We start from the raw sequence: 97998 nt of genomic DNA, 5'->3' as shown, positions 1-97998 counted from the left end.
TGGCTGCCTACCATGAATGGCGAAACAACCGTTGATATCCATTCCGATAAGCTAGATGAGATTTTACACACAAATTTGGACTTGACCCCCAAAGTAACCCATTTGAAGCCGCTGGGTTAGAATAGATCTATTTTATAGATCTATTTCATCCAAATTGGCGATTTCCGCCAAAATAGATCTAAAAAACAGATCTATTTCTCCGAAACCCAGCCATATCCAGTCCATTTTGGACAGCTGAGCTAGATCAAATTTTACAAACCAATATGGACTTGATTCGTTTCTTCTTCTTTCCTATAAAAAAACTCCCCCAGCAAGCAAAATGCCTGCTGAGGGAGTTTTTTTATAGAGCTTCAAATACGGAACGTCCTTGTACCCACGTTTGCTGCACATTAAGCTGGGCGTCGATCCATACCAGATCGGCTTGCTTGCCGGTGGAGATCGAGCCGGTACGGTCGAAGAGGCCAAGCTGTTTAGCAGCATTGCTGCTGGCTAGTCGGCTAACCTGCGCGATCGTGAGGTCGGTGTGCTCAAGCATGAAGCGAACGGCGCCAATCATGGTTAAGCAGCTGCCCGCAAGAGCGTTGCCCTCCAGCAAGCGGGCTTCGTTATTCTTGACCACTACAGCCAAACCGCCAAGGCTGTACTCCCCGTCGGGCATGCCAGCCGCGGACATGGCGTCCGTAATTAGAATGATTTTATCTTCTGGCTTGGCGGCAACCAGCAGCCGTACGGCACCCGGGTGGACATGAACGCCGTCAGCGATGAGCTCGGTGGCTATACGGTTATCCGTCAGCACGGCGCCAAGTGTGCCCGGCTCGCGGTGATGCAAGCCGCGCATGGCGTTATAGGTATGGACGGCCTGTGATAGCCCGGCATCGGCTGCGGCAATAACTTCGTCATAAAGAGCGTCCGTATGCCCGCAAGCGGTATTAATGCCTTGCTCAGCGAGCCAGGCAATCGTCTCTAGGGCACCGTCTTTCTCGGGGGCAAGCGTCAGCTGACGAATTAGCCCTGGCCATTGCTCCACCCATTGCTTCATCCATTTTAGCTGCGGATCTTTGATGAAAACCGGATTTTGCGCGCCAGGCCATTTTTCGCTAATGAATGGTCCTTCTAAGTGAACGCCGTATAATGCCGCATAGGGCATCTCGTTTCTTTGGTAAGCATCTACTGCATGGAGAACGGCTTCAATGTCTGTTTTGGCAGCGGTCATTGTAGTGGCAAGCATGCCAGTCGTCCCTTGCGATGCATGATATTTCGTAATCGTATGGAAGCTTTCGCTGCTTGCATCCATGAAGTCGGCTCCATAGCCCCCATGGACGTGCACATCAATGAAACCTGGCAGTAGGTAGCCTCCACGCCCGTCTATTACTTGCACTCCATTCAAAGCACTTACCGCTTCTGTGCTTGTATCAGGCAAAATGTCTGCTATTTTTCCGTTTTTAATCGAAACGTTCCCGGTTATAACCTCATTCTCAAGTACGATGTTTACATTGCGAATAAGCCAGTCAGCAGATTGTTTCGCCATTTAATCCAACATCCTTCCTGCCTCGCGATCGAGCAGTACGATTACGCGTGCATGTGTTTGGAGCAATGAGGCTGGTACGCTAGTGGTAATTGGCCCGGTCAACGCTTCTTTGACAATCTCCGCTTTATCCGCCCCGCGCACGGCAAGCACGATCGTGTTCGCCTTTAGAATCGAGCCTACGCCCATTGTAATGGCATAATTGGGAACTTCGTCCATGGAGCTGAAGAAACGGGCATTCGCTTCACGTGTTTCTTCCTTTAGCTTAACGGCATGCGTGCCGCCGGAGAGATTCACGTCAGGCTCGTTAAAGCCGATATGCCCGTTGTGGCCGAGACCAAGCAGCTGCACATCTACCGGCTGTGCTGCAAGCATAGCATCGTAGCGCGTAGTTTCTTCTTGAAGGTCATCAGCCATGCCGTTAGGCAGATGGGTTTGAGGAGCAGGGATATCAATATGGGAGAATAAATGCTTATTCATATAATAAGCGTAGCTTTGATCATTTTCCGGTCCAATGCCGACATATTCATCCAGATTAAAGGTTGTTGCTTCCTTGAAGCTGACTTTATTCTCATTGAACCTTTCTACTATTTTGTCATATATACCGATGGGTGTCGATCCTGTTGCCAGACCGAGAACGGCATTCGGCTTTTCGTTGACGGTATTTATAAAAAGCTCAGCTGCGTAAGCGTCTAATTCTTGCTGCGTATCAAACTTAATAATTTCCATATGTGTGCCTCCTAAGGGGATTCGTTACTTTCATTTTATATGAATTCCGACAGATTAACAATATAAAATGATTGTAAAAATCAAATTAATGATTGTAAAAATCATTAATTTGAGGGACAACATATGTGCCCCATCTTAATAGAATAAAAGATAGACATGCATGATTCTTGCTTTCTGTCTTTTCATTTACAGTGTTTGATAGCGTATGTATAATGTATGTATAACATTTGTATAATATGGGGTGGAACTTTGAACAGGGGAAAAAGCGTTATCGTCATTGGTGCGGGACCAGGCGGACTAGCTTCGGCGATGCTCTTATGCGCCCAAGGCTATCGCGTTACTGTGCTAGAGAAACAACCCTATGTAGGCGGGCGGACTTCTGCTTTAAAGGTAGGGGCCTATACATTCGATCGCGGTCCAACCTTCCTGATGATGCCTCATTTGCTTGAGGAGCTATTCCATGCGTCAGGACGCTGGCTTCATGATTATATTAAGCTTGTTGAAATTAATCCTCTTTACCGCCTGCAATTCGGCAAAACCAGGTTTGAGCCTTCGAGGGACCAAGAGCATACGGCAGCTGAAATCGACCGCGTATTTCCTGGAGAATCGAAGGGTTATCGGGCATTTATGAAAGCAGAGGGCGAGAAGTTTAATCGAGTCATGCCGCTTCTGCAAAGGCCTTTTGCCAAGGTGACGGACTACATACGCAAAGATGCAATCATAGCGCTTCCGAAGCTTCATCTAACCGACCATGTGTATGGCCGGTTATCCCGCTATTTTAAGGATGACCGCTTGCGATACTCCTTTGCTTTCCAATCTAAATATTTGGGCATGTCCCCATGGGAGTGCCCGGGCACTTTTACTATTCTTTCCTATATTGAGCATGCTTATGGACTATGGCACCCGATTGGCGGGGTTAACCGGGTGTGCGAGGCCATGAGCGAGGTCATCGGGGAATATGGCGGAGAGCTCCGCCTCGGCACAGGCGTGAAGCAAGTGTTAACCGATCAGCGTAAGGCTACGGGCGTATTGCTTGAGAATGGCGAAACGCTTGAAGCCGATCATGTTATTTTGAATGCGGATTTCGGTACAGCGATTACTCAGCTCTTTGATCCAAGCCAGCTGAAGAAATGGAAGCCTGAGAAACTTGCGAAGCTAAAATGGTCCATATCAACCTATATGCTCTATCTCGGTATCGACCGCAAAGTGGATATGCCCCATCACACGGTGATGTTCGCAGGCGATTACAGTCTCAACTTGAGAGAAATGACGCAAGGCAAATTAAGTGAGGATGCTTCGATTTATGTCCATAATCCAAGCGCAATCGATCCAACCTTGGCTCCGCCCGGAAAATCAGCCCTTTATATCTTAATGCCTGTGCCCAATCTCGATGGTGAGACGAATTGGTCCCTGCCAGACACGCTTGCAGCCGTGAGAGAGCAGGTGCTGCTCCGCCTTGAACAGGAGCCAGAGCTGAACGGCTTGAGCGGCTGGATCGAAGAGGAGAAGGTTATTTCTCCGCTGGATTGGCAGCAGTCCATGCACGTATATAAAGGAGCGGCGTTTAATATGGCTCATTCGCTCGATCAAATGATGATGCTGCGTCCGCATAACCGGTTCGAAGATATCGCGAACTGTTATTTGGTCGGTGGAGGCACGCATCCAGGCAGCGGGCTTCCGACTATATTTGAATCGGCACGCATCAGCGTCAAGCTGTTGCTGGAGCAGGATGGCCGCTCCAAGCCGTTCGAGCAGCCGGTCAAACGTAAGCAGCGGGAGGAGGCAGCGGTATGGAGGTAGCCATAATCGGCGGAGGCGTTGGCGGTATGATCAGCGCGCTTCTCCTTGCGAGAGCGGGCGTAAAAGTGGCCTTATTTGAGCGCCAAGAGCAGCTGGGCGGTAGGCTCGCCTTCGAGGAGGGGCAGGGGTATCGGATCGACCGCGGCCCTACGATCGTTCTTTTGCCAGAGATGCTTCAATCGATTGCGAGAGAAGCTGGCATCGGTGACGATGAATATGAGCTGCTGCGCTGCGATCCCATGTATCGGTTTCATTATCCGGACGGCTCTCAGCTTACGAAATGGACGGAGACGGACAGGATGGCGGAGGAGCTGGAAGCCATATCTCCTGAAGAGAGCAGCGCCTACCGCCGCTACATGCGGGATATGCAGCCGGTGTTTTTGGAAGGCAAGGCATTGTTCCTGGAGAAAACCTTTCTGGAGCGCCGCACCTTCTTTTCCTGGCGAAATATGAAGCTGCTAGCCAAACTGCGGGTTTATAGCAATGTACGGCAAATGGCCAAGCGCTATTTTGGAGATCATAGAGTGATTGATGCCTTTTCGCTGCAAACGCTGTATGTTGGCGGACTGCCCTCGGGCTCCCCTTCCTTGTATACCTTTATTCCATATGCGGAGCATGCTTTTGGCATTTATTATATGAAAGGCGGCTATGCCAGCTTTGCTGAGGTGCTGGAGCGGGCGCTTTATCGCGAGAACGTGACCGTATATAAGGGGAAGCGGGGAGCAGTCAGGCAGATTGTAACCGTGGATGGCGCGGTCAAAGAGCTGCTGCTGGAGGACGGTACAAGGCATGCGTACGAAAAGATCATATATAACGGCGATTTCCCTCATTTGGCCGGCATGCTGCAGGGCGTCAAGGAGCCGATGAAGCCACGGGAGTTTACGCCTTCCTCTGGCTGTGTCCTAGCCTATATCGGAGTAGGCAAACGCTGGGAGAAGGGGGATTTGCGAACTACGCATCAATTTGTAATGCCGGAATCCTTGACGGACAGCCTTCGGTCGATCGCTTCGAATAAGAGGCTGCCGGGAGAATCCGAGCGATTGCCCGCGTATTACATATTCAATCCTTGCGAACTCGACGAGGAAGCAGCGCCTGCGGGGGAAACGGTTCTTTATTTTCTCATTCCCGCCCCTATTCCGGTTGAGCCCCATTCTACGTATGACTGGGATAAGGAAGGCAGCCAGCTGGTCGAGCGTGTGCTCGAAGATGCGGATAAACGATTGTTCCCGGGATTAATCGATGCGATCGCTTGGAAGAAGATAAGAACACCGAAGGACGGTGCGAATGAGGGCTGGTTCCAGGGAGGCAGCTTTGGCATTGCGCCAACCTTGTCGCAATCCGGGCCGTTTCGCCCGCAATATGCGCCTTACAAAATTAAAGGCCTATACAGTGTCGGAGCTTCCGTCCATCCTGGCGGCGGCGTCCCGATTGTAATGCAAGGGGCTAAAATGCTAGTTAATCACTTAGTAGAGGAGTGGGCAGCTTGGAAAGTCAATTAAGCGCAACGCTCAAAGCATGCGAGCATATGATTCGCGAAGGCTCAACGACATTTTATAAAGCCTTTAGCTTCTTGCAAAGCCCGCGTAAGGAAGCGGTCTATGTCATTTACGCCTTTTGCCGCATGATCGACGACGCGGTTGATGAGCCCGAGCGCTCTCCTTATTCACTTGAAGAACTTGCTCGCCATTTCACACAGCTGGACAAGGCAGAGGGCCATTTCATTTGGCCGGCCCTGCGCTGGCTTCTGGAAAGGTTTCCTGTCACCAAAGAGCCTTTCTTTCGCCAGATGGAAGGGCAGCGGCTTGATTATGAGCTGACGCATTACGATACGATGGAGCAGCTTGAAACCTACAGCTATCTTGTGGCAGGCACGGTCGGGGAAATGCTGCTCCCGGTGCTGCATGACGCTCCTGATAAACACGTGATAGCCTCGGGCATTTGGCTCGGGAAGGCGATGCAAATCGTTAATATTGTTCGTGACGTGGGTGAAGACCAGGCGAAGGGACGCAGATACGTCCCGCTGGATCTTCTGAACAAGCATGGCTATACCGAAGCGATGTGGCAGCAGAATATGATCAACGACCAATGGAGAAATGTCATTCGGGAGCTTACTTCGCTGGCGCATGCCTGGTTTGCAAGAGGACTGCTGGATGTAAGCCAGTATCCGCGCACCAGCAGCTTCTGCGTAGAGCTGTCTGCCCGCATGTACGAAGCCATTCTGGAGGATGTGGCGGCCCATGATTACGATGTATATAGCCGAAGGGCGTATGTGTCTACTCTTGGCAAAATGGCCATTATGAATCAATTGACTTTGAAGTATGGATTAAGTGTATTGCAGTTAAAATCTAACGCAAGCAGCGCGGTATCATGAAGGCTATCCGTTATTTATTTTGGTGCTGGCTAGTCATTGGCTTGACACTTATGCTGTTCTACAGGGTGCCGGAGCCTCTTGGATTCAGCAATGGATTATTTCTCGTTTTTTTCGCGCTATATGCCTACACTTTGGAGCAAAAGGCGCTCGGAGGATTTAACCGCACAATGGCGTTCCGGGCTTTGTTTGTGGGAGTGTTCACTTTCGTTCTCGAATGGGTCGGCACGGAAACGGGCTGGCCCTTCGGTCATTATGAGTATAGCGGGACGCTGCGGTTTTGGGACGGGGGTGTCCCGGTTGCGATTGGTTTTGCTTGGATTGGCGTCATGTCAAGCGGAGTCATGCTCTCTTCCGCCCGGACAAAGCTGGGACGCGCGGTTCAAGTAGGGGCATTTGCGCTGCTCTTTGATTTGGTGCTGGACCCGGTTGCCTTTGCACAGCAGTTCTGGATGTGGAGCAAGGAAGGAGCCTTCGGCACCTATTATGGGGTACCGCTGCAAAATTTCATCGCATGGTTTCTAACCGCTGCGCTGCTGTCCTATCTTTATCCGCTTAGGCATCAACATGTACGAGCGGTACCGTCGATTTATCGCGAAGGAACAAGACTCTATCAAGGGATGCATCTCATGTTCGGCCTGCTTGCCTTCAAAGCTTCCTTGTGGGGACCGCTTCTGACGGCTATCGCAGCGATCCTATGGCTGGAAGGAGGGCTGCGGCTTGATCGAAGCAAGCAAAAGCAAAGCATTTGACCGGCTTTTTCTCAAATACAACGAAGCTTATTTGCTCCGCAAGCATTTCCGCTATGTTGGTTTTCAAGGCGAGCTTGATCCGTATGCTGACTGCAGCATTCTCTATATTATGAATCATAGTTCTTGGTGGGACGGGCTGCTGGTTTATGCGCTATTTCGTAAAAAGTCACAAAACGACCATTACGTCATGATGGAGGAGAAGCAGCTCCGTCAGTTTCGGTTCTTTCGCAAGCTGGGCGCCTATTCCATTGATAAATCGACGCCTCAAAGCCTTATTCCTTCCTTGCGGTATACATGCAGGCTGTTGAAGGAAGGCAAGCGCGTCTGGATGTTTCCGCAGGGAGATATTCAGCATTTGGAGCTTCGGCCGCTAGTGCTTAAGGAGGGGGCGGCTCATGTGCTGAAGCAATGTCCACAAACCGTCGTTGTCCCGATAACGGTATACTATTCCCTCTTTCACCATCAGAAGGCTGAAGCAACAATGCTGGCAGGAAAACCGATCGTTGCAGCCTGGGATCAAATGGACAAGCGAGTGATTACGGCACGGTTAGCTGCGGCGCTGGAGGGACAGCTGGATACGCACCGGGCTCGCATCATCGATGGCGGCCAAGAGGTATCTGCCGAATTTGAACGGCTAGTGCGGCAAGGAAGCTCAACAAGCGAAGCCTTTACGGCATTTAAGAGGAGGGTGAGCGGATGGAAATCGTTCTTTGGTCGGTAGCCGCATTGCTGGCGCTGCAGCTGGGATTTGCCGCTTGGAACGTTCGCCAGCTGCCCTTATTTGGCCAGCTTGGCCAACCATCAGGCAAGTGGCTTCCAGAAGAAGGCGTGCGGCTGTCAGTTCTCATCCCCGCAAGAAACGAGCAGGGCAATATTATCGAATGCTTGCAATCCATTCAGCGATGCTTACCTGCAAATCAGAGTGACAATAGGATAGAAGTGATCATCTTGGATGACCGTTCAGAGGATGAAACGGCCCGCTTGGTCGAGCAATTTGCAGAGAAGGATCAGCGCTTTCGGCTTATTCGCGGTTTGGAGCCGCCAGCCGGCTGGGTAGGCAAAGCCTATGCCTGCCATCAGCTCTCGATGCAGGCTCGCGGCGCTTGGTATTTGTACGTCGATGCGGACGCGCGGCTGCGCCAAGGTGCGCTTGAGACGGTTCAGCAGACGATAGCTGGAAAGCCGGCTGGTTTCATCAGCGGGTTTCCAGAGCAGCATACCGGCAGCTGGCTGGAGAAGCTGGTTGTACCAATGATGGGCTTTACGATTGCCTGCCATCTGCCGATCAGGCTCGTTAGCGCTTCTTCGGATCCGCGGTTTGCAGCCGCGCATGGCGGTTGGATCGCCATCAGCAGAGCTACTTATGCAGCGGCGGGAGGGCATGAGGCAAACGCCGGACAGCTTGTCGATGATGTGGCCTTGATGCGGGCCGTCAAGCGAGCCGGCCATCCCGTTGTGCTCGCCGATGTGCGGCAGCAGGTTTCTATGCGCATGTACCATAACGCTTCAGAGGTATGGAGCGGCTACAAAAAGAACATCTACGCAGGCGTGGGCCGCAGCGGTCTGCTGCTGTTAGTGGTGCTTGCCTCTTATGCTCTGCTTTATATGGTTCCGTTTATGCTGCTGCTAGCTTCTCCGCTTTATCCAGCCCTTTTTCCTTCAGCGTTAACCGGCTATCTTCTTGGCATAGCCGTTAAGGCAGTCGCAGACCGCTATCAAGGGCAGCCGTGGCTGCTTGCTTTGTTCATTCCTTTCAGCATTGGAGCGGTTGTTGCGATTGGAGCGGCCTCTTGGCTCTCAGCCAAATCTGGAACCGGCTACGTCTGGAAAGGGCGGATGTACGAATGAGCGACGTTAAGCGGAAAAAAGTCGTTATTATCGGAGCAGGGCTTGGCGGTTTATCAGCCGCCATTCGCTTGGCACATGCGGGCTTTGAGGTACGTGTGCTGGAGCAGCAGCAGACGGTTGGAGGCAAGCTGCAGCGGGTAACCGCTGAGGGCTACCGGTTTGACCGGGGGCCGAGCACGATCACGCTGCCGCATTTGTTCGCTTCGGTATTTGAAACGGTTGGCAGACGGATGGAAGACTATATTACGTTCGAGCGGCTTCGGCAGGCGACGCGAAATGTATTTGCCGACGGAGCGATCGTTGATCTGACAGCTTCGGCAGCGGAGACGGCGGAGCAAATCGCATGCTATAGCAAGCAGGATGCAGCTGCCTATGCTGCATTTTGCAAGGAGGCGGCACGGCTGTATCGCCTGGCAGATGAGCGTTTTCTTGGCCGGCTGCTGCTGGACGCTCGGGATAAGCTTGATCCGAGATTAGCCGCAGGATTTCTGCGGGTTAGGCCGTTAACTAATCTGAACAAGCTGCTGCGTCGATATTTTCAGCATCCGAATACGCTGGCCATGCTGGGCAGATATGCAACTTATGTTGGCGCATCTCCTTACGAATCGCCGGCTATTTTTGCCATGCTCGCACATGTAGAAAGCGAGCTGGGGATTTATCGTGTGCAGGGAGGCACGTATGCAATCGCGGAAGCTTTTGCAAAGCTTGCGAAGGAGCTTGGCGTTGTCATTCAGACGGGCGTAAGTGTGAGCCAAATTATGGTGAAGAACGGCTTATGCCGCGGCGTTGAAACGGAGCAGGGCGTGTTTGAAGCGGATATTGTAGTTGCCAACGGAGATGTTCTGTCCGTCTACAGCTCGCTTATCAAGCCGGAGCATCGTCCGTCGTTCACCAATGAGCGAATCGACCGCTATGAGCCCTCGTTATCGGGGTTTGTACAGCTGATTGGCATCCGTCGCACCTATGAACAGCTGCTTCATCATACGGTTTTCTATCCGGAGCGTTACGAGGATGAATTTAGCAGCATTTTCAGACAACGGAAGCCGCCGGCAGAGCCGACCATTTATATATGCAATGCAGCCATTTCAGATCGGCAGGCAGCTCCGGCAGGCGGAAGCAGCTTGTTTGTGCTGGTCAACGCTCCTTATGTGTCAAAGTCATGGAGCTGGGAGCGGGAAACCGAAAATTATGCTATGCTAGTACGTAGTCGTCTTGCCGGATTTGGTATAGATTGCTTGGAGCAAGCAGATGTAACCATTACATACACGCCAGAGCAGTTGGAGCGGGATACGTCCGCGCACCGTGGCGCGATATACGGGATTTCCTCGAACGGGGCTAGACAAACCTTTTTCAGGCCAAGTAACCGATCCCCAGATATTCAAGGATTGTGGTTTACAGGAGGTACGACGCATCCCGGAGGCGGAACGCCAATCGTTACGCTATGTGGTCAGCTTGTTGCTGAGGAGCTTATCAAACAGTACAGGAATTGAAAAGATAGAGAAGCGCAAGGATGGCCGCGTCGCTATAAAAGGCGCTGCCAAGATGCGCTTGCTTGGGAGGAACAAGCATGACAGTTGATCAGCAAGCAGCCACCGCGAAGCGCAAGGGCGAGCATATCCGTATTTGCTTGCAAGAGCAGGTAAACAGCGTGGGCATCGAAACGGGCTTGGAGCGTTATCGCTTCAAGCATAATGCACTGCCCGAGCTTTCGTTCAGTGAAATTAAGCTGGACACGGAATGGTTTGGCAAGAGGCTGGGAGCACCTTTGCTCGTTAGCTCTATGACTGGCGGAACAGACGAAGCAGGCGCCATCAACCGCCGTCTGGCCATTGTGGCAGAGGAGAGAGGCTGGGCGATCGGATTAGGCTCTATGCGCGCTGCCATAGAGAATGAGCAGCTCGCAGCCTCTTTCTCCATCCGTAAGGATGCGCCTTCGGTTCCGGTCATTGCCAACATTGGAGCGGTACAGTTCAATTACGGCTTTGGCGTGGATTCCTGCCGCAGAGCGGTGGAGATTGCAGAAGCCGATGCGCTCGTTCTGCATTTGAACAGCATGCAGGAGGTATTCCAGCCCGAGGGGGATACGGATTTCCGCAATTTGCTGTCAGCGATTGCACAAGTATGCAAACGAGCCGGTGTTCCTGTCGGCATCAAGGAGGTCGGCTGGGGAATTGACGCCGATACCGCTGAAGCGCTTATGGAAGCAGGTGTTTCCTTCATCGATGCGGCTGGCGCAGGCGGAACATCTTGGAGTCAGGTCGAGAAATTCCGATCGCAGGACGAGCTGAGAAGACAAGCTGCCGAAGCATTTGCAGATTGGGGAATTCCGACCGCAGAAAGCGTAACGGAAATTCGCTCGAGGCTGCCACAGGCGAATATCATTGCCAGCGGCGGCTTGCGGACGGGTGTCGACGCGGCGAAGGCGATTGCGCTAGGCGCGAATCTGGCCGGGTTTGGCCGAGTGCTGCTGCCGCAAGCAGCCGGGGGCAGTCATCAGGTATCGCAGGAGCAGCTGCTTCAGCAATTCAAGCGAATTGAATTCGAACTGCAAACGGCCATGTTCGGAATCGGAGCGGGCTCGATCAACGAGCTGCGCGGGACGAAGAGGCTGCTGCTAAAGTAAGGTTGCAGCATAATAGATAGGGCGTGGGAGCAGCCGGAAGGCGGCAAGCACGCCCTATTTCTATTTTGTGTCAAGGGCAGCCGGCGAAGGCTTATTTGATTAAGCCCGTACCTTCGATAATAATATTGGCACGGACCACGAATTTGATGGTCGGGTACATGGACTCCCATTTCTTAAAAGCGTCAGAACCGGGATGAGTTGCCCGGTAGCGGAGTCCGAAACCAATGGGATCGACACCTGCTTTTTGAATTTTGCGGAGCAGCTTAACGCAGGATTTGGCATATTCTTTATTAAGGTCCTCTTGGACCGGTCCCCATTGGTCGGAGTATAACCCTTTTGGCGCTTCTTCAAACACGACCTTCATTTTGACATCCATCGTTATGGTATCTTCGCCGTTTTGTTGCCCGATCCGAAATTTGGAATGGATTTCAGTAATGGCCACAACAAGATCAAGCCCTTCAAACATGCCATGCATGGACGATTTGGTGAAATCGTTAGCAAGCTGGTTATAAAGCTGCGCTTCGGAGGGATTAAGAACAAGGCGGACTCTCTTCTTATCGAGCAATGCGGTACGGTTGATAATGAAGCTCTCCTGATTATCTTTGGCGATAACGGGCATCAAGGGATCAAGCCCTTCCTCTGAAGCTCTTCTAGAAAAATCGGACAACGATTCAACATAGGTATAAGAGGATTCGGTCCCATCTGCCCCAAAGCTTAAAAACAGCGTATTGCCTGGATAACGCTCGGATAACGGATTCACTTTCAGCAGACTTTCGGCATCCGGCTTACCGATGGCAATATTGGCTACGCTTTGAATGTCTCTTCTGCGCATCATCCACTCCAAAGCGCCTTGATAATCGCTATTCGCCACCTTCTCGCCAAGAATAAAGATTTTGCAGTGGCCAAAATCAATCTCCTTATCCACGTAGGCCTTTAGCATTCGAACCCCTTCGGCAATGCTGGGTGCATCTATCGTTTCAATTTGCGTTTTGGATGCGCCGGGCTCGATTTTCGGCGAGGGGACGGCAAGCTGAAGCGTTATCCGGTAAGGTTTTTTGTCGTTTTCCGATTGATCAATGCCAAGGGCGACAACAAAAAAACGTTTGTCGATATCTTTAAAGCCGCAAGCTCCAAGCAAGCAAAGCGTCACGATGGCAAGGGAAATTCGAATCATTGCGTTCATGTGGTTTTGGGCCTCCTTCGACTGAGCAGGAATACCGTTAGAACAATGACGAACTCAACGAACATTCTCACGACCAGCCAGTATGAGGTAATAAACATATTCATTTTCTCATTCGTCAGCAAGAGGTACAACATCGTCAGACTGGCGAAAATGCCGATGATGACGTAATTGGCGACCGGTGTTTTGGGACTGTCGATTTCCGGCTTATAATTGCGGAAGCAGCATTTAATAAATTCCATCGCTTGATGCCAGCCACACATCGTATACACAAGTGTTAAGTTTAAGAAAACGATCAGAAACAGGAACAATACCCGCTCAATAAAGCCATATTGCATAATGAGCGAATCTGCGGTTACGCTCCAAATGTAGGTGTACTGGTTGACTGCTTCCGTCCCGTGAAAGCCGATCGGCACAAAAAACGTGATCAGCATGATGGTTATTCCAAAAACCGGGTAAATCCAGCGGAACTTGAATCGGAAATTGGGAGGCAGCAGCCGGTTGAACAATGATAGATTAATATAACCGGTAAATATAAAGCTGGCGGCAGCGACGGCTGATAAGGTAGGCATGGCGGTCACGTAATTAGCGACTACACGAATCGCGTCAAAATTTAATTGCGTGCTGCGGACGGCCTTGAACAAAATAAAGATAATAACCGGAGCATTGACAATAAGCCCGATTTCGATAACAAACATGACGGACAGTGTTGAACGGGTTGCCGCGTAGCCGCAGGCGAGAATGAGCATGGTCAAAATAATGATCGAATTTGCGTCCGGATTAAAGAAGCGGTTAATTAAAATAGCGTAAGCGACAACAACGATCGTTGTGCCGAACCACCACATAATTGCAGAGCAAAACATACAAATGGCGACCAGCCACTGCGGGAAATGCAGTTTCAAAATTTCGGGCAGGCCTTTGCCAGGATAGCGGGCCATTGCGCTTGTATACATATAGACAAGAATGGTGCCGATAACCGTGCCAACAATCATGGAGGACACGGCGCCGCTGAAGCGGGCTTCAATCAAAATATGCGGGACGAATAGCAGCAAATTGATAAAACTAACCATAATAAAGTTGTAAAACACATAGCGGTTCACTCTACATTCACCTGCCCGACATCTCCTTCCAGCGGTCTTAATTTACCGAAAATGCGCATATATGGCTTGCCGAAGCTTCTCAGATTGCAAAGGTAAGTGATGTAGACAAACAAGCCCACGGCCACGCCTGTGATGCCGAAAAAGATGGATACGGCAATCAGTGGATATTTCAAGAAACGGATCGCAAAGGAGAGAGAATTGACCGGGATAACGAAATTGGAAATGGCGACAACCGACGTAACGATAATCATAATGCTGCTCACCAGTCCAGCCTGCTGGGCAGCCTGTCCCAGAATAAGCCCTCCTACTGTAGTAGCGGTAGAACCGATATAGCGCGGAAGACGGATACTGGCTTCAATCAGGGTCTCGATCATGAATAGCATAATAAAAACTTCGACAAATGACGGATAGGGAACGCCGGATCGGCTGCCCGCAATCGAGAAGGCCAGTTGAACACGGAATACCTCCGGATTATAAGAGACAACCGAAATGTAGAGGGCTGGTAGGGTAATGGTCAGGACAATGGACGCGTAGCGCAGAAAGATCAGAAAACGGGTCATCCAATAAGCATCGTAATCATCTTCCATAGCATGCATGAAATCAAAAAAGGTAGCCGGCAAAATAATGGCGAACATATTCCCTTTGAGCAGGATGACAACCTTGCCTTTGGAGATCGCTTTCGAAATGCGGTCGGGCCTCTCTGTAATCAGGATCGTAGGAAATAGGTGCTTGCGCTTGCCGACGAGCAGCTTCTCCAGTTCTCCAGCGGCGTGCAGCATCTCTACGTTAATCGAAGTCAGCTTGTCGCGAACGGTATCCAGCACGCTAGGGTCAACCCGGCGTTGGTCAAATAAAGCCAAAATCGGAGTTTTGGACAATGATCCGATCGTATGCTCCTCTACCGACAAATCGGGAGAAGGGTACATGCTGCGAATAAGATTGAGCGAAATATTCAAATCCTCGCTAAGCGCAAGCTGTGGGCCTTGGATTGCGCTCTCTACCTGCGTCTGAGGATTCTCGATGCTGATAATGCGGGAAGCATCAAAGGCATAGATGATTTGGTTAGCCTGAATGAGCACATGGCCGCGCAGAAGCAGCTCCTGCCACTTGGCGATATCCTCTACTTGGCGATATTCCGGATTCGTATCCAGCTGGCTCTGAAAGGGATAGGCATCCTTCGTGAACGGGACGATAATAAAATCGTTTATTTTATTCTCTTCGCAAAGCGGGGCGATATAAGCGATTTCAATGGACATTTCGCTATTTTGCAAATGTTCAAATTTAATGTCGACGGCTTCGGCAAACAACAAGCGCAGACGTTCATTCATAGCGGTTCCCCTTTTTAAGAAGTGATTCCAAATTGGATGATCTGGATAAGCTTCCATAGTTTGTGTTGAAAACCAAAAATTATGCCTGTTCCAATGAGCTTTGCCAGCTTGTTGGAATTCAAGTACAATGAAACATACATAAAGAACGGCAGTGTGTACGCCCTTAATGAAGGAGAGCAAGGAATGAAACCATGGTACGAACAGAGCTTCGGCTCCGATTATATGCTTGTCTATAAACATCGTAACTGGGAAGAAGCCAATAAAGAGGTTGGCAAAATGATCGGATGGCTGCAGCTGCCAAAGAAAGCAAGGGTGCTCGATATTGGTTGCGGTATGGGAAGGCATGCGCTTGCCATGGCAAGAAGCGGCTATGCGGTTACAGGCACCGATTTGTCTCCTGTCCTGCTCGAGGAAGCGAAGTTCCATGACGAGGAGGGACAGGTCAACTGGGTCCCTGGCGATATGCGCGAGCTGCCGTTTGAAGCGGGAAGCTTTGATGCGACGGTGAATCTGTTTACTTCCTTTGGCTATTTCTCGTTAGAAGACGACAATATTCATGTGCTTCGGCAAATACGAAAAGTGTTGCGGCCGGAAGGCTCGTTTCTCATCGATTTTCTTAACCCTGTTCATGTGGCGCAAACCTTAGTTCCCCGATCGGAACGTATAGATGAAGAAACTGGTTTACATATTTTGGAGGAACGATCCATTTTGAATGGTTGGGTACAGAAGGAAATTACGGTATATGATCCGCGGAAGCGGGAAGAGCAGAGACAGTATTTGGAGCGGGTTAGGCTGTATCAGAGGGATTGGTTTGAGCGGAACCTCGCCTTATGCAGTCTCGGACTAGAAAAGCTTTACGGAAATTACGACGGATCCGCTTATGAGCAGGAAGCTTCGCCGCGGATGATAATGACGGGAAGGGCGCTATGACGATGACTAAGCAGCAAGACGAAGATAAGGCGGACAAGCGCTCAAAGGCATGGGAGATCGGCAAGGTTATTTTGCAGGAAGGCTGGATACAGGTAAAGGTGCCGGTCCCTTTCTCGCTCAGATGGGTGAACAGCTATTTGCTCCCGGAGGAAAGCGGCTATACGCTGATTGATCCTGGCCTTCGCACGGAAGCGGCTCTTGGCGTCTGGTTGGACGTGATGCAGGACCTCGGCTTAGTATGGACGGATATTAAACGAATTGTTCTGACCCATCAGCATCCGGATCATTACGGACTTGCTGGTTATATGCAGGAAAGAAGCGGCGCCCCGGTCTATATGACTCGTCAGGCCCATGCTTACGCCGTTAGGCTTTGGGGAGCTGAAAGCAGCTTTTCCGAGGAGCTTCATGCGCTTTATGCAGACCACGGCATGCCGGCGGAGCATAGAGCGGCAATCGCTGAAAATTTGGAAACATTTGTGGAAATGGTGACACCGCAGCCTACCGTTACCTACTTTGAAGCAGGGAGCAGCATGGCTCTTGGCGGCTTAGAGTGGGAACTGATCGATGCGCCTGGCCACGCGAAAGGGCAGGTGTGCTTTTATCAGAAGGATAGGCAGTGGATGATATGCGGGGACCAGGTGCTGCCCCATATTACGCCTAATGTGAGTGTTGTGCCTGGGGAAGGCGGCGATCCGCTTAATGATTTTCTGGTTAGTCTCGAGCAGTTGAAGTCGTATGAAGTGAAGCTTGCTTTTCCGGGGCACCGCGATCCTTTTTCGAATTTCGAAGGCAGAATTACGGAGCTTCAGCAGCATCATGAGCGCCGGCTGGACAAGATGGTTGCCATGCTCGCTGAAGAGCCCCGCACGGCTTATCATATGTGCGAGGCGCTGTTTGGCAGCAGGCTGAATGGCAATGCCCATCAATTGCGTTTTGCGATGTCGGAGACGCTTGCCCACCTGGTTTATTTGGAAAATTTCGGCCGGGCTACCTCGGCGCTAAGGGATGGCGCTTACGTATTTGCTGCCGCTTCTTCTTAACGGTCGCGGAATTCTTGAGGCGTAATGCCATATCGGTCCTTGAACACCTTGATGAAATAGCTTGTTTTCAGATAGCCTACCTTGGCTGCAATTTCATATATTTTATCGGGCGTTGTACGAAGCATGTGCGCCGCGGTTTCCATCTTCAGCCGGGATAAATAGTCGCTAATGCCTTCGCCCGTCTCCAGCTTGTAGATTTTGGACAAATACGAAGGGTTAAGAAAAACATGGGAGGCGATCGATTGCAGAGATGCATCCTCTAGGTGGCCAGCCACGTATTCCTGCACCTTCTGCACCGTGCTGGAGCGGGAGTGCTGCACCCTGCTGCTCATATGGCCGCGATAAGCACCGATGATCGCCGTTGTCCAGGAACGGAGCTGCTTAATGGTATGGAACTGGGGACCGCTTAGCAGCTGATTGAACTCCCCGCCCATAATATCCGCCATCCAGAGCTTGTTCTTATGGATCGAGAAGCTGAGTGAGCTGACGATCATGAAGTAGGTTTCCAAAATATGCTCATGCGATTCTCCCCAATTAAGCTCAAGCTCCTCAAAGGCAAGCCTCAGCTTCTCCTCGATAGCCTCCCATTGCCCGGCCTCCAGCAAATGGATGAGCAGCGGAGGATTATACAAGTGTGAGAGCGAGTTGGCTTCGCCGTGCTCTGCCTCCTCCGTCAGCGTTAACAGAAATCCACGCTCGCTGCCGATTCTCTGCCTGAAGTTAATGATTGAAAAATCATAGGTTTCATGAAGCTCGCGAGGGAACGCCTCCTGTTTAGTAAGGACAAGCGATATCGTTCCTTTTAAATATAGCTTTACGTAATGCTGAAGCTGAGCCGCCTTCTGCTCAACCAGATGAAGGAGAGGGGGGTGCTCCGCAGAGCCGGCGTTTTTGCTCATAATAAGAAAAATAAAGTAACCATGTTCATCCTTCGTATGCCAAAGCCTGTACTCCTCGGCAAAAATTTCTTCAGCGATATTGCTAACCGCATATTCCAGCAAGGCGCCGTCACGATCAGTCTGTTCATTGAAATAGTCCTCCATCCGGAGCAGCATCATGCAGTAAGGAGAGCCTGCCTGGAATGGAAGATCGAGCATATCGAGCTTTCCTTGCAGCTTCTCCTGGCTGTAAGCCTGCCCTTGCAGGAGGGAGAGAAGCAGATGATTCCGCAATATAGGCAAATTATCCTTCAGGGACGCCAGCGCGCTTTGATGGGAGCTGATTTCCTTCCAATGCTCTTCAAGCTGATCGGCGGCTTTCTTCACGGCCTGCAGCAATTCCTCGTCCTCGGCAGGCTTAAGCAAATAGTCGCTGGCTTGGTGCTGGAGCGCTTTTTTGGCATATTCAAAGTCGTTGTACCCGGATAACAAAATACATTTCACATTGCTCCAGGATGCGCGAATCTGTTCAATTAAATCAAGCCCGGAGAGTCCCGGCATATGAATATCCGTGATGACGATATCAATGGGTGTCGTATTCATAATCTCTATTGCCTCATGGCCAGAGTTCGCTTGGTATACCGTATCTACGCCAACGGTGCTCCAGGGCAGATTGCTTGCCAGATCCTCGACGAGATCCGGCTGGTCGTCAACAATTAATAGTTGATACATGATGAACAGCTCCAATTCTATTATGCATTTGTATAATCACTTACGCTGAATTAAGCAGATGGCCCACAATCTACTAGGGCTTCGCATTCGGCCAGCTGAGATAGACAGCCACGCCGGCCTCGGGGCGGATACGGAAGCTGATGGAGGCCTCTGGCCCAAATTGATAGAGCATGCGCTGCCGGATGTTCCACAGCGCGCAGCCGCTGGTCTCGTCAGGCGGATTCATAATTTTCCTCTCCAGCTCCCGCAAGCCCTCCTCCGTAATGCCAATGCCGTTATCCTCGACAATAATCGTATGGTAGCGGTCATTGCTCTCACCGGAAATCGTAATGATGCCATCCCCGTCAAACCGCTCGATGCCATGCAGCACCGCGTTTTCCACGACCGGCTGCAGCAGCAGGCGCGGAATTTCGATGCCCAGCATCGCATCAGGCACTTGGATGCGGTAGGAAAGGTGCTGGATATGGAATTGCTGGATTTCCAAATAGCTCTCTACCAGCTGGAGCTCCTCTTTGAGCGTGGCAGTCAGCTTCTCAACGCGCGTCGTATAGCGATAATAAGTGGATAGATGCATTGCAAGCTTCATGACCGATTCCTTCTTATCTAGCCTAGCCAGGCTGCGAATGAGCGCAAAACAGTTGTATAGGAAATGCGGGTTAATTTGCGATTGCAGCTGCTTGACGTTCGCTTCGCGTCGCCTGAGCTCCTCCACGTATACCTTCTGAATCAACTGCTCCGTATTGGCGGCCATATCGTTAAATCGCTGAAACAAATAGGTGAATTCGTTTTTCGGATTCGCTGTAATTCGCGCGGCATAGTTGCCTTCCTGCAGCCGTTTGACGCTTCGAATGAGAAGGGCAATCGGGCGCTGGACGTTGCGATATAGCAGGTAGCCCGCGAGCAAGCTCATGATTAAGAGCAAGCCGACGGAGCCATAGAACAAACTCTGGCTTTTGACGATTGGCTTTAATATATCCGCGAGCGGCACATAGTCAATTAGATACCAATCAAGCGTTTTCACATGGGCGGAGGTGACAAGGAAATCATTTCCCTTAATCGTAATAATTTGATTGGATGCTTCCTGGACGTTCTCTTTCAAGATTAGCTTTTTAATCGTCTCGGTCATTTCCCGGTCCGCCGTCCGGTTCTTGATCGTCGCCCCATCAGCATGAACGAGAAAGGGGTCCCCCTTGCCCGCCAGCTTGAACGTATCCAAATCTTTAATCAGATGCTCCTCGGGAAAAGAGATTTCAACGATAATGCCGGCTTTTTCGATATCGGTAATTTTGTTCGTAGGCTTGACGATATGCCGAACGAACCGATTTTGCTTCATGCTTTGAATCGTCATTTCCTCGTATTTCCAGGTGCGCGTCAGTATTTTCTTGATCGATTCAAGATCATAGGAAAGATAAGTATTGGTCGATACGAGCTGCTTGCTCGCAGGCGCCGTGATGCTGTACTGCGTATCCCAGCGCTGAGCTACGTTGAGCAGCCGAAGACGCTCCAGAATGCGCAGCTTCTCGTCATTTCGCTGGTAGGAGCTTTCGATCAGATGAAGGTTTTGCAGCTGCTGGATATGAATATCCTCGCTCAGAAGAAAGCCGAGCGTAGACAGCGTTGTCACGCTTCTGTCGATTTCATTGGCAAGGAATGTAATATCCTTTTGCTTCAACGACTGCATTTCCTCCTTGATGACGTCGATGCTTGTCCGAATAGAAAGCGTATACAAAACAATAATCGGAATGAGCAAAAGTATGATTATCGTAATCATTTTGGCAAACGTGTTTTCTCGTAAACGCATGCATGAACCCTCTCTTTTGATCAAAATTAAGCTAGATAAGTCTACAAAGTGGCATGCTTCCAAAAATCGTGGTCTATAGAACAGGAGAGACTGCTGATAAAATTAATCATACAGGAGAGCTGATAAAACACAAATCAAATTTTGTTTGGAAAGGGGCAGAACAGTGGAAAGTGCGCTAAACGAACCGCTGCAGCAGGGGACAAAACAAACACGAAAGAAGGAAAACAAAACCAGAGAACTATTTAGCCGCACTTGGCCCTTGCATCTTATGCTGCTTCCGGCAGCCATTATCACCTTCATCTTTGCATACGTGCCCATGAGCGGATTAATTATGGCCTTCCAGGATTTCAAGCCGTATGACGGCATGTTCCGCTCGAAGCTTGTTGGGCTGGAGCATTTCCGCTTTATGTTCGAATATCCGGACAGCAAGCAGGTCATTTGGAACACCTTGATTATTTCGGGGCTAAAAATCGTCTTTGGCCTGGTGGTTCCTTTCACCTTCGCGATCTTGCTGAACGAGGTTCGGAAAATGTTTTTCAAACGGGTTGTCCAAACGCTCGTGTACCTTCCGCACTTTATCTCTTGGGTAATCCTAGGGGCGATTCTGACGGATATGCTGGGCAGCAAAGGAATTGTAAACCAACTGCTCAACACTCTCGGCATGGATTCGATCTTCTGGCTGGGCGAGGGCAACTGGTTCCGCTTCACCGTCGTGGTCAGCGATATTTGGCAGAACTTCGGCTTCAACACGATCGTATTCCTTGCTGCGCTCTCAGGCGTTAACCCTTCGTTATACGAGGCTGCTGAGGTAGACGGCGCCACGCGCTGGAAGCAGACGCTGCATATTACGGTCCCGTCGATGATTCCGATCGCAGTGGTCGTGGGCACGCTGTCGCTGGGCAACATTTTGAACGGCGGCTTTGACCAAATCTTTAACCTTTACAATGCGCTCGTTTACGATAAGGGCGACATCATCGACACGTTCGTGTATCGGACCGCCATATTGAACGGCCAATACAGCTTCGGTACGGCAGTTGGATTATTTAAATCCATCATCGGGCTAGTCATGATCGTATTCTCTTACCGGATGGCCTACAAATATGCCGGCTACCGCATTTTCTAAGAAAGGGAGGAAGGAGACAGAGCATGTATCACAAAACATCAGGCTATAAGGTTTTCTCGGTATTCAATTACGTATTGCTTGCCATTATCTGCATTTCCTGCGTCATTCCGCTTGTTCATATTCTTGCCGTAAGCTTGAGCGCGAGTGCGCCGGCAAATGCCAATCTGGTGAAGCTATGGCCAGTCGGCCTTAACTTTGATGCTTATGCCAAGACGTTAAATAACGATAATTTTCATAATGCGCTGTACATGGGGCTCAAACGGACCGCCCTTGGTACCGTCGTGGGCATGTCGCTAATGATTCTGGCAGGCTATGCGCTATCCAAGGATGGCCGGGCTTTTAAGAGCCGTTCGATCTATACTTGGTATTTCCTCTTTACGATGCTCTTCAGCGGTGGTATTGTTCCTTCGTACATGCTAATTCGCAACTTGGATCTGATGAACACGATTTGGGCGCTCGTGCTGCCTGGGGCGATCAATGTTTTTAATATGGTGCTTCTGATGAACTTCTTCCGGGCTGTGCCGAAGGAGCTGGAAGAAGCATCGCTCATCGACGGGGCAGGTCAATTCCGGACGCTCTGGAGCGTGTTTTTGCCGATATCGATGCCCGCATTAGCGACGATTTCATTATTTACAATGGTTACGCATTGGAATTCATGGTTTGATGGTTTGTTATATATTACAGATTATAGAAAATATCCGTTATCAACCTTTTTGCAAACGATTATTGTACAGCAGGATTTTAATAAAATAAATCCGGATGTCAATGAGCTGAAGCATATCTCCCAGCGTACCGTCAAATCCGCGCAAATCTTTATCGGGACGCTGCCGATCCTGCTCGTATATCCGTTCCTTCAGCGTTATTTCGTGAAAGGCATCATATTGGGAGCGGTTAAGGAATAGCGCAAGAAAAAGGCATCAATAACAAAATTGTGGTCTTTCGGTCATGAATAACGAGCAGTATATTGGTAATAAGCGATATAACATATATCGTAATTAATAACAAAATATAACTTACGGGGGTAAAGGCATGAAGAAGTGGCTTTCGGTCTTATTGGTTCTATCATTTATGCTCGCAATTGCAGCATGTTCGGGCAACAACACGAACAAGGGAACAAATTCTCCGGCAACCAACAAGCCGGGCAATGAACCGGCCCAAACGGAAGAGGGCAATAAAGAAGGTTTTGTAGACGGGAAATATACGACGCCAATCACATTGACGACGGTTTGGGGACTTAACCAGAACGGTTCCGTCTTTAAAGAAGGCGAATCGATCGAGGATAACGTACATACCCGTCTGATCAAAGAAAGACTGGGCATTGACATTAAGTACAACTGGGTAGTTACAAACACGAATGACGCGTACAAAACGAAGCTGCGCCTGATGCTGTCATCCGGCGAGGAAATGCCTGACGTGGTCACGTACCGCGGAGACATGGAAACGGTTAATATGCTGATTGACTCCGGCCAATTTATGCCAATTGGCGATCTCGTAGATAAATACGCAAGCGATACGTATAAAGCGGGGCTTGATCTTGATCCAACGATCTGGCTGCCAATTAGCCGCGGCGGCGACAAAATGGCATTGCCGATTCTCGATTACGCTTACAACGCGGATCATGTAATGTGGATTCGCGAGGATTGGCTAACGAAGCTGAATCTTAAAGCGCCAACGACGCTTGCAGAGATGGAAACGGTTATGGACGCTTTCGTTAACGGCGATCCGGACGGTGACAGCAAGAAAAACACGATCGGTCTTGCGACTGGCTTCAAAAATGGCTTCGCTAACTGGATGACCGATATCGGTTTTGTGTTCGGCGCGAACGGTACGATGCCTGGCCAATGGAATCTTGCGGCTGACGGTACCCTTGAGCATGGCTCTATCAATCCAGCAGCTAAGGATGCTCTTTCTACTTTGAAAACTTGGCTGGAAAAAGGCTATATTTCGCAAGATTCCGCATTGCTTGACGAATCGACAGGCTCCGAGCTGTTTACGAAAGGCGAAGCAGGCATTATGTTCGGACCGAACTGGCTTCCAGCTTGGCCATTCCCGGATCTTCTGAACAATGTACCGGGTTCGAAATACAAAGCTTATCCGGTTCCTGCAGGTCCTAATGGCAAAATCGGTTCCGCAGGCGGAAATCCTCCTGCCAATGGTTACCTATTCGTAAACAAAAAAGCAAAAAATCCGGAAGCTATTTTGCACTACTATAACTGGTTCTTCGAAAATATGGCTAACCCGCAGCCGGGCAGCGAGTTCGAGAAGGGCTTCGCGGAAGGCTACGATTACGCAACGCTTCCTGACGGATCGATTACGGCTGATATTGCGAACCACCCTGATCTCTTCCCAGGTCTGAAGGATCAAACGGCGCCACCGCTATACTACACGCTGACTTACGAAGGCGCTCGTATTCCAACGCTTTATGCAGAGACGCATGTTAAGCTTGCTGGCGGCGCAGAGGCGGTAACGCCTTACGAGAAGCAAGAGTTCAATACCCGTCTTAAAGAAAATACCGATGCGATGAAAGTCGTTATGGACCAAAAGGATATCCGCATGAAAAACTACTACATGGGTCCTTTGACTGAAACGATGCAAAGCAAAAATGAATTGCTTAACAAATTGCTGAACGAAACGTTTAACAAAATTGTTTATGGACAACAACCGCTGGAGTCTTTCGATACGATGGTTGCGAACTGGAAAAAATCCGGCGGCGAGCAAATTACGAAAGAAGTCAACGATTGGTACAACAGCGTAAAATAAACCGGCAGCTTAGAAGCGGTTCATTTGCTGGAAGCATGATTAACTAACCGAGCGAACAGCCTGTCACGTTGCAGTTTCATCATTGAGCTGTAAGGAGCAGGCTGTTTTCTTAAAGTGTGAAGTAAGCGTTTCCATTTACTGGATCAAGAGGAAAGGGAGTAGGAGAAGCATGAATAAACGGTTCATTTCGATCGTATTGGTATTTATGATGTTAACGAGCAGCTTGCCGGCAGTTGGCGCAGCAGCCTCCTCTGCCGAACCATCGGCAGCGACGCATTGGGGGGAAGCCTCTTTGCAAAAATGGATTTCCAAGGGGATGCTGGGCGGTTATCCGGATGGGAGCATTCAACCCGATCGCCAAGTGACGCGGGCGGAATTTGCGAAGCTGGTCAATGCTGTATTTCGCTTGGGAGCCAAGGGCGAGGGGGCATTCGCGGATGTTGCCTCTGACGCTTGGTACAGCAAGGATATTCTGGCGGTTAAAGAAGCCGGCGTGATCTCGGGTTACCCGGATGGCAGCTTCAAGCCTGATGCTCCGATTACAAGGCAGGATGCGGCGAAAATAACGGCCGAGCTGTTTCAGCTGCAAACGGCAGGGAATGATCCCTTGTCCGACTTCGTAGATCGCAATCAGGTGCAGTCCTACGCAAAGGAGTCGCTTGAGCGCTTGCTCGCTGGCGGATACATAAAAGGTTATCCCGATCAAACGATACGTCCGCAGAAGGCCATCACTCGCGCAGAAGCGATCGCGCTGCTAGACCGCTTGGCGGCCGAGGTTGTGAATGCTGCCGGCAGCTACGATGGGTTGAACGTTTCCGGCAGCGCTGTCATTAATACAGCGGACGTTAAAGTGAATCAAGCAGTCATTAAAGGCGACTTGTTTCTGACGCCGGGCATCGGCGAAGGGGATGTCTATTTAACGGATGTGGAAGTGCTCGGCACGGTCTACGTTCAAGGTGGCGGAATCAACAGCATTCATTTTATCAATTCAAAGCTGAATAAGCTTGCTGTAAATAAAACGGACGGCAAGGTGCGCGTCGTATTGTCCAGCAAGACTAACGTGCAGGAGCTCACGGTCGATACCGATGCGATTATTGAAATCGGAGAAGATGCAAGCAGCGACTCCTTGACGGTAGGTGAGACCGCAACAGGAACCGAAATCAGGGTTCAGGGAAATGTGAAGCAAGTGAAAAACAGGGGTACGGGCACTCTATTGAACGGCAGAAGCTTAACTAAAGGAAGCGAAGCGTCTGTACAAAACGGTGTCGTGAAAGATGGAACATCATCTGACGGAGGTAGCGGTGGCGGAGGATCAACACCTGCTCCCGAGGCAACGCCTAGCCCAACCATTGCGCCGACGGCAACACCAACAGCAGAACCGACGGCAACGACTGCCCCATCTCCTACAGCTGAGCCGAAGGATGAGTGGAAGCTGGTATGGAATGATGAATTCGACGGCAGCGGGGGAAATTTGGACACAAACGGCGTCGATTTGGATAAATGGGCCTATCAGCTTGGTACAGGAGCTCAGTACGGCCTCGACGGCTGGGGAAATAACGAAGAGCAATTTTACCGTGCCGACAATCTCTTGGTTAAAGATGGAACTTTGACAATCACAGCCAAAAATGAAAGCCATGAAGGGAAACCGTATACGTCAGGCAGGCTGTATACGCAGCCGACCTTTACCAAAACGTATGGCAAATTCGAGGCACGCATGAAGCTTCCGGTTGGAGAGGGCATTTGGCCAGCTTTCTGGATGATGCCTGCGGAAAGTGAATATGGCGTCTGGGCGGCATCGGGCGAGATCGATATCATGGAGGCGCGCGGACGTCTTCCTAAAGAGGTCGGCGGCACGATCCACTATGGCAGAAACTGGCCAAACAATAAAGCGACCGGAGCCGAATACGAATTCGGCGAAAATACGGATATCACCGATTTCCATACTTATGGAGTAGAGTGGGAGCCGGGTGAAATTCGCTGGTACGTTGACGGGGAATTGTATCAGAAGCTGAACAATTGGGATAGCTGGGGCGCAGATCAACCGGCCAAATACGCTTTTCCCGCCCCATTCGATAAGCCTTTTTACATGATTTTGAATTTGGCGGTTGGCGGCAATTATGATGGCGGGCGCCGGCCAAATCCATCAGATTTGCCGGCAAAGATGGAAGTGGATTATGTTCGCGTCTATGACATTGCGAGCAGGCCTTACCAAACACCGGTAGAGCCAAGCTTTGAATCGGAGCCTTATCCTGCGCAATACAAAGAGCCGATTGCAGGCAATTTTGTTCACGATAAGGATTACAAAGAACCATTCACAAATATTGCAGAGCCTGATCAGGTATTGAACACGAAATTTTGGAACTTTGTACATGTGAGTACGTTCCAAGGAAACGGTTCGGTTTCGGTTGAACCGATTGGCGGCGTGAATTTTGCTAAAGCAGACATCACGTCAGGCGGCAATGCCGCACACGCGGTACAGCTGATCCAGAACGTGACACTAGGTAAAGGACGCTGGTATAAGCTGACATTTGATGCCAAATCCAATGCCAACCGTAATATGACGGTGAAGTTTGGGGGCGGCGAAAACCGCGGCTGGACAACGTATTCGGACAGCTTGGAAGCAAGGCTGTCGAATAGCTTGCAGTCTTACGAGATGTTGTTCCAAATGGGAGCCGAGACCGATACGCTGGCAAGGCTGGAGTTCAACTTGGGGCTGAGCACAAGCCCGATTTGGCTCGGAAACGTAAAGGTAGAGGAAACTACCACTCCGGACCCTTTTCAAGATAACGATCCGAAAGAGCCGCTGAACGGAAACCATGTCTACAACGGTACGTTTGATCTTGGCCGAGTGGACCGGATGACCTATTGGAATTTATCGGCGGAAGGGGCAAATGCTACAGGCTCTGTTGATCCGGCAGTCCGGGAGCTTAAGGTTGCCATTGGCGATGGCGGAGTTGTGCCAGGAGCGGTTAAGCTGACACAGTCCGGCATCAACCTTTTGGAAGACAATGAATATAAGCTGACCTTCAAAGCGAGGGCTGCATCGGAGAGAACGATTCAAGCTGCCGTGACCCGCCTGGATGGGACACTTTATGCAGGTCCGGAAACGTTTGCGCTGACAACCGATATGAAGGAGCATACGCTGCTGTTTACAATGGATCAGCCGACCGATGTGCTGGGCCAACTCGTCTTTATGCTTGGCGGCCATCAAGCTGATGTCTATTTGGACGACGTGAAGATTATCCGTTTGACGAACAACAACGTTGGAGAGCTTGCGTTGAAGGATCAATTTCCTGTTAAAAACGGTGATTTCTCTAACGGGAAAGCTAGCTGGGGCGAGCATGTACAAGGCCGCTATGACGGCTGGGGCTCAAGCGCGGCCTTCACCCCACAAAACGGCGAATTGAAAATAGCGATTGCAAGCGAAGGCAACAATCCTTGGGATGTCATGCTGATGCAGACGGACTTTAACCTATTCAAGGGTAATACCTATACGGTCTCGCTGGATGTCAGCTCTTCGAAAAACCGCGAGATGGAGCTCGTTATCGATGCAAATAACCAGCGATATTTGTCCGAGAAGGTACAGCTTACGAACGAGAAGCAAACGCTTAGCTATGAGCTGGCGGTGCAAGCGGACATTACGCCATCCTTGAAGCTGCTGCTTGGCAAGCTGGAAGGGGCCGCGGTCATTGGCGCACATGATGTTATCGTAGATAACATTCATGTGGAGCTGAAGGACGCCAGGACACGTGCGTTTCCGCTCCAAAACGGTTATTTTGACGCGGGCATGCAGGGCTGGAGCACTCATATACAAGGGAAATACGATGGTACCTCTGATGCGGTGATCACCGCGCAGCAGGGAGCGGCTAAGTTGGCGATTGCCAATACGGGCGCTAATCCGTGGGATATTATTTTGCAGCAGGAAGCGCTTGGCTTATTGAAAGGCAAAACCTACGTTGTATCATTCGCGGCAAGAGCGAGCACGCCGCGGACGGTAGAGGCGGTCGTCGAAAATAGCGCGAATGTCCGTTTCCTTAATGAGAAAGTGCAGATTGATAATGTAACGCAAACCTACAGCTATGAATTTACGATGGAAAAGGATGAGCTTGCGGCGATTAAGCTGCTTATGGGCAAACAGCCGGGCAGTCCGGCAGGAGCTCATGATGTATGGATCGATAATGTTCATCTAGAGCTTAAGGGAGCTAAAGAAGCGACAGGAGAGAAAGCTCGCAGCACAAATGATATCACGCTGCCGCTGCCTCCCGTGCTTTCGCCAGATGCTTCCGACAACGCGATTGGCAATGATATTGACATAACTTTCATCGATAACGAAGCATGGAGAAACGCGATTACGGATGTTTTCGTGAATGGAACGAAAATATCGGTGCAGGCTTATCAGCTTGCAGCAGGCAAGCTGACCATCGATAAGGGGCAATTTGCAACGGCGAAGGCCTATCAGCTGATGATTAAAGCGGCCGGCTTTGAGAATGCGCGCGTAACGCAGGACATTCAGGCTGAAATCATGTGGAGCTTGGTTTGGTCTGATGAGTTTGACGGAAGCGGCGCCAATGTGGACACAAATGGTGTCAACCTCGACAAATGGGCCTATCAGCAGGGCAACGGCAGTGAGTATGGCGTCGCAAACTGGGGCAACAACGAGGAGCAATATTATAGAAAGGAAAACATTAAGGTCGAGAACGGGCAGTTGGTGATTGAAGCCAAAAACGATGGTTTTGGCGGCAAACCTTATACGTCTGGCCGTCTGTGGACCAGTCCGACGTTCAGCAAGGCTTACGGCAAATTCGAAGCGCGGATAAAGCTTCCAGCAGGTGAAGGGATTTGGCCGGCCTTTTGGATGATGCCGAAGGACAGCGAGTACGGCGGCTGGGCATCTTCTGGCGAGATTGACATTATGGAAGCGCGCGGACGGGTGCTTGGCGAAGTGGACGGAACGATCCATTATGGCAAAAATGCACCGAATAACAAGGCAACAGGCTCGCAATATCATTTTCCGGAAGGAGAAGACATTACAAGCTTCCATACTTATTCGATGGAATGGGAGCCAGGCGAGCTGCGCTGGTATGTGGATGGGAATTTGTATCAAACCATCAACGATTGGCATAGCTGGGGAGCGGACCAACCGGATAAATATGCGTTCCCTGCACCGTTCGATAAGGAGTTTTATATTATTCTTAACATGGCGATAGGCGGCAATTACGACGGCGGCCGCAAGCCGGACCCGTCGCTGCTTCCCGCGCAGATGGAAGTGGACTATGTGCGGGCTTATGAGCTGACGGGCCGGCCTTATAAAGAGCCTGTTGAGCCGACGCTCGTGAAGGATACGTTCCCGCAAAACGGGAAAAAGGCGATTGATGGCAATTTCATTTATGATCCAGCCTTTACGAAGGGTGTTAAAGACATAACGGCTGCTAATCCGGATATGGATATGAATAATTGGAATTTCCTGCATGGCGCCGAATTTGGCGGAGCAGGCCAGGTGTCGGTCGTAACGAGCGACGGCGCGCCTTTTGCCAAAGTGGATATTACGAACGGGGGCAATGTGCCTTATTCGCTTCAGCTCATTCAATATGTCACGCTCGTGAAAGGGCAGGCGTACAAAATCAGCTTTGATGCGAAAGCCTCCGCGCCTCGCAGCATGAGCGTGAAGTTTGGGGGGGACGCCAATAGCGGCTGGGGCATTTATTCCGACAATTTCGATCCTTCGCTCAAGGAACAGCTGGGCCATTACGAATATCGTTTCTTGATGACCGCTGACACGAATGCTGCAGCACGCATTGAATTTAATTTGGGCCAAAACTTAAACGATGTATGGATTGGCAATGTTCGCTTGGAGGAGATCGATGAGCTGAACGAGCCGGGCGCAGCGAAAATACCGCTGAACAACGGCAATCATGTATACAATGGCGGGTTTGACCTGGGCACGATGGACCGTATGCTTTACTGGAACACCAGCGTGACGGATGCGGCATCTGCGGTTCTTGGAGTCGATCCGGCAACACGCAAGCTGAATGCAGCGATTTCGAATGGCGGAGCAAATGCTTCTTCGATTCGATTAATTCAGCAGGGAATTAATTTGCTCCAGAAGGATTCTTATGAACTAACCTTCGATGCCAAAGCTTCGGCAACGCGCACGATGGAGGTCCAGTTCAAAAGCAAGGATGGCTCGGTGACCTATTCCGGACCGCATGCCATTCACTTGGAGACGGCGAACGAGTCTCACAAAATAACCTTTACAATGCCGGCGGGATTGTCTGACGAGGAAGGACAGTTGGAGTTCTTGCTTGGCGGCAGCGATGCGGATGTGCAGCTCGACAATGTCAAGCTGCTCAGAACAACGAACTTAAATGTAGACTTCACCGGCATTGAGCTGTTCCCGCTCAAAAATGGCGATTTCTCTTATGGCCTAAGCGGCTGGGAGCCATTCACGCAAGGCGGAGCAGCGGCGTTTACAGAAACGGATGGAGCGGCAAAAATAGCGGTCACTAACGTTGGCGGCGAAGCGTGGAACGTCATGTTCAACCAGTCCAATCTGAGCTTGGCTAAGGGAATGACGTATGTGCTTTCTTTTGACGCTAAATCGTCCGTCATTCGTGACATCGAAGCAGCACTGGAAAACGCGGCGTATGTCAGACGTTTTTATTCCGGGCCACTAGTGTTGTCCCCGACGATGCAGCATTTTGAATTCACCTTCAAAATGGCCGCTGACGATAATGTGGCGCTGAAGTTTTTGCTAGGCAAAACCATGCAAAGCGCGGCAGGCCCGCATGATATTATTTTCGATAATGTCGTGTTGGAAGTAAAGGATGCGCCAGTGTCGCGTCCGCCGACTTTAATACCGGATACGACTTCCAACCGTGTCGGTCAGCCGGTAGAAATTAAATTCTCAGACAAAGCGGAATGGAGAGAAGCAATTCAAACGATAGAAGTGAATGGCGCAGTGCTAGCCGTTAACCAATTTTCGGTACAGTCAGGCAGCATCGTTATTGATCCAGCTTTGTTCACTACGGATAGATCCTATTCCATCAAAATTAAGGCGGAAGGGTTCGGAGATGCCAGCGTAAGCCAAGTGATGTTCGCGGCTGATGGCAATCTGGTGCTTAACGGCGAGATGTCTAATGGCTCTACGAACTGGACATTCTGGTTCGGTGACAGGGGCGATTCGGAATACGTACCTGAGAATGGCGCGGCTCGCGTAGATATTCATTATCATGGCGGGATGCATCCGGAGTGGAATGTGCCGATCAGTTGGTCGACGCAGTTCTCGCAAAGCGGCATCAAGCTGGAGGCAGGCAAAGCCTATGAGCTTAGCTTTAATGCATGGTCAACGGTTAACCGTCCCATCGCGGCCGAATTAACGGGCTATAACAACAACCAAACCGTACATTTTAATATTTCGGAAGACCAAGCGGCGGTTTACAAAAGAAGCCTGACTCCGTCAGCTAACGTGAATTTAACGCTCAAGTTTTTGCTAGGCAATGTCATTAATGGGGCGAATGTTACGCCTGACGGTCCGCACACCATCTTCATCGATAATGTTGTAATTAGGGAGGTTGCCGCTCCGCCTGCGTTGACCGCAGACAGTACGGATAATAAAGTAGGGCAGCCGATTGAGCTTGCCTTCGCTGATCAGCAGGCATGGCGCGATAAAATTACTCAAGTTACGATTGATGGCGTTAATGCGCCACCAGGCAGTTATACGGTGGAAGCAGGCAAGATTAGGCTGGATGCTTCATTATTTCCTGCTATCAAGACCTATGCGATTGCAATTTCGGCAGCCGGGTACGGGATTAGCGAGGTACAGCAGCAAGTGAAGACAGCCGCGGCCAATGTTGCACTGAACAAAGCGGCAACAGCATCTAGCAGCGCTCAAGCAGCTGGCAATGCGACTGACGGTAAATCGGGCACGAGATGGGAATCGGCCGTTTCCGATCCGCAGTGGATTGCCATTGATCTAAACGGTGTTTACAAGCTGGAGAGCGTCGTTCTGAATTGGGAGGGTGCATTTGGCAAGGCCTACAAGCTGCAAATCTCTTCTGCCGATATACCGGGTGAAGGCGATTGGAGCGATGTATTTACTGAAAACGCCGGCAACGGAGGCCTCGACAATATTACGTTGAATGGGCAAGAAGCTAAGCACATTCGTTTGCTTGGAAGCGCACGTGGGACGCCATACGGTTACTCCCTATGGGAGTTTGAGGTTTATGGCTCATGGATTAGCGGCGGCGGAGGCGGTACGGACCCGGGCACTGATCCGGGCACTGATCCGGGCACTGACCCAGGTCCAAACCCTGGAACAGGCCCAGTGTCATCGAATTTAGCTCTTAACAAAACCGTGGTGGCCTCGAGCTTTAACGCTGTATTCCAGCCAAGCCTATTGACCGATGGACGAATGGATACAAGATGGGAAGCGAATTGGACGGCTAATCAAACGTCTCCCTATTTGCCCGAATGGTTCTATGTTGATTTGAACCGTGTTGAGTCGATCGGCAAGCTGGTGTTGACATGGGAAACGGCTTACGGCAAGGCATTGGATATTCAAGTGGCAGCCGAAGGAAGCGATTTATCCGAGAGCAGCGCGGATTGGAAGACCGTGCAGTCTCTGGAACGTGAGCTAGCGGTTGCAGGCAAGTTTGAAGAAACCGTTACGCTTGCCAGTAGTGCTTCTGCGAGATATGTTCGCATATTGGTTACAAGCAAAGGGCTGCCGCCTTATGGCCCATCCTTGTATGAAATTGAAATGTACGCGTAATTTTATTTACGAGTAGCATGAAGTGCTTTTTATAACATCCTTAAACGTTAAAAGAGTGTCCGTGTGCAGGTGAAATGCCTGTTCGGACGCTCTTTTTGTTATCCTATTGGACGAATAAGATCCTTTGTGTAAATGAGTAAGACTAATAATGATGATTTAATGAAGAAAATGAAATATATATTGCGACATATATAAATATATGATACATATTAAATAACGGAAATGAAATTAACAGGTGTACTAATGAATGGTTCCGTCATACGAGAGCAGAGGGAGACTTGAAAATGGAGAGAGAATTGGCATTAGAGCTTGTACGGGTTACGGAGCTGGCGGCACTCGCATCCGCGCCATGGATGGGGAGAGGCGATAAGAATAGCGCCGACGGAGCAGCGACATCGGCCATGCGCTCGATGTTCGATTCCGTATCCATTCGGGGCACCGTCGTTATTGGTGAAGGGGAAATGGACGAAGCTCCGATGCTCTATATCGGTGAAGAAGTCGGCAGCTTGAATGGGCCTGAGGTTGATGTAGCAGTTGATCCGCTTGAGGGTACGGAGATTGTGGCGAAAGGGCTGAACAACGCCATGTCCGTTTTGGCTGTAGCCGGCAAAGGGCAGCTGCTTCACGCTCCGGATATGTATATGGAGAAACTGGCCTTCGGACCCGCGCTGGTAGGCAAGCTAAGCATAACGGATCCCATGGATGTCACGCTTCGTAAAGCGGCAGAGGCGTTAAATAAGAAGGTATCGGATTTGACGGTAATGATTCTGGATCGCACGCGCCATGAAGCGATTGTGAAGGTTTTGAGAAAGGTTGGCGTTCGGATAAAGTTTTTGTCTGACGGGGACGTCGCGGGAGCGATGGCTCCCGCCTTCCCTGAGGCCGGGATTGACCTCTACGTGGGCTCGGGCGGCGCACCTGAGGGTGTTATTGCTGCAGCAGCCTTAAAGTGCTTGGGAGGCGAACTGCAGGCCCGCCTGATGCCTGCTGACGGCAATGAGTACAATCGTTGTGTGCAAATGGGCATCGAAGACCCATATCGGGTGCTGACGATGGAGGATATGATCGGAACCGGCGACGTTTACTTTGCAGCCACTGGCGTGACGCCTGGCGAGTTTCTCGGGGGAGTGCAGTATTTCCCCGATCAGCGGGCCGAGACCCATTCCATCGTCATGCGCGCCAAGACCAAAACCGTGCGATTCGTCCGCGCGCTCCACTACTTGCCGAACAAAACCTTTTTGAATGAAAAGTGATTTGTTTGCTGGATAAAAGGTCATTAGATGAAAAGTGGTTTACTTGCTGGATAAAAGCTCAATGAATGATAAGTGATTTGCTTACCGGGTTAGAGGTGGTTGAACGAAAGTTATTTACTTGCAGGATAAAAGGTCATTAGAAGAAAGTGGTTTACTTGCTGGATTAGAGTTCATTGAATGTAAAGTGACTTGCTTGCTGAATAAAAGACCATTGAACGATAAGTAATTTAATTGCCGAATTAAGATTCATTGAACGAAAATGATTTACTTGTTGGATAGAAGGTCGTTGAACGAAAAGTGACTTACTTGCTGGATAAAAGCTCAATAAACGATAAGTAATTTACTAGACGGATAAAACTTTTTTGAAGGACAACAGATTGAATGCAGAAGGTTTGTTTTCTTTTCAATGCTTGAATGTGGCTGTCCCGAAGGTCATTGTGACTTGAAGGGACAGCCTTTTCTTTGGAATATAGGAAAGTATATCCTTAGACTATACATTCTCTATATTTCTCGGAATGAAACGCGTTGCGCCACCAGAGGACGGAGACAGCCGTTTCACCTTGGCTGTTTTAACTTAATTCTTGATTTGTTGCTTTGAATGGAAGGGGAATGGTTAGGTTTCTAAACCTTCTCTCGTTATCCTTCATATTGTCAACCTTTGTATGGTATGAACAAATTGAACGCCTCCCCATTTGAAATAGATGGAATTTGTACCGCTATTTTTGAGCATTTAAAGGTTTTAGTTTGTTTAGCAGGATTTTCTCCCGCTAATTCAGGTCAAGTTGCCCAATACGGCTAGAAACGTTGAATTTAACGGGACAAATTCCCGTTATCTCTTATACCCAACAAATAACGCTAATTTAGCGGGAGAAATTCCTGATAAAAGCTATTCGTACCGGGAGTTGGCTTCTCGAAAAAGAGGAATTGCAGCTCATTTTGTTATCAACCTAAGTTCTTCTGAAATAAAGCAATAGATGAAATTGTAAGGGCAGAAGCAGATATTAGAATAGACCAACTTAAGCAAAGCTGATGTTGAGCAAGGTTTAAAGAGTGGGTATAGGAGGGGGGATGGAATGAAGCGATAAACAATATGAGGTGACCGCGAGCAGGACGATTTTTTTAGAGAAATTGTCCTGCTTGCGAGTTACTCCAAGAATTTTTTGAAAAAAGCGGTAACAGTCAACGTAATCCTTGGTAAGCTATTATTGCTATTGCTATTGAAGATGCCAATGATTGTAGGGGAAATTGCTAAAGTATCCTGCTAGTTACCGCCCGGAATGAACTTTTTCAGCCATGAACCGAAGCTTGCCGGATTGCGGGTTTGGATTAGAACGACGCCTTCTCCGCGGAAGCGGCAGACGAGTCCCTCGCCGCTCGTAATACTGGAGAGCCAGCCCTTGGCTGCTTTTTCTATCGTATAATTCATATAGCCAGGCCAAGCGACCAGATGGCCGTTATCGATGATTACTTCTTCCCCTGGACCCAGGTTCACCGCATGGATCGCGCCATAGGAAGACAGGAAGACGGTACCTTTGCCGCTAATTTCCACGATAAAAAAACCTTCTCCGGAGAGAAGTCCTCTACTGAGATTTTGCATTTTTGTGTTAACCTCAATACCGCTCGTGCCTGCGAGGAATCCATCTTTTTGTACATACAGCTTATAAGAGCCGTCCAGCTCAATCGCTTCGATATCCCCAAGGGAAGGAGGAGCGAGCTGAACCTCGCCCCCGCCTCTTACCGCCGTCATTTCTTGGAAAAAGAACGTTTCCCCGCTCAGCATTCTGCCTAGTCCCCGCATGAAGCCGCCATCGGTCGTTCCTTTTAGGTCGATGCTTGGCGACATGGATACCATGGCTCCCATTTCAGCCTTGACGCTCTCGCCAGGATTCAACCTGACCTTAAGCATCGCGAAGGCGCCTTTATAGAAAATGTCATAATTCATGAAATGAACCTCCTAAAGGGTTTGCGAAGCAAAGCCTGCTTCGAAAGCATCAGCTTAGGGTTTGCGAAGCAAAGCCAGCTTCGAAAGCACTAGCTTAGGGTTTGCGAAGCAAAGCCAGCTTCGAAAGCATAAGCTTAGGGCTTGCGAAGCAAAGCCTGCCTCGAAAGCATAAGCTTAGGGTTTGCGAAGCAGTGCCTGCTTCGCATGGGTTTCTAGCTAATCCAGCGGAGGCTGTGTAACGCCTTCGCGCTCTGCTTGTCTGCGATGGGCCATCCGGCTTGCAGCCGATGCTGCGATAGCTCCAACGATATCGTCCAAGAACGTATGGATTTCACCGTCGGCTTTGTCGTTGAGCTTAACGAGAATGCCGGGCTTCAGCTTATCGACATAACCGAAATTCGTAAACCCGATGCTGCCATACACATTGACAATGGACAATGCCAAAATTTCATCGCATCCATAAAGGCTCTCGTCGTGCTTGATCATATCCTGCAGCGGAGCCATTAGCTTGCCTTCCTCGGCGAGAATATCGAGCTGGATGCCGGTCAATACGGCGTTTTGCACCTCGCGCTTCGATAGGACGGCATCAATATGGACGATGCAATCCTCAGGCGTTAAGCCAGGGAAATAGTCTTTTTGCAAAAAATGCACAAGCTCGGCGATAGCCAGCTTCGTTACTCCGCGTTTGAGGAGCCATTCGTCTGTCGCCTCGGCCACTTTGCGGCTGTTTAGGCTATAAATTTCGGGATTGGACATGTTTTTATTCCCCCTTAGGATTTTATGGACAAAACTGGTCTAAAAAAGGGAAGGGCTCGTATACATAGTACTACAAATAAGGAGTTGTACAAAGCCGCCAGGCAAAACTTGATTAGGGAGGAAAGGTCAATATGGTTCAAAAAAGATGGATTAGGGGTGCTGTTCTTTCTGGAGTGTTGGTTCTGCCCATTCTTACCGCTGGCTGCGGGTTGTTCTCGCAAGAGACAAGCAAGTCAATCGATCCGCCGCAGGTTGAGGTAAAGGAAGGCGTGGACGGCGCAGAAACCGGACAGGCTGTGCTTCCCGGCGGAGATACGCAAATGACGGTATATTTGGAGGATCGTAATGGCTATCTAGCTCCAATCTCCCTGCAAACAACACTGGGCACAAATGAAGTAGCTGCCCAAAAAGCACTTGAAATGATGGTAGAGAATGGAGCGTACGCGAGCCAGCTGCCTGAGGATTTCCGCGCGGTGATTCCGCAAGGAACACAAATTAAATCGTATAAATATGACAAGGAACAAAAGCTTGCCACCGTTGAGTTTTCGGAGCCCTTTGCCAGCTATAACCCACAAGATGAGAGAACGATCGTAGAGGCAATCACATGGACACTAACCGCTATGACAGGAATTGAAGGGGTTGAAATCTGGTATGAAGGGGCGAAGCTACCCGAGATGCCTCAAGATGGCTTCCCGCTTGACGATAAATTGACTCGCGCAGTTGGGATTAACATTGAAGCTGCCGAAGGTGTGAATTACGCACAGTCGACGCCGGTTACGCTCTATTTCTCGGCACAGACGTTAAGCGACGAGCAGTATTATGTTCCGGTCACTCGTCTTGTTGCCCGTTCGTCTTCGCCTACCCAAGCGGCACTTGAACAGCTTATCTCGGGTCCGCTTAACAAAAAAGAACTTACCAGCGTCATTCTCCCTGACGTACAAGTGAAAAACATTGTGCAGGACGGAGATGTCGTTACAGTGGATTTGGAGGATGAGGGCTATCTAGGCGGCGAAAAGCTTCCGACAGAAATGCTGCAGGCGCTTGTGCTGTCGGTGACGGAAAATTCGGATGCGACATCGGTACAGATTAAAGTAAACGGCGAGTCGAATGTCGTAGACTTGAATAACAATTCCTACAGCGAGCCGGTAGGCAGACCGCACCATGTAAATGCCATCAAATCCTGACATCATCACATCAATAGAAAAGAAGAAGCCGTTCCAAAGGAGATTCCTTTGGGCGGTTTTTTTCTTTTTATAGGCCTACAGATGCAATTCGACTTTTACTTTGTTAAAATAGGAAGGATTGTTGGATGGGATGGAGCATTTTTCTAATAATACAATGTTTGACTCAGGAGGAAATGAGCATGAGAAACGACGGACGGCAACCGAACCAGCTTCGGCCGGTAACGATAACGACAGGTGTGAATAAATACGCGGAGGGCTCGGTCCTTATTGAAGTAGGAGAGACGAAGGTCATCTGTACAGCAAGTATTGAAGAGCGGGTTCCTCCTTTCATGAAGGGACAGGGAAAAGGGTGGATTAATGCGGAGTATGCGATGCTGCCACGCGCAACGCACACGCGGAACATTCGTGAAGCAGCCAAGGGCAAGCTCACAGGTCGGACGATGGAGATTCAGCGCCTAATTGGGCGGGCCCTTCGCTCCGTCGTCGATTTGCAGGCGCTCGGAGAGCGGACGATTACGCTGGATTGCGACGTTATTCAAGCCGATGGAGGAACTCGTACGACGTCGATCACTGGCGCGTTTATTGCTCTGGCAATCGCCGTGAACAAGCTGACCGAAAAAGTACAGTTCGCAAGATACCCCATTACTGATTTTTTGGCGTCCGTAAGCGTTGGTGTTATTCAGGAGAAAGCCTTGCTTGACCTAAATTACGAGGAAGATTCCAAAGCCAAGGTCGATATGAACGTTGTTATGACGGGCGGAGGCAAATTTGTTGAGGTACAGGGTACAGGCGAGGAAGCTCCGTTTTCGAGGGAAGAGCTTAACCAACTGCTTGCGCTTGGAGAAGCGGGCATCGCGGAGCTGATCGGCAAGCAGAAGGAAGTGCTTGGACCGCTCGCAGCCCGCATAGGAGGCTAGCAACAATGGCTAAGCATTCAGTTTTGTCCCATGATGTTATCGTTGTAGCTACCAAAAATGCCGGAAAAGTAAAGGAATTCGCATTCGCGCTTGAGAAGCTGGGCAAAAATACCGCTAGCTTGCTCGATTATCCGCAAATCCCGGACATTGTCGAGGACGGCGATACGTTTATGGCTAACGCCCGCATTAAGGCAAAGACGACGGGCGATGCGCTGGGTGTCCCCGTGCTTGCGGATGATTCAGGACTGCGCGTCTTTGCATTAAACGGAGAACCAGGCGTATATTCCGCCCGCTATGCAGGCGAGAAAGCTTCGGACAGCGATAATAACGCCAAGCTGGTCCGCGAGCTTAAACAATTGCAGGAGAACCAGAAGCTGGCTGATTTAGGTCAGCTGCCCGATGGCTCGCAGAAGCTGAGCGATGCGCAGTTCGTATGTGCGTTAGCTCTGTATGATCCGGCAACTGGACTGTTCGTTGAAGCGGAGGGTACGGTCGATGGCGTCATCACCGATTTGCCGCATGGCACGGGTGGCTTCGGCTATGATCCATTGTTTTGGCTGCCTGAGCTAAGCCGTGGCATGGCCGAGCTGTCCAAGGAAGAAAAGCAGCAGATCAGCCATCGCGGGGCAGCCTTGAAGCGTTTGCTGCCACAGTTGGAGCAAGCATGATAGAATAAAAAGAACATATAACACCCCCATGGCTGAGACGGTTTATCCGGCTCGGCCATGGGGGTGTTTTTTTGCGGCATCCTATATAATGGAAGGGAAAACGTCAGCCGATGACTACTTTATATTGCTTCAGCCAAAGGTTGACTTGATACAAATAGGCAAACAGCTGAGGGCCGGACATCAATTGCCCGAACCAAGGAATATTCGATTTGGCGGAATCGGACTCCGCAAGCTCTCTAACCTTTTTGACATTAATCAATGGAAGGAGCGGGGAGCTTGGGTCATTCAGCACGTCCAGCAGCAGTCCTTTGACGGCAGCCAAATAATTTGGATTATGCGTTTTGGGGTACGGACTCTTTTTGCGTGTCAGGACATCCTCAGGAAGCACGCCGCGCAGCGCCTTGCGCAAGATGCCTTTTTCCCGGTCGCCCGAGGTTTTAATTTCCCAAGGGATGTTCCATACGTATTCCACCAGGCGATGATCGCAAAAGGGAACGCGCACCTCAAGCCCAGCAGCCATGCTCATGCGGTCTTTGCGGTCCAGCAGCGTAGGCATGAAGCGCGTAATGTTTAAATAAGACATTTGCCGCATCTTGCGCAGCTGCTCGCTTTCGCCATCCAAATGCGGGACCTCGGCTATCGCTTGCGCGTACCGGTCTCCGATGTAGTCCAGCGGCTTGATCCAGGCAGCAACGTCGGGAGCAAGCAGGTCTGCGCGCATCGCTGATGCGAGCGACCATGGGAACGTATTTGCGTTCAGTGCCTCTTCTCGGTGAAACCAGGGATAGCCGCCGAAGATTTCATCCGCCGCCTCGCCTGATATAGCAACCGTGGCGTCCTTCTTGATCTCATGGCAGAAGAGCAGCAAGGAAGCATCAACATCGGCCATTCCGGGCAAATCCCGCGCCAGAGTCGCTGCTCTTAATGCGCCTACGAGCTCCGGCGTATCGAATTGGATCGGATGATGAACCGTGCCCAGATGCGAGGTCATTCTTTCGATCCATGGCGCATCGCTGTTCGGCTGGAAGGCGTGGGCTTTGAAATGCTTGTCATTATCGGTATAATCCACCGAATACGTGTGGACATTTCCTTGGCCGTTATCATTGTAATACTGCACGGCAAGCGTCGTCAGAGCGCTGGAATCCAGGCCGCCCGAGAGCAATGTGCAAACCGGAACGTCGGAAACGAGCTGGCGTTCCACCGTATCCTGCAGCAGCTCGCGCACACGTTCCGCGGTGCCGTCAACATCCTGCCCGTGGGGGCTGCTTTGAAGCTGCCAGTACGTAACCGTCTTGACGCCTGAGCGATTGACCGTTATGCAGCGTCCTGGCCTCAGCTCGCTTATTTGCTTATATACCCCATGGCCGGGCGTGCGGGCGGGACCCAGAATGAAAATTTCAGCAAGCCCTTCAGCGCCTACCTCAGGCTGTACAGCTGGATGGGCGAGTACGGCTTTCTGCTCCGATCCGAATATAAACAAACCGTCCTGCGTGCTATAAAATAACGGCTTTACGCCAAGCCGGTCGCGTGCGAGGAACAGCTCTTGCTCGGCAACATCCCATATGGCAAATGCGAAAATACCATTAAAACGCTCAACGCAGCCTTTGCCCCATTCCATATAGGCGACCAGAAGAACCTCAGTGTCGCAGTTTGTCGTAAAAGCTCTGCCCCTGCTTTCCAATTCCTTGCGCAGCTCGAGCGCGTTATACAATTCACCGTTATAAACAATGACAAATTTGTCGTCACCGGTATGGCGGATCATCGGCTGAGCTCCGTTCTCTGGGTCAATGACGGATAAACGCCGATGTCCCAGGGCGCAATGCGCTGATATCCACGTGCCGGAAGCGTCGGGACCGCGCGGTGCAAGGGTGTCAGTCATCGTTTCTAAGCTCTCACTATGCTTAGTCAGATCACGGTTCCAATCGATCCAGCCGGTAATTCCACACATCGATCTCATTCCTCTCTTTTGCTGGTCTCAAAGTAGCGATAATATCAGTTATATGCGAAAAAAGGGATAAAATGTCTGTCCATCAGGGGATGCTATAGGAAGCTGCAAAAGTGAAGCAAGCAGGGAAGGGGCATGAGGGTATTGGCAGATTTGGAAGCAGGCGGCGAACGCAAGCCCTATTACGTATCGGTTCAGGCAGGGCAAATATTAGAGGACCCTCAAGCTGCAGCTTATGAGCTGGAGGTCAGCTTAAATGAAAGGGAGCATATCAAGCTCCGCGAGCTGTTTGACGAGCTCTCCAGTATGGATGAGGCAGAGATGTTTCATTTCTCTCATAGTCCTTTTGGCGCGGCAAGCGACAGCCAAATCAATGCAGGATATGATGGACTCATCCAGCAAGTCTACAAGAAGCTGTATGAGTACGGTACAGATGAAACCAAGCGTCATATTGAATCGATGCAGCTTCTCTGACCTGGTTCAGAACGAAGAAGGATGTCTCGTCAGTGAAAGGGCTGCGAGGCATCTTTTTTTGGAATCCTATAGTGCTGCGCTTTCATTTTCATGCGGCATTCTAATCTATTAAATCAATCTTAAAAGTGATATACTTCTACAAAAAATAGTGGAGGGTTTTACTTTTGCAAAAGTTGGTTTTTTTCGTCGGAGTCGCAGGCACAGGCAAGACAACAGTAGCAAGGAAGCTGGCGGAGCGCATTTCTGCAGCATTTTTGGACCGGGATACGATTGGCGGCAGATTTGTTGAAGCTATCTTGGAGCTTAACGGCTTTGATAAGAGAGATCGTGATTCAGCGTATTACAAAAAACATTTGCGGGATTTGGAATACGATACGGCCAAGGATGTATGCATTGAAAATTTGGCTGCCGGACAGAATGTGTTTATGATTTCTCCCTTCACGGCTGAACTGAAAAATAAGCAATGGATCGAAGAGGTAGTCGAAGCGGCAGGCTTGACGCTGCAAACGGTAGATGTGAAGGTTGTCGTTGTGACCCTTCAAGATATGGAGCTGCAAAAGAACCGCATTGTTGGGAGAAAGACCGAGCGTGATCAGTGGAAGCTGAATAATTGGGGCGATTTTGAGAAAAGGATCGAGTTTGTCCCGCAAATCAACTGGGATATACCGAGCTCCTCTGTGCATATCTTTGATAACAGCGGCGAGCTTACCGATGAGAAATCAGAGCAATTATTCCAATTTATTTCTGAAAAACAAACAACCTTGTCGGTTTAAACAACTGGGCATCGTTAAATAAACAAGGGGCGGTTTCTTACGGTTATTTACCGCAAGAAACCGCCCTTTTTTCTTTCTAGAAAAAACTTAATCTTCTGAGAAATATGCTCTCAGCTTCAAAATAAAGGCCTGCGATGCAGCGTTCGGTTCAATGGACTTAGGAGTAATGATCCCGTGTGTCAAGGTGATATCCTGGCTGTAGGGTAAAGAGACAAGCGTCCCGGCAGCAAGCTCCTGAACGATATTGGAAGCGGGCACGAAAGCAATTCCCATACCGCAGGCGACCGTTTGCTTCATTAATTCCACGCTTGAGAACGTTAGGTAATCTGTAAGGGTGACATCAGCTTCCTCGAGTACGGAGCGCCCATAAGTATGGTAAATGCAATGATCTCCGAAGCTGATGAAGGCGCAGTCGTATAAGGAACTCCACCCGAGCCGTTCGAAGCGTTCAGATATGGCAGGTGAGCAAATGAGCGTGAGCTTCTCTTCCAATAGAGGCATGAACCGTAGATCCTCGCGGTCAGGCGGCTTGGGCACGATGCCAAGGTCGATGCGTCTGTTTGCTACCTGGGCAGTAATATCATTTTGCAGGCCGGGGGTTAAATGAAGCTTAATTTTCGTAAATTGTTGAAGAAAATCCGTTAGGAAACGCGGCAAATGGGAGATGGCAAACGACTCCAATGCCCCTATACGCACAATGCCTGAGGGTGAACCAGATGGTTCCAGCGCTTCCTTAAGCGATTGCCCAAGTTGAATGAATTGATAGGCAAAGGGAGCAAGCTGCATGCCGGCTTCCGTTAGCTCCACGCCGCGCGGCAGCCGGTGAAACAGCTTTTTGCCGCTCGCATTCTCCAAATGGCGGATATGCGACGTTATCGTTGATTGCACATATCCAAGCCGATTTGCGGCTCGGCTGAAGCTTTTCTCCTCCAATACGGCAACGAACGTAATGAAAAACCGACCTTCCCATGACTCCAGCATGCCTTCACCCCTTAGGTATTTCGAATTGAAATGCATCATATCGTAAACATTCAATATTAAAATGGTTATGCCTATGATAGCATGAGGTCTTATAAAGAGAAATGGGGTGTGGCAAATGCCTGTAAAATGGAATTGGAAGCCGCTTGCGGCAGCCGCTGGAGGAACAATCGCCATTGCAATTCTATTGCTTCTAGGAGATGTGATGTCGATCTCGCTGCTCATGGCACCTTTCGGTGCCAGCTGTGTTATTGCTTTCATATTGCCGGATAGCCCGCTTGCCAAAGCAAGAAGCATCATAGGAGGTCATGTCATCAGCGCGGGGGTAGGTCTTGTTATGCTTCATTTATTCGGGACATCGATCTGGTCGCTCGCGCTCTCCGTTGGGTTATCCATCCTTCTAATGCAGTACACGCGGACAGTGCATCCTCCTGCGGGAGCTGATCCGCTTGTTGTCATGCTGGGCGGCGCTGGTTGGTCTTTTTTGATCACGCCGGTATTGCTTGGCGCAGTATTGATTGCACTCGCAGCATATGGCTATCGCAAGCTGCTTTCTTCAAAAGCAGCGAAGCGAGAATAACGAAGAAAAGGTTGCTCTCCGAGGCATTATACGGAAAGCAACCTTTATTATTTAGTGAGCTTTACAACAAAAAAGCCACCCGTTAAGGTGGCTTAAATGGAAGTGTTAATGGCGTCCCGGAAGAGATTCGAACTCCCGACCGACGCCTTAGAAGGGCGTTGCTCTATCCAGCTGAGCTACCGGGACACAAGAAATAATATAACACATGGAATAATTTTATTGCAAGCCCTTTTTTATATTTCTACAGTTTTTATTGTAAAATAGCATTTATGATCGGTTCATATGCGACATTTGTTTTTTCTTTTGCTTGTACATGGTATAATCGATCGCAAGATTGAACGAATCAACAAACGGCGTGACCATAAGGCGGTGTTATCATTACGACTCCCAATGACACACAAGGCGACAACAAGGATAACGTTTACTTGTTCCCTAGCATGCTGGACCATTATCAGGTACAGTTAACCCGTATGCTAGAAGCGGAGCAATACGGGGAGGCCAAGGGATTGCTGCGCTTTTTGCTGCAATGCCAGGGCGAGGATGCGCGCCATTATGAAGAATGGGACAGCCTTCTGACATGGCTCGACATGGCTTTCCCTGAGGACGGACATAGTGGGGACGGCACCGGTTTTCTCGTGGCGGCGCCTGATAAGGAAGAGGATGAAGCTGCGATACGCGAGCAGCTGCTGAATCCTCCCGATCAGGACGAAGCCTACGTAAATCAGGTGATCTACATTATGCAAAATCATCCGATGATCGATCAGCAAATACTTGCCCTTGAACGCGCTGCTTATATTCAATCTTCGGATCTGAATGAATCGATCAGGAACTGGCTGGCTACCCAGCAGGTTCACCCGGTCGTTCAGTTTAAGGCGCTTCAATGCCTCCGCAAGCGGGGGGCGGAAGGCTCGCTGGTGCTTGAGAGGCTGGGAGAGACCGTAGAGCTTGAGCTAGACGCCACGCCCCTTTCTATGGACGATTTTCCATCGCCGGTCAATCGGATATTGGAGCGGACGGAGCAGGTTGCTGAGGTTGATGATCCGACCTTGCCGCATTTTGCCAGAGAGCTTTGGAAGGAAAGTTTGCAGTTTTTGTATGGTACGGCTGCTTATCATTGGATGCTGAGGGAAGACGAGGATACAGTTGACTATTTTGCGGCTGCGCTGCATTTGACGCTGCTTCTTACCGTTTACGGCTCGGCGAACGATGACGATATTCGTGATACATACGGCATTACCGAAGGTTTAAGGTTCCGTTATGAACAAGCGTGCAAGGCGCTCAGGCAGGTGGCTGTCCTGCAGCAAACGGGCGATGATGAACCAGAGTCTTGATAATCTGGCCCAGCTTGTTTATAATAGAATGGTTTATGAAACGTGATAACTACTGATGCATGAGCATTTTCGGAGGGGAAGGCATAAAATGAAAGCAACTTGGGAAAAAATAGACAAGAACATCGTGTCGATCGACGTGGAGGTTGAAGCGGAGAAAGTCACTGTCGCTCTTGATCAAGCATTTAAGAAAGTCGTTCAAAAAGTAAACGTACCTGGATTCCGTAAAGGTAAAGTGCCGCGCGGCATTTTCGAATCCCGTTTCGGAATTGAAAGCCTGTATCAAGATGCCATTGACATCTTGCTTCCAGATGCTTATTCCGATGCAGTAAAAGAGCATGATCTTGAGCCGGTTGACCGTCCTGAGATCGATGTTGAGCAATTCGCAAAAGGCGAAACGTTCAAGTTCAAAGCAAAAGTGATCGTTAAGCCGGAAGTTACGCTTGGCGAATACAAAGGCTTGGAAGTTGAAGCCGTTGTATCCGAAGTTACCGAAGAAGAAACCGCAGCTGAGCTGGAGCGTTTGCAGCAGCGCCATGCTGAGCTTTCCGTAGTTGAGGAAGGCGCTGCAGAAAACGGCGACATCACCGTTATCGACTTCGACGGTTATGTAGACGGCGAAGCATTCGAAGGCGGAGCAGGCGAGCGTTATTCACTGGAGCTTGGTTCCAACTCGTTCATCCCAGGCTTCGAAGAGCAAGTAGTCGGCATGCAAATCGGCGACTTCAAAGACGTTGAAGTAACGTTCCCAGAGGCTTACCACGCAGAGCACCTTGCTGGCAAACCAGCGGTGTTCAAAGTGAAGCTGCACGAAATCAAACGTAAGAGCCTACCAGCTTTGGACGATGAGTTCGCCAAAGATGTTAGCGAATTCGATACGCTTGAAGAGTACAAGCAAGATCTTGTAGGGAAATTGAAAGAGCGCAAGGACCAAGAAGGCGAGCAAGCTCGTGAAACAGCGGTAGTTGACAAAGCTACAGCAGCTGCAGACGTTGAAATTCCTGAGCCGATGATCGCTACTGAAATTGATTACATGCTCAAAGATTTCGAAAACCGTTTGAAAATGCAAGGAATGAACATGGAGCTTTACTTCCAGTTCTCCGGCCAAAGCGAATCGGTTCTTCGCGATCAAATGCGCGTAGACGCAGAGAAACGCGTTCGCAACAACCTTGTGCTTGATGCAATTGCTAAAGCAGAAGGCATCGTTGCTGGCGACGAAGATTTGAACGAAGAGCTTGAGAAGCTGTCCAAATCTTACAACCGTCCTACGGAAGAGCTGCGCGACATTTTCGAGAAAAACGGCAACTTGAACAGCTTGAAAGAAGATATCTCGCTTCGCAAAACAATCAAATTCTTGCTTGAAAACAGCAAGACTGTATAATCGGTCACATAAGCATAATTAAATAAATGGTTTGACTCAGGATAAGGCACGTCATTGGTACGTGCCTTATTTTGACCCTACATATGAAATGTGTTTGCCTTGGAGGTTAAACTCCGTACATATCGAACGGCCGTCGTCGTATACTGTTAGTACTTGGAAAAATGACATCATAACAACGACGTGTTACAATAAGTAAGTAACCAAAGTCATAAACGAAAAGAGGTTGGTCGCATGAATCTAGTACCGATCGTAGTCGAACAAACGAATCGCGGGGAACGTTCTTACGATATTTACTCCCGTTTGCTGAAGGACCGCATTATTTTCCTTGGGAGCGCAATCGATGATGATGTAGCAAACTCCATCATTGCACAGCTGCTGTTTCTGGCGGCCGACGACCCAGAGAAAGACATACATCTGTACATTAACTCTCCTGGCGGCTCCGTGACCGCGGGAATGGGTATTTTTGATACGATGCAATATATTAAGCCTGAAGTGTCCACGATTTGCATGGGCATGGCAGCAAGCATGGGCTCGCTTCTTCTTACCGCCGGCGCCAAAGGCAAGCGGTTCGCGCTCCCTAATGCGGAAGTTATGATCCATCAGCCGCTTGGCGGCGTTCGAGGTCAAGCATCCGATATCAAGATCCATGCGGACTGGATTTTGAAAACCAAACAAAAGCTGAACCAAATTTACGTAGATCGCACCGGCCAGCCTTATGACAAAATCGACCGCGATACCGACCGTGACAATTTCATGAGCGCGGAAGAGGCTCTTGCCTACGGTTTGATTGACAAGGTGATTACAGCACCGGTATCGACGATTTAATCGAAGGGGTGATTACATGTTTAAATTCAACGACGAAAAAGGCCAGTTGAAATGTTCGTTCTGCGGCAAATCGCAGGATCAAGTACGTAAATTGGTTGCCGGTCCCGGCGTCTATATATGCGATGAATGTATCGAGTTGTGCACCGAAATTGTTGAGGAAGAACTCGGCAATGAGGAAGAGCTTGATCTGAAGGATATTCCGAAGCCGAAAGATATCCGCGCTATTTTGGATTCTTATGTTATCGGTCAGGAATTTGCGAAAAAATCGTTGTCTGTAGCGGTATATAACCATTACAAACGGATCAACTCCGGAAGCAAAATTGAAGACGTCGAATTGCAAAAGAGCAATATTTTGCTGTTAGGTCCTACGGGATCAGGCAAAACCTTGCTTGCGCAAACGATGGCTAAAATTTTGAACGTACCTTTTGCCATTGCAGATGCAACTTCGCTGACGGAAGCGGGTTATGTCGGCGAGGACGTTGAGAACATTTTGCTGAAGCTGATTCAAGCAGCGGATTACGACGTTGAGAAGGCTGAACGCGGAATTATCTATATCGATGAGATCGATAAAGTTGCCCGCAAATCAGAAAACCCTTCAATCACGCGTGATGTTTCTGGCGAAGGCGTTCAGCAAGCGCTATTGAAAATTCTTGAAGGTACAGTAGCTTCTGTTCCGCCGCAAGGCGGACGCAAGCATCCGCACCAAGAATTCATTCAAATCGATACAACCAACATCTTGTTCATTTGCGGCGGTGCGTTCGATGGCCTAGAGTCATTGATTAAACGCCGGATTGGCAAGAAGGTCATTGGTTTTAGCTCGACAGGCGAATTGCAGAAGGATCTGAAAGCGGGCGAATACCTCACGATGGTACTGCCAGAGGATCTGCTGAAATTCGGACTAATTCCGGAGTTTGTTGGTCGTTTGCCAATCATTTCGACTTTGGAGCCGCTTGATGAGCCAGCGCTTGTTCGGATCTTGTCCGAGCCGAAGAATGCTCTTGTTAAGCAGTACCAGAAGCTCCTTGAGATGGACAACGTCAAGCTTGATTTCGAACCGGCCGCTTTGGATGCGATCGCCAAAGAAGCAATCAAGCGCAATACGGGAGCCCGGGGACTTCGTGCCATCATCGAAAGCATCATGCTTGAGGTCATGTACGAAGTGCCATCGCGCGATGATCTTAGCACCTGCTTGATTACAGAGCAGACGGTTCAGGAAAAAATCATGCCGGAGCTTACAGCTAAGAAAAGCAAGAAAAAGGAAGAGAGTGCGTAAACCCGCGCTCGAATATAAGAGGCTATAGGATTGCTCTTATAGCACGGCTTATATTTCACCGCGAAACGGCAGCCGCCCCTTCATCATGGCGGCAGTCGTTTGCGCTTGACTACCGTCATTGTTTCCACCCAGCCGTGCGGTTTTTTGCCGCCAGTCAAAGGGTGGACTTTGACGTTAATGGGAGAGATAAGCATATGTACTTACGTCAAGATACGGTACCGGTCAAAGTCGGCAATCTTACGATTGGCGGCAGCAATGAAGTGCTTATTCAAAGCATGTGCACAACCAAGACGGCGGATGTCGAAGCGACCGTTGCCGAGATATTGGGTCTTGAGGAAGCCGGCTGCCAGCTTGTGCGGGTTACGGTCAACAACAAGGAAGCTGCAGAAGCGATTAAAGAGATTAAGAAACGCATTCATATCCCGCTCGTTGCGGATATTCATTTTGACTATCGACTTGCTCTGTTAGCCATCGAGAACGGCATTGATAAAGTTCGGATTAATCCGGGCAATATTGGCCGCCGGGAGCGGGTAGAAGCCGTTGTAAAGGCTTGTAAGGAAAAAGGGATTCCTATCCGGATTGGCGTAAACGCTGGTTCATTGGAAAACCATCTTTTAGAGAAATACGGTTATCCAACGCCTGAAGCCATGGTAGAAAGTGCGTTGTTCCATATTGGAATTCTCGAAGAGCTTGATTTTCACGATATTATCGTATCTCTTAAAGCATCGGATGTGCCTATGGCGATTGCAGCATACACCATGGCAGCCAAAGTCATTAAATACCCTCTCCATCTGGGAATCACAGAGGCTGGGACGCTGCACACGGGCACAATCAAGAGCTCGGCCGGCATCGGGGCGCTGCTTGCGCTAGGCATCGGCAACACGCTTAGAATTAGCTTGAGTGCCGACACGGTTGAAGAGGTTAAAGTTGCCCGCGAATTGCTGAAGACGTTTGGTTTGATTACAAATGCGGCTACGCTGGTATCTTGTCCGACTTGCGGCCGATTGGATATCGATCTATTCTCAATTGCTAACGAGGTAGAAGATTACATTGCCAAGATAAAAGTGCCTATTAAGGTGTCTGTGCTTGGCTGTGCGGTTAACGGTCCGGGCGAGGCTCGGGAAGCGGATATCGGCATTGCAGGCGCAAGAGGCGAAGGGATGCTGTTCCGTTATGGAGAGCTCATTCGCAAGGTGCCTGAGGCTGAGCTGCTGAATGAGCTGAAGAAGGAAATTGATGAAATTGTGCGTGTGTTTGAAGCGACCGGTGAAATTCCTGGCCGCAAGCACCATGCGCCGGCATAATGAGGAGAAGAGGCTGATTTGCGTCTAAGTAGACGCGGATCAGCCTCTTTTTAGTTTATAAATGGAAGACGCCAGTTTCTCTTAACCTAAGTGCATAGTTTTCGGAAAATTAGGGAAAATAATGTTTACAGCGCATGAAGCGGCTAGGAGTAAAGGCGGGGTGGAGTTGGAGCGCATAAGTCTGAATCAGCTTGGATCTATGATCGTGTTGTTTTTGATTGGAAGCTCCTCTTTGTTTTTGCTTGCGAGCGATGCCGCTAAGGACGCATGGATCGCGGTTTTTGTTGGTATGCTGTGCGGCTTGATTTTGTTGTGCGGCGTAAACCTTGCTTTATTTAGGCTAATGCCTGATAAGGACTTGATCGAAATGATATTCGAGCTACTAGGTAAGCCGATAGGATTCGTCATTTGTATATCATACGTCTTATTCTTTTGCTACGAATCGATTCGCAATGTACGAGAGTTTGGAGATTTGATGATCATGTATTTGCTGCCGCAAACGCCGTTGGCAGCGTTAATGCTGATCATATGCCTGCTTGCAGTCTATACGGTCTTCCATGGCTTGGACGTTTTTTTTCGAATGGCAGAGGCCATTTTACCTATAGTGATTGGTATCTATATCATCCTCTTTACACTTATCGCAGGATCTGGTTTGCTTCATCTTGAAAATTTGACCCCGATTTTCGATGATGGCTTTTCAACCGTTTGGCGTGCGGCTTTTCCTGAGCTTATTTCTTTTCCGTTTGGTGAGTTGATTCTTTTTTTAATGTTTTGGAAGCACGCTGCAAAGGATGGCAAAATGACGAGCTTGACGGTCAAATGTTATTTGTTCTCTGGATGCTTTATCACCATTACCAATATATTTATTTATGCAGGCTTGGGAAATCTGGCGGGGACCGTAGCCATTCCGCTCATGCAGTTAACCAACCTGATTGAATTTTCACAGTTTTTGGAGCGAATTGATCCATTTGTAGCGCTGCTGCTGTTTACAGGCGTATTTTTTAAATTGACTGCCTATTATTTTGGTGCGGTGCTTGCCTTGTCAAAGTTCATTAAGCTGCCAAGCAAGCACATCATTATAATCGTTGGCGCCGTCATTTATTTCGGGTCCTTTATGTTCAGGAACTATATGGAGCAGGTGTGGCTGGGCTTCCAATATAATGTGAAATATCACTTTCCGCTCTTTCAAATCGTAGTGCCGGTGGTTCTGCTCATGCTGGCGGTTATCAGAAGGAGGCGGAACGAAAAGGTGCTTACGGAATGAAAAAAGAGCTTAAAATCAGCATTGACGCCGACGCAAAGGAGCTTACGCCCTTATCTAAAGAGCTGCAACAAAATATTAAGATGGTCACCGAGGAGCTGGGAACAGAGCCCGATATCATCATCAGGCAGCTGCATTTGTATAAAAACAGCAAGGCGGCATTGCTCTATATTGCCGGGATGACAGATGCTAATGTGGTCAATTTGCTTGTCATGAGCATCGTTTCAGAACCGCCGCTTGGCAGTGAAGGGCAAGAGGAAGAGTCCGCTTTTCAAACCTTGATGTACCGCTCGTTAGCCATTGGTGGCGTCCAGAAGCTGGAGAGTATTGATGAAGTGCTGCTTGCCATGCTCGAAGGCAACACCGTCGTCATGGTAGACGGATCGGTTGAAGCGATTGCTGCTTATACTTGCGGAGTGGACAGGCGAGGGGTGGAGGAACCAAGTACGCAGACCGTAGTCCGCGGACCCAAAGAAGGCTTTACGGAGAGCCTCCATACCAACACATCGCTTATTCGAAATAAAATTAAATCGACGAATCTACGGATGGAGTACCGCATCATCGGCCATCAGACGCGCACCACGATCGCTGTCGTCTTTATGAAAAATATAGCCGAAGAAAAAGTCGTGCAGGAAGTGCGAAGAAGGTTAGATGCGATAGATACGGACAGTATTTTGGAGAGCGGTTATATTGAAGAGTTTATTCAGGATAAAACCTTTACTCCGTTTCCGCTGCTTCAAAATTCCGAGCGGCCAGATGCGGTTGCGGCTGGGCTGCTGGAGGGACAAGTGGCGATCATTGTTGACGGAACCCCGTTTGTGCTGCTCGCACCAGTCACGTTCGTTAAATTTTTTCAGTCCAGCGAGGATTATTATCAACGGTATGATATCGCAACCTTTCTGCGGATTATTCGTTTTGGATCTTTTTTTGCATCGATGCTCCTTCCGTCTCTATATATTGCGATAACGACCTTTCACCAGGAAATGCTGCCAACCCAGCTGCTAATCAGCATTGCTGCCCAGCGGGAAGGGGTGCCGTTCCCGGCGCTTATCGAAGCGATGATTATGGAGATTACCTTTGAAATTTTAAGGGAGGCTGGCGTGAGGATGCCTCGAATCATCGGGCCCGCGATTTCGATCGTCGGGGCTCTGGTGCTCGGGCAATCTGCGGTGCAAGCAGGGTTGGTTTCGGCTGCGATGGTTATCGTGGTATCCTTTACAGCCATTGCCAGCTTCGTTATACCGTCTGTCAATATGGGGACGGCGGCACGATTGATTCGGTTTGCCTTGATGATTTTGGCAGGCACCTTTGGCGTGTTCGGCATTTTAGCGGGATTGATGCTTCTTTTGACTCATTTGTCGGCGCTTCGTTCATTCGGCCTTCCTTATTTGACTCCGATAGCACCCCTTGTACCGGGCAATTTAAAGGATGTGTTCATTAGGGTTCCGTGGTGGGCGATGAATAAGCGTCCGGCCGGTCCCAACCAGAACCCGAGTGTGCGTCAAGGGGAGCCTAGCAGCCTCACGGACAAGGATGCTGATTCCGACAAGAAAGGCAGTGATGTCGAGTGAAGCAGCGGATTTCGAACCTGCAGGCGATAGCGATCGTCGTGAATGCGATTGTTCCGAGCTCTATTTTGTTTATCCCGAGCTATGTGATCCAAATATCCAAACAGGATGGCTGGATCACCGTTTTGCTGGCCCTCGCTGCTGGTCTATTGTTTGCCTACGCTATCGGTAGCGTTGCGCGCCACAATAATCGCGCTTCGCTGATGGCTTGGTTGGAGAGCAGCTTCGGGAGATGGGTAGCGTTCGTCATAGGGCTTGTGCTTTGCGCTTATTATTTCATAACCGCAGCGACGATGATCAGGCAGTTCGCGAATTATATGTCTGAGCAAATTATGATGAATACGCCTCTATTTATGCTGGTAGGCATTATCGTACTCGTGTCAGTCTATATGGTTTCACAAGGAATTGAAGCTATGGGACGCGTGCATTTTATCGTATTGGTGTTAGTTTTGCTGTTCGTCGCGATTAACATTGTATTGTTATGGGAGCAGTATGACTTCAAGCAGTTTCTCCCCATTCTTGAAGTCGCGCCTGTACGACATATTCCGGCAGGCATCATGCCCCTTGGCTGGTTCTCGGAAATTGCAACGCTGCTGCTGCTTGTCCCCTTTTTGGACAAAAAAGACTCTGTCATTCGCATCGCCGTATGGGGAACGCTGCTCGCTGGCATCATGGTTACGCTTATTACAGCGGTGACGATAGCGGTGTTCGGTACGAAAATCATCGGCGCGTTGTCCTATCCTGCTTTTGCTGCCATCGGAACGGTTGAAATTGGCCAGTTTGTGGAACGTGTAGACGTACTGCTCCTTTCGGCTTGGACGGCATCCATGTTCGCGAAGGTATCGGTCTTCCTCTTCGGTTTTTTCCATGTCCTCTCGCACACTTTCAAAATGAAATCGCATCTTAGCTTGTACGTTGCAGGAAGTGCGCTGGTCATGGCTACGGCTTTGTACTCATGGCCCAGCAATATCGTCGTTGCCGAGTTTAGTTATACGACGCTGAGCTTGTTTTTTCTAATTAGCAATTACGGTATATGTTGCATTCTGTGGTGCGCTCTTCTCTTCACGAGGCGTAAATCAGGTACGGGGGAGGCTGGCTTATGAGAAATCCTCGTATATTGGCTATGGGGATTCTTTTTTTTCTTTGCACGGTGCTGCTTTCGGGCTGTTGGAACAGGATTGAGCTTAATGAGCTGGCTATCACCTCTGCCACTTCGATTGACCGGAAGGGGGAGGATTGGGTCGTCTCCTTCCAGGTTGTGATCCCTTCTTCCATTTCTTCGGGAATCGGGATAACCGGCGGAGGGGCAGGCGCGCCAGTCAACGTCTACTCAACGGTTGGAAAAACGATTAGGGAAGCCAATTCTAAAAGTTTTTTCGAGAGCCCGCGCAAGCTTTATTTTGCCCATAACCGTGTCCTCATCGTTAGCGAAGAGACGGCAAGACGCGGACTAAATCCGATGCTGGATGTTTATTTGCGCAATACGGATGCCCGTGAAACGGTAGATGTGCTCGTTACGCCAGGCAGCTCACGAAAGATATTGGAGCAAATGATGCAAATCCAGAAAATTTCAGGCGACGGCATAAGGGAAATCAATATTTTGGAAGCCAAGCATACCTCCGTGCTTCCCGAGGTGAAGATGTATCAACTGGCTATGAATTTGGCTAGCGATTCCGCAAGCGCGCTGCTGCCGGAAGTTTATGTTTCGGGAAAGTCGGATGCTTCCTCCTTGAAAGTATTCGAGAGCACAACCTTGCCGGCGAAAATAAAGCTGGGCAGAGTTGCCGTGCTCAAGAAGGACAGAATGGTAGGCTGGTTGTCCCGAAAGGAGGCGCTAGGCGTTGCCTTTATCCGAAATGACGTGAAAAATACGGTGCTGACGTTGGCTTGTCCCGGCGATCAAGCCAATAATTTGACCGTCGTCGTAGGACCTTCTAATACCGAGCAAAAACCATCGCTAAAAGACGGGCATATGAATGTAAAAGTGCATATCAAAGGCAGCGCTGTGCTCACGCAATCCGATTGCGCTTCCGTTGATTTTTATAAACCGGAGGTTATTGCGCAAATGGAGAAGGCAATCGAACAGGAAATTTTGCGCTATGCCGATTCAGGCTGGAAGGCGATTCAGAAGCTTCAAACGGATGCCGTAGGCTTTGCGGATATGGCTCATCGGAAATACCGCAAAGAGTGGCGTACGTGGAAGAAGGATTGGGATGCCGTATTTTCCGAAATTAAACTGGAGGTCTCTGCGGATATTACGATAACCAATGTGGGCCTAAGCAACCAACCGCTCAATGTCAATCAGCTGCGGGAAGGCAAGTAACGGAAGGAGGCTATGGATTTGACAACCGTCGCTATCGCATGTCTGCTCGTCGCAGCCCTATGGCTTGGGATGAAGCCGCTGGTTAAGAAAAAGCAATATCAGAGCTGCGTAATCTATACTGTTATGTCGCTATGGGCAGTGTACTTATTTGCTTCCGGAAGCTATGGCTGGCCACCTGTCACGCCTGTGTCCATGATGTCCGGCCTCCTTGCGCCGTTAAAACAATTTTTGAACCTCATGAGCTGGCTGACGTGACGGGAGGGCTTTCTGAAAAATAACATTCCAAGCGGTTATTACCAGTTTATAGAGGCAATACTATCACTTAGGCATGCATATAACGGATCGTTTGTATATACGAGCTTCACTACTTTATGGCTTCGGCCGTTTACGCTTGAAATAAAGGAATGGACGAAAATATTTGTCCATGCCGCCTTTATTTCTTCGCGAAACGAGTCTTGCTAACATTATGGCTTCGGCCGTTTACGCTTGAAATAAAGGAATGGACGAAAATATTTGTCCATGCCGCCTTTATTTCTTCGCGAAACGAGCCTTGCTAACATTATGGCTTCGGCCGTTTACGCTTGAAAGGAGCGGGTTGCTAATGAGTTTAAGTGTTGTGTTAATGTTGATTCAAGTGTTTTTTGCTGTTGTTATTGGCTTGTATTTCTGGAATTTGCTGCGCAATCAGAAGACGAACCGCTCTGCCGTGGACCGCGAATCGCGCAAGGAAATGGACAAGCTGCGGAAGCTAAGAAGCGTATCGCTGACCAAGCCTCTGGCGGAGAAAACAAGGCCGCAAGCGATGCAGGACATCGTAGGGCAGCGTGACGGCTTGCGTGCCCTTAAGGCAGCGCTTTGCAGCGCGAACCCTCAGCATGTCATTATCTATGGTCCGCCGGGCGTAGGGAAGACGGCAGCGGCTCGTGTGGTGCTCGAGGAAGCCAAAAAAAATCCTTCTTCGCCATTTTTGCCGGAGGCCAAGTTTACGGAGATCGATGCCACTACGGCGCGCTTTGACGAGAGGGGCATCGCCGATCCGCTCATCGGCTCTGTGCATGATCCGATTTATCAAGGCGCTGGCGCAATGGGTGTAGCTGGCATTCCTCAGCCTAAGCCAGGCGCGGTAACCAAAGCGCATGGCGGAATTTTATTTATCGATGAAATCGGTGAATTGCATCCGGTGCAAATGAATAAATTGTTAAAGGTGCTGGAAGACCGCAAGGTATTTCTGGAGAGCGCCTATTACAATTCGGAGGATTCCAACATTCCGGTGTATATTCATGATATTTTCCAAAATGGCTTGCCTGCCGATTTCCGCTTGGTTGGCGCAACGACGCGTTCGCCGCAGGAAATACCGCCAGCCATTCGTTCGCGCTGCATGGAAGTGTTTTTCCGCCCGCTGCTTGCAGAGGAGATTGGCTTGGTAGCGGAAAACGCAGTTAAAAAAATCGGATTTGCCCCTTGCCCCGAGGCGATTGATGTCGTGAAGCGATATGCAACAAACGGGCGCGAAGCGGTAAACGTGATCCAGCTCGCCGCAGGCGTTGCTTTGTCGGAGAAGCGTGACAATATTAGTGCTGGAGACATTGAATGGGTCGTCAACAGCAGCCAAATCCCGCCCCGCCCCGACCGCAAGGTGCCGGATGCGCCGCAGGTCGGCTTCGTGAACGGCCTAGCCGTTTATGGCCCGAATATGGGCACGCTGCTTGAAATCGAAGTTAGCGCGATTCCAGCAGCGACAGGCAAGGGTCAATTCACGATTACGGGCGTGGTCGACGAGGAGGAATTAGGAGGGGGCTCGCGCACGCTTAGAAGAAAAAGCATGGCTAAAGGCTCCGTGGAAAACGTGCTGACCGTTCTTAGACGCGTTGGCCTGAATACGCAGGATTATGATTTGCATATCAACTTTCCCGGCGGCACTCCGATTGACGGGCCGTCTGCCGGCATCGCAATGGCAACGGCGATTACTTCGGCAATTAAAGGCATCCCGATTGACAACAAGCTGGCAATGACCGGCGAGGTTGGCATACATGGGAACGTAAAGCCGGTCGGCGGCGTATTAGCTAAGGTAGAGGCTGCTTTCCAGGCTGGCGCAAATACGGTCATCATACCGAGAGAGAACTGGCAGGCCATCTTCGCTGATTTGGAAGGCCTCAAAGTTATTCCTGTAGAGAAGGTGGAAGAAGTGTTCAAATACGTGTTTCCAGGTGAGGAACAGTCTCCGTCACGCATGGAAGCCCCGTTTGGGACCGATCTTTTTATCGCTTCAGGCGTTCCCTATTTGCAGGCTGAATCCGTAGAATGATAAACTAGGGTAGACGTTAACATTTGGAGGTGCTGGTGTGGGACCTAATAAATCGAAAGGTCGTCGGCTGCCCTTGCTTCCGCTAAGAGGGCTACTCGTTTATCCCAGCATGGTGCTCCACCTTGATGTGGGTAGGGACAAATCGGTTCGAGCGCTAGAGCGCTCGATGGTCGAAGATCATATGATATTGCTTTGTTCACAGTCTGAAGTGAACATTGAGGAGCCGACGGAGGAAGATATTTATAAAGTCGGTACAATTGCAAAGGTAAGGCAAATGCTGAAGCTGCCGAACGGCACGATCCGCGTATTGGTAGAGGGCGTGAGCCGCGCGGAAATTTTAGATTATTTGCCGAATGACGAGTTTTACGAAGTATCGGTCAAAGAATTGCCGGAGCAGGAAACCGATGATCCGGAAGTGGATGCGCTGATGCGCTCTGTGCTAAGCCAATTTGAGCATTACATTTCATTATCGAAGAAGGTCACGCCCGAAACCTACGCGGCGGTATCCGATATCGACGATCCGGGCCGCCTAGCGGATGTAATCACAAGCCATCTTTCGCTTAAAATCAAGGATAAGCAGGATATTCTTGAAACGGTGGATGTCGGCGAGCGGCTAGAGAGATTGCTTGATATTCTGAACAACGAGCGCGAAGTGCTGGAGCTTGAACGCAAAATAAACCAGCGCGTCAAGAAGCAAATGGAAAAAACGCAAAAGGAATATTATCTGCGCGAGCAAATGAAAGCGATCCAGAAGGAGCTTGGCGAGAAGGAAGGCCGCGCCGGCGAAGTCGAGGAGCTGCGCTCGCAGTTGGCTGAGGCAGGCGTGCCTGATCAAGTGAAAGAAAAAATCGAGAAGGAAATTGACCGGCTCGAGAAGATGCCGTCAACCTCGGCAGAGGGCGGCGTCATCCGCAATTATATCGATTGGCTGCTTTCTTTGCCTTGGAACAAGACAACGGATGACGACTTAACCTTAAGCAAGGCTGAAGCCATTTTAAATGATGATCATTACGGCTTGGAGAAGCCAAAGGAACGGGTACTCGAATATTTGGCCGTTCAGCAGCTTGTCAAGCAATTGAAAGGCCCTATTCTTTGCCTCGTTGGACCGCCGGGCGTCGGGAAGACGTCACTGGCCCGTTCGATTGCGAAGTCGCTCGGCCGCAAGTTCGTGCGTATCTCCCTCGGAGGCGTGCGCGACGAAGCGGAAATTCGGGGCCACCGCCGGACTTATGTAGGCGCTATGCCGGGAAGAATCATTCAAGGCATGAAAACGGCAGGCTCGCTGAATCCTGTTTTCTTGCTGGATGAAATTGATAAGATGGCTCAGGACTTCCGGGGAGATCCGGCTTCGGCGCTTCTTGAGGTGCTCGACCCGGAACAAAACAATACGTTCAGCGACCACTTTGTTGAGGTTCCGTTCGATTTGTCCAACGTGATGTTCGTAACAACGGCGAATGCGATGCACAATATTCCCCGTCCGCTTCTTGATCGGATGGAAGTGCTGTATATCCCAGGATATACAGAGCTTGAGAAGCTGCAGATCGGCACGAGGTATCTGCTGCCGAAGCAGAAGAAGGAGCATGGCTTGACGGAGGAGCATCTCACCGTATCGGATGAAGTGCTGCTGCAGCTAATCAGAGAGTACACGCGGGAGTCCGGCGTTCGGAATTTGGAGCAGCAAATTGCGGCGGTTTGCCGGAAGGCAGCGAAGTATTTTGTCTCCAAGGAAGAAGCTGGGGCAGTTGAGCCTCTGGATCTCACAAGCGATCGGTTGAAGGAATGGCTGGGACCTGCTAAGTTCCGTTACGGCCTAGCTGAGAGCGAAAATCAGATCGGCGCTGTGACTGGTCTCGCCTGGACAGAAGTGGGTGGCGATACGCTCGTCATCGAAGTCACGATAATGCCGGGTAGCGGAAAGCTAACGTTAACTGGTAAACTAGGAGATGTCATGAAGGAGTCGGCTCAGGCCGCATTCAGCTATACCCGCTCCAAAGCCGTTGAGCTTGGCATAGATCCTGGCTTCCATGAGAAAAACGATATTCATATTCATATTCCCGAAGGTGCCATCCCGAAAGATGGACCATCAGCCGGCATTACCATTGCAACAGCGCTTATTTCTGCGCTCACGAACCGCTACGTCAATAAAGAAGTGGCGATGACGGGCGAAATAACACTCCGAGGGCGTGTTCTGCCCATTGGCGGCTTGAAGGAAAAATCGCTAGCCGCTCATCGCGCAGGCATCCGGACGATACTGTTGCCGAAAGAAAATGAACGCGATTTAAGGGATATTCCCGATAGCGTACGACATGATATGCAATTTTTTCCTGTCAGTCATATGGATGAAGTGCTGCAGCATGCGTTGCTTCCGGCTCAAACGGAGGAGAAGGCAGGTACAACGATTTTATGAAAATTACACAAGCAGAGTTTATCATCAGTGCAGTAAAACCCCATCAATACCCGGAGGACGCCTTGCCAGAGATCGCTCTGGCAGGGCGTTCGAATGTCGGAAAATCTTCATTGATTAACAAATTGATTTTGCGCAAAAACTTGGCAAGAACAAGCTCGCAGCCAGGCAAGACGCAGCAGCTAAACTATTACCGTGTCAATGAACTTATTTATTTGGTTGATTTTCCCGGCTATGGCTATGCCAAAGTATCGAAGACGCAGCGGGCGCAATTCGGCGAGATGATCGAGCGGTATATCCGTGACCGAGAGCCTTTAAAGCTGCAGCTTTTAGTCATCGACATTCGCCATGAGCCGTCGCAGTTGGACCAGCAAATGTATAAATGGCTTAAGCATTATGAGGTGCCAACCTGCATCGTCGCAACGAAGGCGGACAAAATTCCAAAATCGAAATGGGACAAGCATATTAAAATGATCAAACAAAAGCTTGAAGCAGATCCTAGCGATTCCGTTGTTTTATTTTCATCGGAATTGGGTATTGGAAGAGAGCAGCTTTGGGAAGTCATTACGGAAGCGATTGCTACATGAGGTAGCAAGTGCAGCAAGTTATTATATAAAGCAGAGGATACAGTGAAAAAGTCGGCATTCCTCGTGAATTCTTCCGTTATTTTGTGGAATATGCGAGAATATCGGGGCTGGACGGCAGGAATAAAATGCTGAGATCACGTATAATATACTTAAGCAACAAGACCAAAATGATTAGACCAAAGCGTGCAAGTTCAAAGAATTGAGGAGATTTTTATGGCTAAGCGGCTAGCCACAGAGTATGTAAATGCCAAACTGCAATTGACGAATGAAGAGATGGCTGAGTTTATCCGTTTATTTGAAGAGCAGCAAATCCGGTTACAGGTGCTTGTGCTCGACAATGGAAATCAGGAGCTCGTTCTCGAAGATGTGGCAGGGAGGGAAGAAGTCCGACTGACCTTTGAACGTCAACAAAACAATTATGTCTGCGTACTAACTTGCCGTCTTGTGCAACCGAGGCTGACCAATGCCATGCGAAAAGCGATATCTGCTTTCCGCGGCAACGCGATCGTCAACCGAATCTACAGTCATTATACGATGATCTATCATTATAAGAATGGTTCCGTCCACCAAATTGTTGAAAGCTCTAAGACGGGCGACCGTGTCGTGTTCGAATTCAAGGATACGCTTGGTCAATTGGAGCGGGTGTTCCGCAGCCGTCTGATCGAGCGTGAGATCGGATTACTGGGCAGTGCGGTCAATGAATTGCTGGATCTTCGCAACCAGACGAAGGATGCTGAAGAGATTAGCAAAATTGACGAGCGTTTGTCGGATTTGACTCGCAAGCTCTTCATACTGGAAGCATAACCGGTATTGGGGAAACGGAAGAAGAGAGGCTGCTGCTGCGGCTTCTCTTTTTTTTTGCTAAAATTTATGAAGCGCTGGCCTGCAACTTTTTTTGTTTAAACTTAGTTAATAAAAGGGTAATAAAATAAAAAGACAGCACGGATACGAGTCACAAGAAGGAGATTGATCAGGATGGACCAGACTAAACGCTTTAAACAATTTGCGATAGGCATAACATTTGCGATTGCCCTATCCTTGACCGCATGCAGCAACAATGATGCCAATGCGGATACGACTGCCCCTCCGTCGTCGGAGGCGCCTACGCTGCAGCCAAGCGCGTCACCGAGTACAGAGCCGACTATAGCGCCCGAGCCGACGGACAAGCCAAGCAGCGCGCCAGAGAGCGGCAATGGGGGCGAAGAAGGCAGCGCTGAGGCAGGTCAATTGATTGGATCCATTTATAAGCTCGCGAAGGAAGGCAAGGTTTTGGGAAGCGAATACGCCGCCCATGATTCCATGTATGATGAGATTGAAAAAAGCTGGGGCAAGGCGGATACGAACGAGTCCGCAGGCAATGGCATTTATGCGACCTACGATAAAAAAGGAATCACTTTCGGCTATAACAAAGGAATGCGTGTTTTTGACGTCAGGTCCTATTCCGACAAGCTGAATGCGATCACGCTTAAGGATTTGGAAATTGCTCTTGGATCTGCGGATGAGAAAACCGTCAATGGCACCGATCGTATCTATACGTACAAAGTGAATAAGCAATTTGAGCTGAAATTCGTTATTTCGGAGTCAACACAGAAGGTTGATCATATTTCTGTATACAGTCCGGACGATGCCAAAAATAATATGGCAGGGTAAGCATGCCGACCGTTACGGGATAAGCTTGCACGTCATACATTGAAAACGGGGCTGAGATGCAGCAGCAGATTTATCTTTTTTGAAAAAAACTATTGCAATTATCTCGGATAGATGTTATTTTTATTCTCGTTGAAAACATTGTTGATGATAATAATAGGAACCAGGATTCACTCAGGACATAGTTATGTTGCGAGAGATTAATCCCTCGAGAAGTGAATGACGTAGGTCCTAGCGGATGAAATTTTTCAAACATTTTATTCCTAGGAAGGGGGAACCGGAAGATGGAATACTCAACTTTCGGAAGACACGTTGCTGTTGATACTTGGGGTGTAGATTTTGACTTATTGAACAGCGCTGAATTTTTGCAATCACATATGGTAGAGGCTGCCGAAGCATGCGGTGCTACTGTATTGTCCGTTCAAGCGAAACAATTTGATCCTCAAGGCGCAACTGTGCTCGTGCTGCTGTCGGAGAGTCACCTCTCGATTCATACGTATCCTGAGAGAGGCTTTGCCGCGCTGGACTGTTATACCTGCGGTGAAACTGTAGATCCTCAGCTTGCGATTGATTACATGCTTGCTGTACTGAAGCCAAAAGCGACTTATGCGAAGAAGCTTGTACGCGGTATGGGCGAACTGCAAGTGGAAGAGCCAAAAATGAAACAAACTGAGCTCGTCTAAGAGCTTTAAAACTTATCGATCATAGCGAAATAACCATGGATTTCATCCATGGTTATTTCTTTGCATGAAAAGGGAATAATGAGTCTGTACTTTTCAAATATTATTCATAAATGAACATTATCTGAATGTCGAACTATGCTATAATAATCGTTGACATCAATGGCTAATACGCACTAGAGAAGGAGGCAGGTGACCGCGCATGCACATTATCGCAGTAGGACTGAACTACCGAACGGCTCCCGTAGAAGTAAGAGAACAGTTTGCGTTCGCGGAAAGGGATTTGCCGGAGGCATTAACACAGCTCATTCAGACACAAAGCATAATGGAATGTGTCATAGTAGCGACCTGCAATCGTACCGAGCTTTACGCAGTAGTAGACAGGCACCATCTATGCGGGCATTACATTCGGAGCTTTATGGAAAAATGGTTCAAGCTGCCTAGACAGCATTTTACCAACCATTTATATATGTATGAGGATGAGAAAGCGATCGACCATTTGTTCCGCGTGACTAGCGGCCTTGATTCGATGGTCATCGGTGAAACGCAAATTTTGGGACAAGTCAAAAATGCATTCATGCTTGCACAGCAGCAGAAGACCACGGGTACCGTATTCAACATGCTGTTCAAGCAGGCGGTTACGATGGCCAAGCGTGCGCACTCGGAGACAACGATTGGTGAATCGGCTGTGTCCGTCAGCTATGCGGCGGTTGAGCTTGGCAAACGGATTTTTGGTCAATTCCATAAAAAGACAGTGATGGTTATCGGCGCCGGCGAAACAAGCGAGCTTACGGCCAAGCACTTGTACGCCAATGGTGCTGACCGAGTCGTCGTCGTCAACCGCACTTATGAGCGCGCAGCGAAGCTAGCAGATAAATTCAATGGCCTGGCCTGGTCAATGGAAGAGGCTGCGGAGAAGCTGCATGAAGCGGATATTATTATCAGCTCTACGGGCTCGGATGGCTATGTGCTCACGCGCCAACAGGTAGCATCTGCTATGCAGCGGCGCAAAGCGAAGCCGTTGTTCATGATCGACATTGCTGTTCCGCGCGATTTGGACCCATCGATTGCAGCGGTCGACAATGTGTTCCTGTATGATATCGATGATTTGGAGGGAATTGTGGAGAGCAATCTGGAGCACCGTCGCCAAGAGGCAGCTAAGATCGAAGCGATGATTACCGAAGAGATCGATCTCTTCGAGCAATGGTACAAGACGCTAGGCGTCGTGCCGCTGATCAGATCTCTACAAACCAAAGCAGCAGGCATTCATGAGGAAACGATGAACAGCCTGACCAACAAGCTGCCTGACCTTGGCGAGCACGAGCTTAAGGTCATTCGCAAGCTGACGAAGAGCATCGTCAACCAAATGATGCAGGACCCGATTTTGCGCATTAAAGAAATGGCTGGAGAGAAACGAGCGGACGAGGCAATGGATTTGTTCGTAAAGCTGTTTGCGCTGGAGGATGAGCTTGCCAAGACGCGTCAAGCCGAGCTTGAAGCGGCAACAGATACTGTCGCTGCAGCCAAAAAGAAAAACGTTCAAACCCATGCAGCCGCGGCGGTATTAGCATCTATTACAAGCTAGAGGGCCGCAATGTGGAGGAACTATGGTGACGCAAAACTTTTTATACGATGCGATACTTTACGTCTACGCCCTGAGCCTACTGTTTTATTTCTCTGACTTCATGAATGCAAGTCAGAGAGCGAAACGGATGGGTACAGGGCTGCTTATTTTTGTTTGGGTACTGCAGACTGGATATTTGGTTTCCCGAGTCATCTTGCATCTGCAAATGACCACGGTTACCCCTTTTGAATACTGGCTGGGGTTTTCCTGGCTGCTCGTCACCATATCGTTAGTCATCAGTCGATTTATAAAAATTGATTTTATTGTTTTTTTCGTCAATGTCATCGGCTTTGCGGTGTTGGCTTTGAATCTGTACAGCAATCCTGGCAAGGGCGAATCGCTTGAGCTTTGGAAAGCGACAAGAGAGCTATTATACATTCATATTAGTTTAATCTTATGTGCTTATGCGGCATTGACGCTAGGAGCGTTGTTTGCCGGGATGTATTTGTTTCTGCATAACCAGCTTAAGAGAAAACGGTGGACAAGCGTCGTGCGCAGATTGCCAAGCCTGGATACGATTGAGCGATATGGAGACCGGGCAGTCATTGTCGGGGTTCCGCTGCTTGCTATGTCCCTGGCGATCGCGGTGACCTCTTTACTCGTTGAGGGAAGGGCATCGCTGCTATTGGATTGGAAAGTGTTATCTTCCTTCGCTACCTTGGTCATGTACGTGATTTACGTCTATCAGAGAGCGATGCTGAGGCGGCCGGGATTACAGCTGGCCCGATTGTATATTTTTTCATTCGGACTGCTTCTCTTAAATTTGTTATCTAATTATTTCTCCTCATTCCATTGAGGAATGTCACGGATAAGCAGGGGGATCTGACAAAATGAATGGATTTTATCCAATCGTCCTGCAGCTAAAAGGGAAAAAAGTAGTCGTCTTCGGTGGCGGTGGCATTGCGCAGCGCAAGCTGTTGGGGCTTTTGGAGGCTGGAGCCGATGAGGTATGGGTGATTAGCCCGGCTTTTACGCCGGTTATTGAAAACCTGCTTGCTGAAGGGAAAGTTCACAGTCGTCGCGGTGAGTATACGATGGATGATCTCGGAGGTGCCTGGCTTGTTTTTGCAGCTACAAACAATAAGCAGGTAAACGAGGAAATAGCGGCGGATGCCAAAAAGCTTAGCCTCTGGGTAAATGTTGCTGACGAGGCCGGCAGCAGCTCATTCATTTCCCCTTCCGTTGTCCGGCGAGGGGATTTGTTGCTTGCCGTAACGGCCTCGGGAGCAAGCCCGGCGTTATCAATGCAAATTAAACAACAGCTTGCCGCGCAGTATGGAGCGGAGTACGAGGTGATGCTGGCGCGGCTGAGGCGGATGCGTGAGCTTGTGCGCAGCAGCATCACGGATGAGCGGAAGAGAACGACGATACTAAAGCTTGCGGCCGATGAAGCCGGTCAGCTCGGACATAACGATATTGATCTCGATGAATGGCTGCAAAGCCTTCTTCATCGTATCGACAGGGGGCTTACATAATGGAAGTATCAGATCAAGGAAAACGTGTGATTGTAGTTGGCACAAGGCAAAGCGCGCTTGCGTTGACGCAAAGCGGGCAAGTCATTGACGAGCTTAAACGAATTAGCGAAAAGCATGGTTTTGATTATACGTTTGAAGTGAAAAAAATTGTAACGAAAGGCGACCGTATTCTTGACGTCACCTTATCGAAGGTAGGCGGGAAGGGGTTATTCGTCAAGGAGATCGAGCAAGCGCTTGTAGACGGAGATATCGATTTGGCTATTCACAGCATGAAGGATATGCCCTATGAGCTTCCCGAGGGATTGATCAACGGAGCGATACCGAAGCGCATTGACCCGCGGGATTGCCTGATTATGAAGGAAGGCTCCTCACTCGATGATTTGCCGCTTGGGGCCAGAGTTGGGACAAGCAGCCTGCGTCGCTCTAGCCAGTTGAAAAATGCGCGCCCGGACCTGCAGCTGGAATCGATTCGCGGCAATATTGATTCGCGCATACGCAAATTGGAAACGGAAGGCTTTGACGCCATCGTGCTTGCTGCTGCAGGGCTTACCCGCATGGGCTGGCAAGACCGTATCTCCACGAATATTCCGGTCGATATTTGCTTGCCTGCTGTCGGACAAGGCGCGCTTGGCATTGAGTGCAGAGAAAATGATGAGCAAATTCGTGAGCTCCTGAATTTAATTAATCATCATGAAACAGAGTTGACGGTTCGGGCAGAGCGCAGCTTTCTTGGATCTTTAAATGGCGGCTGCCAGGTTCCGATTGGCGCATACTGCGTCCTTGCGGATGAAACCGAAGACAAGAAGGGGACTAGGCAGCTCGTCATGACGGGCATGGTCGGAACGCCTGATGGCGTAACTCTGCTGAAAGAAATTAAGCAGGGGACAGACCCCGAGCAGCTTGGACGGGATGTCGCTGCGGCGCTTGTCGCCCGCGGTGCAGATCGGATATTAGCTGAAATTGGGGGATGACAGGTTTGGACAAGGGGAAGGTTTATTTGGTTGGTGCCGGACCGGGAGATCCGAAGCTGATTACGGTACGAGGATTGGAATGCCTGAAAGCTTGTGATGTCGTTGTCTATGACCGCTTAGCCAGTCCAAGGCTGCTGCGTCATGTGAAGCCGGGAACGGAGAAAATTTACGTCGGGAAGCTGCCTGACCGTCATACGATGAAGCAGGAGGAGATCAATCAGCTTCTCGTCGATTTAGCGCTGGAAGGGAAAACGGTTACCCGCCTTAAGGGCGGGGATCCAACGATTTTTGGCCGTGTAGGCGAAGAGGCGGAGCTGCTCTATGACCACGGGATTGAGTTCGAGATTGTGCCCGGCATAACCTCCGCGATCGCAGTGCCTGCCTATGCGGGCATTCCGGTTACCCACCGCGACCTGGCCTCCTCATTATCGATTATTACAGGGCACGAGAGTCCGGACAAGCTGGACCGCTCCATTCATTGGGATAAAGTAACAAATGCAACAGGAACTCTTATTTTCCTTATGGGCGTTGCCAAAATCGGCTATATTGCCGGTCAGCTTATCAAGCATGGCAAGCCGCCTGAAACGCCGGTTGCCTTAATCCGCTGGGGGACGAGAGTGGAACAGCGGACGGTAGTCGGTACACTGGAGACGATTGAAGCGATCGTCAGAGAAGCGAATTTCCAGCCACCGGCTGTTATCGTCGTTGGCGAAGTTGTGCTGCAGCGTGAGAAGCTTCAGTGGTATGAACGCAAGCCATTGTTCGGTTTGCGGGTACTCGTTACTCGCGCTAGGGCGCAAGCGAGTGAGCTTGCAGATCATATTGAGCTGCTCGGCGGCGAGCCTTGTGAATTTCCTGTCATCGAAACGGTTGAACCGTCGGACCCTGCCGTTATCGAGGCTATGAGAGAGCAATTAGAGCAAGCAGAGCACTATAACTGGCTCATGTTTACCAGCGTAAACGGAGTGGACTATTTTTTTGGTTGGCTTCGCAAATTCCAAATCGATGTCAGGCGTTTTCACGGAGCCCGGCTGGCTGCCGTAGGTCCGAAGACAGCTGCTGCGCTAGCGCAGCGAGGCTTGTTGGCTGAAGTGCTGCCAGTGAAGTTCCATGCGGAGGGTTTGCTGGAGCAGCTCAGCTCACAGCTGCGTGCGGGTGAGCGCGTTTTGCTGCCTCGCGGTGATCTTGCGCGTGAGGTGCTGCCGCGTGAGCTTAGGGCGCTTGGACTGATCCCGACGGAAATCGATGTATATGAAACGGTTCTGGCAGACGTTCAGGATGAGCTGGCGCTGGAATGGATTCGCGAGAGAGAAATTCATATGATTACGTTCACGAGCTCGTCAACCGTAACGAATTTGCTGGAGCTGTTGAAGCGCAAAGGGATATCGGACCCTGTTGACATGCTTTCAAATATTCCGATTGCGAGCATCGGGCCGTTAACGACGCAGACCGCTATCGATGCAGGACTAAAAGTTGAAATTGAACCGGAGGATTCCACGTTAGAGGGGCTGCTTCAAGCCATTGTAGCCTATCGCCAAAACCATCGGCCACTACAGTAGGGAGGACGAAAAAACGATGATTTTTCCAACAGTGAGGCATCGCAGATTGCGCAGAACGTCTGCGCTTAGAAGCTTGGTAAGAGAAACGGTGCTAGGGGTAAATGATTTTATTTACCCGATCTTTGTAACGCATGGCCATAATATAAAAGAGGAAATCCCGTCCATGCCGGGCGTGTACCACTTTTCGCTCGATCTTCTCGAAGAAGAAATTCGCGAAGTTGTCGCTGCGGGCATTCAATCGGTGCTGCTCTTTGGCCTTCCGGAGCATAAGGATGCGCTTGGCACATCCGCTTATGCAGCAGATGGCATCGTTCAACAGTCGATTAGAGCGGTAAAGGAATGGGCGCCCGAGCTTGTGGTTATTGCGGATACGTGTTTATGCCAGTTCACGGATCATGGCCATTGCGGCATCGTTCATGTCCATGAGGAATCGGGCATTGCCGAAGTAGACAATGACTCGTCGCTGGATCTGCTTGTTCAAACCGCAGTATCGCAAGCGGAAGCAGGAGCGGACATCATAGCACCTTCGAACATGATGGACGGATTTGTACTGGCGATTCGACAAGGACTGGACGATGCCGGCTTCAGCGATATTGCCATCCTATCGTATTCCGTCAAATTCTCTTCTGCTTATTATGGCCCTTTCCGTGATGCTGCCCATTCCGCGCCACAGTTCGGGGATCGCAAAACTTATCAAATGGACCCCGCTAACGTACGGGAAGCGCTCCGTGAAGCCGAATCGGATATTGCAGAGGGCGCTGATATGCTGATGGTCAAGCCTGCGATGGCCTACCTCGATATTTTGCGTTTGCTTAAAGATAAATATAATTTGCCCGTTGCCGCCTATAACGTAAGCGCCGAGTATTCGATGGTAAAAGCCGCTGCAGCGAACGGCTGGATCAATGAGCGCGAAATCGTTCTGGAAACGTTGACGGGAATGAAGCGTGCCGGTGCGGATTTGATCATAACGTACCATGCGAAGGACGCGGCGCGCTGGTTAAAAGGGGAGGAATAAGCAGATGAGTGAATCGAACCTTAGAAATGATGCCCGTTCAGTAGAAGCGTTTGCAAGAGCCAAGAAAGTTATACCCGGTGGAGTGAATAGCCCGGTTAGAGCGTTCAAATCGGTCGGCTTAAACCCTGTATATATGGAACGCGGGGAAGGCAGCCGCATTTATGATATCGATGGCAACAGCTATCTTGACTATGTGGCGTCTTGGGGGCCGCTTATTATGGGACACGCTCATCCCGAGGTCGTCGAGGCGATTAAGCGTACGGCTGAGAAAGGCACCAGCTTTGGCGCCCCTACGGAGCTAGAGACGTTGATGGCTGAGCTTGTATGCGAGCGCGTGCCGTCTGTCGACATCGTTCGGATGGTGAATTCCGGCACGGAGGCGACGATGAGCGCCTTGCGACTGGCTCGCGGCTATACGAAGCGCAGTAAAATTTTAAAATTCGAAGGCTCCTATCATGGTCATGCTGACAGCCTGTTAATCAAAGCCGGTTCCGGCGTGGCGACGCTTGGCCTGCCTGACAGCCCAGGCGTGCCTGAGCACGTAGCATCGCATACGATAACTGTTCCTTATAATGATATCGAATCGGTTAAGCTTGCATTCGAAAAGTTCGGCGAAGAAATCGCTTGCGTAATCGTTGAGCCGGTAGCCGGCAATATGGGCGTTGTGCCGCCTTTGCCCGGATTCCTGCAAGGCTTGCGCGATATTACGACGCAATATGGAACGGTTCTTATATTTGACGAGGTTATGACAGGCTTTAGGGTCGGCTACAGCTGCGCGCAAGGGCTTTATGATATTAAGCCTGACCTAACCTGCTTCGGCAAAATCATCGGCGGAGGCTTGCCTGTCGGCGCTTACGGCGGCAAGCGCGAGCTAATGGAAATGATCGCTCCAAGCGGTCCAATCTATCAAGCGGGTACGCTTTCGGGTAATCCGCTTGCTATGGCTGCGGGCTACACCACGCTTAAGCTGCTGACACCTGAAGTGTATGAGCAGCTAGAGCGCCAAGCGGTCAAGCTGCAGCTCGGCTTTGAAGCGAATGCGCAGAAGCATGGCATTGCGAACACGATTAACCGTGTAGGCTCCATGGTATGCCCTTTCTTTACGGATACGTTCGTCATTAACTTCGAAACGGCAAAAACGTCGGATCTGGAACGGTTCAAAGCGTATTTTGCCTCCATGCTCGATTTGGGCGTAAGCATTGCCCCTTCGCAATTTGAAGGCATGTTTGTATCGGCAGCTCATACCGATGAGGATATTCAAGCGACGATTGAAGCGCATGATATCGCCTTTGGCCGGTTGTAATAGGGATCGGTATTGCAGCGTTTAGAATGGGGAGGAACACGATATGGACAAGAGGCTAGCACAGAGGAACGGACAGTGGCTGGAGCTGGATTGGATGGCTCTTGGCGCGGCAGCCTCGGAAGCCATTGATCCCCAATCGGACAAGGATCCGGCAGTAATGCCGGAGCATGCACAGCCCCGGGCTGGCAGTCATCCGCACCAAGTGCGGCAGTGGCTGCTGGCCCGTTCCTTGTTTCCGGCCAAGTGGATCAATCGGCTATTTTCAATCGGAGGCATCCGGTGGAACGGGGAACGACTGCAATTATTGGCGTATCCCCGCATCGAACCACAGAGTGATGCCGCTTACCGATTGGCACTAATGCCAGCGAAAGCTGCGGCTCCTCAAGTGCTGTATGAGGATGATTTTTGTATCGTTATCGATAAGCCTGCGGGTATGGCTGTGCACGGCTCGTCGCCGTCACAAGGCGGGACTTTGGACGAGGCTGTGGCAAGACATATGCTCAGGCAGGAAGATCCGTTGAATGTGCGTCATATCCATAGACTTGATGACGACACTTCGGGACCGGTTTTGTATGCCAAAAATGATCTGGCTCAGTGGAAGCTTGATGATGCGATGAGAGCGAAAATAATTGATAGACATTACATTGCGGTTGTTCATGGCAGACTCGTTAATCCAAAGGGGACGATTTCGGCTCCGATCGGGAAGGATCGCCATCATTCAGCAAAGCGCCGGGTCTCGGATAACGGTGATCACGCCGTAAGCCATTTTGAGGTTATTGCCGCCAGCCGGCAGTTGTCATTGCTTAGGGTCAAGCTGGAGACCGGACGAACGCATCAAATCAGGGTACATCTTAGCCATATTGGGCATCCGCTCGTTGGAGACGGCCTTTACGGGGGAGATGCCAGGATGCTAGCGCATCAAGCTCTGCATGGCGAAAAGCTGCTGTTTCCCCATCCATGGACTACGCAATTGACCGAAGCTTGCTCTCCTTGGCCGGAGTGGCTGGTTCAGCTTTCAGAAAACATGCCATCTCAGGCAAAATGATAGTCATGCTCTAGCCAAACCTACCATATAGATAAGTAGTGAATGTAATGTTAGACCAAGCATTCAGTATGAGAGGGGAGGATTTAGGCGTGTCGGATCAAACGAATGGTTTACGCTTTGACGTGTATGAACGCGTCCATCTGCCTGACGATGTAGCGGCAATTGACGAGCTGGAGGAAATTGAGCTTGTTCCCCGTATCCAGGTCATCGACCAGGGGGACCATGCGGTGCTAAGAGGACAGCTGCTGCTCAGCGGATTATACAGGAGTCAGAACGACCCCGAAAATTCACTGACGCTTGAGCACTGGATTCCCGTTGAAATTACGCTGCCGATGAACCGCATATCACGTCTGGATGATATTTCGATTGACATCGATAATTTTGACGTGGATTTATTGTCTGCCCGCACGTTAAACATCACAGGCGTACTTTCTTTAAGGGGGATTTCCGCTCAGCCTGTTCAGGAGCCGGAAGAAAGCTGGAGAGAAGAGCCCTTTACCGTCGTGCATCAAAGAGAAGCTTATGAGGAGCAATCCCCGGAGCCGCAGTACGGTCAATACGCCAGCTTCGAACAGCCCTACATACCGGCGGTAAACGATTTTGCTGCTCAACCGCATTTCCCTGACCAGCAGCAGTCGGATCTGTCGGATGAAGCGGAGGCCACGGTAAGGATATCTGCTGCTGGTTCCGATTCGGGGTGGTCTTCCTCTCAGATGTTCTCTTCGCCAATTCAGCGAAACGAAGAAGAAGAGGAGCGAGAGCAGCAGCAAGAGGAACGCGAAATTACGCTGGCTTCCCAACAAGAGAGCGATGATGGCTGGCTCTCCACGTCGTCTGTCATTGCCAATGCTTCTCCGGATTTTATAGCCGAAGAAGCGGCAATCGAGGATTATGAGCCGTCTCAGCAAACTATCGAACAGGAACGGACGGAGCCTGATACAACCGATGGTCCATTTGCAGCTCCTTCTGAACCTGTGATTGCGCTGAAGCCGGAGCCGGAGCAGCAGGAAATTCGAATAGCGGTTGCCGGCAAGCAGCCTCAAGAGGCTACAGGGGCTGCGCCTGATGTTGGCATCCTTACGTTGCTGCAGACGAGCAGGCGCGAGCAGGCTGCACGCGAGGCGGCCGAGCAGGTTGTTGCCCAGCAGCGCGCGGATGAGGAAGCTAAGGTGCAAGCTTCTGGGGATGAGATCGAGTGGAAAAACCTTTTCCTTGGCAAGCGTTCCGAAGATGAAGAATTCCGCAAGATTCGGATGTGCATCGTGCAGCGGGACGAGACGCTTGATGTCATCGCCACACGTTACAGCTTGAATCCAAGGGAAATTCTAATTTACAACCGCTTGGATGATTCCGGCGTATCGGAAGGACAGCTTTTGTACATTCCATAGGCCTACCAAGGATCAAAATGCCCTTATTGCTCAAAAAAATGAGCGATAGGGGCATTTGTTCGTGCTGCTTGGTTGACTCGGAAGTGGAACAAAGGTATGATTAAACATATATGCGTTATAACGACATTGAAGGGGAATAGTACGCAGCCAAGCCTTCAGAGAGTAGAACCGTTACGCTGAGAGGTTCTGCAGGAAGTGACTGCTACGAGTCGCCCCGGAGTTGCCTTTATCAAGTAGGAGCAGCTTATGCTCTACCTAATTCAGGCCGGCCGCAACCGTTATCTGTTTGAGTGTCATGCGAATAGCATTTGCATGGAACAAAGGTGGTACCACGGAAGCTAAACCTTTCGTCCTTTATGATAAGGGCGGTAGGTTTTTTTTGTTTTTGTAGATCGATTTATGGAGGATGGAACGAATGTCAGAAAATCAAACAACAACTGCAATGCCGACAACCTATGATCCGAAGGCAGCTGAGCAGAAATGGTACGATTACTGGATGCAGGGAAAATTTTTTGAGGCAGGCAAACGTCCGGATGCACAGACCTATACGATTGTCATCCCGCCTCCTAACGTTACCGGAATGCTGCATATCGGGCATGCGTTAGATTTTACCTTGCAGGATATATTGATCAGGACAAAGCGGATGCAGGGCTTTGACGCGCTTTGGCTGCCGGGTACAGACCATGCAGGCATTGCAACTCAGACCAGAGTAGAGCAGAAACTGCGCGAGCAAGGAATCTCTCGTTATGATCTTGGCCGGGAAGCTTTCCTGGAGAAGGTATGGGAGTGGAAGGACGAGTATGCGAACACGATTCGCGACCAATGGGCGAAGATGGGGCTATCTCTTGATTATTCGAGAGAACGGTTTACGCTCGATGATGGGCTGTCCAAAGCGGTACGTGAGGTGTTTGTTCGTCTTTACGACAAAGGGCTTATTTATCGCGGCAAAAAAATCATTAACTGGGACCCGGCAGCACGGACGGCGCTCTCGGATATCGAGGTTGAGCATAAGGAAATCAACGGCCATTTGTATCATTTAAAGTACCCGCTTAAAGATGGCTCGGGCTTCATTACGGTTGCAACGACGCGTCCGGAGACGATGCTTGGCGATACCGCAGTAGCTGTTCATCCTGAGGATGACCGCTATAAGCATATGATTGGACAAATGATCGTGCTTCCGGTTGTGGGACGCGAGATTCCAATTATTGCCGACGATTACGTTGACAAGGATTTTGGCTCAGGCGCTGTGAAAATAACGCCGGCGCATGATCCGAATGACTTTGAAATGGGCGAACGCCACAGTTTGCCACAAATCATCGTGATGGATGAGACCGGCACGATGAACGCTGAAGCTGGTCCGTATCAAGGCATGGATCGCTTCGACTGCCGCAAGCAGCTGGTACAGGATTTGCAGGAGCAGGGCGTATGCGTGGAAATCGAGGACCATGTCCATCAGGTTGGACACAGCGAGCGCAGCGGCGCGGTTGTTGAGCCCTATCTTTCAACGCAATGGTTCGTTGCCATGAAGCCTCTTGCCGAAGCGGCGATTGCTGCTCAGAAGGCGGGCAAAGGCGTGAACTTTGTGCCGGAGAGATTCGAGAAAATTTATTTGCACTGGATTGAGAATGTTCGCGACTGGTGTATTTCACGCCAGCTCTGGTGGGGGCACCGTATCCCGGCTTGGTATGATGAGGCAACGGGTGAGATGCATGTCTCACGCGAGGATATGGCTGGTGACCACCTAAGTCAGGACAATGACGTGCTGGATACTTGGTTCAGCTCTGCGCTTTGGCCGTTCTCTACGCTTGGCTGGCCGGATCAAACCGAGGATCTGAAACGTTTCTATCCAACGGATGTGCTCGTGACCGGTTACGATATTATTTATTTCTGGGTTGCTCGGATGATCTTTACGGCACTTGAGTTTACGGAGCAATCTCCGTTCAAGGACGTACTCATTCATGGCCTTGTTCGCGATTCCGAAGGCCAAAAGATGTCCAAGTCGAAAGGCAATGGCGTTGATCCGCTTGAAGTCATCGAGAAATACGGCGCAGATGCCATGCGTTATATGATTTCGACAAGCAGCACGCCAGGTCAAGACTTGCGTTTCCGCTGGGAGAAGGTGGAGCAGGCCCGCAACTTCGCGAACAAAATCTGGAACGCATCGCGCTTTGCGCTGATGAATCTGGAAGGCGTTAAGGCTGAGGATATCGATATTACGGTTAGTCTTGGCACCGCGGATCGTTGGATTCTGCACCGTTTGAACGAAACGGTTCGTGACGTGACCCGTTTGATTGAAAGCTATGAGTTCGGCGAGACCGGACGTATTTTATATAACTTCATTTGGGATGATCTATGCGATTGGTATATTGAATTCGCGAAGCTTAGCCTTTATGGCACGGATGAAGCAGCCAAAAAGGCAACGCAATCGGTTCTTGCTTATGTGCTTGACCGCACGCAGCGCCTGATTCATCCGTTCATGCCATACATCAGTGAAGAGATTTGGCAGCATTTGCCGCATACGGGCGTCACGATTACACTAGCGGAATGGCCGGTGTATGACAAGGCGCTTGAAGCGCCGGAAGCAGTGAAAGAGATGGAACTGCTGATGGAAATGATCCGTGCGGTTCGCAATATCCGTGCGGAAGTGAACGTTCCGATGAGCAAGAAGATCGAAATGCTGATCAAACCTTCGAGTGAAGCCGAGGCAGCAATTCTTTCTCGCAATGAAGAGTTTATCAAGCGTTTTTGCGGTACGTCTAAGCTGGAGACTGGCTTGCATGTCGGTGCGCCTGACAAAGCGATGACCGCCATTTTGACAGGAGCAGAGCTTTATCTGCCGCTTGCTGGCTTGATCGACATTGCGCAGGAAATTGCACGTCTGGAGAAAGAGCATCAGCATCTGAACACCGAGGTGGAGCGGGTTGAGAAGAAGCTTGGCAATGAAGGCTTCGTTGCGAAGGCACCGGCTAAGGTTATTGATGAGGAACGCGCCAAAATGAATGATTATGCAGATAAACGCGATAAGGTATTGGCTAGAATCGCCGAATTGCGCGGCTAACGCTGCAAACACGGAAGAAGGAACGATAAGAATGACGGACCATACGATAGAGCAGCGGCCATCCGTGCCGCTGCAATCCTACCGCGAAGCGGTAGACTGGATAACAGGGCTGATTCCGTTTGGCATTCGCCCAGGTCTGGAGAGAATCGAGAAGTTGATGGAGCTTCTTGACAATCCGCATCGAAGACTAAAATTTATTCATATCGCGGGAACGAACGGCAAAGGGTCGACCTGCGCTTATTTGACCAGCGTTCTCTTGAAAAGCGGATATGATGTCGGTACATTTACGTCACCGTATATTACGAAGTTTACGAACCGTTTCCAATATAACGGCATCGATATCGACGAAGAAACGCTGCTACGGCTTGCAAATGAGCTGAAGCCTCAGGTCGAAGCGATTGCAGAGACTGAGCTTGGTTCTCCGACTATGTTTGAGGTGTCCACGGCGCTTGCAGTGCTGTTCTATGCCAAGGTTACCTACCCTGACTATGTCGTTTGGGAAACAGGGCTTGGCGGCCGTTTGGACGTGACCAATATTGTGCAGCCGGTCGTTACGGTCATTACGAATATCGGTCACGATCATATGGATCGGCTAGGCGATACGATTGCAGCTGTGGCGAGCGAGAAAGCCGGCATTATCAAAGCGGGCATTCCTGTGATAAGTGCGGTTGAACAACCGGATGCGGTCGAGGTCATCAAGCGCACAGCAGCCGAGAAGAAGAGCACGCTCTATTTGCTGGGCGAACAGTTTCATATTGAGGCGCTGTCGGTTAAAGAGAATGAGCAGACGTTTCGCTTTCAAAACTTATTCCGCAGCATAGAGCCGCTGACGATCACGCTTAACGGCGCGCATCAGCGTACGAATGCAGCGGTTGCTGTTATGACGCTGGAGGTGCTTCGTCAATATAATGCGCTAGTCGTCGAGGATGATGCTTTGGCGGAGGGCTTATATGCCGCGGCATGGCCAGGACGTCTGGAAATGGTATCGCAGCAGCCTCGCATTCTGATTGATGGGGCACATAATCCCGAAGGCGCCGAAACGCTCGCGGAAGCATTAAAAAATACGTATAAGTATGATCGTTTACATCTTATGATGGGTATGCTGGAGAATAAGAATCATCAGGATGTTCTTAAGCATATACTACCAATAGTGGATACGCTTATTTTGACCGAGCCTGATTTTCGCATGAAGAAAGAAGCGCGTGCTTTAGCCGATTTGGTGCTAGAAATGAAGCAGCAGCATCCTGACCAGTATACGTTCGAACTGGTGGTTGAACAGAATTGGCAAACTGCATTACAAAAATTACAACAGTTAACCGGGGAAACAGACCTTGGGGTCGTAACAGGCACGCTTTATTTAATCGCTGACGTACGCTCCCGCATTTTGTATAACTCGGATTCTGAAAAAGGTTGGTGAACCGTCTTTGAATACGGCAGAACACGTTCATTTCATCGGAATCGGCGGTTACGGAATGAGTGCCATCGCCCGCGTTATGCTGGAGATGGGCTATAAGGTGACTGGGTCCGATGTCGCACGTCAAGAATTAACAGAGAAACTTGCTGCAAATGGTGCCAGCATCTATATCGGGCATCAGCCTGAGCATGTGAACGGTGCGGATTTGGTCGTTTATTCTACGGCACTCTCCAAGGATAACGTTGAACGGAAGGCAGCTGAGGAGCTTAACATTCCTGTTCTGCACCGCTCGCAAATGCTGGCGAGATTGATGAATGCAGGCAAGGGAGTCGCGGTAGCAGGCGCACATGGCAAGACGACAACGTCATCCATGATTGCTCTTGTTATGGAAGCATGCGATGCTGATCCGACCTATATTATCGGTGGCGAAATCGTTAATGTAGGTACAAATGCGAAAGCGGGCAAGGGAGAGTACGTTGTGGCTGAAGCGGATGAAAGTGATGGCTCGTTCCTCCACTATCACCCGACGATTGCGATTGTGACCAACATCGAACCGGATCATCTTGAAAATTATGACGGCGATTTCGGCAAGCTCAAGGCTGCTTATGTGCAGTTTTTGCAGCAGGTGAAATCGGACGGAAAAGCTATTGTATGCGCGGATGACGAGACGGTTAACGAATTGATACCGCTAGTGTATAAAGGCAATATCGACAAATCGCAATTAGTCACCTACGGAATTGAAGGCGAGGCTGATTATAAAGCTCAGGATATCGTGCTGGGGGACCGCAAAATATCCTTTACGATGTCGCATCACGGTGCGGAGCTCGGTCATGTGCAACTTTCGGTACCCGGACTTCACAACGTGTATAACGCGATGGCGACGATCATTACTTGCCTCGAAGCAGGCTTGTCATTTGAGAAGATTGCTGTCGCAATCCAATCTTTCAGAGGAGCGAAGCGCCGTTTCCAGGTGCTTGGTGAAGTGAACGATATTTTGGTTATCGACGATTATGCTCACCATCCGACCGAAATTCGAGCAACGATCAGCGCAGCCAAAGCAACGGGCAAACGCATTATCGCGGTATTTCAGCCACAGCGCTATACGCGGACCTTTTTCTTGTTCGAGCAATTCAGCCGGGCGTTTCCTGAGGCGGATCAGGTTATCATTACGGATATCTACTCGCCAGCAGGAGAGCTTCAGATCGAAGGCGTGAATTCTCACAAGCTTGTGGAGCTCATCAAGAGCAACAGCAATACGAATACCGAGTACTTGCCAACGAAAGAAGAGGTACTCGCCTACTTGACTGAACGGGTCGCGCCAGGCGATCTTGTCATCACGATGGGAGCAGGAGACATTTGGAAGGTAGCGGATTCGCTGGCCAAATCGTTGAAAGCAAACCAATAAACAGCTAGTGCCCGATCGTTTCTTAAATGAAACATCGGGCATTTTTTATTTAGCGGCTTGAGTGGGATTGAAAATGCAGTACATTAAGTCATATAGCATAAGGTTGATAAGTGTTAAACTGTTGATGGAAGATAATGGAAGGTTTGTGGGCTCGTCTTCACATGTGCCATATGGGGCACAAAGAATGCAGGGAGGATAACAAACGAATGAATGCTACATTTTTCCAACGGTTCAAAGCTTTTATGCTCGATTACCTTTTGATCTTTGCCTATTTAATTGCGCTTTTTATTTTGAATGTATTTTTGTTTCCGTCTTTGCAGCTTTTTTTTCAAGGTTCATTGGTTACCGCTCAGATTATGGGTTTTTTAATGGTGACCCTGCCCGTTTCGATTTATTTTATTATTAGTGATTCTATCTTAGGCGGCCAATCGTTTGGGAAGAAGAAAATGGGCATCAAAGTGATCAATGCCAAAGGGCAAACACTCTCAGTGCCGCAGGCGATCTATCGGACCATTTTGAAGTTTATGCCATGGGAATTGTCTCATTTTCTCGTGTACAGACTTGTGAAAATAGGTGACGGAGAGGTGCCCATCTATTATTACTTCATTGGAGGACTTATATATGCGCTCATGTTTGCCTACATTTTGACTCCATTTTTTACGAAAAGGAAACAAGCATTATACGATATGGCGGCCAAAACACAGGTGGTTAAAGTCAATGCTAAACCTTTTGTACGATAAAGCTGGGATAGGGTGGTGGAGTGCATGTCTAAAGGAATAGAACTGAATCGTTTGTTGGAATCAAGCAACGAGGAGCAATTGGGAGCGGAGTTGCAGAAAATGAATTCCTTGATTTCGAAGATGGACACACATGAGCAGCTAGGATTAGCTGGGGAGTTATCCAATATTGGATTGAGACGGTTATACTCTTTAATGAACGGAACGGTCATGGTTCAGGGTGCAAAGGAGCATCTTGCCTACGCTTATTTCGTAGATAGGATCAAACAGCAGGGACTGGATGATGAACTATTAGCGGAACTGCTTCAGGCTTATTCCGGGACGGAATTTTTAGCGATAGCAAGTATACTAATTGATGCTTTAAAATGTGATGTGATGACGGTGTCGCAGCTAGAGGCTGCGGAGAAAATCGTTATTGATCAGACGTTTATGAAAGAGGCAACCGCATTTAAATATAGGGTGGCTGCTAAAGCAGGCGTGCTCTTAAATAGAGAAGACATAAAGATATTGCTGAATCTGAGAGCTTATTCAACCTTGGCTTTTGTGTTAGACGAGAACGCGGTTGCCGAAGCCGCATTAGACTTATTTCATGATCCCATTGATGGCGAAAAGGACAAAAAAATGAAAAGAGCCTTATTCCAGAAAGCAAACCGTTGAGCAGGCATCTCCCACTCGCCCCCCGTCATTTGTCACTCATCCCCCCACAAGTCACCCGTCATCCGTCAGCCGTCATCCGTCACTAGTCACTCATCATCCATCACCGGTCCCCCGCACCCCGCACCCCGCACCCCGCACCCCGCACCCCGCACCCCGCACCCCGCACCCCGCACCCCGCACCCCGCACCCCGCACCCCGCACCCCTTAACATTACGGCAAGTAACTGAAGAATTTTATTTTAAAATTACTGGACGCTTCGCTCGACTGTGACTCTGCGAGGAATTAACAGGAAAAAATCCTGTTAATAGCCTTCGGTTGTGGGAAGGTATGCGATTAACAGGAATTTCTCCTTCTAAAACTACTCTGAGACGCTAATATGCGCCCATTTGAACGAATTAACAGGAGCATATCCTGTTAAATGAGAAAATGTGAGTAAATCTGACGAATTAGAGGGAGTAATTCCCGTTAAAATGATGAAAGGGGGGATGATGACTACTTTTGTTAGAAGGCTAATGCATCAAAATTAGAAAAATCACGAAAACGTTTCTCTAAGCAGTCATAAATGCTCAAAGAGAAGCGATTCATAATCGTGATAACAGAATTAGCCTATCAGATTAACTAGTAACGCTTATACTGCGGAAATCTTGAGCGTGTCCCGCAGGGACGTAAGCGTTCCATAATCTAACGTAGAACTAATGCTGCCGTGTAGCTTAAACGTTAGTCCAGTTGCAGGTGTCCAGAGGGTGCAACCCTTGGGGCCCTCCCTTGGAAGGGAGGGTTTGGGTGGGTTCGAATACCATTCAGATTAACTAGTAACGCTTATACTGCGCCAACCTTGAGCGTGTCCCGCAGGGACGTAAGCGTTCCATAATCTAACGTAGAACTGATGCTACCGTGTAGCTTAAACGTTAGTCCAGTTGCAGGTGTCCAGAGGGTGCAACCCTTGGGGCCCTCCCTTGGAAGGGAGGGTTTGGGTGGGTTCGAATGCCATTCAGATTAACTAGTAACGCTTATACTGCGCCAACCTTGAGCGTGTCCCGCAGGGACGTAAGCGTTCCATAATCTAACGTAGAACTGATGCTACCGTGTAGCTTAAACGTTAGTCCAGTTGCAGGTGTCCAGAGGGTGCAACCCTTGGGGCCCTCCCTTGGAAGGGAGGGTTTGGGTGGGTTCGAATACCATTCAGATTAACTAGTAACGCTTATACTGCGCCAACCTTGAGCGTGTCCCGCAGGGACGTAAGCGTTCCATAATCTAACGTAGAACTGATGCTACCGTGTAGCTTAAACGTTAGTCCAGTTGCAGGTGTCCAGAGGGTGCAACCCTTGGGGCCCTCCCTTGGAAGGGAGGGTTTGGGAGGGTTCGAAGGCCATTGAGATTAACTAGTAACGCTTATACTGCGCCAACCTTGAGCGTGTCCCGCAGGGACGTAAGCGTTCCATAATCTAACGTAGAACTAATGCTGCCGTGTAGCTTAAACGTTAGTCCAGTTGCAGGTGTCCAGAGGGTGCAACCCTTGGGGCCCTCCCTTGGAAGGGAGGGTTTGGGTGGGTTCGAATACCATTCAGATTAACTAGTAACGCTTATACTGCGCCAACCTTGAGCGTGTCCCGCAGGGACGTAAGCGTTCCATAATCTAACGTAGAACTGATGCTACCGTGTAGCTTAAGCGTTAGTCCAGTTGCAGGTGTACAGAGGGTGCAACCCTTGGGGCCCTCCCTTGGAAGGGAGGGTTTGGGAGGGTTCGAAGGCCTTTGAGATTAACTAGTAACGCTTATACTGCGGAAATCTTGAGCGTGTCCCGCAGGGACGTAAGCGTTTCATAATCAAACGTACGACTGATGCTACCTTGTAGCTTAAACGTTAGTCCAGTTGCGGGTGTCCAGAGGGTGCAACCCTTGGGGCCCTCCCTTGGAAGGGAGGGTTTGGGAGGGTTCGAAGGCCATTGAGATTAACTAGTAACGCTTATACTGCGCCAACCTTGAGCGTGTCCCGCAGGGACGTAAGCGTTCCATAATCTAACGTAGAACTAATGCTGCCGTGTAGCTTAAACGTTAGTCCAGTTGCAGGTGTCCAGAGGGTGCAACCCTTGGGGCCCTCCCTTGGAAGGGAAGGTTTGGGTGGGTTCGAATGCTACTTGTCCGCTCCCGGTCTAAATCTCTTAAATGTCTCATAGAATAATGCTAGATGAAAGGGACAAGGAGTGGATGATATGACGCAAAAAAATCGCATAACCTACCGTTTTGACCGGAATGGGCAGACCGTAAATAATGAAATCCAAAGCTTCGATGAGCTACAGGAGGCTTCCGAAGAAAAGACCAATTCCCCTAGCAGCACAGCGCATCATACCAAAAAATCAGCGAAAATAAATGTTATACCCTTATATCCGTCAACCGATCAGCACGCCATTAGCGAAGTAAGCCCTTGGAACAGCCCGTTTCAAGAGGACATCGTCGCTCTAGAGCAGCTTATCCGCAATACGGACAGCGTGCCGGCGAACGCGCCTATATCTGCAAATAAGCCTGCCCCTGCTCAGCCTGTAACTAGAAATACGATAAAGCAGGACAAACCCTTGCCACCAGCAATGCACGATTCATTTGCACAGGAGATTGCGCCGCCAAAAGAAAAGATAACCATCACTTCGCCCAAATTAAAAACAGTTCGTTCCGAGGCAAAGGAAGAAGCTGCGATACCAGGTGGAGATGACGTTCCCGTCCATGAAGAGCATCCCCCGGTGCAATCCTATGAAGAGGAGTTTTTATATGACGAGCCGAGAAGAGCCAAAGCCCAGTATTCGAGAATAAAGAAAGGCGGAGGAACGCCTTCGTGGTTTAACGTGTTTTTGTCCGTTACGGCCGCGCTTGCTACTGGAGCGTTATTCGGTTATTTACTCTTGTCTTTATTTACTGGGGCCAGCATTTGGCCTGGCGGTTCGGGTAAAAAACCGGATTCGCTTCCTGTAAACGGCGGTATAATTACAGGTAATACGGAAACTGGCAAAGCCACGGAACAAACCGGTACGGATGCGGCTAACCCGCCGGCAGCTAAGCCGGATACGAATGCAGCGATGGTTACTCTCAAGGGATTGGATCAAACGTATTTCATGCTCCAATTTGGCGTGTTCAGCAACACGGAAGGGCGGGATGCTGCGCTTGCCCAACTGGCCGAGAAGGGGCTTGCAGGCGCTGCCCTGACCAGTGCTGCTGATTATCGCGTATATGCGGGACTAGCGGACAATCAGAACAAAGCAAAAGCGATTCGCGCGCTGCTTCCTGATCTGGATCTTTATATTAAAGAAATTAAGATTGCAACGCCAACGCAGTTTCCTTTTAATGGAGAGCAAGCGGGGGCACAATCTTTCTTCGATCAAACCGCTTTGCTCGTCCAAATGTTGGATGAATTAACATTGGCTCAGCTCGAACAGCCCTCGTTATCAGCGCTGAGCGAAGCGGCTGCGTCCTCGTGGAAGATCGAACATCAAAAATGGACCGAAAATGCAGCAACCGTGCGAATAGGTATAGTTGATGCGGCGGGCAAGGCTTACCTGGATAAAATAAATCAAGCGGTTAATAAGGCTGCCAAGGCGATGACGGATTACAATATTAAACCGTCGCACGCCCATTTATGGTCTGCACAAATGGGAGTAATGGAAGCGATCCTGACACAAAAAGAATGGTTTGAGACCATCAGCGCATTGTAAACGAATAGCATCATGCGTATAATGGACGTAGGTGTCATTTCATGGCGAGAGGCGTTGAAAGATGAAGAAAAACGGCTGGATTCTTCTCATTTTTATCATATTTGGCTTATTAGCCGGCGCACTGGTTGCGCGATGGCTGGCTCCAGTTCAAGGCATCTCATTTTTGACGAAACCAATCGAAGCCTCGTGGTCTCCTGCCATAGATTTATATGTTCTAAGCTTCAATCTGTCAGTTCATCTTCAAGTCAGTTTATTTAGCTTGATTGGAGCAATTATCGCCATTTGGCTATACCGCAAAATGTAAAGCAGCGGGTATGGAGCAATGGAGGAAAGCAAGAAGGAGCGCAGCCTTTATTTTATGAGAGATAAACCATTACGCAACGAAGCGATAAGCCAGCTCGTGCTGGCCTCTTCGTCACCGCGCCGGAAAGAACTGGTCGCAATGCTGGACCTTTCTTTGCCGGTTTATATTTTGTCTACGGATACGGATGAAACTGTTGAAGCGGGCTGGATACCTTCAGAGGTTGTGGAGAAGCTCAGTCTGCGCAAAGCCAACGCGGCATTAAAAATGCTGCAACAAAAGCAGGAGCACGAGTCGTCTCTAATTATTGGAGCAGACACGATCGTCGTACTTGACGGCGAGGTGCTTGGCAAGCCTGTTGATGACATGGAAGCCATGAGTATGCTTGGACGTCTGCAAGGGCGCTCGCATGAGGTTTATACGGGAATTGCTTGCGTATTATCTTCAAATGGGGAAGCTTCGCTTGCGCATCGAATGACCAAAGTGAAAATGAAAGCACTCAGCAACGACCAAATCGCTAGATATGTTGCTACAGGCGAGCCCCACGACAAAGCAGGCGCGTATGGCATTCAAGGGCTAGGTTCCATTCTAGTGGATGAAATTGACGGCTGTTATTTCAATGTGGTCGGACTGCCGTTATCGCTGCTGTCGGACATGCTGGGTACTTACGATATTTCGGTTTTCTAATTGGGAGTTTGTTTGCAATAAATCGGATGATTTCTCAAAAATTAGGCAGGATAGGTATGAACCCAATTTTTTTGGAAAAGGCGGGATTGGACATGGAACCGCAATCGATGATTTTGCGTGATGTCCCCCATGAAGAACGTCCAAGAGAGCGCATGATGAAATATGGGGCGGAAGCACTCAGCCATACCGAATTGCTTGCTATCCTGCTGCGAACAGGCACGCAGAAGCAATCCGCTGTGCATTTGGCTGGTACCATTCTGAAGCAATGCGGAAGCTTGCGCAACTTGCTGGATATGAGCATGGAAGAGCTGACTGCTATTCGAGGGATCGGCCCGGCCAAAGCGGTTCAGCTTCGGGCGGGCATTGAATTAGGAAGAAGGATTACGCGCAGCCGAGTGGGAGATGCGGTAACCGTTCGCAAACCTCAGGACGCAGCGGATTTTGTCATGGAGGAGCTCCGTTATTTGAAGAAGGAGCACTTTGTCTGTTTATTTCTAAATACCAAGAACCATATCATCGCCCGTGAAACCTTATCAGTAGGTACGCTTAACGCATCGCTGGTTCATCCCCGTGAAGTATTCCGTGCAGCCATTCAGCGCAATAGCGCATCGATTATTTGCGTCCATAATCATCCCAGTGGTGATCCAACGCCAAGTCCAGAGGACATTGCATTAACAAAACGTTTGGCGGAAGCCGGTCAATTAGTTGGAATTGAAGTGCTTGATCATCTCGTGATTGGTGACAGCCGCTTCGTTAGTTTGAAGGAACAAGGTTATATGTAATATAATAAAGTGATGTGGCAATTAGAAGGGAGCAACAACATGTTTGGTGGTTTTTCGAAGGATTTGGGTATTGACTTAGGCACTGCAAATACGCTGGTATTTGTCAAAGGTAAAGGAATTGTAGTAAGGGAGCCTTCCGTGGTAGCCCTGCGTACGGATACAAAAACAATTGAAGCTGTCGGTGAGCAAGCCAAAAAAATGATCGGTAGAACGCCTGGCAACATTCGTGCGGTTCGCCCAATGAAAGACGGGGTTATTGCTGATTTCGAAACGACGGCAACGATGATTAAATATTTTATACGCCAGGCACAAAAGCAGCGCTCTTTGTTTCCGCGCCATCCTAACGTCATGGTATGCGTTCCGTCAGGAATTACGGCGGTAGAGAAACGCGCGGTAGAGGACGCTACTAAGCAGGCTGGCGCTCGCGAGGCTTACACGATTGAGGAGCCGTTTGCGGCCGCTATCGGAGCGGATTTGCCCGTTTGGGAGCCGACAGGCAGCATGGTCGTTGATATCGGTGGAGGAACTACTGAGGTTGCTGTTATTTCTCTAGGCGGTATCGTTACGGCACGTTCGATTCGCGTGGCTGGCGATGAGATGGATGAGGCTGTCATTCAGTATATTAAACGGCAGTACAATCTCATGATCGGTGAGAGAACATCGGAGCAATTGAAGATGGAAATCGGTTCCGCGCTTCCGCTGGAGCGTTCGGAAACCATTGAAATCCGTGGACGCGACTTGGTTTCCGGTTTGCCGAAGACGCTTCCGATTACCTCGGACGAAATTACTGAAGCGTTAACGGATACGGTAAACGCGATCGTTGACGCGGTTAAAGTGACGCTGGAGAAATGCCCACCGGAGCTTTCCGCCGATATTATGGATCGTGGAATTGTGCTGACAGGCGGCGGAGCGCTACTTCGCAATCTGGACAAGCTGCTTCAACGCGAGACAGGCATGCCTGTCATTGTGGCGGATAATCCGCTTGATTGCGTTGCAATCGGCACCGGACGCTCGCTGGACAACATTCATTTATTCAAAACAAGAGGCTCATCGTCTCGTGCTAGACGCTAAAAATCGATTAATGGGAATCGGATATGGAACGGGCAGGTGATCGAGCTGTTGAAGCTAATGCGAAATAAGCGTATGTTTATGCTTATGATCGGGTTTATTTTGTTTATAGCGGTCATCGGCTACTCGCTCAGCGATCGCAAGGAATTGTCTTGGCCTGAGAAATTTCTCAAGGACTCAACCGCATACGTGCAGCAATGGTTTTACAAGCCCGCTGGTTATATAGCGGGCTTCTTTGAGGATATTCGAAATATGAAAACGATCTATGAGGAGAACGAGCAGCTTCGCATTACGGCTGCAGCGTACTCCCGCGATAAAATTAAATATAATTTCATCGAAAAAGAGAATGAGCGGTATAAAGAAGAGCTAAGGTTCACCAAGCAGCAGGAAGAAATGTTCAATTACAAATATTTGATTGCACAGGTCATCGCAGTTAGCAATGACGCGAACAACCGGACATTGAGCATTAATTTGGGCTCGAAAAACGGCATCAAGCCAAACATGGCCGTAACCACTGTCGAGGGCTTGATTGGCATCGTACGTTCCGTTACGCCGTTTACCGCATCGGTAACGCCGATCACGGAGCTAAACGAAACTTCGCAATCGTTTAATCCAGTAGCTGTAACGATTCTTGGACGTGTAGATGAATCATTTGGTATTTTAAGCAATTATAATAAAGAAACATCCAGACTCGTGATGACGAAGATTGCGGAAGACGATAAAATGGAGTTTCAGGATACGGTAATTACTTCCGGACTTGGGGGTGTGTATCCGAGAGGCCTCGTCGTAGGTACGGTAGAAAACAAGCAGCTTGGCGATTTTGGCCTGACCTATACGGCTACGGTAAAGCTCGCGGCGAGCTTTGACCATTTAACTGAGGTGTTCGTCGTTTCGGTTCCTGAATTGGAGGAGGCCGAGCAATGAGTATGAACCGAATTGTCCTGCTCATGTTTCTTGTTTTTATTCTTGAAGGAACCGTGATGCCATGGATCATTCCTGCTGGTTTTGGCCATCGGATCATGCCGCATTTTGTATTTGTTATCGTTATTTTCTCGGGGCTGTACAGCAGGAGGCATTTGGCGCTGCTCTTAGGCGTAAGCTTCGGTATGCTTCAGGATATTGTTTATTTTGGGCACTTGCTGGGCATCAATGCCTTTTTTATGGGCTTGATGGGTTATTTTACGGGGGTGCTGTTTGAACGTCGGCGTTCCACGATTATGATGGCGATCTCGGTGATCGGCTTTGCCTGCCTCTTGTACGATAGCGTTATTTATTTTATTTACAGCGTGTTTCGCATTACGAGCGAGAGCTATGCGTGGGCACTTATCGATCATATTCTCCCAAGTTTGTTTCTTCAGCTCGCGTTTGCGCTTGCTTGTTACGTGCCCGTAAGAAAGCTATTTGAAGGACAGAGCAAAGTGACGGCAGAGAATGAAGAGGAATAAAAAATGGGCGGCTTGCAGGAATTTGCCCGGCAGAGCAAGAATCCATTAGGTTGGGGAGGGACGAACGTGACCGAGAGGCAGCATATAATAATAAAGGGTGTAAAAGAAGGTCTCGTGTTCCTTCTCGACGATAAATGTGAATTCGCAGCGCTGCTTGATGAGCTTCAGTACAAGCTGGAGAAAACGCACCAGCAGCTGCTCACTGGGCCGCTCGTTCATGTACATGTGAAGCTGGGCGCAAGGCAAGTGAATGATGACGATAAGGATCGGATTAAAAACGTAATCCGGGCACAAGGGAATTTAATGGTCCAGTCCGTGGAGTCTGATCCGCCAAAGATAGATTCCCAAGAGGCCCAGAAGCCTAATTTGCAAGTGCTTACGTCTATCATACGCTCTGGCCAAACCTATGAGCATGACGGAGATTTGCTTTTAATCGGCGATTTGAATCCAGGAGGCACCTTACTGTGTACTGGTGATATTTATGTCCTAGGAGCTTTGCGAGGTACGGCTCATGCAGGCATAGGAGGACGTACGGACGTTATCATTGCGACCTCGCTTATGAAGCCTACTCAGCTTCGCATTGCAGATGTGATCAGCAGGCCGCCTGAGGAATGGATGACCGGTGATGCGGCTATGGAATTCGCTTTCTTAAGTGAAGGCCGAATGCAAATCGATAAGCTAGCGCAATTATTCCGCATACGGCATAATCCTATAATGTTTAAAGGAGTGTAGAGCATGGGAGAAGCGATTGTTGTAACATCAGGTAAAGGCGGTGTCGGCAAAACGACAACCTCGGCCAACCTGGGTACCGCGCTAGCTTTGCTGGGCAAGAAGGTATGCATGGTCGATACCGATATCGGCCTTCGCAATCTGGATGTGGTCATGGGCCTTGAAAATCGGATCATCTACGATCTGGTCGATGTAGCCGAAGGACGCTGCCGTTTAAATCAAGCGCTTGTGAAAGACAAACGCTTCGATGAGCTTTATATGCTTCCTGCCGCACAGACGAAGGATAAAGATTCGGTTACGCCTGAGCAGGTTCGAAATATGATTTTGGAATTAAAAAAAGACCATGATTATGTCATTATTGACTGCCCAGCTGGAATCGAGCATGGTTTTCGCAACGCGATAGCAGGTGCTGACCGTGCCATCGTCATTACTACGCCAGAAAATGCTGCCGTTCGTGATGCCGATCGCGTGATTGGCTTACTTGAGCAAGAGAAAATTCCAAGCAAGCTGATCATTAACCGCATTCGTCAAAATATGATGAAAACCGGGGAGATGCTTGATATTGACGAAATTTGTCAAGTGCTTGCTGTCGATCTTGTAGGCATCGTACCCGATGACGAGAAGGTCATTTCTGCAGCGAACAATGGAGAACCGACGGTGATGAATCCGGCTTCTCGAGCCGCTATCGCCTACCGGAACATTGCGCGCAGAATTTTGGGCGATATGGTGCCGCTTATGCTGCTTGATGAGAAGGCGGGAGCGTTCAAACGTTTCCGTAAGTTTCTGGGAATAGGATGATCGCGATTTGCTTAATAAACTAAAGAAACTGGACTGGGGAATTCTAATTATATTAGTGTTCCTCATGGTTATCAGTACGATTGTCATCCATAGCGCAACGGCTAATTTTCCTTTATATGCCGGAAATGAAATCAAACAGCTTAAATTTTACATTGCAGGCTTTTTCCTTGCGATCGCGGCCACTTTGTTCGATTACCGGATTGTGTTGAAAAGCTGGCATGTCCTATATGGCATTGGCATTACTTTATTGCTGCTTGTCTACTTTTTTGGAGCCACGATCAATGGTGCAAGAGGCTGGTTCGTTATTTTCGGAGTTTCATTCCAGCCTGCCGAGATGGTCAAGCTGGTGCTGATTATCGGAATTGCATATTTAATGGGCCGGCGGCAAGGGGATCGCTTAACGCTTACTCAGGATATTATTCCGATCGGAGCTTTTTCTTTTATACCGTTTATGCTCGTTATGATCCAGCCGGACTTAGGAAATGCGATTATTTACCTTGTTATCGTGCTCGGCATGCTTTGGATTGGTAATGTCAAATATTCTCATGTAATCGCAGGCCTAACGGTCGTAGTAGCCGGGTTAGTGTTGTTTGTCACTTTGTTTAATATGTTTAATTCGGAAATTTATGATTATTTGAATGATAAAGGCATGAAGCATTGGCATGAGCGGATCAATACCTTCATTAATCCAGCCGATGCTTCCGCAGATGCTAGGCATCAGTCCGAAAATGCTCAAATCGCCATTGGCTCCGGCGGACTGAGCGGCGACGGATATTTGCAAGGGGACATGAAGAACGGCGGCTTCGTTCCTTATCCGTATTCGGACTCGATCTTTGTTGTCATTGGAGAAGAATTTGGATTTCAAGGGGCGGCTATATTGCTTCTCCTGTACTTTTTGCTCATCTATCGCATGATCATCATCGCATTCAAATGTTATGATTTGCGTGCCTCGTTTATCATAATTGGGATTGTTTCGATGTATGTATTCCAGGTGTTCCAAAACATCGGGATGATGATCGGCATTATGCCGATTACAGGAATTACGCTGCCTTTTATCAGTTATGGAGGCACTTCGCTACTGATTAACTTGCTGTGTATCGGCCTCGTATTCAGCATTAAGGCGCATCAGGAAGTCTATGAGCTTGCCGATTAAGGCAACTTGAAAAGCTGTATTTGAAACGGTAGCCATCCGTTTCAAATACAGCTTTTTTTTCATTATATAGATGTTTATAGGTTGGGCATGATTCCGCATACTTGTCTTATTCTCTACATATTCATGTAGTAGGATACAAGCTGTCGCGATGGCGACGGGAGCGGGAGGAGCGTCCAGATGAGTAAAGAGGATAATAGCAATCATCGCAAAGAGAACCCTGTAAAAAAATGGCAGGCCCCTCAATCATCAGAATTGAAAGCAGAGGATTTTTATTCCGAGACGCTTACTCCTCAGCAACATGAGTATTTTCATGAAGAGGAATGGGAGGAGCCTGACCCGGAGACGGTTTGGAAAAGCAATCCGAATCCGTGGGCAAGCTGGGGAGAGGATGCGGGATTTGGAGGGAAAAGAAATTATGTGAAGGCTGTCGATCCATCCAATCGAAAAGATCCATCACAGGAGCGAAGCCGCTATACGCTCCGCAAAGAGTTTGCGTGGAAGCTTCTGATTGCAGCCCTCTTGTTCGGAGGCATATATGCGATGTTTCAATATGACAATGAGTATACGCGAACAGGACAAGCCATGGTGAAGCAGGCCCTCGTGGAGGAAATTGATTTTGCTGCTGCTGCGTCATGGTACAAAGAAACGTTTGCCGGCGCGCCTTCTTTTATTCCGATCTTTGAGGACAAAAGCGAAGCTGCTATAGGTGCGGATGGAACCGTTAAGCTTCCAATCGTCGCTCCATTGCAAGAGGGGGCGCTTGTACGCACCTTTGCAGAGCTGCTTAACGGGATTGAGCTGGCAGGCCAATCCGAGGAGCAGGTTGTGGCTGCTGAGACGGGGCGCGTACTCGACTTGTCGGAACAAAGCGATAAGGGCTCCACAATTGTAATCCAACATGCGAATCAACGGGTAACGGTTTACGGACTGCTTGGCAAGACCGAGGTGAATGTGAATGATTGGGTCGAAGCCGGTGATCCGATCGGCAGCCTATTGAAGTCTGAGGACACACAGCCGAGCCTGCTTTATTTTGCAGTGAAGCAAAATGGTCTGTATATCGATCCGGTGGGCGTGATACCGCTTGATTAAATGGAAAGGAATGATTTGGTCCGTCCATCCGCTATTTGTCATCATTATGCTGGGATCAGTCATAACTGGCTATTTTGCTGAGCTGATCACGCTGTTTTTGTTAGTGCTGGTTCATGAGATCGGCCATGTCATCATGGCTCGAAGCTTTGGTTGGACGATACGGGAAGTAAAGCTTCTGCCCTTTGGCGGGGTTGTAGAGGTGGAGGAGGCAGGCGGCCTTCCAGCGAAGGAGGAAGCGCTCGTCGCCATAGCAGGCCCGCTGCAAAATGTATGGATGGGACTTGCGGCTTGGGCATGCGGGCAGCTTGGACTATGGGACCCGGTTTGGGCGGAATACGTCTGGAAAGCGAATGTGATGCTAGGCTTATTCAATTTGCTGCCCATCCATCCGCTTGACGGGGGGAAGCTGCTCCAGGCAGCCTTAAGCTATGCAGTCAACTACTATAAAATGCTTGTTTGGTCCGCCCGTATCAGCATGCTGTTCAGCGTGCTCATGATCCTATTCTCGCTTCTTCCTTGGCTATTGGATAAGGAGGGCGTTCAGCTTAACCTCTTAATCGTGGGCATATTTCTTGTTATGACCAATTGGACGTATTATCGTAACGTTCCTTTTATCTTTTACCGTTTTCTTATGTATCGCGACCGGGTAACGGTGCAGGCATTGACGCTTGGGCACGTGGCAAGCCCGATTATCGTAAGCGGCAAACAAACGATCATTTCGGTAGCAAGGCTGTTCCGGAGAGAGCAGTACCATTTAATTTATATGGTGGAGGATCGCGGCAAGGAGGTTAAAGTGCTGCCAGAGCAGAAAATTGTCGAGGGTTGCCTGTCGGATAGCAATCCTAACCGTGCAGTATCCGAACTTTTCAGTTAAAATAGATGAAAAGCGTACTGGCAGGTGATACTCGGGTATGAAGCAAATGTTGATGCATGTACAGGGTGAGATGCTGCAAACCGCAGTGCTTGCGAATGGCCGCCTGATTGATTTTTTTATGGAAAAGACAAAAGCAAGCAGCTTGGTCGGCAATGTGTACAAAGGCCGTGTCGTTAACGTACTGCCTGGTATGCAGGCAGCATTCGTAGATGTTGGATTAGCCAAAAATGCTTTTTTGTATATTGACGAGCTGCTCCATCCGCATTTAGAGAAGCAACCCACACAAAAACCGCTCATTCAAGAGCTTGTTAAACCAGGACAAGAGCTAATCGTACAAGTGATGAAGGAGCCGCTAGGCGGCAAGGGGGCTCGCGTGACCACCCATTTCTCGCTGCCTGGCCGCTGGCTGGTCTATATGCCAAACGCAGATTATGTAGGTGTTTCCAAAAAAATAAGCACCGAGGGCGACCGTTCAAGGCTGCGCGCCATTGGTGAAAAGCTAAGGCTGGACGAGGAAGGCATCATCCTTCGCACGGCCGCTGGCAGCGAAAGCGAGCTTTCCCTACATAGCGATGTCGAACAGCTTAGAGAGCTGTGGCAGGGGATTGTGGAACGGAGTGCAGATGCGGCTGTGCCCTCTGAGCTGCACCGTGAAGCGGGCCTGTTAAGAAGAGCGGTTCGCGATACGTTAACGATGGATATGGATGAAATCTGGATAGATGACGACGAACGATTCGAAGAAGTGTCTGCGCTGCTAGAGGAGATGACCCCTCAGCTTCGCAAGCGGCTGAAACGTTATGAACATAAGAAAGGCCAGCCTTTATTCGATGCTTACCGGGTAACCGATCAGGTCAGGAAAGCATTTGACCGTAAAATATCGCTGGAATGCGGTGGGCATCTCATTTGGGAGGAAACGGAAGCGCTGACGGTCATTGATGTGAACACCGGAAAGTTTACCGGCTCATCGGGCTTGGAGGACACTGTTTTTCGCACGAATATGGAAGCTGCGGATGAAATCGCGAGATTACTTAGGGTAAGGGACGTAGGCGGCATCATTATCGTCGATTTTATTGATATGGGATTGGACAAGCATCGGGAGCAAGTGATGCACAGACTGATGGAGAAGACACGCAGCGATCAGACGAAATGTACGATTTTAGGCTGGACTAAACTGGGCTTAATCGAAATGACCCGCAAAAAGGCGCGCGAAACGGCTGTTCACCAGTTGGCGGAACGCTGCTCTGTCTGTGGTGCGACTACCAATAAAAATGAAGCATAGCTCTAGCTAATATAATTCGTATTTAAGATTAGGGAAACTGGTGAATGCATGAATCGTAAAAAAACGTTAACCGTACTTATCGCATCGCAGATTATCTATCTTTTGTTTATCGCAGTATGGCTTTTCGTCTCAGCCATGTCCGTTATGATGTTTGACAGCGCGGATGCGACGGGAGATGCATTAACCTGGCTGATTTTTATTTATATTCTTTTGTATCCGGCAGGCCTGCTTGCGGCGTTAATCGGGGGCTGGGTTTTATTTTATCGCCGGAGCTATAAGGGGGCTTTGGTCTGGAACGGCGTTCCGCTGCTCTGGGTAATGCCTTTGCTTGGCTTTTTGGTCTATGCTCAATTTTCATAGCTGCAAAATAAATTATCGTTTTTAGGGCTGGAAGAATTGATATAGCTTGCATAGTGTGGTACACTCTTTGGGTGTCTGTCTCGTACCCGGTTGGGATGAGATGTACAAGTACCGCTCCGATTGGGTAAATAAGCGTATGCGGCGCAAGCTGCAGACCACCTGAATTAGGCGAGTCTTCGAAAATAAGGAGGTGCACCAACTATGTTCGCAATCATCGTAACAGGCGGAAAGCAATACAAAGTTCAGGAAGGCGATGTTATCTACATCGAAAAACTGGATTCTGAAGCAGGCGAGAGCGTAACGTTTGATCGTGTTTTGGCGGTTTCTAAAGGTGACGGTCTTGTAACTGGAACTCCGGTAGTATCCGGCGCTACAGTAACAGGTAAAGTCGAGAAACAAGGCAAATCCAAAAAAATCATCGTTTACAAATACAAAGCCAAAAAGAACTACCGTCGTAAGCAAGGTCATCGTCAACCGTTCACAAAAGTAACAATCGAGAAAATCCAAGCGTAATAGGAATTTCGATGATAAACGTTACCTTTGTACGGAGAGCCGCTGACAGACGCATCGTATCTTTTGCAGTCGAAGGACATGCTAAATATGCGAAGCCCGGCAAAGATATCGTTTGCGCGGGCGTATCGGCCATTTCGGTTGGTACCGTTAACGCGATCGAAGCTTTGGCAGGAGAAGAGCTCCCCGTCAAGATGAAGAACGGCTGGCTTTCGTCGGATATTCCGGCGCTGGCGGACGAGGCTTCTGACGCGCGGATGCAGCTGCTGCTGGAATCGATGGCGGTTATGCTTGACACTATCGCAAAATCATACGGCAAACATGTCGTCATTCAAGAATTGCTTCACAATCCTTTATAAGGGAGGGAATAACTATGTTGAAACTGAATCTTCAGCTTTTCGCTTCGAAGAAAGGTGTTGGTTCCACGAAGAACGGACGTGACTCGCAGTCGAAGCGCCTTGGCGCTAAACGTGCTGACGGTCAAACCGTATCCGCTGGAAGCATTTTGTTTCGCCAACGCGGAACAAAAATTCACCCAGGTACTAACGTAGGCATCGGGAAAGACGATACGCTTTATGCAAAAGTAGAAGGCGTAGTGAAGTTCGAACGTTGGGGACGCGACCGCAAAAAAGTGAGCGTATATCCAGCTGTTCTTGCTCCGGTAGCTGCAGCAGTAGAAGCGTAAAACAAACGTTATATGCACCAAGCCCCGGCCTGCATCGCTAGGCCGGTTTTTTTTATTTCGAGGTTAATGACCGTGGGACAGCAGCATGATATACTGGATAAGCTAGGAAATACAGAGAAAGTAGGTTTAATCGATGGGGCGCTTAACAACAGCTAAATATTACGCGGCGGCATCCATTATCTTGCCTTGCGCTGCCGTACTAATTTGGCCTACTAAAGTGTGGTTAACTGCTGTCTTTCTCGTTTGGCTTATAGCTGCTGCAACATACTGGGTGAGAACGGAACGGAAAGAGCATGCGGAGCGAACGGCTAGGACAATTCACTCGTTGCAAAATTCGGGAATACGTACGCTCAATCATCATCGTCATGACTGGATGAATGATCTGCAGGTTGTGTTTGGTTATATCAGGCTTAAGAAGCTGGATAAAGCGGCGGAGTATGTGGAGAAAATAAGCGAACGGATGGCAGTGGAGAGCAGCATCTCCAAGCTAGGCGTTCCATCCCTTATTAGCTACATTCAATCGTTTCGTACGCTATCGAACACGCTGGAGCTGCAGGTCGTTATTAAAGGCGATATCCATTTAAATGAAATAACGGCAGATGCCGATCAAATAGCCGAAACGCTCATTCATACGATTAACGCCTATCGGTTTGCGGCGAAGCCTGGCTATGGCAATGCTGCTGTTCTTACGCTGGAGCTGTCGCTTGACGAGGAAGCGCTGTACGCAGCCTTCTATTATGACGGTGAACTGATGAATGAGCAGCAATGGAAGCAAAAAATACAACAGCAGTTGGAAGGCGCGCTAATGCAGCCGATCAACTTCGAGCAGCCATATGCAAAGGTGCTGCTGAGGGCGGAAATGCGCGCATGAACGGGGGCACAACATGTTTGTCGATAAAGCGAAGATATTTGTAAAAGGCGGCGACGGTGGCGATGGTATCGTCTCTTTCCGCCGTGAGAAGTATGTCGAGCAGGGCGGTCCAGCCGGCGGCGACGGCGGACGAGGCGGAGACTTGATTTTCCGAGTGGATGAAGGGCTTCGTACGCTTATGGATTTCCGCTATCAGAAGCATTTCAAGGCAAACCGCGGCGAACGCGGTAAAGTAAAAAGCATGCACGGTGCAGGAGCTGAGGATACGATCGTTCGCATCCCGCCAGGTACGGTCATTGTTGATGACGATACGCAGGAAATTATTGCGGACCTAACGCGTCATGGGCAGGAAATCGTTATAGCGAAGGGCGGA

81 protein-coding genes, 1 tRNA gene and 2 other annotated features (1 of these 84 cut by a window edge) are annotated in these 97998 nt (G+C 49.5%); of the genes, 70 read left to right on the top strand and 12 right to left on the bottom strand.

Going from position 1 to position 97998, the window contains the following annotated elements; genetic code table 11:
- Positions 1-340: 340 nt before the first annotated feature.
- Both nagA and nagB read right to left on the bottom strand, forming a co-directional pair.
- Positions 341-1528, bottom strand: coding sequence for an N-acetylglucosamine-6-phosphate deacetylase (gene nagA / locus FJQ58_RS03490; protein ID WP_139991038.1), 1188 nt, complete (start codon positions 1526-1528; stop codon positions 341-343).
- Positions 1529-2254 carry a glucosamine-6-phosphate deaminase gene (gene nagB / locus FJQ58_RS03485; RefSeq protein WP_139991037.1) on the bottom strand — a complete coding sequence of 242 codons (726 nt, stop codon included), beginning with the start codon at positions 2252-2254 and terminating at the stop codon, positions 1529-1531.
- Between the two features lie 216 nt (positions 2255-2470).
- On the opposite strand from nagB, the gene FJQ58_RS03480 reads away from it, so the two are divergent.
- The 8 genes from FJQ58_RS03480 (at position 2471) to fni (ending at position 11645) form a co-directional block, all read left to right on the top strand.
- Positions 2471-4054 carry a phytoene desaturase family protein gene (locus FJQ58_RS03480; protein ID WP_139991036.1) on the top strand — a complete coding sequence of 528 codons (1584 nt, stop codon included), beginning with the start codon at positions 2471-2473 and terminating at the stop codon, positions 4052-4054.
- Complete coding sequence (locus FJQ58_RS03475; protein ID WP_139991035.1) at positions 4045-5553, top strand: phytoene desaturase family protein; 1509 nt, start codon at positions 4045-4047, stop codon at positions 5551-5553. Before FJQ58_RS03480 ends, FJQ58_RS03475 begins: the two co-directional genes overlap by 10 nt.
- Complete coding sequence (locus FJQ58_RS03470) at positions 5538-6425, top strand: phytoene/squalene synthase family protein (RefSeq protein WP_238403759.1); 888 nt, start codon at positions 5538-5540, stop codon at positions 6423-6425. The genes FJQ58_RS03475 and FJQ58_RS03470 overlap by 16 nt, the downstream gene beginning before the upstream one ends.
- The gene (locus FJQ58_RS03465) at positions 6422-7174 is read left to right on the top strand and encodes a carotenoid biosynthesis protein (RefSeq protein ID WP_238403757.1); all 753 of its coding nucleotides are present in this window, start codon (positions 6422-6424) and stop codon (positions 7172-7174) included. Before FJQ58_RS03470 ends, FJQ58_RS03465 begins: the two co-directional genes overlap by 4 nt.
- Positions 7143-7895 (top strand): lysophospholipid acyltransferase family protein, encoded by a 753-nt coding sequence (locus tag FJQ58_RS03460; protein ID WP_139991034.1) that lies wholly within the window; start codon positions 7143-7145, stop codon positions 7893-7895. The genes FJQ58_RS03465 and FJQ58_RS03460 overlap by 32 nt, the downstream gene beginning before the upstream one ends.
- Positions 7871-9022, top strand: coding sequence for a glycosyltransferase family 2 protein (locus tag FJQ58_RS03455; RefSeq protein WP_139991033.1), 1152 nt, complete (start codon positions 7871-7873; stop codon positions 9020-9022). Before FJQ58_RS03460 ends, FJQ58_RS03455 begins: the two co-directional genes overlap by 25 nt.
- A complete protein-coding gene (locus FJQ58_RS03450) occupies positions 9019-10512 on the top strand; it encodes a phytoene desaturase family protein (RefSeq protein WP_139991032.1) in 1494 nt (497 codons plus the stop codon). Before FJQ58_RS03455 ends, FJQ58_RS03450 begins: the two co-directional genes overlap by 4 nt.
- A gap of 77 nt (positions 10513-10589) precedes the next feature.
- Positions 10590-11645 carry a type 2 isopentenyl-diphosphate Delta-isomerase gene (gene fni / locus FJQ58_RS03445; RefSeq protein ID WP_139991031.1) on the top strand — a complete coding sequence of 352 codons (1056 nt, stop codon included), beginning with the start codon at positions 10590-10592 and terminating at the stop codon, positions 11643-11645.
- 91 nt (positions 11646-11736) lie between these two features.
- On the opposite strand, the gene FJQ58_RS03440 is transcribed toward fni, so the two are convergent.
- The 3 genes from FJQ58_RS03440 to FJQ58_RS03430 are packed head-to-tail and all read right to left on the bottom strand — an operon-like array spanning position 11737 to position 15253.
- Positions 11737-12828 carry a Ger(x)C family spore germination protein gene (locus tag FJQ58_RS03440; protein WP_139991030.1) on the bottom strand — a complete coding sequence of 364 codons (1092 nt, stop codon included), beginning with the start codon at positions 12826-12828 and terminating at the stop codon, positions 11737-11739.
- Complete coding sequence (locus FJQ58_RS03435) at positions 12825-13925, bottom strand: GerAB/ArcD/ProY family transporter (RefSeq protein ID WP_139991029.1); 1101 nt, start codon at positions 13923-13925, stop codon at positions 12825-12827. Before FJQ58_RS03435 ends, FJQ58_RS03440 begins: the two co-directional genes overlap by 4 nt.
- Positions 13922-15253: a spore germination protein gene (locus FJQ58_RS03430; protein ID WP_139991028.1), complete on the bottom strand. Its 1332-nt coding sequence runs from the start codon at positions 15251-15253 to the stop codon at positions 13922-13924. Before FJQ58_RS03430 ends, FJQ58_RS03435 begins: the two co-directional genes overlap by 4 nt.
- Positions 15254-15436: 183 nt before the next feature.
- Here FJQ58_RS03430 and FJQ58_RS03425 point away from each other — a divergent pair, with 183 nt between their 5' ends.
- Together FJQ58_RS03425 and FJQ58_RS03420 are read left to right on the top strand one after the other, a co-directional pair.
- Entirely contained in the window at positions 15437-16183 is a 747-nt protein-coding gene (locus FJQ58_RS03425; protein ID WP_139991027.1) for a class I SAM-dependent methyltransferase, read from the top strand.
- 2 nt (positions 16184-16185) lie between these two features.
- Positions 16186-17223: an MBL fold metallo-hydrolase gene (locus FJQ58_RS03420; protein WP_139991026.1), complete on the top strand. Its 1038-nt coding sequence runs from the start codon at positions 16186-16188 to the stop codon at positions 17221-17223.
- Here the strand turns inward: FJQ58_RS03420 and FJQ58_RS03415 are convergent.
- Both FJQ58_RS03415 and FJQ58_RS03410 read right to left on the bottom strand, forming a co-directional pair.
- The gene (locus FJQ58_RS03415) at positions 17220-18833 is read right to left on the bottom strand and encodes a response regulator (RefSeq protein WP_139991025.1); all 1614 of its coding nucleotides are present in this window, start codon (positions 18831-18833) and stop codon (positions 17220-17222) included. The two genes, FJQ58_RS03420 and FJQ58_RS03415, sit on opposite strands and share 4 nt — an antisense overlap.
- A 73-nt stretch (positions 18834-18906) precedes the next feature.
- A complete protein-coding gene (locus FJQ58_RS03410) occupies positions 18907-20634 on the bottom strand; it encodes a sensor histidine kinase (protein ID WP_139991024.1) in 1728 nt (575 codons plus the stop codon).
- A 268-nt stretch (positions 20635-20902) separates the two neighbouring features.
- Here FJQ58_RS03410 and FJQ58_RS03405 point away from each other — a divergent pair, with 268 nt between their 5' ends.
- The 5 genes from FJQ58_RS03405 (at position 20903) to glpX (ending at position 34540) form a co-directional block, all read left to right on the top strand.
- Positions 20903-21757 (top strand): ABC transporter permease, encoded by an 855-nt coding sequence (locus tag FJQ58_RS03405; RefSeq protein ID WP_139991046.1) that lies wholly within the window; start codon positions 20903-20905, stop codon positions 21755-21757.
- Between the two features lie 23 nt (positions 21758-21780).
- On the top strand, positions 21781-22659 hold the full coding sequence (locus tag FJQ58_RS03400) for a carbohydrate ABC transporter permease (protein WP_139991023.1): 879 nt from the start codon (positions 21781-21783) through the stop codon (positions 22657-22659).
- A 127-nt stretch (positions 22660-22786) separates the two neighbouring features.
- A complete protein-coding gene (locus FJQ58_RS03395; RefSeq protein WP_139991022.1) occupies positions 22787-24517 on the top strand; it encodes an extracellular solute-binding protein in 1731 nt (576 codons plus the stop codon).
- 169 nt (positions 24518-24686) lie between these two features.
- Positions 24687-33287, top strand: coding sequence for a carbohydrate binding domain-containing protein (locus FJQ58_RS03390; RefSeq protein WP_139991021.1), 8601 nt, complete (start codon positions 24687-24689; stop codon positions 33285-33287).
- A gap of 284 nt (positions 33288-33571) precedes the next feature.
- Positions 33572-34540, top strand: coding sequence for a class II fructose-bisphosphatase (gene glpX / locus FJQ58_RS03385; protein WP_139991020.1), 969 nt, complete (start codon positions 33572-33574; stop codon positions 34538-34540).
- 1261 nt (positions 34541-35801) lie between these two features.
- On the opposite strand, the gene FJQ58_RS03380 is transcribed toward glpX, so the two are convergent.
- Both FJQ58_RS03380 and FJQ58_RS03375 read right to left on the bottom strand, forming a co-directional pair.
- Positions 35802-36482 (bottom strand): TIGR00266 family protein, encoded by a 681-nt coding sequence (locus tag FJQ58_RS03380; RefSeq protein WP_139991019.1) that lies wholly within the window; start codon positions 36480-36482, stop codon positions 35802-35804.
- Positions 36483-36698: 216 nt separating this feature from the next.
- A complete protein-coding gene (locus tag FJQ58_RS03375) occupies positions 36699-37238 on the bottom strand; it encodes a phosphatidylglycerophosphatase A family protein (protein ID WP_139991018.1) in 540 nt (179 codons plus the stop codon).
- Positions 37239-37369: 131 nt separating this feature from the next.
- Between FJQ58_RS03375 and FJQ58_RS03370 the strand changes: the two genes are divergently transcribed.
- The 3 genes from FJQ58_RS03370 to rdgB all read left to right on the top strand — a co-directional run bounded on the left by FJQ58_RS03370 (position 37370) and on the right by rdgB (position 40007).
- Positions 37370-38422, top strand: coding sequence for a GerMN domain-containing protein (locus tag FJQ58_RS03370; protein ID WP_139991017.1), 1053 nt, complete (start codon positions 37370-37372; stop codon positions 38420-38422).
- 179 nt (positions 38423-38601) lie between these two features.
- A complete protein-coding gene (gene rph / locus FJQ58_RS03365) occupies positions 38602-39339 on the top strand; it encodes a ribonuclease PH (protein ID WP_139991016.1) in 738 nt (245 codons plus the stop codon).
- A 5-nt stretch (positions 39340-39344) separates the two neighbouring features.
- Positions 39345-40007 (top strand): RdgB/HAM1 family non-canonical purine NTP pyrophosphatase, encoded by a 663-nt coding sequence (gene rdgB, locus FJQ58_RS03360; RefSeq protein WP_139991015.1) that lies wholly within the window; start codon positions 39345-39347, stop codon positions 40005-40007.
- A 103-nt stretch (positions 40008-40110) separates the two neighbouring features.
- Here the strand turns inward: rdgB and asnB are convergent, their stop codons facing one another.
- Entirely contained in the window at positions 40111-41955 is a 1845-nt protein-coding gene (gene asnB / locus FJQ58_RS03355; protein WP_139991014.1) for an asparagine synthase (glutamine-hydrolyzing), read from the bottom strand.
- A 132-nt stretch (positions 41956-42087) separates the two neighbouring features.
- On the opposite strand from asnB, the gene FJQ58_RS03350 reads away from it, so the two are divergent.
- Both FJQ58_RS03350 and FJQ58_RS03345 read left to right on the top strand, forming a co-directional pair.
- On the top strand, positions 42088-42426 hold the full coding sequence (locus tag FJQ58_RS03350; protein WP_139991013.1) for a hypothetical protein: 339 nt from the start codon (positions 42088-42090) through the stop codon (positions 42424-42426).
- 164 nt (positions 42427-42590) lie between these two features.
- Entirely contained in the window at positions 42591-43199 is a 609-nt protein-coding gene (locus FJQ58_RS03345) for a P-loop nucleotide/nucleoside kinase family protein (protein WP_139991012.1), read from the top strand.
- Between the two features lie 87 nt (positions 43200-43286).
- On the opposite strand, the gene FJQ58_RS03340 is transcribed toward FJQ58_RS03345, so the two are convergent.
- On the bottom strand, positions 43287-44180 hold the full coding sequence (locus FJQ58_RS03340; RefSeq protein ID WP_162341277.1) for a LysR family transcriptional regulator: 894 nt from the start codon (positions 44178-44180) through the stop codon (positions 43287-43289).
- A 115-nt stretch (positions 44181-44295) separates the two neighbouring features.
- On the opposite strand from FJQ58_RS03340, the gene FJQ58_RS03335 reads away from it, so the two are divergent.
- Positions 44296-44757 (top strand): HPP family protein, encoded by a 462-nt coding sequence (locus tag FJQ58_RS03335; protein WP_139991010.1) that lies wholly within the window; start codon positions 44296-44298, stop codon positions 44755-44757.
- Between the two features lie 109 nt (positions 44758-44866).
- Here FJQ58_RS03335 and FJQ58_RS03330 read toward each other — a convergent pair.
- Positions 44867-44943, bottom strand: a tRNA-Arg gene (locus FJQ58_RS03330).
- Positions 44944-45182: 239 nt separating this feature from the next.
- On the opposite strand from FJQ58_RS03330, the gene FJQ58_RS03325 reads away from it, so the two are divergent.
- The 49 genes from FJQ58_RS03325 to obgE all read left to right on the top strand — a co-directional run.
- A complete protein-coding gene (locus FJQ58_RS03325) occupies positions 45183-46088 on the top strand; it encodes a hypothetical protein (protein WP_238403756.1) in 906 nt (301 codons plus the stop codon).
- Between the two features lie 88 nt (positions 46089-46176).
- Entirely contained in the window at positions 46177-47466 is a 1290-nt protein-coding gene (gene tig / locus FJQ58_RS03320; protein WP_139991009.1) for a trigger factor, read from the top strand.
- 231 nt (positions 47467-47697) lie between these two features.
- A complete protein-coding gene (clpP, locus tag FJQ58_RS03315) occupies positions 47698-48291 on the top strand; it encodes an ATP-dependent Clp endopeptidase proteolytic subunit ClpP (RefSeq protein ID WP_139991008.1) in 594 nt (197 codons plus the stop codon).
- Between the two features lie 16 nt (positions 48292-48307).
- Positions 48308-49564, top strand: coding sequence for an ATP-dependent protease ATP-binding subunit ClpX (gene clpX / locus FJQ58_RS03310; protein ID WP_076271649.1), 1257 nt, complete (start codon positions 48308-48310; stop codon positions 49562-49564).
- Between the two features lie 194 nt (positions 49565-49758).
- The gene (gene ispG, locus FJQ58_RS03305) at positions 49759-50868 is read left to right on the top strand and encodes a flavodoxin-dependent (E)-4-hydroxy-3-methylbut-2-enyl-diphosphate synthase (RefSeq protein WP_139991007.1); all 1110 of its coding nucleotides are present in this window, start codon (positions 49759-49761) and stop codon (positions 50866-50868) included.
- A 166-nt stretch (positions 50869-51034) separates the two neighbouring features.
- Positions 51035-52132 (top strand): GerAB/ArcD/ProY family transporter, encoded by a 1098-nt coding sequence (locus tag FJQ58_RS03300; RefSeq protein ID WP_162341275.1) that lies wholly within the window; start codon positions 51035-51037, stop codon positions 52130-52132.
- On the top strand, positions 52129-53700 hold the full coding sequence (locus FJQ58_RS03295) for a spore germination protein (protein WP_139991005.1): 1572 nt from the start codon (positions 52129-52131) through the stop codon (positions 53698-53700). The genes FJQ58_RS03300 and FJQ58_RS03295 overlap by 4 nt, the downstream gene beginning before the upstream one ends.
- Complete coding sequence (locus FJQ58_RS03290) at positions 53697-54800, top strand: GerAB/ArcD/ProY family transporter (protein ID WP_139991004.1); 1104 nt, start codon at positions 53697-53699, stop codon at positions 54798-54800. Before FJQ58_RS03295 ends, FJQ58_RS03290 begins: the two co-directional genes overlap by 4 nt.
- The gene (locus FJQ58_RS03285; RefSeq protein WP_139991003.1) at positions 54797-56020 is read left to right on the top strand and encodes a Ger(x)C family spore germination protein; all 1224 of its coding nucleotides are present in this window, start codon (positions 54797-54799) and stop codon (positions 56018-56020) included. The genes FJQ58_RS03290 and FJQ58_RS03285 overlap by 4 nt, the downstream gene beginning before the upstream one ends.
- An 18-nt stretch (positions 56021-56038) precedes the next feature.
- Positions 56039-56275: a hypothetical protein gene (locus tag FJQ58_RS03280; RefSeq protein ID WP_139991002.1), complete on the top strand. Its 237-nt coding sequence runs from the start codon at positions 56039-56041 to the stop codon at positions 56273-56275.
- A gap of 346 nt (positions 56276-56621) precedes the next feature.
- Positions 56622-58325, top strand: a complete 1704-nt coding sequence (gene lonB / locus FJQ58_RS03275) for an ATP-dependent protease LonB (protein WP_139991001.1) — start codon at positions 56622-56624, stop codon at positions 58323-58325.
- 37 nt (positions 58326-58362) lie between these two features.
- Positions 58363-60732, top strand: coding sequence for an endopeptidase La (lon, locus tag FJQ58_RS03270; RefSeq protein ID WP_139991000.1), 2370 nt, complete (start codon positions 58363-58365; stop codon positions 60730-60732).
- A complete protein-coding gene (gene yihA, locus FJQ58_RS03265) occupies positions 60729-61316 on the top strand; it encodes a ribosome biogenesis GTP-binding protein YihA/YsxC (protein WP_139990999.1) in 588 nt (195 codons plus the stop codon). The genes lon and yihA overlap by 4 nt, the downstream gene beginning before the upstream one ends.
- 213 nt (positions 61317-61529) lie before the next feature.
- Positions 61530-62120 (top strand): non-ribosomal peptide synthetase module, encoded by a 591-nt coding sequence (locus FJQ58_RS03260; RefSeq protein ID WP_139990998.1) that lies wholly within the window; start codon positions 61530-61532, stop codon positions 62118-62120.
- Between the two features lie 171 nt (positions 62121-62291).
- Entirely contained in the window at positions 62292-62966 is a 675-nt protein-coding gene (locus FJQ58_RS03255) for a DUF4309 domain-containing protein (RefSeq protein ID WP_139990997.1), read from the top strand.
- A gap of 281 nt (positions 62967-63247) precedes the next feature.
- On the top strand, positions 63248-63646 hold the full coding sequence (speD, locus tag FJQ58_RS03250; RefSeq protein WP_054027216.1) for an adenosylmethionine decarboxylase: 399 nt from the start codon (positions 63248-63250) through the stop codon (positions 63644-63646).
- Between the two features lie 199 nt (positions 63647-63845).
- Complete coding sequence (hemA, locus tag FJQ58_RS03245; protein ID WP_139990996.1) at positions 63846-65228, top strand: glutamyl-tRNA reductase; 1383 nt, start codon at positions 63846-63848, stop codon at positions 65226-65228.
- A gap of 22 nt (positions 65229-65250) precedes the next feature.
- Positions 65251-66063, top strand: coding sequence for a cytochrome c biogenesis protein CcsA (gene ccsA / locus FJQ58_RS03240; RefSeq protein ID WP_139990995.1), 813 nt, complete (start codon positions 65251-65253; stop codon positions 66061-66063).
- Positions 66064-66097: 34 nt separating this feature from the next.
- Positions 66098-66742: a precorrin-2 dehydrogenase/sirohydrochlorin ferrochelatase family protein gene (locus FJQ58_RS03235; protein ID WP_139990994.1), complete on the top strand. Its 645-nt coding sequence runs from the start codon at positions 66098-66100 to the stop codon at positions 66740-66742.
- Entirely contained in the window at positions 66742-67713 is a 972-nt protein-coding gene (gene hemC, locus FJQ58_RS03230) for a hydroxymethylbilane synthase (protein WP_139990993.1), read from the top strand. The genes FJQ58_RS03235 and hemC overlap by 1 nt, the downstream gene beginning before the upstream one ends.
- A gap of 5 nt (positions 67714-67718) precedes the next feature.
- The gene (cobA, locus tag FJQ58_RS03225) at positions 67719-69272 is read left to right on the top strand and encodes a uroporphyrinogen-III C-methyltransferase (RefSeq protein ID WP_238403754.1); all 1554 of its coding nucleotides are present in this window, start codon (positions 67719-67721) and stop codon (positions 69270-69272) included.
- 16 nt (positions 69273-69288) lie between these two features.
- The gene (gene hemB / locus FJQ58_RS03220; RefSeq protein WP_139990991.1) at positions 69289-70287 is read left to right on the top strand and encodes a porphobilinogen synthase; all 999 of its coding nucleotides are present in this window, start codon (positions 69289-69291) and stop codon (positions 70285-70287) included.
- A gap of 4 nt (positions 70288-70291) precedes the next feature.
- A complete protein-coding gene (gene hemL, locus FJQ58_RS03215) occupies positions 70292-71590 on the top strand; it encodes a glutamate-1-semialdehyde 2,1-aminomutase (protein ID WP_139990990.1) in 1299 nt (432 codons plus the stop codon).
- A gap of 43 nt (positions 71591-71633) precedes the next feature.
- Positions 71634-72635: an RluA family pseudouridine synthase gene (locus FJQ58_RS03210; protein ID WP_139990989.1), complete on the top strand. Its 1002-nt coding sequence runs from the start codon at positions 71634-71636 to the stop codon at positions 72633-72635.
- Positions 72636-72724: 89 nt separating this feature from the next.
- Positions 72725-74023 (top strand): LysM peptidoglycan-binding domain-containing protein, encoded by a 1299-nt coding sequence (locus FJQ58_RS03205; RefSeq protein WP_162341273.1) that lies wholly within the window; start codon positions 72725-72727, stop codon positions 74021-74023.
- Positions 74024-74140: 117 nt separating this feature from the next.
- Positions 74141-74381: a binding site (T-box leader), on the top strand.
- A 57-nt stretch (positions 74382-74438) separates the two neighbouring features.
- The gene (locus FJQ58_RS03200; protein ID WP_139990987.1) at positions 74439-77081 is read left to right on the top strand and encodes a valine--tRNA ligase; all 2643 of its coding nucleotides are present in this window, start codon (positions 74439-74441) and stop codon (positions 77079-77081) included.
- A gap of 31 nt (positions 77082-77112) precedes the next feature.
- On the top strand, positions 77113-78498 hold the full coding sequence (locus FJQ58_RS03195) for a bifunctional folylpolyglutamate synthase/dihydrofolate synthase (protein ID WP_139991044.1): 1386 nt from the start codon (positions 77113-77115) through the stop codon (positions 78496-78498).
- Between the two features lie 7 nt (positions 78499-78505).
- Entirely contained in the window at positions 78506-79900 is a 1395-nt protein-coding gene (gene murC / locus FJQ58_RS03190; RefSeq protein ID WP_139990986.1) for a UDP-N-acetylmuramate--L-alanine ligase, read from the top strand.
- Between the two features lie 206 nt (positions 79901-80106).
- Entirely contained in the window at positions 80107-80640 is a 534-nt protein-coding gene (locus FJQ58_RS03185) for an RDD family protein (RefSeq protein ID WP_139990985.1), read from the top strand.
- Between the two features lie 24 nt (positions 80641-80664).
- Positions 80665-81294: a hypothetical protein gene (locus tag FJQ58_RS03180; protein ID WP_139990984.1), complete on the top strand. Its 630-nt coding sequence runs from the start codon at positions 80665-80667 to the stop codon at positions 81292-81294.
- A 2212-nt stretch (positions 81295-83506) separates the two neighbouring features.
- A complete protein-coding gene (locus FJQ58_RS03170) occupies positions 83507-84994 on the top strand; it encodes an SPOR domain-containing protein (RefSeq protein ID WP_139990983.1) in 1488 nt (495 codons plus the stop codon).
- Positions 84995-85055: 61 nt separating this feature from the next.
- Positions 85056-85298 (top strand): DUF4321 domain-containing protein, encoded by a 243-nt coding sequence (locus FJQ58_RS03165; RefSeq protein WP_139990982.1) that lies wholly within the window; start codon positions 85056-85058, stop codon positions 85296-85298.
- A gap of 54 nt (positions 85299-85352) precedes the next feature.
- The gene (locus tag FJQ58_RS03160; protein ID WP_139991043.1) at positions 85353-85982 is read left to right on the top strand and encodes a Maf family protein; all 630 of its coding nucleotides are present in this window, start codon (positions 85353-85355) and stop codon (positions 85980-85982) included.
- 92 nt (positions 85983-86074) lie between these two features.
- Positions 86075-86764 (top strand): RadC family protein, encoded by a 690-nt coding sequence (gene radC, locus FJQ58_RS03155; protein WP_139990981.1) that lies wholly within the window; start codon positions 86075-86077, stop codon positions 86762-86764.
- Between the two features lie 39 nt (positions 86765-86803).
- Positions 86804-87835 carry a rod shape-determining protein gene (locus FJQ58_RS03150; RefSeq protein ID WP_139990980.1) on the top strand — a complete coding sequence of 344 codons (1032 nt, stop codon included), beginning with the start codon at positions 86804-86806 and terminating at the stop codon, positions 87833-87835.
- Positions 87836-87892: 57 nt separating this feature from the next.
- The gene (mreC, locus tag FJQ58_RS03145; protein WP_238403761.1) at positions 87893-88756 is read left to right on the top strand and encodes a rod shape-determining protein MreC; all 864 of its coding nucleotides are present in this window, start codon (positions 87893-87895) and stop codon (positions 88754-88756) included.
- Positions 88753-89277: a rod shape-determining protein MreD gene (gene mreD, locus FJQ58_RS03140; RefSeq protein WP_139990978.1), complete on the top strand. Its 525-nt coding sequence runs from the start codon at positions 88753-88755 to the stop codon at positions 89275-89277. The genes mreC and mreD overlap by 4 nt, the downstream gene beginning before the upstream one ends.
- A gap of 66 nt (positions 89278-89343) precedes the next feature.
- Entirely contained in the window at positions 89344-90009 is a 666-nt protein-coding gene (locus tag FJQ58_RS03135) for a septum site-determining protein MinC (RefSeq protein ID WP_238403760.1), read from the top strand.
- Positions 90010-90012: 3 nt separating this feature from the next.
- Positions 90013-90804, top strand: a complete 792-nt coding sequence (minD, locus tag FJQ58_RS03130) for a septum site-determining protein MinD (protein ID WP_139990976.1) — start codon at positions 90013-90015, stop codon at positions 90802-90804.
- A gap of 7 nt (positions 90805-90811) precedes the next feature.
- Entirely contained in the window at positions 90812-91957 is a 1146-nt protein-coding gene (locus tag FJQ58_RS03125; protein ID WP_139990975.1) for an FtsW/RodA/SpoVE family cell cycle protein, read from the top strand.
- 177 nt (positions 91958-92134) lie between these two features.
- A complete protein-coding gene (locus tag FJQ58_RS03120) occupies positions 92135-93046 on the top strand; it encodes a M23 family metallopeptidase (RefSeq protein WP_139990974.1) in 912 nt (303 codons plus the stop codon).
- Positions 93039-93920: a M50 family metallopeptidase gene (locus FJQ58_RS03115; protein ID WP_139990973.1), complete on the top strand. Its 882-nt coding sequence runs from the start codon at positions 93039-93041 to the stop codon at positions 93918-93920. The genes FJQ58_RS03120 and FJQ58_RS03115 overlap by 8 nt, the downstream gene beginning before the upstream one ends.
- Positions 93921-93957: 37 nt before the next feature.
- Complete coding sequence (locus FJQ58_RS03110) at positions 93958-95199, top strand: Rne/Rng family ribonuclease (protein ID WP_238403752.1); 1242 nt, start codon at positions 93958-93960, stop codon at positions 95197-95199.
- Positions 95200-95247: 48 nt separating this feature from the next.
- On the top strand, positions 95248-95559 hold the full coding sequence (locus FJQ58_RS03105; protein WP_139990972.1) for a hypothetical protein: 312 nt from the start codon (positions 95248-95250) through the stop codon (positions 95557-95559).
- A gap of 96 nt (positions 95560-95655) precedes the next feature.
- Positions 95656-95745: a sequence feature (ribosomal protein L21 leader region), on the top strand.
- A gap of 15 nt (positions 95746-95760) precedes the next feature.
- Positions 95761-96072 (top strand): 50S ribosomal protein L21, encoded by a 312-nt coding sequence (gene rplU, locus FJQ58_RS03100; protein ID WP_138752392.1) that lies wholly within the window; start codon positions 95761-95763, stop codon positions 96070-96072.
- A gap of 11 nt (positions 96073-96083) precedes the next feature.
- The gene (locus FJQ58_RS03095; protein ID WP_139990971.1) at positions 96084-96428 is read left to right on the top strand and encodes a ribosomal-processing cysteine protease Prp; all 345 of its coding nucleotides are present in this window, start codon (positions 96084-96086) and stop codon (positions 96426-96428) included.
- Between the two features lie 14 nt (positions 96429-96442).
- Positions 96443-96754, top strand: coding sequence for a 50S ribosomal protein L27 (rpmA, locus tag FJQ58_RS03090; RefSeq protein ID WP_053374800.1), 312 nt, complete (start codon positions 96443-96445; stop codon positions 96752-96754).
- A gap of 133 nt (positions 96755-96887) precedes the next feature.
- Positions 96888-97625, top strand: a complete 738-nt coding sequence (locus FJQ58_RS03085; protein ID WP_139990970.1) for a Spo0B domain-containing protein — start codon at positions 96888-96890, stop codon at positions 97623-97625.
- 13 nt (positions 97626-97638) lie between these two features.
- Positions 97639-97998, top strand: the 5' portion of a protein-coding gene (gene obgE / locus FJQ58_RS03080) for a GTPase ObgE (protein ID WP_139990969.1). 966 nt of this gene lie beyond the right edge of the window; only the first 360 of its 1326 coding nucleotides appear in the window; its start codon is at positions 97639-97641; its stop codon lies beyond the right edge, outside the window.

The sequence above is a fragment of the Paenibacillus paridis genome, assembly GCF_006345825.1.
Taxonomy (GTDB): domain Bacteria; phylum Bacillota; class Bacilli; order Paenibacillales; family Paenibacillaceae; genus Pristimantibacillus; species Pristimantibacillus paridis.
This window is presented reverse-complemented; position numbering and strand designations above follow the sequence as displayed.

Bases quoted from the DNA above. Each gene is read 5' to 3' on its own strand.
- nagA (WP_139991038.1), bottom strand. From the start codon at position 1,528: ATGGCGAAACAATCTGCTGACTGGCTTATTCGCAATGTAAACATCGTA.
- nagB (WP_139991037.1), bottom strand. From the start codon at position 2,254: ATGGAAATTATTAAGTTTGATACGCAGCAAGAATTAGACGCTTACGCA.
- FJQ58_RS03480 (WP_139991036.1), top strand. From the start codon at position 2,471: ATGTATAACATTTGTATAATATGGGGTGGAACTTTGAACAGGGGAAAA.
- FJQ58_RS03475 (WP_139991035.1), top strand. From the start codon at position 4,045: ATGGAGGTAGCCATAATCGGCGGAGGCGTTGGCGGTATGATCAGCGCG.
- FJQ58_RS03465 (WP_238403757.1), top strand. From the start codon at position 6,422: ATGAAGGCTATCCGTTATTTATTTTGGTGCTGGCTAGTCATTGGCTTG.
- FJQ58_RS03455 (WP_139991033.1), top strand. From the start codon at position 7,871: ATGGAAATCGTTCTTTGGTCGGTAGCCGCATTGCTGGCGCTGCAGCTG.
- FJQ58_RS03450 (WP_139991032.1), top strand. From the start codon at position 9,019: ATGAGCGACGTTAAGCGGAAAAAAGTCGTTATTATCGGAGCAGGGCTT.
- fni (WP_139991031.1), top strand. From the start codon at position 10,590: ATGACAGTTGATCAGCAAGCAGCCACCGCGAAGCGCAAGGGCGAGCAT.
- FJQ58_RS03440 (WP_139991030.1), bottom strand. From the start codon at position 12,828: ATGAACGCAATGATTCGAATTTCCCTTGCCATCGTGACGCTTTGCTTG.
- FJQ58_RS03430 (WP_139991028.1), bottom strand. From the start codon at position 15,253: ATGAATGAACGTCTGCGCTTGTTGTTTGCCGAAGCCGTCGACATTAAA.
- FJQ58_RS03425 (WP_139991027.1), top strand. From the start codon at position 15,437: ATGAAACCATGGTACGAACAGAGCTTCGGCTCCGATTATATGCTTGTC.
- FJQ58_RS03420 (WP_139991026.1), top strand. From the start codon at position 16,186: ATGACTAAGCAGCAAGACGAAGATAAGGCGGACAAGCGCTCAAAGGCA.
- FJQ58_RS03415 (WP_139991025.1), bottom strand. From the start codon at position 18,833: ATGTATCAACTATTAATTGTTGACGACCAGCCGGATCTCGTCGAGGAT.
- FJQ58_RS03410 (WP_139991024.1), bottom strand. From the start codon at position 20,634: ATGCGTTTACGAGAAAACACGTTTGCCAAAATGATTACGATAATCATA.
- FJQ58_RS03405 (WP_139991046.1), top strand. From the start codon at position 20,903: ATGCTGCTTCCGGCAGCCATTATCACCTTCATCTTTGCATACGTGCCC.
- FJQ58_RS03400 (WP_139991023.1), top strand. From the start codon at position 21,781: ATGTATCACAAAACATCAGGCTATAAGGTTTTCTCGGTATTCAATTAC.
- FJQ58_RS03395 (WP_139991022.1), top strand. From the start codon at position 22,787: ATGAAGAAGTGGCTTTCGGTCTTATTGGTTCTATCATTTATGCTCGCA.
- FJQ58_RS03390 (WP_139991021.1), top strand. From the start codon at position 24,687: ATGAATAAACGGTTCATTTCGATCGTATTGGTATTTATGATGTTAACG.
- glpX (WP_139991020.1), top strand. From the start codon at position 33,572: ATGGAGAGAGAATTGGCATTAGAGCTTGTACGGGTTACGGAGCTGGCG.
- FJQ58_RS03380 (WP_139991019.1), bottom strand. From the start codon at position 36,482: ATGAATTATGACATTTTCTATAAAGGCGCCTTCGCGATGCTTAAGGTC.
- FJQ58_RS03375 (WP_139991018.1), bottom strand. From the start codon at position 37,238: ATGTCCAATCCCGAAATTTATAGCCTAAACAGCCGCAAAGTGGCCGAG.
- FJQ58_RS03370 (WP_139991017.1), top strand. From the start codon at position 37,370: ATGGTTCAAAAAAGATGGATTAGGGGTGCTGTTCTTTCTGGAGTGTTG.
- rph (WP_139991016.1), top strand. From the start codon at position 38,602: ATGAGAAACGACGGACGGCAACCGAACCAGCTTCGGCCGGTAACGATA.
- rdgB (WP_139991015.1), top strand. From the start codon at position 39,345: ATGGCTAAGCATTCAGTTTTGTCCCATGATGTTATCGTTGTAGCTACC.
- asnB (WP_139991014.1), bottom strand. From the start codon at position 41,955: ATGTGTGGAATTACCGGCTGGATCGATTGGAACCGTGATCTGACTAAG.
- FJQ58_RS03350 (WP_139991013.1), top strand. From the start codon at position 42,088: ATGAGGGTATTGGCAGATTTGGAAGCAGGCGGCGAACGCAAGCCCTAT.
- FJQ58_RS03340 (WP_162341277.1), bottom strand. From the start codon at position 44,180: ATGCTGGAGTCATGGGAAGGTCGGTTTTTCATTACGTTCGTTGCCGTA.
- FJQ58_RS03335 (WP_139991010.1), top strand. From the start codon at position 44,296: ATGCCTGTAAAATGGAATTGGAAGCCGCTTGCGGCAGCCGCTGGAGGA.
- tig (WP_139991009.1), top strand. From the start codon at position 46,177: ATGAAAGCAACTTGGGAAAAAATAGACAAGAACATCGTGTCGATCGAC.
- clpP (WP_139991008.1), top strand. From the start codon at position 47,698: ATGAATCTAGTACCGATCGTAGTCGAACAAACGAATCGCGGGGAACGT.
- clpX (WP_076271649.1), top strand. From the start codon at position 48,308: ATGTTTAAATTCAACGACGAAAAAGGCCAGTTGAAATGTTCGTTCTGC.
- ispG (WP_139991007.1), top strand. From the start codon at position 49,759: ATGTACTTACGTCAAGATACGGTACCGGTCAAAGTCGGCAATCTTACG.
- FJQ58_RS03295 (WP_139991005.1), top strand. From the start codon at position 52,129: ATGAAAAAAGAGCTTAAAATCAGCATTGACGCCGACGCAAAGGAGCTT.
- FJQ58_RS03285 (WP_139991003.1), top strand. From the start codon at position 54,797: ATGAGAAATCCTCGTATATTGGCTATGGGGATTCTTTTTTTTCTTTGC.
- lonB (WP_139991001.1), top strand. From the start codon at position 56,622: ATGAGTTTAAGTGTTGTGTTAATGTTGATTCAAGTGTTTTTTGCTGTT.
- yihA (WP_139990999.1), top strand. From the start codon at position 60,729: ATGAAAATTACACAAGCAGAGTTTATCATCAGTGCAGTAAAACCCCAT.
- FJQ58_RS03260 (WP_139990998.1), top strand. From the start codon at position 61,530: ATGGCTAAGCGGCTAGCCACAGAGTATGTAAATGCCAAACTGCAATTG.
- FJQ58_RS03255 (WP_139990997.1), top strand. From the start codon at position 62,292: ATGGACCAGACTAAACGCTTTAAACAATTTGCGATAGGCATAACATTT.
- speD (WP_054027216.1), top strand. From the start codon at position 63,248: ATGGAATACTCAACTTTCGGAAGACACGTTGCTGTTGATACTTGGGGT.
- hemA (WP_139990996.1), top strand. From the start codon at position 63,846: ATGCACATTATCGCAGTAGGACTGAACTACCGAACGGCTCCCGTAGAA.
- ccsA (WP_139990995.1), top strand. From the start codon at position 65,251: ATGGTGACGCAAAACTTTTTATACGATGCGATACTTTACGTCTACGCC.
- FJQ58_RS03235 (WP_139990994.1), top strand. From the start codon at position 66,098: ATGAATGGATTTTATCCAATCGTCCTGCAGCTAAAAGGGAAAAAAGTA.
- hemC (WP_139990993.1), top strand. From the start codon at position 66,742: ATGGAAGTATCAGATCAAGGAAAACGTGTGATTGTAGTTGGCACAAGG.
- hemB (WP_139990991.1), top strand. From the start codon at position 69,289: ATGATTTTTCCAACAGTGAGGCATCGCAGATTGCGCAGAACGTCTGCG.
- hemL (WP_139990990.1), top strand. From the start codon at position 70,292: ATGAGTGAATCGAACCTTAGAAATGATGCCCGTTCAGTAGAAGCGTTT.
- FJQ58_RS03210 (WP_139990989.1), top strand. From the start codon at position 71,634: ATGGACAAGAGGCTAGCACAGAGGAACGGACAGTGGCTGGAGCTGGAT.
- FJQ58_RS03200 (WP_139990987.1), top strand. From the start codon at position 74,439: ATGTCAGAAAATCAAACAACAACTGCAATGCCGACAACCTATGATCCG.
- FJQ58_RS03195 (WP_139991044.1), top strand. From the start codon at position 77,113: ATGACGGACCATACGATAGAGCAGCGGCCATCCGTGCCGCTGCAATCC.
- FJQ58_RS03185 (WP_139990985.1), top strand. From the start codon at position 80,107: ATGAATGCTACATTTTTCCAACGGTTCAAAGCTTTTATGCTCGATTAC.
- FJQ58_RS03180 (WP_139990984.1), top strand. From the start codon at position 80,665: ATGTCTAAAGGAATAGAACTGAATCGTTTGTTGGAATCAAGCAACGAG.
- FJQ58_RS03170 (WP_139990983.1), top strand. From the start codon at position 83,507: ATGACGCAAAAAAATCGCATAACCTACCGTTTTGACCGGAATGGGCAG.
- FJQ58_RS03165 (WP_139990982.1), top strand. From the start codon at position 85,056: ATGAAGAAAAACGGCTGGATTCTTCTCATTTTTATCATATTTGGCTTA.
- FJQ58_RS03160 (WP_139991043.1), top strand. From the start codon at position 85,353: ATGAGAGATAAACCATTACGCAACGAAGCGATAAGCCAGCTCGTGCTG.
- radC (WP_139990981.1), top strand. From the start codon at position 86,075: ATGGAACCGCAATCGATGATTTTGCGTGATGTCCCCCATGAAGAACGT.
- FJQ58_RS03150 (WP_139990980.1), top strand. From the start codon at position 86,804: ATGTTTGGTGGTTTTTCGAAGGATTTGGGTATTGACTTAGGCACTGCA.
- mreC (WP_238403761.1), top strand. From the start codon at position 87,893: ATGCGAAATAAGCGTATGTTTATGCTTATGATCGGGTTTATTTTGTTT.
- mreD (WP_139990978.1), top strand. From the start codon at position 88,753: ATGAGTATGAACCGAATTGTCCTGCTCATGTTTCTTGTTTTTATTCTT.
- minD (WP_139990976.1), top strand. From the start codon at position 90,013: ATGGGAGAAGCGATTGTTGTAACATCAGGTAAAGGCGGTGTCGGCAAA.
- FJQ58_RS03120 (WP_139990974.1), top strand. From the start codon at position 92,135: ATGAGTAAAGAGGATAATAGCAATCATCGCAAAGAGAACCCTGTAAAA.
- FJQ58_RS03110 (WP_238403752.1), top strand. From the start codon at position 93,958: ATGAAGCAAATGTTGATGCATGTACAGGGTGAGATGCTGCAAACCGCA.
- FJQ58_RS03105 (WP_139990972.1), top strand. From the start codon at position 95,248: ATGAATCGTAAAAAAACGTTAACCGTACTTATCGCATCGCAGATTATC.
- rplU (WP_138752392.1), top strand. From the start codon at position 95,761: ATGTTCGCAATCATCGTAACAGGCGGAAAGCAATACAAAGTTCAGGAA.
- FJQ58_RS03095 (WP_139990971.1), top strand. From the start codon at position 96,084: ATGATAAACGTTACCTTTGTACGGAGAGCCGCTGACAGACGCATCGTA.
- rpmA (WP_053374800.1), top strand. From the start codon at position 96,443: ATGTTGAAACTGAATCTTCAGCTTTTCGCTTCGAAGAAAGGTGTTGGT.
- FJQ58_RS03085 (WP_139990970.1), top strand. From the start codon at position 96,888: ATGGGGCGCTTAACAACAGCTAAATATTACGCGGCGGCATCCATTATC.